This window comes from Oleomonas cavernae, assembly GCF_003590945.1.
Classification (GTDB): domain Bacteria; phylum Pseudomonadota; class Alphaproteobacteria; order Zavarziniales; family Zavarziniaceae; genus Zavarzinia; species Zavarzinia cavernae.
The window spans coordinates 90,001-203,783 of record NZ_QYUK01000011.1 but is presented as its reverse complement, the minus strand read 5'-3'; the positions used below and the strand labels follow the sequence as shown (position 1 = coordinate 203,783).

At 65.3% G+C, this 113,783-nt stretch carries 99 protein-coding genes, 1 tRNA gene, 2 rRNA genes and 4 pseudogenes (2 of these 106 only partly in view); 29 read left to right on the top strand and 77 right to left on the bottom strand.

The annotated features are described in order from the left end of the window. From D3874_RS04605 to D3874_RS04555, 12 genes are all read right to left on the bottom strand, one after another. Positions 1 to 321, bottom strand: the 5' portion of a protein-coding gene (locus D3874_RS04605) for a tetratricopeptide repeat protein (protein WP_199698941.1). It extends 696 nt beyond the left edge of the window; only the first 321 of its 1,017 coding nucleotides appear in the window; it begins with the start codon at positions 319 to 321; its stop codon lies beyond the left edge, outside the window. Between the two features lie 98 nt (positions 322 to 419). Beyond that, positions 420 to 731: a hypothetical protein gene (locus tag D3874_RS04600; protein ID WP_119777031.1), complete on the bottom strand. Its 312-nt coding sequence runs from the start codon at positions 729 to 731 to the stop codon at positions 420 to 422. After that, positions 728 to 1,216, bottom strand: coding sequence for a hydrogenase maturation protease (locus D3874_RS04595; protein ID WP_119777030.1), 489 nt, complete (start codon positions 1,214 to 1,216; stop codon positions 728 to 730). Before D3874_RS04595 ends, D3874_RS04600 begins: the two co-directional genes overlap by 4 nt. Before the next feature lie 4 nt (positions 1,217 to 1,220). After that, positions 1,221 to 1,532, bottom strand: a complete 312-nt coding sequence (locus tag D3874_RS04590) for a hypothetical protein (RefSeq protein ID WP_119782125.1) — start codon at positions 1,530 to 1,532, stop codon at positions 1,221 to 1,223. Positions 1,533 to 1,596: 64 nt separating this feature from the next. Further along, entirely contained in the window at positions 1,597 to 1,911 is a 315-nt protein-coding gene (locus tag D3874_RS04585; RefSeq protein WP_119777029.1) for a hypothetical protein, read from the bottom strand. 94 nt (positions 1,912 to 2,005) lie between these two features. Next, positions 2,006 to 2,251, bottom strand: coding sequence for a nickel-dependent hydrogenase large subunit (locus tag D3874_RS31865; protein WP_408899959.1), 246 nt, complete (start codon positions 2,249 to 2,251; stop codon positions 2,006 to 2,008). Next, positions 2,146 to 3,603, bottom strand: a complete 1,458-nt coding sequence (locus tag D3874_RS04580; RefSeq protein ID WP_199698940.1) for a nickel-dependent hydrogenase large subunit — start codon at positions 3,601 to 3,603, stop codon at positions 2,146 to 2,148. The genes D3874_RS31865 and D3874_RS04580 overlap by 106 nt, the downstream gene beginning before the upstream one ends. 47 nt (positions 3,604 to 3,650) lie before the next feature. Beyond that, the gene (locus tag D3874_RS04575; RefSeq protein WP_119777028.1) at positions 3,651 to 4,613 is read right to left on the bottom strand and encodes an NADH-quinone oxidoreductase subunit B family protein; all 963 of its coding nucleotides are present in this window, start codon (positions 4,611 to 4,613) and stop codon (positions 3,651 to 3,653) included. 204 nt (positions 4,614 to 4,817) lie between these two features. Next, positions 4,818 to 5,048 carry a hypothetical protein gene (locus D3874_RS04570; RefSeq protein WP_119777027.1) on the bottom strand — a complete coding sequence of 77 codons (231 nt, stop codon included), beginning with the start codon at positions 5,046 to 5,048 and terminating at the stop codon, positions 4,818 to 4,820. A 13-nt stretch (positions 5,049 to 5,061) separates the two neighbouring features. Then, positions 5,062 to 5,238 carry a helix-turn-helix domain-containing protein gene (locus D3874_RS29045; RefSeq protein WP_199698939.1) on the bottom strand — a complete coding sequence of 59 codons (177 nt, stop codon included), beginning with the start codon at positions 5,236 to 5,238 and terminating at the stop codon, positions 5,062 to 5,064. Continuing rightward, entirely contained in the window at positions 5,217 to 6,512 is a 1,296-nt protein-coding gene (locus tag D3874_RS04565; protein ID WP_199698938.1) for a sigma-54-dependent transcriptional regulator, read from the bottom strand. The genes D3874_RS29045 and D3874_RS04565 overlap by 22 nt, the downstream gene beginning before the upstream one ends. Before the next feature lie 985 nt (positions 6,513 to 7,497). Continuing rightward, entirely contained in the window at positions 7,498 to 8,952 is a 1,455-nt protein-coding gene (locus D3874_RS04555) for an aldehyde dehydrogenase family protein (RefSeq protein ID WP_158595836.1), read from the bottom strand. Positions 8,953 to 9,096: 144 nt separating this feature from the next. Between D3874_RS04555 and D3874_RS04550 the strand changes: the two genes are divergently transcribed. From D3874_RS04550 to D3874_RS04540, 3 genes are all read left to right on the top strand, one after another. After that, on the top strand, positions 9,097 to 9,447 hold the full coding sequence (locus D3874_RS04550) for a 2Fe-2S iron-sulfur cluster-binding protein (protein WP_119782123.1): 351 nt from the start codon (positions 9,097 to 9,099) through the stop codon (positions 9,445 to 9,447). A 202-nt stretch (positions 9,448 to 9,649) separates the two neighbouring features. Continuing rightward, the gene (locus tag D3874_RS04545) at positions 9,650 to 10,207 is read left to right on the top strand and encodes a TetR/AcrR family transcriptional regulator (RefSeq protein ID WP_158595835.1); all 558 of its coding nucleotides are present in this window, start codon (positions 9,650 to 9,652) and stop codon (positions 10,205 to 10,207) included. Then, positions 10,197 to 10,667, top strand: coding sequence for a hypothetical protein (locus tag D3874_RS04540; protein ID WP_119777023.1), 471 nt, complete (start codon positions 10,197 to 10,199; stop codon positions 10,665 to 10,667). Before D3874_RS04545 ends, D3874_RS04540 begins: the two co-directional genes overlap by 11 nt. Positions 10,668 to 10,732: 65 nt before the next feature. Here D3874_RS04540 and D3874_RS04535 read toward each other — a convergent pair whose 3' ends face one another. Genes D3874_RS04535 through D3874_RS04515 form a run of 5 tightly spaced genes read right to left on the bottom strand, consistent with a single transcriptional unit; the run spans position 10,733 to position 18,088 of the window. Further along, the gene (locus D3874_RS04535) at positions 10,733 to 11,209 is read right to left on the bottom strand and encodes a hypothetical protein (protein ID WP_119777022.1); all 477 of its coding nucleotides are present in this window, start codon (positions 11,207 to 11,209) and stop codon (positions 10,733 to 10,735) included. A gap of 10 nt (positions 11,210 to 11,219) precedes the next feature. Next, a complete protein-coding gene (locus D3874_RS04530; protein ID WP_158595834.1) occupies positions 11,220 to 12,596 on the bottom strand; it encodes an outer membrane lipoprotein-sorting protein in 1,377 nt (458 codons plus the stop codon). 58 nt (positions 12,597 to 12,654) lie between these two features. Then, complete coding sequence (locus D3874_RS04525; protein ID WP_119777020.1) at positions 12,655 to 14,652, bottom strand: DUF1302 family protein; 1,998 nt, start codon at positions 14,650 to 14,652, stop codon at positions 12,655 to 12,657. A gap of 50 nt (positions 14,653 to 14,702) precedes the next feature. Beyond that, entirely contained in the window at positions 14,703 to 17,054 is a 2,352-nt protein-coding gene (locus D3874_RS04520; RefSeq protein WP_119777019.1) for an efflux RND transporter permease subunit, read from the bottom strand. After that, positions 17,051 to 18,088 (bottom strand): WD40/YVTN/BNR-like repeat-containing protein, encoded by a 1,038-nt coding sequence (locus tag D3874_RS04515; RefSeq protein WP_119777018.1) that lies wholly within the window; start codon positions 18,086 to 18,088, stop codon positions 17,051 to 17,053. Before D3874_RS04515 ends, D3874_RS04520 begins: the two co-directional genes overlap by 4 nt. 205 nt (positions 18,089 to 18,293) lie before the next feature. Here D3874_RS04515 and D3874_RS04510 point away from each other — a divergent pair, with 205 nt between their 5' ends. From D3874_RS04510 to D3874_RS29955, 4 genes and pseudogenes are all read left to right on the top strand, one after another. Then, positions 18,294 to 21,065 (top strand): LuxR C-terminal-related transcriptional regulator, encoded by a 2,772-nt coding sequence (locus tag D3874_RS04510; RefSeq protein ID WP_158595833.1) that lies wholly within the window; start codon positions 18,294 to 18,296, stop codon positions 21,063 to 21,065. 88 nt (positions 21,066 to 21,153) lie between these two features. Further along, entirely contained in the window at positions 21,154 to 22,053 is a 900-nt protein-coding gene (locus tag D3874_RS04505) for a metal-dependent hydrolase (RefSeq protein ID WP_119777016.1), read from the top strand. A gap of 10 nt (positions 22,054 to 22,063) precedes the next feature. Next, entirely contained in the window at positions 22,064 to 23,593 is a 1,530-nt protein-coding gene (locus tag D3874_RS04500) for a long-chain-fatty-acid--CoA ligase (protein ID WP_147385521.1), read from the top strand. Between the two features lie 115 nt (positions 23,594 to 23,708). Further along, a pseudogene (locus tag D3874_RS29955) lies at positions 23,709 to 24,571 on the top strand (IS630 family transposase). Between the two features lie 12 nt (positions 24,572 to 24,583). On the opposite strand, the gene D3874_RS04485 reads toward D3874_RS29955, so the two are convergent. The 7 genes from D3874_RS04485 to urtA form a co-directional block, all read right to left on the bottom strand. Beyond that, positions 24,584 to 24,952 (bottom strand): zinc ribbon domain-containing protein, encoded by a 369-nt coding sequence (locus D3874_RS04485; protein WP_119777012.1) that lies wholly within the window; start codon positions 24,950 to 24,952, stop codon positions 24,584 to 24,586. A gap of 126 nt (positions 24,953 to 25,078) precedes the next feature. Continuing rightward, positions 25,079 to 26,308 (bottom strand): formamidase, encoded by a 1,230-nt coding sequence (fmdA, locus tag D3874_RS04480; protein WP_119777011.1) that lies wholly within the window; start codon positions 26,306 to 26,308, stop codon positions 25,079 to 25,081. 37 nt (positions 26,309 to 26,345) lie between these two features. Further along, positions 26,346 to 27,035: an urea ABC transporter ATP-binding subunit UrtE gene (gene urtE / locus D3874_RS04475; RefSeq protein WP_119777010.1), complete on the bottom strand. Its 690-nt coding sequence runs from the start codon at positions 27,033 to 27,035 to the stop codon at positions 26,346 to 26,348. Positions 27,036 to 27,053: 18 nt separating this feature from the next. Beyond that, complete coding sequence (gene urtD, locus D3874_RS04470; RefSeq protein WP_119777009.1) at positions 27,054 to 27,815, bottom strand: urea ABC transporter ATP-binding protein UrtD; 762 nt, start codon at positions 27,813 to 27,815, stop codon at positions 27,054 to 27,056. Positions 27,816 to 27,830: 15 nt separating this feature from the next. After that, positions 27,831 to 28,958, bottom strand: coding sequence for an urea ABC transporter permease subunit UrtC (gene urtC / locus D3874_RS04465; protein WP_119777008.1), 1,128 nt, complete (start codon positions 28,956 to 28,958; stop codon positions 27,831 to 27,833). Between the two features lie 5 nt (positions 28,959 to 28,963). Further along, positions 28,964 to 29,887 carry an urea ABC transporter permease subunit UrtB gene (urtB, locus tag D3874_RS04460; RefSeq protein ID WP_119777007.1) on the bottom strand — a complete coding sequence of 308 codons (924 nt, stop codon included), beginning with the start codon at positions 29,885 to 29,887 and terminating at the stop codon, positions 28,964 to 28,966. 151 nt (positions 29,888 to 30,038) lie between these two features. Beyond that, entirely contained in the window at positions 30,039 to 31,307 is a 1,269-nt protein-coding gene (gene urtA, locus D3874_RS04455; protein WP_119777006.1) for an urea ABC transporter substrate-binding protein, read from the bottom strand. A gap of 370 nt (positions 31,308 to 31,677) precedes the next feature. Between urtA and D3874_RS04450 the strand changes: the two genes are divergently transcribed. The 6 genes from D3874_RS04450 to D3874_RS04425 all read left to right on the top strand — a co-directional run bounded on the left by D3874_RS04450 (position 31,678) and on the right by D3874_RS04425 (position 39,438). Then, entirely contained in the window at positions 31,678 to 35,088 is a 3,411-nt protein-coding gene (locus D3874_RS04450; protein ID WP_119777005.1) for a hybrid sensor histidine kinase/response regulator, read from the top strand. Continuing rightward, positions 35,030 to 35,974, top strand: a complete 945-nt coding sequence (locus D3874_RS04445; protein WP_233559836.1) for a response regulator transcription factor — start codon at positions 35,030 to 35,032, stop codon at positions 35,972 to 35,974. The genes D3874_RS04450 and D3874_RS04445 overlap by 59 nt, the downstream gene beginning before the upstream one ends. Before the next feature lie 296 nt (positions 35,975 to 36,270). Beyond that, positions 36,271 to 37,566, top strand: a complete 1,296-nt coding sequence (locus tag D3874_RS04440; RefSeq protein ID WP_119782121.1) for a site-specific integrase — start codon at positions 36,271 to 36,273, stop codon at positions 37,564 to 37,566. Positions 37,567 to 37,634: 68 nt separating this feature from the next. Continuing rightward, positions 37,635 to 38,264, top strand: coding sequence for a DUF6088 family protein (locus tag D3874_RS04435; RefSeq protein WP_199698937.1), 630 nt, complete (start codon positions 37,635 to 37,637; stop codon positions 38,262 to 38,264). Further along, positions 38,257 to 38,568 (top strand): nucleotidyl transferase AbiEii/AbiGii toxin family protein, encoded by a 312-nt coding sequence (locus D3874_RS04430; RefSeq protein ID WP_119777003.1) that lies wholly within the window; start codon positions 38,257 to 38,259, stop codon positions 38,566 to 38,568. Before D3874_RS04435 ends, D3874_RS04430 begins: the two co-directional genes overlap by 8 nt. Positions 38,569 to 38,602: 34 nt before the next feature. Further along, positions 38,603 to 39,438, top strand: a protein-coding gene (locus tag D3874_RS04425; RefSeq protein ID WP_408899958.1) for an IS5 family transposase whose coding sequence is annotated in 2 segments (ribosomal slippage) — positions 38,603 to 38,983 and positions 38,986 to 39,438 — 834 coding nt in all. Because the reading frame shifts where the segments join, the coding sequence is not laid out codon by codon here. 335 nt (positions 39,439 to 39,773) lie between these two features. Here D3874_RS04425 and D3874_RS04420 read toward each other — a convergent pair. The 6 genes from D3874_RS04420 to D3874_RS04395 form a co-directional block, all read right to left on the bottom strand. Next, positions 39,774 to 40,607, bottom strand: a complete 834-nt coding sequence (locus D3874_RS04420) for an ABC transporter permease (RefSeq protein ID WP_119777002.1) — start codon at positions 40,605 to 40,607, stop codon at positions 39,774 to 39,776. Then, positions 40,604 to 41,362, bottom strand: a complete 759-nt coding sequence (locus D3874_RS04415; RefSeq protein ID WP_199698936.1) for an ABC transporter ATP-binding protein — start codon at positions 41,360 to 41,362, stop codon at positions 40,604 to 40,606. The genes D3874_RS04420 and D3874_RS04415 overlap by 4 nt, the downstream gene beginning before the upstream one ends. Positions 41,363 to 41,442: 80 nt before the next feature. Then, positions 41,443 to 42,462 (bottom strand): ABC transporter substrate-binding protein, encoded by a 1,020-nt coding sequence (locus D3874_RS04410; protein WP_119777000.1) that lies wholly within the window; start codon positions 42,460 to 42,462, stop codon positions 41,443 to 41,445. A 54-nt stretch (positions 42,463 to 42,516) separates the two neighbouring features. Next, on the bottom strand, positions 42,517 to 43,980 hold the full coding sequence (locus D3874_RS04405) for a UbiD family decarboxylase (RefSeq protein WP_119776999.1): 1,464 nt from the start codon (positions 43,978 to 43,980) through the stop codon (positions 42,517 to 42,519). Between the two features lie 34 nt (positions 43,981 to 44,014). Beyond that, positions 44,015 to 45,259 carry a flavin-dependent oxidoreductase gene (locus tag D3874_RS04400; RefSeq protein WP_119782117.1) on the bottom strand — a complete coding sequence of 415 codons (1,245 nt, stop codon included), beginning with the start codon at positions 45,257 to 45,259 and terminating at the stop codon, positions 44,015 to 44,017. Positions 45,260 to 45,330: 71 nt separating this feature from the next. After that, positions 45,331 to 45,930, bottom strand: a complete 600-nt coding sequence (locus D3874_RS04395; protein WP_119776998.1) for a UbiX family flavin prenyltransferase — start codon at positions 45,928 to 45,930, stop codon at positions 45,331 to 45,333. 404 nt (positions 45,931 to 46,334) lie between these two features. On the opposite strand from D3874_RS04395, the gene D3874_RS04390 reads away from it, so the two are divergent. Next, positions 46,335 to 47,288 carry a MarR family winged helix-turn-helix transcriptional regulator gene (locus tag D3874_RS04390; protein WP_158595832.1) on the top strand — a complete coding sequence of 318 codons (954 nt, stop codon included), beginning with the start codon at positions 46,335 to 46,337 and terminating at the stop codon, positions 47,286 to 47,288. Between the two features lie 237 nt (positions 47,289 to 47,525). Next, on the top strand, positions 47,526 to 49,037 hold the full coding sequence (locus D3874_RS04385; RefSeq protein WP_147385519.1) for an alginate export family protein: 1,512 nt from the start codon (positions 47,526 to 47,528) through the stop codon (positions 49,035 to 49,037). Positions 49,038 to 49,096: 59 nt separating this feature from the next. Here D3874_RS04385 and maiA read toward each other — a convergent pair whose 3' ends face one another. The 3 genes from maiA to D3874_RS04370 are packed head-to-tail and all read right to left on the bottom strand — an operon-like array spanning position 49,097 to position 52,949. Further along, positions 49,097 to 49,729, bottom strand: a complete 633-nt coding sequence (maiA, locus tag D3874_RS04380; protein ID WP_119776994.1) for a maleylacetoacetate isomerase — start codon at positions 49,727 to 49,729, stop codon at positions 49,097 to 49,099. 10 nt (positions 49,730 to 49,739) lie between these two features. Continuing rightward, the gene (locus D3874_RS04375) at positions 49,740 to 51,455 is read right to left on the bottom strand and encodes a thiamine pyrophosphate-requiring protein (protein ID WP_119776992.1); all 1,716 of its coding nucleotides are present in this window, start codon (positions 51,453 to 51,455) and stop codon (positions 49,740 to 49,742) included. 21 nt (positions 51,456 to 51,476) lie between these two features. Next, positions 51,477 to 52,949 (bottom strand): aldehyde dehydrogenase family protein, encoded by a 1,473-nt coding sequence (locus D3874_RS04370; protein WP_119776989.1) that lies wholly within the window; start codon positions 52,947 to 52,949, stop codon positions 51,477 to 51,479. Between the two features lie 242 nt (positions 52,950 to 53,191). Here D3874_RS04370 and D3874_RS04365 point away from each other — a divergent pair, with 242 nt between their 5' ends. From D3874_RS04365 to D3874_RS04350, 4 genes are all read left to right on the top strand, one after another. Then, positions 53,192 to 54,817 carry an MFS transporter gene (locus D3874_RS04365; RefSeq protein WP_119776987.1) on the top strand — a complete coding sequence of 542 codons (1,626 nt, stop codon included), beginning with the start codon at positions 53,192 to 53,194 and terminating at the stop codon, positions 54,815 to 54,817. Between the two features lie 82 nt (positions 54,818 to 54,899). Further along, positions 54,900 to 55,946: a cupin domain-containing protein gene (locus D3874_RS04360; protein WP_119776985.1), complete on the top strand. Its 1,047-nt coding sequence runs from the start codon at positions 54,900 to 54,902 to the stop codon at positions 55,944 to 55,946. Beyond that, positions 55,946 to 56,644, top strand: a complete 699-nt coding sequence (locus tag D3874_RS04355; RefSeq protein WP_119776982.1) for a fumarylacetoacetate hydrolase family protein — start codon at positions 55,946 to 55,948, stop codon at positions 56,642 to 56,644. The genes D3874_RS04360 and D3874_RS04355 overlap by 1 nt, the downstream gene beginning before the upstream one ends. Positions 56,645 to 56,717: 73 nt before the next feature. Then, the gene (locus D3874_RS04350; RefSeq protein ID WP_147385518.1) at positions 56,718 to 57,251 is read left to right on the top strand and encodes a TIGR02444 family protein; all 534 of its coding nucleotides are present in this window, start codon (positions 56,718 to 56,720) and stop codon (positions 57,249 to 57,251) included. 238 nt (positions 57,252 to 57,489) lie between these two features. On the opposite strand, the pseudogene D3874_RS31860 reads toward D3874_RS04350, so the two are convergent. Then, a pseudogene (locus D3874_RS31860) lies at positions 57,490 to 57,831 on the bottom strand (LytTR family DNA-binding domain-containing protein); the annotation flags it as partial. A 14-nt stretch (positions 57,832 to 57,845) separates the two neighbouring features. Continuing rightward, positions 57,846 to 58,142, bottom strand: coding sequence for an MHYT domain-containing protein (locus tag D3874_RS04340; RefSeq protein ID WP_199698935.1), 297 nt, complete (start codon positions 58,140 to 58,142; stop codon positions 57,846 to 57,848). 645 nt (positions 58,143 to 58,787) lie between these two features. On the opposite strand from D3874_RS04340, the pseudogene D3874_RS04335 reads away from it, so the two are divergent. After that, positions 58,788 to 60,009, top strand: a pseudogene (locus D3874_RS04335) (IS256 family transposase). Positions 60,010 to 60,379: 370 nt separating this feature from the next. Here the strand turns inward: D3874_RS04335 and D3874_RS04330 are convergent. The 19 genes from D3874_RS04330 to D3874_RS04245 all read right to left on the bottom strand — a co-directional run bounded on the left by D3874_RS04330 (position 60,380) and on the right by D3874_RS04245 (position 80,917). Further along, a complete protein-coding gene (locus tag D3874_RS04330) occupies positions 60,380 to 60,634 on the bottom strand; it encodes a hypothetical protein (protein WP_119776976.1) in 255 nt (84 codons plus the stop codon). A gap of 262 nt (positions 60,635 to 60,896) precedes the next feature. Then, a complete protein-coding gene (locus D3874_RS04325; RefSeq protein WP_119776973.1) occupies positions 60,897 to 62,120 on the bottom strand; it encodes an acyl-CoA dehydrogenase family protein in 1,224 nt (407 codons plus the stop codon). A gap of 29 nt (positions 62,121 to 62,149) precedes the next feature. Then, the gene (locus D3874_RS04320) at positions 62,150 to 63,949 is read right to left on the bottom strand and encodes an ABC transporter ATP-binding protein (RefSeq protein ID WP_119776971.1); all 1,800 of its coding nucleotides are present in this window, start codon (positions 63,947 to 63,949) and stop codon (positions 62,150 to 62,152) included. A 4-nt stretch (positions 63,950 to 63,953) separates the two neighbouring features. Next, positions 63,954 to 65,066: an LLM class flavin-dependent oxidoreductase gene (locus D3874_RS04315; protein ID WP_119776968.1), complete on the bottom strand. Its 1,113-nt coding sequence runs from the start codon at positions 65,064 to 65,066 to the stop codon at positions 63,954 to 63,956. Further along, positions 65,056 to 65,448, bottom strand: coding sequence for a 2Fe-2S iron-sulfur cluster-binding protein (locus tag D3874_RS04310; protein ID WP_199698934.1), 393 nt, complete (start codon positions 65,446 to 65,448; stop codon positions 65,056 to 65,058). The genes D3874_RS04315 and D3874_RS04310 overlap by 11 nt, the downstream gene beginning before the upstream one ends. Then, a complete protein-coding gene (locus D3874_RS04305) occupies positions 65,445 to 67,160 on the bottom strand; it encodes an FAD-dependent oxidoreductase (RefSeq protein ID WP_119776963.1) in 1,716 nt (571 codons plus the stop codon). Before D3874_RS04305 ends, D3874_RS04310 begins: the two co-directional genes overlap by 4 nt. Positions 67,161 to 67,170: 10 nt before the next feature. Beyond that, entirely contained in the window at positions 67,171 to 68,766 is a 1,596-nt protein-coding gene (locus D3874_RS04300) for an ABC transporter substrate-binding protein (protein WP_119776960.1), read from the bottom strand. After that, complete coding sequence (locus tag D3874_RS04295; protein WP_119776957.1) at positions 68,763 to 69,929, bottom strand: LLM class flavin-dependent oxidoreductase; 1,167 nt, start codon at positions 69,927 to 69,929, stop codon at positions 68,763 to 68,765. Before D3874_RS04295 ends, D3874_RS04300 begins: the two co-directional genes overlap by 4 nt. A 66-nt stretch (positions 69,930 to 69,995) precedes the next feature. Next, the gene (locus D3874_RS04290) at positions 69,996 to 72,596 is read right to left on the bottom strand and encodes a TonB-dependent receptor plug domain-containing protein (RefSeq protein WP_119776955.1); all 2,601 of its coding nucleotides are present in this window, start codon (positions 72,594 to 72,596) and stop codon (positions 69,996 to 69,998) included. 195 nt (positions 72,597 to 72,791) lie between these two features. Continuing rightward, on the bottom strand, positions 72,792 to 73,811 hold the full coding sequence (locus D3874_RS04285) for an aldo/keto reductase (protein WP_119776952.1): 1,020 nt from the start codon (positions 73,809 to 73,811) through the stop codon (positions 72,792 to 72,794). Between the two features lie 20 nt (positions 73,812 to 73,831). Further along, on the bottom strand, positions 73,832 to 74,902 hold the full coding sequence (locus D3874_RS04280; RefSeq protein ID WP_119776949.1) for an ABC transporter substrate-binding protein: 1,071 nt from the start codon (positions 74,900 to 74,902) through the stop codon (positions 73,832 to 73,834). A gap of 18 nt (positions 74,903 to 74,920) precedes the next feature. Further along, a complete protein-coding gene (locus D3874_RS04275; RefSeq protein ID WP_119776947.1) occupies positions 74,921 to 75,928 on the bottom strand; it encodes an ABC transporter ATP-binding protein in 1,008 nt (335 codons plus the stop codon). Beyond that, the gene (locus tag D3874_RS04270; RefSeq protein WP_119776944.1) at positions 75,925 to 76,920 is read right to left on the bottom strand and encodes an ABC transporter ATP-binding protein; all 996 of its coding nucleotides are present in this window, start codon (positions 76,918 to 76,920) and stop codon (positions 75,925 to 75,927) included. The genes D3874_RS04275 and D3874_RS04270 overlap by 4 nt, the downstream gene beginning before the upstream one ends. Then, positions 76,917 to 77,573 (bottom strand): ABC transporter permease, encoded by a 657-nt coding sequence (locus tag D3874_RS04265; protein WP_338016682.1) that lies wholly within the window; start codon positions 77,571 to 77,573, stop codon positions 76,917 to 76,919. The genes D3874_RS04270 and D3874_RS04265 overlap by 4 nt, the downstream gene beginning before the upstream one ends. Further along, complete coding sequence (locus tag D3874_RS31485) at positions 77,507 to 77,764, bottom strand: hypothetical protein (RefSeq protein WP_338016681.1); 258 nt, start codon at positions 77,762 to 77,764, stop codon at positions 77,507 to 77,509. Before D3874_RS31485 ends, D3874_RS04265 begins: the two co-directional genes overlap by 67 nt. A 4-nt stretch (positions 77,765 to 77,768) precedes the next feature. Then, a complete protein-coding gene (locus tag D3874_RS04260) occupies positions 77,769 to 78,815 on the bottom strand; it encodes an ABC transporter permease (RefSeq protein ID WP_199698933.1) in 1,047 nt (348 codons plus the stop codon). Beyond that, positions 78,812 to 79,189 (bottom strand): ExbD/TolR family protein, encoded by a 378-nt coding sequence (locus tag D3874_RS04255; protein WP_233559833.1) that lies wholly within the window; start codon positions 79,187 to 79,189, stop codon positions 78,812 to 78,814. The genes D3874_RS04260 and D3874_RS04255 overlap by 4 nt, the downstream gene beginning before the upstream one ends. Before the next feature lie 71 nt (positions 79,190 to 79,260). Further along, complete coding sequence (gene tolQ, locus D3874_RS04250) at positions 79,261 to 80,076, bottom strand: protein TolQ (protein WP_233559832.1); 816 nt, start codon at positions 80,074 to 80,076, stop codon at positions 79,261 to 79,263. Between the two features lie 40 nt (positions 80,077 to 80,116). Next, positions 80,117 to 80,917, bottom strand: a complete 801-nt coding sequence (locus tag D3874_RS04245; protein ID WP_147385517.1) for an energy transducer TonB — start codon at positions 80,915 to 80,917, stop codon at positions 80,117 to 80,119. 378 nt (positions 80,918 to 81,295) lie between these two features. Here D3874_RS04245 and D3874_RS31070 point away from each other — a divergent pair, with 378 nt between their 5' ends. Further along, positions 81,296 to 81,421, top strand: coding sequence for a hypothetical protein (locus tag D3874_RS31070; RefSeq protein WP_274380569.1), 126 nt, complete (start codon positions 81,296 to 81,298; stop codon positions 81,419 to 81,421). Positions 81,422 to 81,502: 81 nt separating this feature from the next. Then, entirely contained in the window at positions 81,503 to 82,597 is a 1,095-nt protein-coding gene (locus tag D3874_RS04240) for a rhodanese-like domain-containing protein (protein ID WP_119776938.1), read from the top strand. 183 nt (positions 82,598 to 82,780) lie between these two features. Here D3874_RS04240 and D3874_RS04235 read toward each other — a convergent pair whose 3' ends face one another. The 3 genes from D3874_RS04235 to D3874_RS04225 all read right to left on the bottom strand — a co-directional run bounded on the left by D3874_RS04235 (position 82,781) and on the right by D3874_RS04225 (position 86,172). Further along, positions 82,781 to 83,611, bottom strand: coding sequence for a hypothetical protein (locus D3874_RS04235; protein WP_119776934.1), 831 nt, complete (start codon positions 83,609 to 83,611; stop codon positions 82,781 to 82,783). A gap of 318 nt (positions 83,612 to 83,929) precedes the next feature. Beyond that, positions 83,930 to 85,150: a JmjC domain-containing protein gene (locus tag D3874_RS04230; RefSeq protein WP_158595831.1), complete on the bottom strand. Its 1,221-nt coding sequence runs from the start codon at positions 85,148 to 85,150 to the stop codon at positions 83,930 to 83,932. Then, entirely contained in the window at positions 85,147 to 86,172 is a 1,026-nt protein-coding gene (locus tag D3874_RS04225; protein WP_147385516.1) for an ABC transporter substrate-binding protein, read from the bottom strand. Before D3874_RS04225 ends, D3874_RS04230 begins: the two co-directional genes overlap by 4 nt. Before the next feature lie 360 nt (positions 86,173 to 86,532). Between D3874_RS04225 and D3874_RS04220 the strand changes: the two genes are divergently transcribed. Continuing rightward, positions 86,533 to 87,366 (top strand): CmcJ/NvfI family oxidoreductase, encoded by an 834-nt coding sequence (locus tag D3874_RS04220; protein ID WP_119776926.1) that lies wholly within the window; start codon positions 86,533 to 86,535, stop codon positions 87,364 to 87,366. 191 nt (positions 87,367 to 87,557) lie between these two features. Here D3874_RS04220 and D3874_RS04215 read toward each other — a convergent pair whose 3' ends face one another. Beyond that, positions 87,558 to 88,901, bottom strand: coding sequence for a DcaP family trimeric outer membrane transporter (locus D3874_RS04215; RefSeq protein ID WP_158595830.1), 1,344 nt, complete (start codon positions 88,899 to 88,901; stop codon positions 87,558 to 87,560). Between the two features lie 589 nt (positions 88,902 to 89,490). Between D3874_RS04215 and D3874_RS04210 the strand changes: the two genes are divergently transcribed. The 3 genes from D3874_RS04210 to D3874_RS04200 all read left to right on the top strand — a co-directional run bounded on the left by D3874_RS04210 (position 89,491) and on the right by D3874_RS04200 (position 92,289). Continuing rightward, positions 89,491 to 90,297, top strand: coding sequence for an enoyl-CoA hydratase/isomerase family protein (locus D3874_RS04210; protein WP_119776921.1), 807 nt, complete (start codon positions 89,491 to 89,493; stop codon positions 90,295 to 90,297). A gap of 131 nt (positions 90,298 to 90,428) precedes the next feature. Further along, on the top strand, positions 90,429 to 91,184 hold the full coding sequence (locus tag D3874_RS04205; RefSeq protein ID WP_199698932.1) for a TetR/AcrR family transcriptional regulator: 756 nt from the start codon (positions 90,429 to 90,431) through the stop codon (positions 91,182 to 91,184). Between the two features lie 217 nt (positions 91,185 to 91,401). Beyond that, the gene (locus D3874_RS04200; protein WP_119776916.1) at positions 91,402 to 92,289 is read left to right on the top strand and encodes an acyl-CoA dehydratase activase; all 888 of its coding nucleotides are present in this window, start codon (positions 91,402 to 91,404) and stop codon (positions 92,287 to 92,289) included. 10 nt (positions 92,290 to 92,299) lie between these two features. Here D3874_RS04200 and D3874_RS04195 read toward each other — a convergent pair whose 3' ends face one another. From D3874_RS04195 to D3874_RS04150, 10 genes are all read right to left on the bottom strand, one after another. Next, positions 92,300 to 92,779 carry a MaoC family dehydratase gene (locus tag D3874_RS04195; RefSeq protein WP_119776913.1) on the bottom strand — a complete coding sequence of 160 codons (480 nt, stop codon included), beginning with the start codon at positions 92,777 to 92,779 and terminating at the stop codon, positions 92,300 to 92,302. Positions 92,780 to 92,782: 3 nt separating this feature from the next. Further along, positions 92,783 to 93,559 carry a 3-ketoacyl-ACP reductase gene (locus D3874_RS04190; protein ID WP_119782109.1) on the bottom strand — a complete coding sequence of 259 codons (777 nt, stop codon included), beginning with the start codon at positions 93,557 to 93,559 and terminating at the stop codon, positions 92,783 to 92,785. Continuing rightward, positions 93,559 to 95,211, bottom strand: coding sequence for a class I adenylate-forming enzyme family protein (locus tag D3874_RS04185; protein ID WP_119776911.1), 1,653 nt, complete (start codon positions 95,209 to 95,211; stop codon positions 93,559 to 93,561). Before D3874_RS04185 ends, D3874_RS04190 begins: the two co-directional genes overlap by 1 nt. Before the next feature lie 96 nt (positions 95,212 to 95,307). After that, entirely contained in the window at positions 95,308 to 96,162 is an 855-nt protein-coding gene (locus D3874_RS04180) for an SDR family oxidoreductase (RefSeq protein WP_199698931.1), read from the bottom strand. Positions 96,163 to 96,164: 2 nt separating this feature from the next. Then, on the bottom strand, positions 96,165 to 97,202 hold the full coding sequence (locus D3874_RS04175) for a phosphotransferase family protein (RefSeq protein WP_119776908.1): 1,038 nt from the start codon (positions 97,200 to 97,202) through the stop codon (positions 96,165 to 96,167). Next, entirely contained in the window at positions 97,199 to 98,443 is a 1,245-nt protein-coding gene (locus D3874_RS04170) for an acyl-CoA dehydrogenase family protein (RefSeq protein ID WP_119776906.1), read from the bottom strand. Before D3874_RS04170 ends, D3874_RS04175 begins: the two co-directional genes overlap by 4 nt. A gap of 38 nt (positions 98,444 to 98,481) precedes the next feature. Then, positions 98,482 to 99,291, bottom strand: coding sequence for an SDR family NAD(P)-dependent oxidoreductase (locus tag D3874_RS04165; protein ID WP_199698930.1), 810 nt, complete (start codon positions 99,289 to 99,291; stop codon positions 98,482 to 98,484). Positions 99,292 to 99,305: 14 nt separating this feature from the next. After that, complete coding sequence (locus tag D3874_RS04160) at positions 99,306 to 100,103, bottom strand: SDR family NAD(P)-dependent oxidoreductase (RefSeq protein WP_119776904.1); 798 nt, start codon at positions 100,101 to 100,103, stop codon at positions 99,306 to 99,308. A 91-nt stretch (positions 100,104 to 100,194) separates the two neighbouring features. Further along, the gene (locus D3874_RS04155; RefSeq protein WP_199698929.1) at positions 100,195 to 101,559 is read right to left on the bottom strand and encodes a 2-hydroxyacyl-CoA dehydratase subunit D; all 1,365 of its coding nucleotides are present in this window, start codon (positions 101,557 to 101,559) and stop codon (positions 100,195 to 100,197) included. A 44-nt stretch (positions 101,560 to 101,603) separates the two neighbouring features. Beyond that, the gene (locus tag D3874_RS04150) at positions 101,604 to 102,749 is read right to left on the bottom strand and encodes a 2-hydroxyacyl-CoA dehydratase subunit D (RefSeq protein WP_119776901.1); all 1,146 of its coding nucleotides are present in this window, start codon (positions 102,747 to 102,749) and stop codon (positions 101,604 to 101,606) included. Positions 102,750 to 103,031: 282 nt separating this feature from the next. Here D3874_RS04150 and D3874_RS04145 point away from each other — a divergent pair, with 282 nt between their 5' ends. After that, positions 103,032 to 104,177 (top strand): acyl-CoA dehydrogenase family protein, encoded by a 1,146-nt coding sequence (locus D3874_RS04145; RefSeq protein ID WP_119776899.1) that lies wholly within the window; start codon positions 103,032 to 103,034, stop codon positions 104,175 to 104,177. A gap of 23 nt (positions 104,178 to 104,200) precedes the next feature. Here the strand turns inward: D3874_RS04145 and D3874_RS29945 are convergent. Further along, positions 104,201 to 104,993: pseudogene (locus D3874_RS29945) on the bottom strand (enoyl-CoA hydratase/isomerase family protein). A gap of 162 nt (positions 104,994 to 105,155) precedes the next feature. On the opposite strand from D3874_RS29945, the gene D3874_RS04130 reads away from it, so the two are divergent. Continuing rightward, positions 105,156 to 105,644, top strand: a complete 489-nt coding sequence (locus D3874_RS04130; RefSeq protein ID WP_119776890.1) for a MarR family winged helix-turn-helix transcriptional regulator — start codon at positions 105,156 to 105,158, stop codon at positions 105,642 to 105,644. Positions 105,645 to 105,711: 67 nt separating this feature from the next. Next, the gene (locus D3874_RS04125) at positions 105,712 to 106,209 is read left to right on the top strand and encodes a PaaI family thioesterase (protein WP_158595828.1); all 498 of its coding nucleotides are present in this window, start codon (positions 105,712 to 105,714) and stop codon (positions 106,207 to 106,209) included. On the opposite strand, the gene D3874_RS04120 is transcribed toward D3874_RS04125, so the two are convergent. The 8 genes from D3874_RS04120 to D3874_RS04085 all read right to left on the bottom strand — a co-directional run. Then, complete coding sequence (locus tag D3874_RS04120; protein WP_119776885.1) at positions 106,206 to 106,913, bottom strand: ABC transporter ATP-binding protein; 708 nt, start codon at positions 106,911 to 106,913, stop codon at positions 106,206 to 106,208. The genes D3874_RS04125 and D3874_RS04120 overlap by 4 nt on opposite strands. 3 nt (positions 106,914 to 106,916) lie before the next feature. After that, the gene (locus D3874_RS04115) at positions 106,917 to 107,657 is read right to left on the bottom strand and encodes an ABC transporter ATP-binding protein (RefSeq protein ID WP_119776883.1); all 741 of its coding nucleotides are present in this window, start codon (positions 107,655 to 107,657) and stop codon (positions 106,917 to 106,919) included. Next, on the bottom strand, positions 107,654 to 108,592 hold the full coding sequence (locus tag D3874_RS04110) for a branched-chain amino acid ABC transporter permease (protein WP_158595827.1): 939 nt from the start codon (positions 108,590 to 108,592) through the stop codon (positions 107,654 to 107,656). The genes D3874_RS04115 and D3874_RS04110 overlap by 4 nt, the downstream gene beginning before the upstream one ends. Then, the gene (locus tag D3874_RS04105; RefSeq protein ID WP_119776880.1) at positions 108,592 to 109,485 is read right to left on the bottom strand and encodes a branched-chain amino acid ABC transporter permease; all 894 of its coding nucleotides are present in this window, start codon (positions 109,483 to 109,485) and stop codon (positions 108,592 to 108,594) included. The genes D3874_RS04110 and D3874_RS04105 overlap by 1 nt, the downstream gene beginning before the upstream one ends. Before the next feature lie 89 nt (positions 109,486 to 109,574). After that, on the bottom strand, positions 109,575 to 110,735 hold the full coding sequence (locus D3874_RS04100) for an ABC transporter substrate-binding protein (protein ID WP_119776877.1): 1,161 nt from the start codon (positions 110,733 to 110,735) through the stop codon (positions 109,575 to 109,577). A 774-nt stretch (positions 110,736 to 111,509) separates the two neighbouring features. After that, a tRNA-Met gene (locus D3874_RS04095) sits at positions 111,510 to 111,586 on the bottom strand. Between the two features lie 66 nt (positions 111,587 to 111,652). After that, positions 111,653 to 111,768, bottom strand: a 5S ribosomal RNA gene (gene rrf / locus D3874_RS04090). 134 nt (positions 111,769 to 111,902) lie between these two features. Beyond that, positions 111,903 to 113,783: ribosomal RNA gene (locus D3874_RS04085) — 23S ribosomal RNA — on the bottom strand (it continues 866 nt past the right edge of the window).

Here is a 113,783-nt window from a genome sequence, read left to right as displayed (position 1 = left end):
GGCCAGGACAGGGATCGCCTGGTCGAAGGCCTTGCGCGCCTGCTCCAGCGAGGCGGTGCCTTCCTCGGGCACGGCCTGCAGCGCGGTCCCCCGGCGCGCCACGATCCTGGCCCGCAACAAATCCTCGCCGGCGGGGCAGATCGACAGCGCCTTGTCGTAGAGATCCACGGCGGCCGTCAGCGCATCGGGTGACTTCGGGCGTTGCTGAAGGCCGATGGCGATTTCCATCAGCATCTCGGCCCGCTCCTGCGGGCTCGCCTCGGCGTCCTCTGCCGCGGACAGGGCAGCCCGCACCTGATCTTCGATGCGATCGATAGCCACCTCCGACATCCCCCCTTATTGTTGGACTAGTTGATTTCCATAAAGATAAGTCTCTTTCCAATAAAAAGTCTACTGATTATGCAAAATGACAATTAATTTTACTTAAAAGCGTCGGCGACCCACAGCCCCACCTGCTCGGTGCTCCACTGGGCCGGCAGGATATGCGGCAGGTCGTCGTCCATCCCCTGTTCGCGGAAGAAATCCGCGGCGGTCACCACCCGGTCGCCGGTGCCATTGCGCTGCTTGAGCAGGTAACCGCCACCGGCGGCGTGGCGCACGGGCATGACCAGCAGCGCGGTCTCCCGCCGCAGCAGCACGACCGCCTGCAAGCCGCCGAAATAGCGATCGTAGACATCACGCGTCAGGTAGAGGCTGCCGCGCTGGATCGTGACCCGTGCCGGCTCGCTCATGACGCGGCCTCCCGGCGCCCTTGCCGCTCGGCCAGCAAGAGCTCGACACGGTCCGCCGCGCGCTCGACGGCGGCCGAGACGGGGGCGGAAAGACCGATGCCGAAGTCGAGGCTCGCGGCCTCGATCAGCAATACCGTGACGTCGGCGGGAAAATCCTGGCCATAGATCTTGCGCCCGGCGAACAGCGCATGATCCCAGCGAAAATCATGCAGGGTCAGCGTCGGTTTGTGGGATTGCTCGAGTTCGGCCCCCGGCACCTCGAAGAGATCGCCGGGGGTCGATCCCGAACGCGCCGCGTCGATGATGATCAACGCCCGACAGCCCCGCGCCGCGAACATCACGGACATCCCGTCGGTTCCCGCATCGAGCAGGCGAATATCCTCGCGTCCCGCCCCCACGCCGCGCGCCTTCAACAAATGCAGCACACCGGCGCCGGCACCGTCGTCGCTGCGGTTGGGGTTGCCGCAGCCAATGACCGCGATCATGGCGTCAGATCCGCCACAACCGGCACGACCATTCCGGCTCGACCGGCAGGTCGAGCTCGGGCAGCTCGCAATGGCGCCGGTGAACCAGATAGTACATGCAGGTCTCGCAAGGTTGCTCGATGCCGCCGTGCTCGATCGTGGTCAGCGTGAAGCCGCCGATCACCAGCTTGCCCACAAGGTCGTCGCCGGCGGCCCGCAGGCGGCCGATGATCACCTGGGTTTCTTCGGCACTGTCGGCACGGGGAAACACTTCGGTTTTCAGCCCGTTCGCCAGCAGCGAACGGATATCCTCCAACCTGGTCTCGACTTCTGTCATCGCCATCCTCCCGATCTTCTGTCGCGGATCTTTCGAGGCCCGGGATACGTGTGCGGCAACGCCCCTAGATACGCCAGAGGCGGCACCACCAGTCGGGTTCGACCGGGACTGCCAACTCGGGCAGATCGCACCAACGCCGGTGAACCAGGTAGTACATGCACTCCATGCAGCGCTGCCGTTCAGGCCCGTAGGGTTGATCGACAAAGCCGCTGATCACGAGCTTGGCCTTGAGGTCGCCGGGATCGAGCTGACGCAATTGCGCCAGAATATCGGCAAACTCCTTGTCCGTTTCCGGGAACGGCTCCGTCTGCGTTTTGAGACCGTTCGCCATCATTTCGGCGATGGTCCTCAGCAGGACCTCCGCATCGCCCGCAGCCATTTTCGGTCGCCCCTTGCAAGAGTCCCCGGTGCCCTCGGCTCAACGCCAAGCGCACCAGGCCACTCAATCTTCGCCAAAAACGCTGATTTGTCGATCAGGCGGTTCGGAACCTTGCAAGTTCCTCCCCGGTCTTGGCGTCGTGCGCGTGCACCGTGCAGACGAGGCAGGAGTCGTAGGAGCGGCAGACATGCCCGACCTCGACGGGATCGCGCGGATCGGCGATCGGGGTGCCGATCAGGGCCTCCTCGATCGGGCCGCGGGTACCATCGTTCGAGCGCGGGCCGACATTCCAGGTCGTCGGCGCGATGATCTGATAGTTCTTGATCTTGCCGTTCTGCACCTCGATCCAGTGGCACAGGGCCCCGCGAATCGCCTCGGTCGCCCCCAGCCGCGACCGTCCTTCTCGGTCGGCTTTTCGTACCAGCTATCCTTCAGGCGGAATTCCCGCAGGATCCGTTCGGCCTCACGATACAGCTTCACCCCCTCGTGCATGCGGGCGAAGTGGCGCAGCATCACGCTGGCGCCGCCCAGCTTCTTGTAGATGTCGAGGACCAGCGGGTCGTAGTGCTGCCACGACTCGCCGTGCCGGCCGCCGGCGATGAGCTGGCGTGACAGGGGCCCAGCCTCCAGGCGGCCGTCCTGGTCGTGCGTGACCGCGACCGACCAGGAATAGCGTCCCTCGTGATCGACTTCGTTCTTCTGGATCGCCTTGGTGGTGCGCTCGAAGGGATGCAGGTGGCCCGGCTCGTCGTACCAGGCACGCCCCACGTCTTCCCGGGTGAACGACTGGTCCATCAGCTTGTGGGTGTCGGTGGTGCCGTTATAAACACCCGATTTCATGATGAGCGAGGCATTCCGGCTTTCGATCGTCGGCTTGTTGTAGCGGTCCTCGTGCGGCAGATAGCCCCAGGACACGTAGCGATCGTGACCTCGCCCGTATTTGTCGAGGCCGATATCCAGGCTCATGCGCCAGAACAGGCCCAGATCGGAATTGGCATGTTCCGGCCGCTCGTCGAGCCACGCCATGAGATCGTCGTAGGAGCGGATTTCCTCATAGCGTTCCAGGGTGCAACCCAGCCAGATCGGCTCCATCCAGTTGCGCCGGAAATGCTCCAGGATCGACCAGGCCCTGGTGACGTCGGTCAGGGTCGGCGCACACATGACGCCACCGGGCACCATGTAGCTGGAATGCGGCCACTGCCCACCCAGCAGGGCATAGATCTCGACCGGTCGGCCCGAGATGGTCACACCGATCTCGTAGTTGGTGCCGGTGAAGGGCGACCAGCGTTTCACCGCTTCCTCGTAGTAGGCCGAATTCGAATAGTTCTTGTTGGTGTAATCGATCATGAACAGGCCGTAGTGGTGCCGCGGCAGGCTCTGGATGCTCTCGACGATCTGTCCCAGATTGCGGGCCAGGATCGCGTTGCGCGGCACCGTGGTCTTCCAGGCCGTGTCCAGCGCCCAGGCGGCGCAGGTGAGGTGCGAGGCACCGCAGATGCCGCAGGCGCGCGGCGTCACCACCAGGCCGGCCTGCGGATCCTTGTCGCGCAGGATGATCTCGAAGCCGCGGAACAGCTCGGCGCTGGTCCAGGCATTGACGACCACCCCGTCCTGGATGTCGACACGAACGTCGAGGTCGCCCTCAACCCGGCCGACCGGTGAAATATCGAGTGTTTGAACGGCTGCTGACATGGGACGTGCTCCCTGAATTCTTTATAGTTGGCCGGATCGCGGTGGCTTCAGACGACGAAGATTTCCTCTTCCGCCCAGGCCGGGGATGCGGCCTTGGCCGCGGCGGTCAGCTTGATGTAACCGGTCTTGTCGACGCCCGTGGGCATGTCCTTGGGCACGCCCATGACCGTCTGGGTCTTGAACACCGTGCCCGGCGCCAGGTCGAAGAAGGGGAATTCCGGCTCGGTGCAGCCCATGCACGGCATGCCGGCGCGGGTCTTGGACGATTGGCGGTTCCACAGGATGCGGTTGCAGGGCGAATGGGTCATCGGCCCGCGGCAGCCCAGGTCGTAGAACAGGCAGCCCTTGCGCTGGCCGAACTCGGTCGCCGAGACCTTGTAGGCGAAGTGCATGTTGCGGGTGCAGCCGGTCTGGGTGAAGCTGGTGAAGAAGGTCTTGGGCCGCTGGAACTCATCAAGTGACAGGTCGCCGGCGCGGCCGGTGGCGACCGCGACCACGATCTGGGTGATCCAGTCGGGATGCGCGGGGCAGCCGGGCACGTTGATCACCGGCAACCCGGCCTTGGAGCGATAGCCGGCGCCGAGCGCACCGCCGTGGGCCCGCTTGAGGAATTGCAGCCCGACGCTGTCGGAGGGATTGGGCGCCGTCGCGGGAATGCCGCCCCAGGTAGCGCAGTCGCCGATGGCGACGACGAAATTCGACACCTTGGCGAGATCGGCCACCCAGTCCTTCATCGGCCGGCCGGCGAAACGGTTCCATTCGCCCGTGCCGCCCGGGGCATTCACCACCGAGCCTTCGAACACGAAGATGTCGAGCGGGATTTCGCCCGAGACCAACGCCTTCATCATCTTCTGCAGGTTCTCGCCCAGTTCCATTCCCAGAGAGGGATGCCACAGGACATTGATCCCGAAATCCGTCACCAGATCGCAGGCACTGGGTTCCTCTGCGTTGAGGAACGACATCGTATTACCGGAACAAGCCCCGCCCTGAAGCCAGAGGAGATTGGCCATCACGTCCTCCCAATTGTCGATCGAAGCGTTATGAGCCGCTTCTGGACCTCATAGGAGCAAGCCGCGTGCCAGTCTCGCGAACTAAAAAATATACATAAAAATCAATTACTTATCGGAATGTAACCATGTTGCAGCGCGATAAAATAGGCCGATCACCCTGCAAACTATCTTTGCACCTGGAAATTAGGTTTCGCACAATCGGGCTCAACCTTGGCGACTGCCGCAAACCGGGCACGTCACCTCGAGCAGATAGCCGTACCAGATGCCCTGGCAGCGGCTGCACCAATGACCGGTCGCCTGCTCGATCGGGGCGCCAAGGGCACGGGCGAGCGGCCCCAGCCCCAGAGTCCTGAACGGACGGCCCTGGGCCGACGGGCGCACCCGCGACTGAGGGAAGCGGACCAGATCCCCGTTCGACGGCTCATCGCTCGACATCGCAGCCCCTTCCCTATCGATGGGGCTCGTCGAGCCCGTAGCGCTTGATCTTGTTCGCCAACCCCACGCGCGACAAGCCCAACTCTTCCGCCGCCCGTTTCTGATTCCAGCGATGACGCCCCAGGCTCTCGCGCACGACATGCTTCTCGAGGCTTTCGACACGATCCTTCAGGGTCTCACCCTCAGGCACGAACCCGGCCGACGCCTGGGGGTGCGGCGCGGCGCGGCCGCCTGCAAGGCCGGCGAGAGATTGCGCGTCGTCAGGTACTCGCCATCCTTGGCCAAGGCCACCATCCGGCGGATCTCGTTCTCGAGTTCGCGGATATTGCCGGGGAAGTCATAATGCACGAGCTTTTCGATCAGGCTGGCGGAAATCCCCAGGATCTTGCGGCCGATCGCCTCGCTGTGCTTGGCCGCAAAGAATTCGGCCAGGACCGGAATATCCTCGACCCGGTCGCGCAGCGGCGGCACCTCGAACTCGAAGCCCTTGAGGCGGAAATAAAGATCCTGGCGAAACTCGCCCTTCGCCACCAGCATGCTCAGCCGCCGGTTCGACGCGGCGATGATACGGACATTGCAGATCAGCGACTTGTCGGAGCCCAGTGGCTTGAGTTCGCCCTCCTGGAGGAAGCGCAGCAGGCTGACCTGGAACGAGGGCGAGACTTCGGAAATTTCGTCGAGGAACACCGTCCCGCCGTCCGCCGCCCTGAACAGGCCCAGCCGGTCGGAAATCGCCCCGGTAAAGGCGCCGCGCTTGTGGCCGAACAGTTCCGACTGCAGCAGTTCGTCGGACATGCCGCCGCAATTCTGCACCTGCAGCGGGCTGGCCTTGCGGGCCGAATTGTAATGCACGGCCCGGGCCAGCAATTCCTTGCCGGTGCCGGTCTCGCCCTGAATCAGGATCGGCAATTCGGTGCGCGCGGCCTGGCGGGCGACGTCGCACAGTTCTGCCATTTTCTCGCTGGCATAGACCAGCTTCTCGAAGCGCATGCTCTCGGCCCGGAAGGGCAGGCTGGGGTGAAGGTCGAGCAGGCCGGCATTGTCGCTTACCTTGAATTCGCGCGAGAGGATGCGGTGCCGGCGCGCCAGTTCCCGGGTTTCGAGCCCGCGCTTGACCACCAGGGCAAGTTGCTCGGCATCGAGCGGCTTGCGCAGGAACTGATAGATCGCCGCCTGGGAGATGGCCCGCCCGATCCCCGGCGCATCGGCATCGAGGATCAGTATCCGGATAATGTCGGGATGGCTGACCCGCAGCTCGGTCAACAGCGCGGCGCCGCTCTCCGCCGGCTCCTCCATCTCGGCGACCACCAGATCGACATGAACGTCGACCAGGGTCGCCAGGGCCTCGGCACTGCCCTGAACCACCAGCACCCGATAGCCATAGTCGTCGGCGAGGTGGTCGACCACATCGACCCATTCGGTGCCGTCGCGGGCGACAATAAGGATAGTGCTGGTGCGATCCATGAAACTTTGTTTCCAGTTTGATCAGAACGTAATCAAATTGTCCGAGTCGTTCAATCGTCGCCCCGATGAAAATGGCCGTGGCCACAATGCTGGTCGGGACAGTGCGTGTGGCTGAGCCCCAAGGCGCCGTGATGATGCCAGTGGCTGTGGGGCTCACCGGGAGGGATATCTGGACCATCATCGCGCTGATGGTGGGCATCATGGGTGTGGCGGGGCTCGTGCGCCAGCGCGCTACGGGCGCGCCAATGCTCGTACTATTCCGGCAAATGGAGGTGGACACCCACTATCATCATCAACCCGGCCGCGGCCAAAGACCCCGCGATCGGATCGCCCAGGATGACGATCGCCTAGGATGACGACAACAAGTGCCACACTGATGCGGAGAAATAGGCCCCGTCCGCGCCGCGCCCTTGATTGCCGCGACCTGGACCGGATCCGCGGTGCTGAGCTTTCGCGTCAGATTGTTGTCGATGCCCCAAGCAAAGCATGCCCCCGTCGAACCCCAACCAGGCTGAACAGGATACGGCTGTGGCCGTCGCCGTGGTGCTCTGTCAGACCTACAACGCGACCGGCCTGCCCGCCGCCACGCCCCTTGGACGAATGCCGGCCAGCTGGTCGGCGTACGGATTCCCACACGCGACGGTAACGATGTGGCCCTACTGCAATTGGCTTCACCGTTCGAACTGGCCAAGCCATTGCACCGTCAGTTCCCACAGGCTCAGAGCATCTAGGGATTTGTGAGATTACATTAGTGCGAATGCCGAAAATCGCACGGTACTGAGGATCAGCGAGACACCTTCAGAACAATTGGGGCGACGCATTCCCAGGTCAACCTAACTACCATTCAAAGCGAAGATATGGTCACATCAATACGGAAGCGCGGAACCACCTTTGCACGCCGGCGAGCTCGCTGTGGCACGTCATGCTACGCTTCTCTTGGAAAGCCATCGATACCCTCCCGCATTTCCGAGCCAAAATTGGCGTTTCAGCCGCCCATCATCGAGATGAGCCTCTTCCCGATGGCGCCGTAGGGCGGGTAGAGAAACTTGAGGCCGGTCACACCCAAGGGGCCGCGCTGGGTGAAAACGGCCCGGTGGTGCGAGAAGGTATCGAAGCCTTCTGTCCCGTGGTACCGGCCAATACCGCTGGCCCCCACGCCGCCAAAGGGCAGGTCCACCTGCAGGTATTGCAGCATCACATCGTTGATCGCCACGCCGCCCGACAGCGTTTCTGACAGGATCCTGCCGCGCGTCGCCTTGTCGTGGCCGAAATAATAGAGACCCAGTGGATTTTCCCGCGAGCGGATGAAGGCGATGGCCTCGTCGATTTTGTCATAGCCGAGCACGACCAGCAGCGGCCCGAAGATCTCGTTCGTCATGATGCTCGAATCCCGCGGCGGGTCGATCACGAGCGACAGCGGAATCTTGCGCGACCGCCGCGAGACGTCTGTCATCTCGCCCAGTGACAATACCTCCGCCCCCATCTGCCTTGCGGCGCCGAGCAGGCCTTCGAGACGCGAGACGCCACGCTCGTCGATGATCGAGGTGTAGGCATCGTCCATGATCCCGCCTGGAAAGTAGCGACGCCCCTGCGCGAGGAAGGCCTGGGCGAAATCATGCACCTTCTCGCGCGGGACGAAGGCATAGTCCGGCGCCACGCAGATCTGGCCCGCATTGAAGGCCTTGCCCCATGCTACGCGCTTCGCCGCCTCCTCGATGGGAAAGTCGCGGTCGACGATCACCGGGCTCTTCCCGCCAAGCTCCAGCGTGACCGGCACCAGGTTCCGCGCGGCGGCAAGGGCTACCTTGCGCCCGACCGAAGTCGATCCGGTGAACAGCAGGTGGTTCCACGGCAAGTCAGCGAAGGCCTGGGCGACATCGGCCGCGCCCAGCACGACGGAAAGCTCCGTCTCGTCCATCCGTTCCCTGACGATGGCGCGGGTCAGCTCGCCTGTTGCCGGTGCCGCCTCGGACATCTTGATGATGACCCGGTTGCCGGCCGCGATCGCGGCGACGGCGGGCGCGAGAGCCAGGTTGAAGGGCAGGTTCCAGGGCGCCATCACGCCGACGACGCCCAGGGGCTGGCAGATGACCCGCCCGCTGCCCGGCAGGAACCATATCGACGTGCTGCGCCGGCGCGGCCGCATCCAGCGGCGCAGGTTCTTCCGCGCATAATCGATCTGCGCCAAGCTCGCGGCGATCTCGGTCAGGCGGATCTCCTCCGCTGCGCGGGTGCCGAAATCGCTTGCGACAGCTTCGATGATGCGCTGCCTGTTGGCTTTCACCATCTCGCCCAGGCGGTGCAGGCGGTCGCCCCGGGTCCGACGGTCCGGATTGCTGTCACCGTGGAAGGCCTTGGCCTGCGCCGCGAAGCTTTCCTTGAGGTGCTGCAACTCGTCATCGGCGGTCGAAATCCGCGGCGCGGGGAATGTGATGGTCACGGGATCGGTTCCTGTCTCAATGCGGCCTCTGTCGTCATGATAGGGGGGCTGAGGGACCGGGAAACCAACCAATAGATCGGCGTCCCGGCTCGATCCGGCAGCGAGAATCCGGCGACGAAACGCGGCCGAGGGAAGGAAAAACCGATGACAGCCACCGACAAAGACACGGCGGGGGAAGCCGGTGCCGTGCGCATCACTTTCGTTCTGAACGACGGCACCCGCCGATCCGTGACCGGCAGGCCCTGCCAGTCGCTGATGCAGCTTGCCAAGTCGAATGGCATTCCGGGGATCGAGGGCGATTGCGGCGGCAATTGCGTCTGCGGCACCTGCTTGGTCTCGCACTTGTCCGACCTGCCGCTACCGCCGGTGCAGACGGTCGAGAGCGAGATGCTCGTCTTTCTTGCCAGCGGCGATGCCAGTGCCCGGCTCGCCTGCCAGATCCCCGTCGACGAGCGTTTCGACGGCCTGGTGGTGAAGGTCGCCGGGCTGATTTGACCCGTTGCTTCCCCGAGGCGGGGCCTCCCCCTCGCCTCAAACTAGAGACCGCCGGGATGAACCCTGGCGGTCTTCTTTTTTCCTGTAGATCGCCCGCGGTCTTGACCGGCATATCTCGATTGAATCAGAATGATCATTCTGATTCAATCGAGATATGCCACGCCCCAAGAGCTATCAACGCAACGATGCAACACTCCAAGCCATGGAGTTGTTCTGGTCTCATGGCTACTACGCCACGTCGATCGACGATCTGGTCCGGGCAACCGGGGTAAGCCGGCACGGTCTCTACGCCGAATTTGGCGACAAGCGCGGCTTGTTTGTCGCCGCGGCCGAGGCCTACCGCGAGGCCATCGTATCGCCTGCCTTCTCACCGGTTGAAGCGCCGGGGGCGGGATTGGCCCAGGTCCGCGCCTATTTCGAGACGCAGATCAATCTGGCCGCCGCGCGTGGGCTGCCAGGACCGGGCTGCCTGATGGCCAACACAATGACTGAAAGCGGCCCTCACGACACAGTCTTCCGCGACCTGGTGCAACGCCACCTGGACCGCCTGACTGCCGGCTTTGGCAATGCGGTCGGGAACGAACTGCGGGCAAAGGCGCCGGCCAGGCCCTCGCTGGTCGCTCGACTGGCCTCGTTCCTGACTGTTTCGACACAAGGTCTCTGGTCGGTCTCCCGCATCACGCCGGAGCCACGCCCCCTTCGTACCTATGCCGCCCAGCTTCTCTTCGCCGTCGAGGAAAGGATTCAGCATGACCGCTAGCGTGTCTCTCGCCACGACCAGGCCGCCATTTCCGTTGCGCGCATTCGTCCTGACCTGCCTGGTGGTCAGTATCTGGGTCAACGCGTCGGAAATCTTTCGCTATTTCGCCTTCGTAATGCCCATGACGCGCGAGACCCTGGCCATGGTGCCCGGTGTCGCACCGATGGACCTGACCGTGTTCCTCGCATGGGGCCTTTGGGACACGCTTCTCGTCGCCATGACGGTCGCGATCTACTGGCTCGCCGCCGAGCGCTTCGGCGAGGGCTGGGGCATTGTCGTACTGGCCGGCACGCTGTCCTGGTTGTTCTTCTTTGCCTTGTTCTGGCTGGCGATGCTGAACATGAACCTCGCCGACACCAGTACCCTGGCGATTGCCTTGCCGTGGGCGTGGCTCGAACTCGTCGTGGCAAGCGCGATCGCACGGCCATGCCTCTGGAAGTTCGTGCAATCCAACGGCTAGATTCCGCCGAAAGAGAAAGACCGCCAGCGTCGCCGCTGGCGGTCTTCACCTGGAACTGGGAATGATCAGTTACTTGCCACCCGTCCACGCAGCATGGTGACCACCGCAAAGATCAAGGTGACTGCGCCCACCAACGCCGGCAGGAAGGCCAACGCGCCGGCGAGGTTGCCGTCGCCCAGCCTGTTGTCGCCCATGGTTACGCCATGGTTGGGCGCGAACATGCCGAACAGGTAGAAGCAGAAATTGCCCCAGACGGCGATCACGGTGAACAAGGCGATGCGCTTGGGCGCGTTGTTGTCGAACACCAGGTGCCGCAACACCGCGCCAAAGATCAGGGCCATGAAGCCGTTCAGCAGCATGCCCAGGTGGACCACCCGCCAGCCCGCGGGCGTGCCCGGCATTTCGATCGGGATGCCCAAGGGGAGCGGTGAGAAGGAAATCTCGCCGATCATGCTGAAGATCAGGCAGAACCCGGCGATGAGGGCAACCAGCACCGCCAGAAGGCCATGCTTGAACAAGATCGAGCAGCTTTGCTGATTCATGGGTTTAACCTCACCGGTTGTCGCGCAGCACATCGACGTCGAACAGGCCTTCCATCGGCTTGTCCAGGATCGACCAGTCGGCCGTCATTTCGATCCGGTTATAGCGGGTCGAGATGACGTTCCACATGACGTAGTTTCGCCACATCCACAGGCCCTTTTCCGGGATCATGTCGCGCGCATCGTCGATGACACGCCACAAATTACCCTTCTGGTCGAACATTTCCTGGTACTGGGCGTACCAGAATTCCTTGTCGATATAGATGCGGCGTTTGCCATAGATGTAGTTGCCGGTCTTGTCGGTCACTTCCAGCACCCAGACCGGCCGCAGCTCGAGGTCGATCACGTCGATCTCGCACGGGTTTGAGGACGACTGCGCCGGATTATAGGCATGGCCGGTTTCCGGCTGGGCCAGGATCAGCTTCTCACCGACGATCTTGAAGTCGAAATTCTTCACGTCGGGCTTCATCCAGGTCTGCCGCCACTCGTCCCAGGTTGCCTCGAAGCCCGCTGCCATCGGATCCTGGGAGTCGGAACCGGCCAGGATGCGGGTGCGCTTCAGGCTGGGCACGAAGGCGCGGAAGTCATCCGGCTTGTCCGCTGCGGCGAAGCGCCGCCGCGACGCCGCCAGGCCAGCAACGTCGTAAGGCTCGAGGAAGATGACCGAGCCGGCCTCGATCACGTCGTCCTCGCCCTTGATCGAGCCCAGGGGCGCCACGTCGACGCGGCCGTGCATCTTCTGCCACCACAGGTGCAGCTTGTAGGAGCGGTCGACCTTGTTACTCGGCAGGCAAGCATCGAGGGCCAGCGGCTTGAACTCCAGGTTCTCGTTGGCGATGCCGTGGCCCAGGAAGGCCCAGTAGAGTTCGATGCCCGATTTCGGCTTGGTGAAGGGCTGCGCGTCGCTGTCGATCAGGGCAAACCCGCCCTTGCTGTCGATCAGTTCCCCCTTGTCGTTCACCGTGAAGGCCTCGCCGCTTTCCTGCGCCTTCTTCGTCGCCGCCAGGCGCTTGGCGCTCAGCGCATAGGGCGTGGTGGGCACGATGCGGATCTTGCCCCAGCGGAACCATTCGGTGGACATCAGCCGGTCATAGCTTGGTCCCGGCAGGTAATCCTTCAGCCAGGGGTATTTCGCCGCCGTCTCCCGGGTGATTTCCAGGCCGGGCTTCAGGTCTGGCGGAATGTTCGACTGCGCCACGATCGAGCGGGCCGAATAGCCGCGGAACGCCTCCCAATCCTGGGCCAGCTTGATCGCCTCAGGCTTGGCCAGCAGTTCGGCGAACTTGGCATGGCCGGCAAATCCCGTCTGCTTGGCCAGGGCCTGCCATTCATCCACCCAGTCCGCGGCAGATGCGGGCCTGGCCACCGCAGTAGCGCCCAGGAGGAGCATCGCGGCTCCCCCGGCGACGTGCCTCAGTTTTCTCCCCACCATTATAACCTCCTTGGTTCTAGAACTGATAGGTCAGCGAAAGCTCGACAATGTCGGCGTCGTTGATGAAGCCGAACGGGCCGACGCCGTTCTTGGCATCGACATGGATGTATTCGAGGCGTGGCCGGATCGAGTCGCCGAAGTAGTTGAAGTCGACCCGCTGCCGGTAGGCGAAGCCCTTGTTGTTGATGTCGTAGGCCGCCAGCCCCTCGAGCACCAATTGCTCGTTGTCGATCTGCGCGCTCCAGAACGCGGTTACGAACTGCTGGTTCGCGTGCACCGGCGTCTGGGCATAGGGCGCCTGGTACATCAAGTTGGCGGAATTGAAGGTGTGGAAGTTGAAGAACTGGAAACTGGTGAAGATCGATTTGCGCTGGCCGTCCCAGAAGGGAACCCAGAGGGGGAAGTCGAAGCCGACCATCACCGCCAGTTGGTCACGGTAGGTGATGGCATCGCCCGGCGGCACCACCAGCGCCGCGGAACCCACTGCATCGCCATAGGGCGTGTGCACGACGCTGCGGTTGAACGGCTTGTCGAATTCGTAGCTGACTTCCATGCGCAGCACGGGATTCACCTGCTTGCCCCCGAAGCGCAGCTCCTTGATGTCGCGCGTCAGACTCAGGCCCAGCAGCTTCTGCCGGTAGCGATAGTCGAGGTTGAAGTCGAAATTGACCGAGCATCCCTCGATGATCGGCAGGTTCGTGCAGCCGAAGGGGGCCACCTGGTTCAGCGGCCCGACCACCGGCAGGGTGACGGTACCATTGCCGCCGCTGGGCAGCAGGCCACCCACGGGAAGATTGAGCGGCCCGGTGACCGCCTGCACGGCCGAGTTCAAGGCACCCAGCGTGGGCCCCAGGGCGCCGGCCAGAATATTGTTCAGCCCGCCCAGCGTGCGGAGCTGGTCGATGTACATGCCCGGCCCGTGGGTAATGAAGGTCGACGACTCGACGCCCAGCGGCACCGCCAACAGCGCCTTGTCGGGGTCGTTGTAATTGGTGCCGACCAGAAGCGTACCGCCGCGCAGGGTGACGACAGGCAGGTCCTGCCAGCCGTAGAAACCGCTGAAGGCGATTTCGGCGCCCAGCAGGTTGAACTTGAAGCGCGCGGCAAGTTCCCCGTCGTCCCAACTCCACTCGTTGGGCTTCAGGTCGTGCAGATTGGCGCCGATGTAAGGCAGGCCGCGGCCGGAAACCGGATCGTCCAGGTAGGGATAGGGAAAGCCGAAAACGCCGCCGTCCGTCTGGTCCGAGGGCGTTGGGTTGTTGATGAAGAACTCGCTCGTCCGCACCTGCGGAAAGTAGAGGAATTCGAACGAGGGCTTGGTAATCCCGATCGCCTCGAAGGGCTCGCTGACACCGAGACGCTCCAGGTCCACGTCCAGCGCGACGCCGGTCTGGGGAATGCGCAGCTCGTCGGAATTGGACAGGGCGAAGCGGGCCCTGAAATCCTGCGGATTGAGGATGTCCAGTAGGCGCAGCCCGTCCGACTGGCCCCAGCCACGGACGAAACTGCCCGCCTTCACGGAAACCGAACGGTCGCTGGTGCGGTAATTGACCGACAGTTCTCGGACGATGTCATCGATGTCGGTATACCAGCGCAGATCCTTGGCATCGTTGCCGAAGGGCACTTCGCCCTCATAGGTGTTGCCGCCCCGGTTCAGCCGATAGCCGAACTGGTCGCGGAAGTCGGGGGAATTGAAGTTCTGGATGCCCCGGTCCCGCAAGTTGCCTTTGAGATAGGGGTACCAGTCGGCCCTCATCCAAAGGTCGGCCGTGAACGACAGGTTCTTGTCCACCCGCAGGGCAGCGGCGATTTCGGCGATGAAATTCGCCGGGCCCCAGGTCGGCCCGCCTTCCTGGTCGGTGGCGACCGAGACGCCCTGTTTGATACGGCCCGAGTAGCTGAAATCGGCGACCAGTGCCACGCCGGCGGTTGCAATCGCACCGCCGAAGACGCTGCCCAGGATGCTTCCAGCCAGCAGCGTCCGCTTCCAATCCTGCCTGAAGTTGGCAACCATTTTTCCCCCCAGCCCTGTCTCTTGATGGTTTCCTGTGCCCGCACCGCGGCCTATTCGGCCCCCTCGCCGACCACCAGTTGTCCGTGTGGCGGTGTCGCGCGGCGGTGTAGCCGCCGCAGTGCCACCGGCCGGAACATCAGCACCGCGCAAGGCACGAAGATCAGCGCCGCCATCATGTTGAAGAGCAGCACGACAGCATGCAGCACGCCCATCTCGGCCTGGAACTTGAGCGCCGAGAAGAAGGCCCACGGCATCACCGGCGCGATCATGGTGATGGCCGTGATCATCACCGCGTTCCCCGCACTCCTGAGCGATTCCGTGACCGCGTGCTCGTAGCTGTGGCCTTCCGCCAGCGCTTCCTTGATCCGGTGCAGGACATAGATGCCGTAGTCGACGCCAAGCCCGACCCCCAGTGCCGCCAGGGGCAGCGTGTTGATGTTGAGGCCGATGCCCATCAGCCACATGAAGCTGTCGGTCAGGTAGGTCGAGGTCAGCAGGGCGCAGCACAGTACAGCGGCGACGACGACCGAGCGGAAGGCGACCAGCACGCTCGCCATGATGAAGACAACGATGGCGACGAGGATGATATCCTTGGTGTCCTTGATCTCATCGTTGATCGCTTCGGCGATGCCGACCTGGCCGCCCGTGGCCTTCAGCTTGGCGCCGTTGGCGATCGGCGCCATCTGGTCGATGAAGGCGTGAGCCATCGATGTCGCCAGTTCCACCGTCCCGCCGGTCTTGTCGTCCAGGGGAATCGCCATGCTGCCGATTTCCCACTGGTCGTTGGTGATGGCCGAGAAGTCCCCGGGTTCGCCGCGGCTACTGAGCAGGTAGATGTTGAAGCCCACCTCCTCGGTCGAATTGGGGATGAAGGCATAGGAGGGATCCCCCTCGTAGAGAACCTTGTTCACGGCCTTGATCATCGGCACGAGGCTCAGGCCCATGCGCGCCTGGCGCACCCGCTGCCAGACGTAACGGTCCAGTTCCTCCAGGTTGCGGTAGACCGAAGGCTCCACCATGGTCTTGGGCGGGCCGTCGACATAGATGTACATGGTGTCGGTGCCGACCGCGGCGAAGCGGCCGTTGATCAGCGCATTGTCCTGGTTGTAGGAGGCATCCGGCCACAGGATCGGGCTGCCGATGGCGTCACCGATGACGACGTAGCGGGCGCCGTAGTAGCCCATGCCCAGGAGGGCGATCGTGATGCCGATGATCACGGCCGGATAGCGGTCGAAGCGGGCGATGCGCCAGACCGTCTCCACCCAGGTGGTGCGGGCGCGGAATTTGCGCGGGCGGGGCAGCAGGCACAGGATCGCCGCGGTCAGCATCAGCGCCGGCGCGATCGCCAGCAGCCAGGCACCACAGATGATGCCCAGGACCTGCAGGCTGGGAATGCCGATCAGAACCAGGACGAAAAAGCCGCCCGCCGCCGCGACGATGGCTGTCAGGCTGGGCACGAAGACCTGCGCCAGGCCGCCGGCGACCGCCTCCTGCATGGCTATGCCGGCTTCGAGCCGTTCGAACACGCGCGACATGAACTGCACGCAGTGCGACAGCACGATGGCGAAGACGAAGACCGGCAGGATGATCAGCAGGGGGTCGAGATTGTAACCCACCAGGGCCATGGCACCGGTGCCCCACAGTGTGCCGATCGCCGCCGTCAGCATGGGCACCAGCACCCCCATCCAGGACCGGAAATAGGCAAGCAGGATCAGCCCCGAGAAGATCAGCGAGACGGCGATCAGCCCGATCGTGGCGCTCAGGTTCTGGTCGATCGTGCCCAGCAGGATAGGCCGGCCCACCATGTGTACCGACACGCCTGCCCCCGCCTCCTTGGCGCCCATCTCCTCGATGAAGGAGACCAGTGCCGCATAGTCGGTATCATCCGCGAAATCGGCGACGACCATGGCAGCGCGCTCGTCGTCGGACACCAGCGTGCCGCGGTACTGCGCCTTGATCGCCACCTCGAAGGCCGCCCACTGCGCCTCGGTCTTGGGCAGGTCGGGCCAGGCGATGGCATTGATGTCGATCCGGTCGGCCGAGCCCACCACCGCCTTGGTCTTGCGCAAGGTGAGCGCCTGGACCAGGGGGCGGTTGACGGTCGGGTAGTAATAGACCTGATCGGCAATGCGCTTGTAGGCCTGGAGATATTCCTCGCTGTAGATCGTGCCCCTGGTGTTCTCGATCATGATCAGCGTGGTGTTGGCGCCACCGAACTGGGCGCCGAACTTGCCGATCAGCTGGACGTTGGGATGCTGCACCGGCAGCATCGCCTCGAGCACGACCTTGAGCGACAACTGGGTAAAGGAGGCATAGCCGAGCGCCAGCGTCGCCACCATCATGGTCAGGGCGATCCAGATGGCGCGCCGCGTTACAAAAGTGGCGATACGTCGAGCGATCATGGGGCAGCCTCCTCATGCGAGTTGGCACTCGCCGTCACCGTTGTCGTGCCCGCGAGCACGAAGGGGGCATCGGCCCCGGCCGCGCGCAGGATGGCGCCATGTTCCCCGACCCCGATCGCCGCGCCGCCCGGCAGGCCGAGCACGCCGCCGATCCAGCTGTGCGCCATGTCGAAACCGCCCGAGACGGCGGCCGGCTTCAGCCCGCCCGCCTTCCAGTCGAAGATCGCCCCCTGCCCGGCGACGAGCGTGCGGCCGTCGGGCGCGATGGAGGCGGCAAGCAGGTGGCGTGTCATGCCGGTGTCGACCGACGTCACGCTGCCGGGGACAAGCCGCAGCAGCGTGCCGTTGAGGCCGACCGCCAGGCCCTCTCCACGGGCGACGGCGATGTCAGTCAGGGTTGGGCATTGCCGGTAGCTGAGCAGGCGCCAGTTGGCGCCGCCGTCGACGGTCTCCGCCACCACGCCGAATTCACCCACCACGATGGCGTGGTCCGGGCCGAAGGCGGCGATGCCGCTCAGGCGTGGCAGGTCACGCCCCTTGTAGTCGGCGATCTTCTGCCGCCGCCAGTTGGCACCTCCGTCCACGGTACGCAGGATCGTGCCTTCATGCCCCACCGCCCAGCCCGCCGCGGGCGAGGTGAAAGCGAGCGCCCGCAGATAGAGGCCCGGCTCGCTGAACAGCGACGTCCAGCTCCGCCCGTAGTCGGCGCTACCGAAAATGCTGCCCTGGTGCCCTACGGTGAAGGCGGTGCCGCCGTCCAGCGCCGCCACCCGCCGCAGCAGTTCGGGCGATCCGAAATCGATCCGGGTCCAGGTGCCGCCCGCGTCGGACGAGACCTTCACCGTTCCATGATAGCCGACCGCCACCAGATGCCCGGCGTCGAACGCGGCGATCCCGAACAGGTCGTCCGGGAATTCTCGCAAGGCAGGTGACGCCGCATCGGAAACACGCCCGGCGAGCAGGCCACCGGCCACGATTGCCGCGCCGCAAAATGCCCGGCGCGAAAGAATGAAAGGTTGGTTGCCGCCCCGCATTCGCGATCCTCCCCGGAAGCGCGGTTTATTCGTTGGGGGCAGTATTCGGCGGCCGGGAAATGCGAAACCCCGACAAATTGGTTGGGGTCCCGGTTGATCCCATTATCTTATGGTGGGGGTATTAGAGGACGAGGGCTCGAGCAGGCCGCGAAACGGCAGCCCGCATCGATGCTCCAAGAAGAATGACCGGTGGGGAGGAAATGCCGTGACCCAGAATGGCAGCAAGGGCTGGCGCAATCGCATCATCCAGACGAAGCTGAGCGCCCAGATCGCCGACAAGCGCCTCCTGCCCAGGGAGCATCTGTACCAGGGCTTCCTGAAGCCCATGACCCCGCTTTCCCTAATGATCATTGTGGCGGCCGCCGGCTCGGGCAAGTCGACGGTGATGGCCCATGTCCATCAGCAGTTGGCCGAGAGCGGCACGCGGACATCCTGGCTGACCCTGGATGCCGAGGATAACGAGCCTTCGGTCTTCGCCACCTATCTCATCAGCACGCTGCAACGCTCCACGCCGGGGATCGGCGAGCGGGAGGCGGAATTGCTGCGGGGCAACATGGCGCGGGACATGCGGGGTATCTTCGCCTCGATCATCGGCGAACTGTCCGAGATCGCCGAGCCGACGGCGCTGTTCCTGGACGACTTCCACCACATCAGCCATCCGGCGATCATCGAATTCATCGACCGCCTGGCCGCCAGCCATCCCTCCAGCCTGAAGCTGGTCATCGCCAGCCGCGAGCAGCCGCCGCTGTCCCTGTCGAAGCGCCGGCTGGACGGCTCGCTTGTCGAGTTGGGACAGAACGCGCTGCGCTTCTCACATGCCGAGGCCTTCGAACTGCTCAACACGGCGAATGCGCTGGACCTGTCGTCCTCGGAAATCGCCGAAATCAATGCGACGACGGAAGGGTGGGCCACCGGGCTGCAACTGGCCGCCCTCGCCCTCACGCGCAGCCGCGGCTCGCCGCGCGACCTCATCCACGGCTTCTCGGGCAAGGACCGCGACCTCGCCGCCTATCTGGTCGAGCGGGTGCTGCGGCTGCAGCCCGAGGCGACCAAGAAATTCCTGCTGCGCACCGCCCCCCTCACCCGCATGTCGCCAGAACTGTGCCGAGAGGTTTCCGGCCACCCGCAGAGCGGCGAGATGATGGCGCTGCTCGAACGCTCCAGCATGTTCATCATCCCGCTCGACCGGGAAGGCCGCTGGTTCCGCTACCACCACCTCTTCGCCGATTTCCTGGTCGCCCTACTGAAGCGGGACGAGCCCGGCGCCTTCGAGGCGATCTGCGCCAAGGCGGCGGACTGGTGCGAACGCAACGGCCACCTGACGGAGGCGATCCAGTATCTCTTGCAGGCCGGCAGTTTCTCCGAGGCGGCGCGCCTGATCGCCACCCATGCGCCCCGGGTCGCCCAGCATTACGGCGACCATCAGACGGTGCTGTCCTGGATGCGCAGCCTGCCACCTGCCTTTGCCCAGGAACATCCGGTCATCGCCCTGATCCATGCTTGGTCGCTGGCCTTCTCCCGCGGGACCGACCAGTCGATTGCCCTGGTCGAGGAGGCTGAAACCCTGCTGCGCCCGCGCCAGTCGGTCGCCAAACTCGACGGCCGGACCAAGGAGCAACTTCTGTGGACGGCGGAGGTCACCAAGGCGATTGCCAAGGTCTGCGGCGACCGCCTGGATTTCTCGGCCGCCGCCGTCCGGGCGACGCGGGCGGCCCTGCCCGACGAGGAGCCGTTCCTGATCGCCTCGATCTCCAACTGCCTCGCCTACTCCTATCTGACCGATCTGATGTTCGACAAGGCGCAGCAGGCGGCCACCGACGCCTATCTCTATGGCTGCAAGGCGGAAGCGGTCTATGCGACCGTCTGGGCCGACTTCTTGGCCGGCTGCATCGCCGCCGAGCAGGGCCGCCTCTGCGCCGCCGAGGAACTGGCTAAGCGGGCGAAGACCGGCGCCCAGAGCCATATCGACCAGGAAACCTATTTTGGTGCCTTGGCCGCCCTGGTGGATGCCGAGGTGAATGTCCAGCGATGCCATTTCGGTCGCGTCGCCGACTCGCTTCACGTAACCTCAGGATTTACCAACCTTTTCGGGCCATTGGAGCCCCTGCTGCGCGCCTATCGCAACGAGGCGCGTATGCGTGCTTTCGCCGGCGACCTGCAGCGGGCGCGCAAGACCCTGCAGGATGGCCGTGAAATCGCCATCGCCACCGACCAGCCCCGGCTGTTCGTAGCCCTGGCGACGGAGGAAACGGGGCTTCAGATCACCGCGGGCGACCTTGACGGCGCGATCGAAACCGTCATCCGCACCAACCTGAACAGCCGCGAGCACCCCCTGCTGAAGGGCGACCAGCGGCGCAACTGGCGGGAGCCCATCAAGATCCTGGAGGCCCGCATCGCCGTCGCCGAGGGCCGCGTCGAGCACGCCCTGTCGATCCTTACCCCACTGACCATGGCACTGACCGCGGAAGGCCGCGGCAACCGCCTGTGCCTGGTGCGCGGGGTGCGGGCGCTAGCCTTCTGGAGGGCCGGGCGAAGGGCGGATGCGGCACGGGAACTGGACAAGGCACTGTCGGCCGCGGCGCCCGAAGGCCTTGCCTATCCGCTCGTCTCCGTCGGGGCGGGCCTCATCCCCATCCTCGACGAAATCCTGGCCAACCGGTCTCAGGCCGCTTCCGTCGGCCAGCTCAGCCTCGACTTCGAGAATCGCCTGCGCCGGCTGCTTACAGGGGAAACCGCCGCGCCGGCGCCGGAAGGCGCGGTGTCGCTTGGCGCGCTCGATACCCTGGAAAACCTGACCTCGCGCGAGATCGAGATCCTGCGCCATGTCGGCGCCGGCCACGACAACCGGCAACTAGCCAAGATCCTCCTGGTGTCGGAGCCGACGGTCAAATGGCACCTGCACAATATCTACAGCAAATTCGGCGTCCGCAATCGGACCGCCGCCGTCGCCAAAGCCAAGGCGATGGCCCTGATCTAGCCGCCGCCCACCTGTTCAAAAGATCGGCGATCGGGTGCCGGCCGGGCACGTAGTCTCCCTCGATCAAGAACACCGAGGGAGGCACCCGATGCCGGAAGATACCGCACCTCACCCGATGGACCACATTCCGGTCCGTCCGCTGGCTTTCGATGTCGACGGCCTTGCCGGCAAGGACCCGGTGTGGAGCCGTTCCTGCCCCGAATTCTCGATCCTGCTCAACGCCCTGGGCCTGCACGTTCCCTATTTCGAACGCTACCTCATCCGCGTCTTGAACCGGGCAAAGGCCGAGGTCCAGGACCCGAAGCTGCGCGAGGCCATGTCCGCCATCATCGGGCAGGAAGCGCACCATGCGAAGAATTTCCTGGCCTACAACAAGTTTCTGGGCCTGACCTATCCCAAGGCGCCGGCGCTCGATGACGCGGCGCGCGATTTCTTCGTTGAGCACCTGAAGATCGACACGCCCAGGCGGCAGGTCGGTTTCACCGCCGGCTACGAGACCTTCACCTTCCTGGCCGGCATGATCGTGCTCGACAATTACGACGCCTGGTTCTCGGATTCCGAGCCGACGATCAAGGCCATGTGGGTCTGGCACCAGGTGGAGGAGGTCGAGCACGGCGCCGTCGCTTTCGACGTCTACAAGGCGCTCTACGGCCGCCACGAATGGTACCGCAAGTATATGATCGCGGTGGCGCTGAAGCACATCGTGGTGGAGACGGTGCGCGCCTATTTCCACATGTGCAAGGTCAGCGGCTTCCTGCGTAATCCTTGGCGTGCCTGGCGCTCCACTGCCTTCCTCGCCTCGACCCTGTCCCGGATGGCCTGGCTCTCGCTGCCGGTGTTCTCGCGGAAGTATCATCCGCGAAACCACCCGCTGGTGACCGACCGCCAGAACCCCATCGCCGTCGGCTGGCGGAATTTCGAAGGCAAGGGCGGCGACGTCCTCGCCATCGATCGCGAGAAGATGAAAACGATTCTGCGGGCGGGTTGAGGGCGTGATCATGACAGTTTCGTTCAACATCCATCACGCGCTCGAATTTCATGCCCGGGCAACGCCGCGTCGCCTGGCCGTGGAGAGCGACACCGGCAATTGGACTTTCGACGAATTGTGGTCGGGCGCTCGGCGATTCGCGGCCACTCTTGCCGGGCAGGGCCTGGGCAACGGCACCCGCATCGCCGTGCTGTCCAAGAACCGCGGCGAGATGCTCGTCATGCTCTTCGGCGCCGCCCTGGCCGGCGCCGTCCTCGTGCCGCTGAACCACCGCCTGGCGGCGCCGGAGCTGGACTGGATCGTCCGCGACAGCGAGGCGCGCGTTGTCTTCTTCGAGGAGGAATTCCGGCCCAAGCTGGGGCCCCGGCAGGCCGCCGAGATCGAGACCCTGGCGCACGGGACCTGGTGGCCGGCATCGCCGGCGAATGGCAAGCCGTACGAGGCCGATGACGCCTATCTGCAGATATACACATCCGGTACGACGGGAAACCCCAAGGGAGTCGTCCTGACACAGGCAAATGCGATCGCTCAGCAGGCCGCAGTCTCGGCCTCGCTCGGTGTCCGCATCGCGCCGGGTGACCGGCTCTATCAGAGCCTGCCCCTCTTTCACGTCGGCGGCGTGTTCATGTCGCTCTTCGGCCTGTTCAACGGCGCCTCCCTCGTCCTGCGGCGCGATTTCTCGCCCCAGGACGCGATCGACCGGATGTCGGGGCAGGAGCCCATTCACGCGGTGATGGTCCCGACCATGATCCAGGCCTGTACCGCCCTGCCCCTGCCGGACGGCCACCGCTTCCCCGCGCTGCGGACCCTGATGTTCGGCGCCTCACCCATCTCGATCGACCTCCTGCAGCGGGCGGCCCGGCGGTTCGGCTGCGACCTGGCGCAGGTCTACGGCATGACCGAAACCCACAGCGTGATCTCCGCCCTGAACCCCGAGGATTACCGGCTGGCCTTCTCGGGCGGGAGGCCAGCTATTCTCGCCGCCGCCGGCCGGCCGGTCGCCGGCACCGAGCTCCGCATTCTCGATGCCGACGGCAAGGCACTCCTGGCGGGCGAGGTCGGCGAAATCGTGGTGCGTAGCGGCCATGTCATGGCCGGCTACTGGCACCGGCCCCAGGATACCGCCGACACTCTGCAGGGCGGTTTCCTGCATACGGGCGACGCCGGCAGGTTGGACGAGGACGGCTATCTCTATGTCGTCGACCGCATCAAGGACATCATCGTATCGGGCGGCGAGAACATCTCCTCTCTCGATGTCGAGAATGTGCTCGCAGCCCACCCCATGGTTGCCGAGGCAGCAGTGATCGGCGTCCCTCATCCGCACTGGGGCGAGGCGGTACAGGCGATCGTCGTCGCCAAAAACGAGACATCGCCATGCGCCGACGAGATCCTGGCCTTTTGCCGCGAGCGCCTCGCGGGTTTCAAGGTGCCGCGCGGGGTGGAATTCGTGGCGGCGCTGCCGCGCAACGGTGCCGGCAAGGTGCTGAAGCGTGCGCTGCGAGAACCATTCTGGCGCGGCCAGGAACGCCGCGTCGGCTAACCCGCCTCGAACATCGGATGGCATCATCGATGACCTGATCCAGGTTACGATCGAACACGGCATCGCTGATGTCCGGCTGGCGCGGGCATGCAAGCGCAATGCGCTGAACAACGACATGTTCGCTGCCCTGGTCGAGACAGGCGAGCGGCTGAAGTGCGAGACCTCACTGCGGGCCGTCGTGCTCTCTGGCAATCAGCACGGCGATCAATTGGGTGCGCCGGTTCCAGGAGACGGGGGTGTGGCCTCTGGACAGATCGGCGGACACCGGCCGCGCGCGATCCAGGGCGAGCATGAGGTGTGGTTGACGGCACGGCTTAAGGAGCGTGCCTTCACGCTGCGCGGCCTGGTGGCCGAGTTGGCGCGTGTGGGCTGAAGGTCGACTATTCCGCAGTCCTTGCCTTCATGCACCAGCAGAAGCTGACGTAAAAAAAAGACACTGGTCGCCAGCGAGCAGAGCCGCCCCGATGTTGCCCGCCGCCGGGCGCAATGGCTGAAGTTCCAGCCCCGCATCAATCCCGCGCGGCTGGAGCCCGTGCGGCATGCGCTTGAAAGCCCAGGCTCTCTTCGGTCACTAAAAGACCTCGACCTTCCTGGCCGCCCTGCGCCATGACCGTGTCGAGACGCCCTTGCTGCTCGACGGGCCGATCAACGGCGAGCGCTTCCTGGTCTATGTCGAGCAGGTCCCGGCCCCGACCCTGTCGCCCGGCGACATCGTCGTGCTCGACAATCTCGGCAGCCACAAGGGGAAAGCCGTGCGCCAAGCGATCCGTAAGGCCGGCGCTAAGCTGCTCTTACTGCCCAAGTACTCACCCGATCTCAACCCGATCGAGCAGGTCCTCGCTAAGATCAAGCACCACCTGCGCGCCGCCCAGTGCCGCACCATCAACAACCTCTCCCAGGCCATCGCGACCATCCTCGCCACCATCACCCGCAGGAATGCTAAACTATTTCTCCCATGATGGTTACAAACACACCTAAACCAATCGCGCTCTAGTGGCTGATCATCCATGGTCGTTTCGATGGGAAGGCCTTGGCTCCGTTCGGGGCCTTCACTGTCGTACTCTTCTTTTTCGTCGAAGCCCCGCAACAAGAACAGCCCGAGCGGTGCCGCCGCTTGCCGGCCTCGGCCTGCTTGGCGGCGTATTCGCCGCTAGTCAGGGGGCGATTGGCGGCCTTCTCGTTGGTTTCGAGCGCCACCCGCCGCTCGATGCCGACACAGGCCAGCATCGGCGCGGTCAGAAAGGCGCGCGGGGCATCACCCCCGCAATCGGGGCAAGGACAGGGGTTCGCCGAGGCGGCCATCGGGCGCAATTCGGTGAACGGGCCGCAATCGCGGCAATCGTATTCGTACAGCGGCATTGGGTGTCCTCTGGCAGTTCCATCCTGCGTCCTTCGACAGGCTCGGGATGAGGGGAACCTTTCCGGCAGGAAGATCCTCCGCATGGTGAGCCTGTCGAACCACACAATGCGTTGATCCCGGCCTGGTTACAGATCAGGCGACAGGGGCAGATCGATGTCGCCAGTGATGTATTTGACCGGCCCTTCGGCGTTCGGCTTGATGTCGAAGTCGAAGATTTCCGTCGGCAGCCACAGGGTGGCACAGGCATTGGGAATGTCGACCACGCCCGAGATGTGGCCCTGCACCGGCGCCGTCCCCAGGATCGAATAGGCCTGGGCGCCGGAATAGCCGAACTTCTTCATGTATTCGATGGCGTTCAGGCAGGCCTGGCGATAGGCGACGTGGACGTCGAGGTAGTGCTGCTGGCCATATTCGTCGACCGAAATGCCTTCGAAAATCAGGTAATCGCGGTAATTGGGCGTGATCGGCGAGGGCTGGAAGATCGGGTTCTTGATGCCGTACTTCGCCACGCCGCCCTTGATCAGGCTGACCTTGATGTGCAGCCAGCCGGCCATCTCGATGGCGCCACAGAAGGTGATCTCGCCATCGCCCTGGCTGAAGTGCAGGTCGCCCATGGACAGGCCGGCACCCGGCACATAGACGGGGAAGAAGATCTTGGAACCGCGGGAGAGATCCTTGATGTCGCAATTGCCGCCGTGCTCGCGCGGCGGCACGGTACGTGCGCCCGTGGCGGCGGCGGCGGCCTTGACGTCGCCCGCCAGGCGGCCCATGTGGGCGGTCGGGCCGAACGGCGGGTTGGCGAGGCCCGGCACCCGGGTCGGGTTGGTGGCGATGAAATCGACCTCGCGCTTGTTCCAGGTCTCGAGCAGCTTGGGGTCGGGCAGGCAGCCGATCAGGCCGGGGTGGATCAGGCCGGCGAAGGAGACGCCGGGGATGTGGCGCGACTTGGTGTAGAGACCGCTCAAATCCCAGATCGACTTCTGGGCCTGGGGGAAATGGTCGGTCAGGAAGCCGCCGCCGTTCTTCTTGGAGAAGAAGCCGTTGAAACCCCACAGGCTGTCGGGCTTGGCGCCCACGTCCAGCAGGTCGACCACCAGCAGATCGCCCGGCTCCGCCCCTTCGACGCCGATGGGGCCGGAGAGGAAGTGCACGGTGGTCAGGTCGACGTCGCGCACGTCGTCGGCGCTGTCGTTGTTCTTGATATAGCCGCCGGTCCAGTCATAGGTCTCGACCAGGAAATCGTCGCCCGGCTTCACCCACACCACCATAGGGATGTCGGGGTGCCAGCGATTGTGGATCATGTCGTTCTCATAGGGCGAGCTATTCAGATCCACTTTGATCAAGGTATCGGCCACGGCTTCTTCTCCCTTCGCTGGACTGGAAACTGTTCGATTACACGGCGAGGAAGCGGCTGATCGCCGCCTCGTCGACTTCCGCGCGGATGTTTTCATGCACGATGCGGCCGTTCTCGATGACCAGGATGCGGTCGGCGACATCGAGCACGAAGCTCAGCACCTGCTCGCACACGACGATGCACAGGTTGGTCATGTCGCGGATCTGGCGCAGGACCTTGGCCATGTCCTTGATGATCGAGGGCTGGATGCCCTCGGTCGGCTCGTCCAGCAGCAGGACCTTGGGATTGGTCGCCAAGGCGCGCGCGATCGCCAATTGCTGCTGCTGCCCGCCCGACAGGTTGCCGCCCCGGCGCCTGGCGAATTCCTTCAGGATCGGGAAGATGTCGTAGATTTCTTCCGGTACCTTCGACCGGCCCGAGACGATCAGGCCGGCCTCGATATTCTCTCTAACCGTCATGGTGCCGAAGATCTGGCGGCCCTGGGGGACATAGGCGATGCCCTGTTTCACCCGGGCATGGCTGGGCAGTTTCTGGACCTGCGTCTCGCCCAGGGTCACGGCGCCCGACGCCGTCGGCAGGATGCCGATCAGCGATTTCATCAGGGTCGACTTGCCCATGCCGTTGCGCCCGACCACGGCGACGATCTCGCCCGGCTTCACGGTGAAATCGAGCCCGTGGAGCACCTCGCTCTGGCCATAGCAGACTTTCAGATCGCGGACGTCCAGCATGACGTTATCCTTCCCGTCTCAATGACCCAGATAGACTTCACGCACCTTGGGATCCTCCTGGATCACCTCCATGCGCCCTTCGGCCAGGACCTTGCCCTGATGCAGCACGGTCACCCGGTGGGCGATCGATTCGACGAATTTCATGTCGTGCTCGATCACGATCACCGCCCGGCCCTCGATGATCCGGTTGAGCAGTTCCGCAGTCTTCACCCGCTCCGCCACCGACATGCCGGCGACCGGCTCGTCCAGCATCAGCAGCTCCGGGTCCTGGATCAGCAGCATGCCGATCTCCAGCCATTGCTTCTGGCCGTGGCTGAGGATTTCCGCCTTGGTGTCGAGCTGGTCCTTGAGGAAGATCGTCTCGGCAATCTCGTGGATCCGCTCGATCACCGCCGCGGTGCGCCGAAAGCCCAGCGCACCGAACACGCCGCGGCCCTTGGGGTAGGAGATCTCCAGGTTCTCGAACACCGTCAGGTCTTCGTAGATCGAGGGGGTCTGGAATTTCCGCCCGATGCCAAGGCGCACGATCTCGTGCTCCTTCATCCGGGTGACTTCCCGGTCGTGGAACTTGATCGAGCCGTCGGAAACCTTGGTGCGGCCGCAGATCAGGTCCAGCACCGTGGTCTTGCCCGCCCCGTTGGGGCCGATGATCACGCGCAGCTCGCCCTTGGAGATATAGAGGCTGAGGTCGTTCACCGCCTTGAAGCCGTCGAAGGAGACGGTGACGCCCTCCAGGGCCAGGAGGATGTCGCTTTCGACGATGGGGCCGATGGTGGTCATGGGCAATTCCTCCCGTTACTCGGCCGGCTTGGCGACAGCATTGGCCGGGGCCTTGTCGCGACGGACCATCAGCTTCGCCAGGCCAGGCCGGATGTAATCCTCGACCAGGCCGGCGACACCGCGGGGGAAGAACAGCACCACGCCGATGAACAGGCCGCCCATAGCGAACAGCCACAGCTCGGGGAACATTTCCGAGAAGGTGGTCTTGGCGGCGTTGACAATCAGGGCGCCCAGTACCGCCCCGATCAGCGACAGCCGGCCGCCCAGGGCGCAGAAGATCACCATCTCGATCGAGGGCACGATGCCGATGATGGTGGGCGACATGAAGCCGACCTGCAGGGTGAACAGGGCGCCGCCGATGCCGGCGAAGCCCGCCGCCGCGCAGAAGGCGAAGACCTTGAAATTGGCCACGTCGTAACCCGAGAACCGCACCCTCTCCTCCTTGTCGCGGATGGCGACCAGGATGCGGCCCAGCTTGGAACGCTGGATGGCGCGGGCGACGACGATCGAGGCCAGCAGCAGGGCGACGCAGACGAAGTAGAGGATGAACTTGGCGCCATCAGTGCGGATGTCCCAGCCCAGCAGGGTGCGCAGGTCGGTGATGCCGTTGATGCCGCCGGTATAGCCCTGCTGGCCGATGATCAGGATGGTCAGGACCGCGGTCACCGCCTGGGTGATGATGGCGAAATAGACGCCGCCCACCCGCCGCTTGAACATCGCGTAGGAGAACAGGAAGGCGATGGCGGAGGGCACCGCGATGATCGCGAACAGGGTGAAGCCGAAGGAATGGAACGGCTGCCAGAAGAAGGGCAGTTCGGTGATCTGGTTCCAGTCCATGAAATCGGGGATGCCGGGGGTCGACTGGATTGCGGTCGCTTCCGGGGTCGAGGCTTCCAGCTTCAGGAACATGGCGATGCAATAGCCGCCCAGGCCGAAGAAGATGCCTTGGCCCAGACTGAGGATGCCGGTGTTGCCCCAGCATAGCACCAGGCCCACGGCGACGAAGCCGAAGCACAGGTACTTGGCCACCAGGTTCAGGCGGAAACCGTCGAGGACCAGGGGCAGCACCACCAGCAGCAGGGCGGCCAGAAGGACGAAACCCAACCAGTCACGGGAGAGCGCGGAAAGCGAGAGTTTCGGCATTGCGCTTACCTCCGGATCTTGAGGACGAACAGGCCCTGGGGCCGCAGCATCAGCAGGCCGATGACGATCAGCAGCGTGATCACCTTGGCCATGGAGCCGGACAGGAAGAATTCCAGGGCGGACTGGGATTGCGAGATGGTGAAGGCCGAGGCGACAGTGCCCAGCAGGCTCTGCGCGCCGCCGAAGACCACCACCAGGAAGGTGTCGACGATGTAGAGCTGGCCCGAGGTCGGCCCGGTCGAGCCGATCATGGTGAAGGCCGCCCCGGCCACGCCGGCGACGCCGCAGCCAAGGCCGAAGGTCAGGCGGTCGATCCGGCGGGTGTCGATGCCCACCGCGCCCGACATGGTGCGGTTGGTGGTCACCGCGCGCACCTGGAGGCCCCAGCGCGACTTGAACAGGAGGACCAGCACGGCGGTGGTGATGGCGAGCGTCAGGCCCATCACGAACAGGCCGTTGATCTGTACCTCGATGGTGTCGGAGACGTTGAGCGAGCCCATCATCCAGTCGGGCAGTTCCACGCCCACCTCCCGCGCCCCGAAGGTGGAGCGGAAGATCTGCTGCAGGATGAGCGAGAGGCCCCAGGTGGCGAGCAGCGTGTCGAGCGGCCGGGCATAGAGGTGGCGGATCAGCAGCCATTCGACCACCAGGCCCAGGGCCCCGCTGGTGATGAAGGCCAGCACCATGGCCACGAAAAAGTAGGCCGGATAGGCCCAGGGCAGGTAGTTCTGGAACAGGTGCGAGGTCAGGAAGGTGACATAGGCGCCCAGGATCATGAACTCGCCGTGCGCCATGTTGATGACGCCCATCTGGCCGAAGATGATGGCGAGGCCCAGGGCCATCAGCACGAAGACCGAAAACAGGATCAACCCGGCGAAGCCCTGCATCACCAGGATCGAACTGAGCTCGGCAAACGAATAATCGAACATGGCCGCGTCACCCCATCTTGGACGTTGAACCTGCTTTCGCCCCCCTGTCGTCATGCCCGGCCTTGTGCCGGGCATCCACGCGGACACCCCAACCAACGAGTGCTCGTGGATGGCCGGGACAAGCCCGGCCATGACGGAGGAGGTTTGCGCGTTACTGGTAACCGGCGGGGAACGGGTTGGGTTCGACCAGGTCGGCGGTCTCATAGACCACGTCGTACTGGCCGTCGGTGCGGGCGCGGCCGACGCGGGTCTTGGACCACAGGTGATGGTTCTCGTGGATCCGCACGTAACCTTCCGGTGCGCCCTTGAACTCGATCCCCGGCGAGGCGGCGGCGACCTTGTCGATGTCGAAGCTGCCGGCCTTCTCGACCGTCAGCTTCCACAGCCAGGGGCCGAGATAGGCGGCCTGGGTCACGTCGCCGATGACGATATCCTTGCCCCACATTTCCTTGAAGGCGGCGACGAACTTCTCGTTGTTCTCGTTCTTCAGGGACTGGAAGTACTTCATGCAGGCATAGGCGCCGACGATGTTCTCGCCGCCGATGCCCTGGATCTCGTCCTCGGTGACCGAGATGGTGAGCAGGGTCTGCTTGTCTTCGAGGTTGAAGCCCGCGGCCTTGAGCTGCTTGTAGAAGGCGACGTTCGAGCCGCCGACGATGATCGCATAGATCACATCGGGCTTCTTCAGCTTGATCTTGTTGATCGCCGAATTGAACTGGGTGTGGCCCAGCGGGAAATATTCCTCGCCCACCACTTCGAGCTTCAGGTGGTTCTCGATGTGCTTGCGCGCGATCTTGTTGGAGGTGCGCGGCCAGATGTAGTCGGAACCGAGCAGGTAGAAGGTCTTGGCGCCCTTCTCCTTCACCACCCAGTCGAGGCCGGCGATGATCTGCTGGGTCGCTTCCTGGCCCGTGTAGATCACGTTCTTGGACTGCTCCAGGCCCTCGTAGAAGGTCGGGTAGTAGAGCATGCCGTTGTACTGCTCGAACACCGGCAGCACCGCCTTGCGGCTGGCCGAGGTCCAGCAGCCGAACACCGAGGCGCACTTGTCGTTGACCAGCAGCTTCTTCGCCTTCTCGGCGAAGGTCGGCCAGTCGGAGGCGCCGTCTTCCTGGATGAACTTGATCTTGCGGCCCAGCACGCCGCCCATGGCGTTGATCTGTTCGATCGCCAGCTTCTCGGCCTGGACCGAGCCGGTCTCGGAGATCGCCATGGTGCCGGTCACCGAATGGAGAATGCCGACGGTGACTTCCGTGTCGGTCACGGCCAGGCCGGTCGCGTTCACCTCGGACGTGGTCAGGGCGAAGCTGGGGCTGGCGCCGAAGGCCGCCATCGCCGGCAAAGCCGCCATACCCTTGAGGATTTGCCGCCGCAGCGGCGATTGAGGCCCGTGTTTGTCGTTGCTGTCGTCGGTCGCCATGCGCCCCTCCTTGGATTGATCCTGGGGTCATGGTCGCGGCCCATTGTGCGCCGCAACATACGTCGATCTACGTATAGGCGGCGCCGTAATGACGCATCACTGTTGCGTAGTCGGCGCGGCAAAAGCGCGTAGGCGCCGAACGATGTTGCGATGCAAGGTAGGCGCCGCAATGATGGTTCGCTCGATCGCCCTCTCCGCCGCTTGCGGGGGAGAGGGAGGGGACCCGACGCGATTGCGGCGGGGAGGGTGAGGTGGTGGTTGGGAAGGACGAGCTCTATGCCACCGACCCACCTCTCCCAACCCTCTCCCCCCAAAGGGCGGAGAGGGCTTAAGAGGGAGTCTGTTGTCTGCGTATCTGTTAGGGCTAGGGATGTCGGCACGTCAGCGCATCGTCCGGGTGCGCCGCCAGTACAACCAATGGGTGGCGAACCAGACACTGGAAGACTATGCGTTGCGCTTCACCGCGAAGGGGGCACGGCGCTGGTCGTCCTTCCGCGTCGCCAACACCGCCCTGGGCGCCATCTCCTTCCTGGCGCTGGAGGCGATCGGCGGGGCGATCACCCTGTCCTACGGCTTCACCAATGCGACCACGGCGATCCTGGTGGTGGGCCTGCTGATCGGCCTGACCGGCATCCCCATCACCTATTATGCCGCCCGCTACGGCGTCGACATCGACCTGCTCACAAGAGGCGCAGGGTTCGGCTATATCGGCTCCACCCTCACCTCGCTGATCTATGCCTCCTTCACCTTCATCTTCTTCGCGATCGAGGCCGCCATCATGGCCTCGGCCCTGGAGATGATGTTCGGGCTGCCCACCTCGGTCGGCTATATCGTCTGTTCGCTGGCGGTGATTCCGGTAGTAACCCACGGCATCACCCTGATCAGCCGCTTCCAGATGTGGACCCAGCCGTTCTGGATCGTGCTGCACCTGATGCCCTTCGTGTTCCTGGCCTATTCGGGCAGCGACGTCTTCACCGCGTGGCAAGGCCACACCGGGCGCCACGGCCCGACGGACGGGGGCTTGGACCTCATCGCCTTCGGCCTCGCCGCTTCCGTGGTGTTCTCCCTGGTTGCCCAGATCGGCGAGCAGGTCGACTTCCTGCGCTTCCTGCCGGCCGAGGGACGGCGCGGCAAGGGCAGGCTCGGCTGGTGGGCCGGGCTGCTGGCCGCCGGGCCGGGGTGGATCGTGCTGGGCCTGCTGAAGATGCTGGCGGGCTCGTTCCTCGCGGTGCTGTGCCTGGCCCAGGGCGTGCCGCTGGACAAGGCATCCGAGCCGACCGAGATGTACCTGGTTGCCTTTGGCACCATGTTCCACGACCCCGCGGTGGCGCTGGGCGTCGCCGGCGCCTTCGTGGTGCTGTCGCAGTTCAAGATCAACGTGACCAACGCCTATGCCGGCTCCATCGCCTGGTCGAACTTCTTCTCGCGCCTGACCCACAGCCACCCCGGCCGCGTGGTCTGGCTGGTGTTCAACGTCGCCATCGCGCTGATGCTGATGGAACTGGGAGTCTACCAGGCACTGGAGGAAATTCTCGGCCTCTATTCGGTGATCGCCATCGCCTGGGTCGGCGCCATCGTCTCGGACCTTGTGGTCAACAAGCCCCTGGGTCTCAGCCCCAGGCATATCGAATTCAAGCGCGCCCATCTCTATGACATCAACCCGGTCGGCGTCGGCTCGATGCTGTTTGCGACCGGCGTCGCCTCGATCTGCCTGTTCGGCGTCTTCGGCGCCACCTTGCAGGCGCTGGCCCCCTTTGTCGCGCTGGGCGTCGCCTTCACCACGGCGCCGCTGATCGCCGTCGCCACCAAGGGCCGCTACTACATCGCCCGCACGCCGCGCCAGAACTGGCACAACCGCAAGATCATCGCCTGCTGTATCTGCGAACATGAATTCGAGCCGGAGGACATGGCCTTCTGCCCCGCCTACGAGGGCGCCATCTGTTCCCTGTGCTGTTCGCTCGACGCGCGCTGCAACGACGATTGCAAGGACAAGGCCCGCTTCCCCGACCAGATCCTGTCCCTGCTGGCGGCCGTCCTGCCCGGGCGCCTGGTCGATCGCCTCAATTCCCGCCTGGGCCACTATATCGGCGTCCATGCCCTCACCGCCGGGGTGATCGGCCTCACCCTGTGGCTGGTCTATTTTCAAAGTGCGATCAACGGCGGCGGCCACAACGCGGCCCTGGCCAGCACCCTGTGGTCGATCTTTTTCATTCTGTTCATCATCACCGGGGTCGCCGCCTGGCTGTTCGTCCTGGCCCAGGAAAGCCGGCGCGTGGCCGAGGAGGAATCGGCGCGCCAGAACACCTTGCTGATGCAGGAAATCGAGGCGCACAAGGTTACCGACGCCAAGCTGCAGAAGGCCAAGGAAGCGGCCGAGGCGGCAAACCTGGCCAAGACCCGCTATGTCGTGGGTATCAGCCACGAGTTGCGCACACCGCTCAACGCCATCTTCGGCTATGCGCAATTGCTGGACCGCGACCCGGCCATGCCGCCCCACCGCCAGGACGCGGTGAAGGTGATCCGGCGCAGCGCCGAGCACCTGACCGGCCTGATCGAAGGTCTGCTCGACATTTCCAAGATCGAGGCCGGGCGCCTGCACCTGCACCGGGACGAGGTGCACCTCGACGAGTTCCTGGAGCAGATCGTCGGCATGTTCCGCCTGCAAGCTGCGGGCAAGGGTGTGGAGTTCATCTTCGAGCGGGCCGACAGCCTGCCCAAGGTCGCCTTCACCGACGAGAAGCGCCTGCGCCAGATCCTGATCAACCTGCTGTCCAACGCCATCAAGTTCACCAGGGAGGGCCACGTCGCCCTGCGCGTCCGCTACCGCAACCCGATGGCGGAATTCGAGGTCGAGGATACCGGCATCGGCATTCATGCCGACGACCTGGGGCGTATCTTCGACCCCTTCGAGCGCGGGCGTCAGCCCAATGTCTATGCGGCCCTCGGCACCGGCCTAGGCCTGACCATCACCAAGCTGCTGACCGAGATCATGGGCGGCGAGATCGCCGTGACCAGCAGCTTCGGCAAGGGCAGCCGCTTCCGCGTCCGCCTGCTGCTGTCGGAGTCCGGCCGGCCGGCGGAGGCCGCCACCGACAAGGATCCCTCGATCTACGGCTATCTCGGGCGGCCGCGCACGGTGCTGGTGGCCGACGACGAGATCGACCACCGCGACCTGATCCAGGATTTCCTCTCGCCCGTCGGCTTTACCGTGTTCGGCGCGCCGGACGGCGCCAGTTGCCTGGAACTGGCCGCCATCGCCAGGCCGGATATCGTCCTGCTCGACATTTCCATGCCCGACATGAACGGCTGGGACGTGGCGCGGCGCCTGCGCGAGACGGCCGGCGCCGGCCCCCGCATCATCATGATCTCGGCCAATGCCAACGAATACCGGCCGGGCGGCGGCGAGATGGATGTGCATGACGATTTCCTGGTCAAGCCCGTGCATCTGCGCCGCCTGTTCGATTCGATCGGCCGCCTGCTGAACCTGACTTGGACCCACGAGAACCCGGTGGCAGCGGAAGCGGCCGAAGCGGCGGCCGTCCGTGCCCGCTTCCTGGGCAGCCAGCTCCCGTCCGAGCGGCACCTGAACGAACTGCTGAAGCTGGGCGAGATCGGTTACGTGCGCGGCATCCAGGCCAAGCTCGACGAGATCGACCAGCAATATCCCCAGGCCCAGGCCTTCACGACCGCCATGCGGTCCATGGTGAAAGGATTCGCGCTCGATGAATACATGGACATCCTGCGTCGCCTACCGGCCGACCGAGACCATGAAGGCGCGTGACATCGTCCTCGTCGTCGACGACTCGCCTGGAACGCTCGGCATGCTCACCGACGCGATCGAGGAGGCGGGCCTCACCGTGCTGGTCGCCGTCGCCGGCCATGCCGCCTTGAGCCTGGTCGAGAAGATCACCCCCGACGTGATCCTGCTCGACGCCATGATGCCGGGCATGGACGGCTTCGAGACCTGCAAGCGCCTGAAACAGGTGAAATCGATCGCCCATGTCCCCGTCATCTTCATGACCGGCCTGAGCGAGACCGAGCACATCGTCCACGGCTTTGCCGCGGGCGGCGTCGACTATGTCACCAAGCCAATCTCGCCCGACGAGCTGGTGGCCCGCATCCGGGTGCACCTGGCCAATGCCCGCCTGACCCAAAGCGCACGGGCCGCGCTCGATGCCACTGGCCGCTATCTGCTGGGGGTCGACCCGGAAGGTCACATCCTGTGGTCGACGCCCCAGGCCAATCGCCTGCTCACCAGCACGCAGGCCGATTATCCCGGCCAGTTGATCGGCGAGACCGCGCAGTGGCTGGCGGCACTGGCGGGCGGCGCCAATGTGCCGGCGCAATTCACCCCGGCGCCGGGGGTGGACGGGCGGCGGCTGCAATTCGGCTTTGTCGGCCGCACCGGCCCCGACGAATTGCTGTTGCAACTGGCCGAGTTGAACCAGCCGGCACCCGAGCAGTTGCTGCGCGACCGCCTGGGGCTCACTGCCCGCGAGGCCGAGGTGCTGACCTGGCTCGGCCGCGGCAAGTCGAACCGCGACATCGCCGAGATCCTGGGGCTGAGCCCGCGCACCGTGAACAAGCACCTGGAGACGATCTACGACAAGCTGGGTGTCGAAAACCGCACCGCTGCCGCCATGCTGGCCCTGCGGACCCTGGAATAGGGGTCTGCTTCGGGCGGCCCCCAAAAGCAAAAGGCCGCCTTGCGGCGGCCTATCGCATTGATCCCGAAGGATCAAAGTTGGTCGGAGTGAGAGGATTCGAACCTCCGGCCCCTAGCTCCCGAATTTGATTTTTCTATATTTACCGTTTTACTCTGTATGTCCTTATTTGTCCCTATGTGCCTGCCATACTTGACTAATTTGACTTTTGTCAGGTCCCGACACATCATGAGCTTACTTAGTGTTTCACGACCACGGTGGCTACACGGTGGCTACACGAGCCTGATGAGAAAAGCCTCATGCCGATACTCAAGCTTGGCCGAAAGGCCCTCAGCAACCTGCCGGCCGTTACCAAGGCGACGTTCTATTACGATGACGAACTAAAGGGATTTGGCCTGCGCGTGATGCCCTCCGGGCAAAAGACCTGGATCGTGGAATATCGGCCCGGCGTGGGCGGTCGAGGCACAACTAAGCGTCGCGTCGCCATAGGGTCGGCAGGCGTCCTCACGCCTGACCAGGCTCGAAAGGCAGCCAAGGATATTTTGGCAGCGGCCCGCCTTGGCGAAGATCCAGGAGCAGAGAAAGCCGAGGCTCGGCAGTCAGCAACGCTTGAGAAACTGCCCCGTAGATACGAGGAAGAGGCGGGAGCATCGCGCAAGCAATCGACCAAAGACCTCTATGCAATTTACTGGCGGTGCCACATCCGCCCTCACCTAGGCTCGAAGCGGCCGCGAGATGTCACGAAAGCCGATATCGCCGAAATGCACCGGAAAGTCGGGAAGGACCATCCCGCCACAGCGAACCGGCTCGTTGCCGTGCTGGGCCGGTTCTTCGTGTGGCTCGAGGACGAGGCAGAGGTGCCACCGGGTTTCAACCCGGCACGGAAGATCGAGCTCTTTCCCGAACAGGGCAAGGAGCGCTATCTGACCACGGGGGAGTTCGCGCGTCTTGGCGCCTCGATACGAGAAGCCGAAACCATTGGCATCGAGTGGAAACCCACCGACTGGTCCAAGCCGAAAGCCGAACACACGCCCAAGCTCCCCGAGAACCGACGAACGATCATTTCGCAGCACAGCGCCGCCGCGCTGAGGCTCTTGATCTTCACTGGTGCTAGGTTGCGAGAAATCCTGAACCTGCAGTGGCGGCACGTTGATCTGGAGCGTGGCCTCCTGCTGCTTCCCGACTCCAAGACCGGGAAGAAGACGATTGCGCTTGGCGGCCCTGCCATCGCACTTCTTAAAGAGCTGCCGCGGTCGGGAACATTCGTCATCGCTGGAGACGATCCGGACAAGCCCAAGCCGGACCTGAAACGGCCCTGGGCACTGGTATCACAGCACGCGGGCTTGGCCGATGTCCGCATCCACGATTTGCGACACTCATTTGCGAGCATCGGCGCAGGCTCGGGCCTGGGCTTGCCAATCATCGGTAAGTTGCTCGGGCACGCAGACGTCGAAACCACCCAGCGCTACACTCACCTGGACGCGGCCCCTCTCCGCCGGGCATCGGATGCTATCTCATCGATAATCGCCCAAGCCTTGGACAGGCACCGAGATCGGCCCGAGGGCGGCACGGCTGACCAGTCGGGGGCCGCGTAGCGTGACGTCAGAAAAGGCCGAGCAAGGCTCTCTTGTGTGTCAGAAAAATATAGCTTAATTTCTGACACATGAAGACTCCTGCGCTGTCCGTTTCCGACCAAATCATGAAGCGTGCCCGTGCCAGCAGGCGCGGCAGCGTCTTCACGCCCGCTGACTTCGTCGACGCTGGCAGTCGGGCCGCCATCGACCAGGCCTTGTCGCGCCTGGTCAGGGGCGGCAAGCTGCGCCGGTTGGCCCGGGGCCTCTATGACTTTCCAAAGACCCACCCCAAGCTCGGTGGCCTGGCGCCAAGCCCGGATGACGTGGCGCGGGCCCTGGCCCGGGAGACCGGTTCTGTAGTGCAGATCACCGGCGCGCGGGCGGCCAATGCGCTTGGCCTCTCCACCCAGGTTCCGGCACAGAGCAGCTACTTGACCGATGGCCCCCCGCGGCGAGTTGTGCTGGGCAAGCGGGTCGTTGATTTGCGCCATGCCTCGCCAAAGCATCTGATCGCGCCGGGCAGCGCCGCGGGCACAGTTGTTCAGGCTTTGCGGCACCTTGGTCCGGTCCGGGCGGCCGACATTGTCCAAGTAGCTTCCCGCACCCTGTCGCCGGCAGACAAGAAAGTCCTTCGCGCCAGCGCTGCGCAAGCGCCGGCCTGGATGCGGATGACGCTCATCTCGATCGGGCAAGCGGCTTTAGGCGACGTCAATGGATAAGGTCGCTGTCTCGAGCCGCGCCGATCGAGAAGCCTTATCCGGGCAGACCGGCGCGGCGCGTGGTGTCGCAGACGCCATCGTCGAAAAGGATTTCTGGGTTTGCTGGACGTTGAAGCGCCTGTTCAGCCTGCGGCAGGAGGGCATGCCTACCCTGGTCTTCAAAGGTGGCACGTCTTTGTCGAAGGCCTTCGGTGCCATCCGTCGATTTTCCGAAGACATCGACCTATCCTTCGATCGGGCTGAACTTGGCTATGCCGGTGAGAGCCTGACCCAAGAGTATATTGCGCGCGGTTTGGTTGTGTGATTCACCGAGTCCGTCATCTTGACGGAGGTGATTTGTGGCGTGGACGGATGAGCATCGGGCAATCTATCGGCGCGGGGACGGCCAGTTTCCAAACGATCTGACGGATCAGGAATGGGATCGTCTGTCGCCCCTGATCCCGGCGGCGAAACCAGGTGGTCGGCCCCGCAAGACCGACATGCGCGCGGCGATGAACGCCATCTTTTACCTGCTGCGGACCAGTTGCCCCTGGCGCTACCTGCCGCGGAAGGACTTCCCGCCGCGTTCGACGGTCTACAACATCTTCCGCAAGTTCCAGCGCGAAGGTGTCTGGGACGCGATCTGGGCCGAGTTGCACATGGCCTTGCGCGAGCACCTCGGCCATGAGGCGAGCCCGACGGCGGTGGTGCTGGACAGCCAGTCGCTCAAGGCGGCGGAAAAGGGGGCGGTCAAGACAACGCAGTGGGTTACGATGCCGGCAAGAAGGTGAAATGGCGCAAGATCCACGCCCTGGTCGACACGCTGGGCCTGCCCATGCGCGTCGTCGTCCACTCGGCAGGCATCCAGGACCGGGATGGTGCCGCGCTCGTTCTGGAGCGGATCAAAGCGCGCTTTCCCTGGCTCCAGCTAGTCTGGGCCGATGGCGGCTACAATGCCCGCCAGGTTGACGCCGCCGTAGCGAAATCTCCGGGTCTGCGCATCGAGATCGTCAAGCGCACCGATGACATGAAGGGCTTTGTCGTGCTGCCCAGGCGCTGGGTGGTGGAGCGGACCTTCTCCTGGTTCGGCCGCAACCGGCGCCTCGCCAAGGACTGGGAAAACCTCGCCGACACCCTGCATGCCTTCGTCACCCTCGCCTCGATCCAACTCGCCATCAGAAGGCTCGCGCGATAGTAGGCTTTTGAGTCAGGCTCTCAGTGTGCTGAAAGTGGACATTCAGGGGAGAATGCGAAGAATGCACGGATCACTTATGGTGCCCGGCAATTCCCACTGGAAGGCACACCAATTCCTGGGCGCGGACCACAAAGAGCCCTGTGGTGCGATCGAGGAAGGCCCCGACACATCGCTGTGCCGGGGCCAGGCAGATCGGAGAGAGCCCGACATCAGGCGCTCGGTGGCACCGGATCCTGGTTGAAGAGGGTCAAGGCAGTTTGCTGATCTGCAGCCGGAAAGACCGATGAGGCGGGCATCGCTTCAAGTGCTCGCCGTCAACCAGAAGGCGCGTCAAGTCAGGCATTCCCTGTCGTTGCATGGTTCCACGGCGCAATCCGGCGCTCCAGCCGCCCGACCAGCCAGGTCAGCCCCGTCGCGATGACCGAGAGCACCAGCACGGCGGCGAACATGCGGTCCGGCTGGAAGGTGCCGCCGGCTTCGACGATGACGCCGCCCAGGCCCGTGAGCGCCGTGAAGAATTCGGCGATGACGATGCCGATGACGGCCTTGCCGATGCCGATGCGCAGGCCGGTCATGATCGAGGGGATGACCGAGGGCAGGATGATCTGGTTGAGGATGCGGGCGGGCGAGGCATTGAAGGCGGTGCCGACCTCGATCAGGCTGCGCGGTACGTTCTGCACGCCGTTCCAGGTGTTGATCACGATGGCGAAGACCGTCATGGTCGCGACCATCACCGCCTTGACCACGAAGCCCAGGCCGAACCAGAGCATGAAGACCGGCACCAGCGCGATCATCGGCATGGCATAGCCGACGATAATGAACCAGCCCAGCGCCGCCTCGACATAGCGGAAGCGGCCGATGAGCAGGCCCAGCGGCACGCCGACGACGACGGCGGCGACGAAGCCGGTGGCGAAAGGCTTGGCGGAAGCCAGCAGCGCCTTGCCGATCGTACCGTCGCCGATCATCGTGATCAGCGCCGCCACGACCTTGGTCGGCGGGGCGAGGAGAATGGGATTGGTCTGGCGGGCGACGATCTCCCACAGCACCAACAGCACCACGATGGTCCCGACGGTCACCGAATAATCGCGCCAGGTCTTGCCCCGAGGCTTCTTGATCACAGCGGCCACCTTGGTTTGGGCGGTTGCCCGATTGCTGAGGATCATGGTCATCGGTGCGCCTCTCCGCTTTCCTTGGTGTGGATCAGCTTCCACAGTTCCTGGCGGCGCTCGACAAGCTGGCTGGAGCCGCGCAATTCGTCGAGCGACAGGGCGCGGTCCATGCCCGTTTCCAGGATGCTCTGCATGCGGCCCGGATTGGGCAGCATGGCGATGATCCGGTCGGCCAGCAGCACCGATTCGTCGAGGTCGTGGCTGACAATGATGATGGTCTTGCCGGTGCGCGCCTGAATATCGAGCAGTTCCTGCTGCATGACTTCGCGCGTCTGGGCGTCGAGCGCCGAAAAGGGCTCGTCCATCAGCAGCACCTGGGGATCGATGGCCAGGGCGCGGGCAAGGCCGACGCGCTGCTTCATGCCGCCCGAAAGCTCGTGCGGGTGCCGGTCCATGGCATGGTCGAGGCCGACGAGCCGCAGCGCATCCCTGGCGATCTCGACACGCTCGGCCTTGGCCACCCCGCGCGACTCAAGCCCGAACATCACGTTGCCCAGAGCCGTGCGCCAGGGCAGCAGTTCCGCGTGCTGGAAGACAATGCCGCGGTCGAGCCCGCACCCCGTCACCACCTTGCCGCCGACCTTGACGGTGCCGGAGGAGGCCTGTTCCAGGCCCATGATAATGCGCAGCAGCGTGGTCTTGCCGCAGCCGCTGCGGCCCGTCAGGGCGATGACCTCGCCCTTCCTGACCTTGAACGAGACATCGAGGAGAGCCTGGACCTGCCGGGCCGGCTGGGCGAAAAACTGCTTGCTCACGTGCTCCACCTCGACAGCGTAGCCGCTGTCTGGCCCGGCAGAAGGGCTCCCGATCCTGTCGGGAGCCACATCCAATACCGTCATTCCACACCCCCATAGTAGGTCGACTTGACTGTGCCGACGCGGGCCACGGCCTGCTGACGATAGCTGTCGTCGACCAGCGGATCGACGTTCACCGGCGCGGACGAAATGCCCAGCTTGGCCTGCAGGTCGGCAAGATACTTCATCTGCTTGACCGGAATCTCGCCATTGAGCGCCAGATAGCCGCCCTCCTTGAATTCACGGTAGGCGGCCAGGATCGACGGGTCGTCGGGGGCAAGGCCGCCGACGGTCGCGGCCGACAGCGCATTGGCCTCGTCGGGGTGATCGACGGCATAGCGCATGCCCTGGATCAGGCCGGCGATGAGGCCCACCACGCCTTCCCCGTTCTCAGTGTGCAGGAAGGCGCTGCTGGTGATCAGGGCATAGCGCGGATAGTCGGGAACGACGTCCTTGGCCATGGCCAGGACCTTCACCTTGTCGGCCTCGGCGCGGCCGATGTAGTCGCTGGGCGAGCTGGCGGCATCGACGAGCCCGTTGACCACGGCGCGGTAGCGATCGGGGCTGCCGCCCGAGTTGGCGAAGGTGACACTAGCAAGATCGACCCCCTTGGCCATCAGCATGGCCTTGGCCACGACGGCCGGCAACGCCGCCGGCCCGCCGACCCCGATGGTCGCGCCCGACAGATCCGCCAGCGTCTGGAACTTGGGCTTGGAATAGATCGTATAGTTCAGCCCCGGCATGGTCGAGCCGATGAACTTGATGTCGGCTCCCTTGGCCGAGGCCAGCAGGGCCTCGCTGGGGTTGGCCTGCACCACGTCGATTTCGCCCGCGATGAAGGCGGGGAAGGCCTGGGAGGCGCTCTTGAAGGTGATCACCTCGACCTTGACGCCCTGCGCTTCCCAGAAGCCCTTCTCCCGCGCCATCAGCAGGAAGCCTGAGTCGAAGCCCGGATCGTAGACGCCGTAGCGCACGGTGGGGACATCCTTGGCCGAAGCCTGGCCGAGGGATAGAAGGCCGAGCACGGCCGTTATCAGTGCGGTTGCAAAGAACTTTTTCATGTTTCCTCCTCCGGGGAATTCAAATCCCGGTATTTGTTGGGCTTCGCGTCTTTCTCAGTTGTCGAGGACCGACTTGAACTTGGCGGCCACCCTTGCGCGCAGTTCGTCGCTGGCGCGGGCCACCTGCGGAAAATCCTTCAGCCGCTCGAACGGCCGGCAGGCATCGATCAGGCCACGGGAATTGGTCCCCGTCGCCATGTCGAGGATCGGGTCCAGCGGACCCGACCAGGCGCGCTTGATCAGGTCGATGTCCTGCGAGGGATCGCAGCGGGTGCTGATCGCCCAGAGCACGTGGAAGGTGTTGGTCGGATCGATGTCGTCGTCCACCACCACGACGAAGCGGCCCATGTAGGAGGCGGACTGGCAGCTCGCGGCCAGGTGCAGCGCCTGCCGGGCATGGCCCGGATATTTCTGCTGCAGCGAGATGATGTTGAACATGCGGGCGCAGCCCGCCTCGTGGCACCACACGCCCTTGACCCCGGACAGGCCGGCGCGCTCGATCTCGTCCCAGATCATGCCCGACTTGGTCACGCATTTGCTGAAGTTGAAATCGGACGGCGGCTGGATCGGCGAGGCGATCGTCATGATCGGGTCGTTGCGGTGATAGATCCGGCGCACGCGCACCACCGGCTGCTCGCTGCGGTGGCTGGCGTAGTAACCGGTGAATTCGCCGAACGGGCCTTCCATGCGCACGTCGCCCGGATACATCTCGCCCTCGATCACGATCTCGGAGCGTGCCGGCATGGGCAGGCCGTAAAGCTCGCTTTTGACCACCTCGAAGGGCTGGCCGCGGTGGCCGCCGGCATAGTCGTATTCCGAAAGGCCGTAGGCGATCTCGTTGCCCGAGGCGAGGAACAGCAGCGGATCGTGCCCGCAGGAGATCAGGACCGGGCAGGGCTTGCCCTCGCGGAAATACTTGTCGCGGATCTGGCGGCCCTGCTTGCCCGGCGAAACCCACAGGCCCAGGTTCTTCTCGTCGTGGACCATGGCGCGATAGGTGCCGATGTTGATCCAGCCGCCGTCGGGATCGCGCATGATCACCAGGTCGTCGGTGCCGATGTAACGCCCGCCATCCAGCTCGTGCAGGCGCGGCACCGGGAATTTCAGCACGTTGACGTCATCGTCCCGCATGACGTTCTCGTAGACCGGGGCGTCCGTCACCTCGACCGGCGGGATCGGCTTGTGCACCTTCATCCGGTTGCGATAGTGCTGGACGATGTCGATCGGCTTCTTCGACAAGGGGAAGCCCAGGGTGATCGCCAGGCGCTGGCTCGAATTGGTCAGGCCCGAGGTGCAGCGATAGCCGGGATAGCCCGGAATATCCTCGAACAGGATCGCCGGCGGCTGCTCCAGCCCCGAGTGATAGACCAGCTCGGCCAGACAGCCCATCTCGAGATCCCAGTGGGCACCCTGGACGCGCTTCAACTCGCCGGCCGCCTCGACCCGTTCGAGGAATTCCCGAAGGTCGCGGTGCGGTACGTCGGCGCGCAGCGGCCGGTCTGCCTGGATATAGCTCATGCGCTCGTTCCTCGTGTTGCCGTCGGTTCGCCGGTTACGACGCCACGGCCAGTTTTTCGCGATCGTAGCCGGCCGCCCGCTTGTAGCTGGACGACAGCGCCGCAAGCTCTTCCGCGCTGATCACATCCTCGATCCGCTCGAAGGGCTTGCCGCCGGTGCGGTCATGCACGACCTTGAGGATGATGTCGGGCGGTGTCGACCGGTTCATCAGCACCACGCGGGAGGTCGCCGCCAGGCGCTCCGCCTCGTAGGCGCGGAGTGCCTGCCGCGGATCCTCGGCCGCGAGCAGCGCCTTGGCGAGGCAGGCCGCATCGAGGATCGCCTGGCCGGCGCCGTTCGAGCCGCGCGGGTACATGGGGTGGGCGGCATCGCCCATCAGGGTGACGCGCCCCGTGGTCCAGAACGGCAGCGGATCCTGGTCGACCATGGGGAACTCCAGGATCTTCTCGGTCGCCTGCAGCAGGCCGGGCACGTCCAGCCAGTCGAACTTCATATCCTTGAAGGCCCAGAAGAAGTCGTCCAGTGAACCTTCCTTGTTCCAGTCGCGCTTTTCCTTGAACTTCGGCGTCTCGATCTCGACCACCCAGTTGATGAGCTGGTTGCCGTTGCCGTCGACATCGTTGCGGATCGGGTAGATCACCAGCTTGCCGGTCGACAGCCAGCCGATGCGGGTCATGTTGCCGCCCTGGAGGAACGGCTTCCAGAGGGCGGCGCCGCGCCACATGTTGACGCCGGAATAGACCGGGTCGCCCTCGCCGGGATGCATCTGCTTGCGGATGACGGAATGCAGGCCGTCGGCCGCGATCACGACATCGGCCCGGACCGGCGGCAGGGGCGCCCCGTTCAAGGTATCGGCGAAGTGGACGGTGACACCCTCGCCGTCTTCCTCATAGCCGACGCAGCGCCGGCCGGTGTGCATGAATTCGGCGCCGGCCTGGGCCACGAAGCGGTGCAGCAGCGGCTCCTGGATGTCGCCGCGATGTATCGAGAGCTGGGGCTCGTCATAGCCGGCGTGGAGGCCTGCGGGTTCGGAATAGATGTGCTGGCCATAGCGGTTGAAGAAGGTCGATTCGACGGTCTCCACCGAACGCCGGCGCATCTCGTCGAGCACGCCCAGTTCGGCCATCACCTTGGTCGAGTGCGGCAGCAGGTTGACGCCGAGACCGAGCGGCGCGATCTGGGGCGCCACTTCGTAGACATCGGAACGGATGCCGCCCTTCGCCAGGCCGCAGGCCAGTGTCAGGCCCGCAATGCCGCCGCCGACGATGATGACTTTCATCTTCACACCTCTTGACATCCGCCGCCCGCCGGAACGCGGCGGGTGGATGGGCGGATACGTATCACTAAAAGTTACAGCGCTACGGCAGGGTCGTCCTTGCCGGGTTTGATGCCCGCCCAGCGCTCGATCAGCCCGGTATCGAGGCCGAACAGGTCGAGGACGCGGGTCACCGTATGGTCGACCATGGCGTCCAGCGAGTCGGGCTTGGCATAGAAGGCGGGCACCGGCGGCGCGATGATCCCGCCCATTTCGGTGACCGACTGCATGTTCTTCAGGTGCGCCAGGGTCAGCGGCGTCTCCCTGGCCATCAGGACCAGCCGGCGCCGCTCCTTGAGGACGACATCGGCGGCCCGCGCCAGCAGATTGCCGCCGGTGCCGTGCGCGATTTCGCCGAGCGTCTTCATCGAACACGGCGCCACGATCATGCCCAGCGTCTTGAACGAGCCGCTGGAAACCGCCGCGCCCACGTCGCTGGCGCCGTAAGTGAAATCGGCCAGCGCGCGCAGGTCCCTGACCGTCATGTTCATTTCATGGGCGAGAGTCAGCCCGCCCGCCCGCGAGACCACGAGATGCGTCTCGACCTGGAGCACGCGCAGCGCTTCGAGCAGGCGCACGCCATAGACGGCGCCGCTTGCACCGCTGATCCCGATGATGATCCTGGGTCTCGCCATTTCCGATCCCTTGCTGGGGTTTTCGGGCCGGGTTGGTCCTTTACGGACCCCGCGGCGCCTCCCTCATTGGAATTGTTCATACGTCTGATTAAAATATGAAGGGCCGGGTTGCCTTGTCAAGCCCCTCAATTCGCCCCGCCCCGGCCTTGCCGATGACACGCCCGCCGGCGGCAAGCGGCATTTCCCGGCTTTTGTGCCGACATGGCCGGGCATGCCGCTGGCCGGACCGCTGATGGACGATAGGCACGGAATTTGATCAGATTTATGATTGTACGACCTCGGCGATCTCATCATACTGCCGACGGTCGCATAGTGTGTCATGAAGGGGCCTTGATGCCTGCCGAAGCGAAACGGTTCTGCCTGCCGTCATGTGTCCGCGCCGGAAAGAACAGCGGCGGGGCGGCATGACCACCAGCAACGGGCAAACGGGACCGGCACGGGCCGAAGCGGGCCTCCTCGACGAACTCTACCGCCGCCCCGGCTTTCTCATCCGCCGCGCCCATCAGATCGCGGTTTCGATCTTCACGCAGGAATGCGCCGCCTACGATATCACGGCCACCCAGTACGGCGTGATGTTCGCCCTGAGCCGCTGCGACGGCGTCGACCAGATCACCATCGCGCGCCTGCTCGGCCTCGACCGTTCGACCACCGGCCTGGTCGTGTCCATCCTCGAGCAGCGCAAGCTCTTGTCACGCAGCCTCCACGCCGAGGACAAGCGCAAGCGCGTGCTCACCCTCACCGATACGGGGCGGGACCTGCTGGCCTTGCTGCGCCCCTGCGCGCTCGATGCCATCGTCCGCCTGTTGGCGCCGTTCCCGGCGCTGGAGCGCGACATGCTGACGGCGCTGCTCGAGCGCATGGTCAACCGGCTGGGCGGTTCAGCGGCCGCCGACGAACTTGCGGAACTCTACGGCCGCCCCGGCTACCTCATCCGCCGCGCCCACCAGATCGCCGTCGCCGTCTTCAGCGAGACCTGCAGGGAATTCGACATCACGACGACCCAGTTCGGGGTGATGTTCGCCCTGAGCCGCTGCGACGGCGTCGACCAGATCACCCTTGCGCGCCTGCTGGGCCTCGACCGCTCCACGACCGGCCTCGTCGTCGCCCTGCTCGAGGAACGCGGCCTGTTGCAGCGGAGCCAGCATGCGGAAGACCGCCGGCGGCGCGTGCTCGCCCTGACGGCCGCCGGCCGGACCCACCTGGCGGCGGTGATGCCCAAGGCCGTCCTCTCGGTCGAGCGCCTGCTGGAGCCTTTCACCGCGATCGAGCGGAACATCTTCGTCGAACTGCTCGATCGGCTGGTCAATCACCACAATGCCGACGTGCGGGTGCCCTTGATCGCCGAATCGGCAGGCTGACCCTCTCTTTTTTATCAGACATCGAACGGTCTTCCCGGCCCGATCGGCCGAGCAGGGGGCCGATCATTGCCTTTTACGCCGCGAGACAGGCTTGTTTCGCACTCAAAAGGGATTGACAGCACCATATTACGCAGAGATATGATTATCAGACATATGAACAAATAAGCACCGATTGCATATTCGGTGGCTATGGGGCAGGTCGCGCATTCCTGGCGCGGCCAATTGGGAGGAAGAAGAATGAGTACGCGCAACAGCCCGTCCACCCGACGGCTGATGGCACTATCCGGTGCCGGCCTCGTCGCGCTTGGCCTTGCCGCACCGGCCGGTGCCCAGACGGCGGCACAGCCCGCCGCCGCGCCGGCCCCCGCCGCACCGGCGGCAGCCCCCGCCAGTCCGCCGCGCGTCAACCCGCCAGGCCTGCCTTCCCGCTCGCCGACCGAACGCTGGCGCGAGGACCATTCGGCGCTCGCCGATCCCGCCAAGCGGACCGGCTTCTTCGCACCGCTGAAGTACATTCCCCTGAGCGAGGGCGAGAACCCGATTTACCTCACCCTGGGCGGCGAATACCGGCTGCGCTTCGATGATTTCAGCGAGAATGCCGCCTTCGGCCTGCGCGGCGTCGATGACGACGACTACCTGCAGCAGCGGGCGATGGTCTATGCCGATCTTCATTTCGGCTCGGTCGCCCGCGTCTTCGTCGAGTTGAGCGACACGCGCACCTGGGGCAAGGAAGCGACCTTGACCGCCTCCGACCAGAGCATGACCGAACTCCAGCAGGCCTTCGTCGACCTGACGGCCGGCACCAGCAAGACATCGACGATTACACTGCGCGCCGGGCGGCAGGAAATCCCGCTGGGCTCCGGCCGCCTGCTCGGCGTTCGCGACGCGCCCAACCAGCGCCGCAGCTATGACGGCCTGCGCGGCATGTTCGAGTCGGATGGATACACCGTCAGCGCCTTCTGGACCCGGCCGGTGCTGAACGGGCTTGAGTCCTTCGACGACGAGCCGGACGACAATCTGGAATTCAAGGGCGTCTATGCCACGCTGCCGATCGCCAAGGGCAAGCCGTTCAGCCTCTCGGCCGACGTCTATCTCATGAACTACGATCGTGACGGCGCAAGCTTCCAGGGTGCCACCGGCGAAGAGGACCGCAACACGATCGGCGTCCGCCTCTTCGGCACGCTGGACGATTTCGACTACAACTGGGAATTCGTCTATCAGTTCGGCCAGTTCGGCGACAGCGACATCAGCGCCTACGCCTTCGGGACGGACACCGGCTATACCCTGTCCGACGTCGTCCTCAAGCCCCGCCTCGGCGTGAAGTTCGACATCGCGAGCGGCGACGACAGCCGCACCGACGGGGAGCTGAACACCTTCAATCCGCTGTTCCCCAACAATGCCTATTTCACCCTGGCCTCGCTGACCGGCTACAGCAACCTCGTGTCGGTCTTCCCGTCGCTGCGTATCCAGCCGCTCGACGAGTTGACGCTCTCGGCCGGCGCGGACTTCCTCTGGCGCCAGACGGGCAACGACAGCGTCTACATGGCGAACATGGCCGTGGCGCCGCGCACGATCCTGAACGACGACAAGGACATCGGCACGGCCTATGTGCTCGAGGCGAACTGGCGGCCGGTTCAGTACATCACCGTCGTCGGCCAGTATGTGAATTTCCAGACCGATGATGCGATCCGTCTCGCCGGTGGCGACGACGTGAACTTCTTCCAGTTGCGTACCACCTTGCGCTTCTGACGCAGGCCCAGCAAAAAGGGCGCCGCCCCGGCCGGGACGGCGCCCTTTCCTTTGATCGATCACTCGGCGTCGGGCTGGTTTTCCGGGGCCGCGGCGCGGAAGGCTTCGAGCGCGCGGCACGCCGCCTCCGCCCGCAGCAGGCGCGGGAAGGCGGCGACATCGACGCCGAAACGCCTGGCGTTGCCGAGCTGCGGCACGAGGCAGATATCGGCAAGCGTCGGCGCGGCGCCTAAGCAGAAGGGTCCCGCCCCATCGGCCAGCAAGGCCTCGCAGGCGGCGAGGCCTTCGCGATTGACCCAGGCCGCCCAATCCGTCACCGCCGCCTCGTCGAGGCCCAGCGTGCGCAGGCGCGCCAGCACCTTGAGGTTCTGCACCGGATGCACATCGCAGGCGATGGCCACGGCGAAGGCACGCACCCGGGCGCGCAGCAACGGCTCGCCCGGCAGCAGCGGCGGCTCGGGAAACACCTCGTCCAGCCACTCGACGATGGCGAGGGACTGGGTCAGCACCGAACCGTCGTCCATCTCCAGGGCCGGCACGAGGCCCTGGGGATTCAGTGCCAGATAGGCCGGATCGCGCTGCTCGCCCCGGCGTAGATGGTGGAATGCCTGCGCCGCCTCGACACCCTTCAGGTTAAGGGCGATACGCACGCGGTAGCTGGCGGCGCTTCTGAAATAGCCGTGAAGCTTCATCACCTCCCCCTCAGCCCGGCAGGCACTGAACATTGAGGAGCGCCTGCCGCCCCTCGCCCTTCACCGCGTCGAGCGCACGGTCGAGGGCCTTGGGCAGGTCGTCGGGGTCGGATACGCATTCGCCGTAGCCGCCGACGATTTCCATCATGTGCTCGTAGCGCATGTCGGGGCCGAAATCGGTCAGCGGCTCGGGCTTTGCCCGTGCCGAGTAACCGTCCCGGTACATGCCCCTGGTGGAGCGGCGCACGGCGTGCCAGCCCTTGTTGTTGAAGACGACGAAGAGCACCGGCAACCGCTGTTCCGCCGCCACGTAGTGGACCGCCAGCGGCGTGCCGAACATGTAGGAGCCGTCGCCGACCGTGGAGATCACCAGCTTGTCGGGTGCCGCCATCTGCGCGCCCAGCGCCGCGCCCAGGCTCCAGCCCAGGCCGCCGGCGGCGCCCGCGAAGAAATAGGTGCCCGGCGTGGTGAAACGCATGTGATCGCCGCGCAGGCCCGATTCCTTGAACACCAGCGCCTCGCCCTTCACCGCGTCGATCGCCTTGCTGATGTGCAGCGAGGTGATCTGGCTGGAGGCCTGCGCCTGTTTCCAGGCGGCGTCGCGCGACTGGTCCAGGGCCGCGCGCTGCGCCGTCACCCGGCGGCGGCGATCCTCGACCAGACCGGCATCGGCCGCCGGCGATACCGCCATCGCCTCGGCCAATTGGCGCAGCCCGGCGGCCGGATCGGCCTTGATCGCGATATCGCAGGGGAAGCTGCGCATGGGCAGTTCGGGATAGAGCGGATCCTCGCCGAGGTGGATGACTTTCGCACCAAGCCTGGGCCGGCATTGACCGGGCAGCCAGGGCGCCGTGGCCTCGACCACCAGGATGACGTCCGCGTCCTCGACCAAGGGCGCAGGCTCGGTGCCCAGATGCATCGGGTGATCGGACGGCAGTTCGACGAAGCGCGGGTTGTAGGTCACCACCGGCAGCGCGAAGGCCTGGCACAACTCGGCCAAGGCGGCGGTCGCGGCCTGGTCGCGGCCGACGGCGGAGGTGATCGCCAGGGGGTTGCGCGCCCCGGCCAGCAGGCCCGCCGCCTCGGCCACCGCCGACGGGGTGCCCAGCGCCGGCCCCGGTATCGCCTGCCGGCCATCGCGCCGATAGGTGAATTCGGGCAGCATCGCCGCCAGCACTTCGCGCGGCAGGGTCAGGTAGACCGGACCCGCCGGCGACATGGTCGCCATGCTCAGCGCCCGGTCGACCACCGCCTCGAGCTGCTGGCTGTTGCGCAGTTCATAGTCCCATTTCACCGCTTCGCGCACCATGCCCGCCTGGTCGTACATCTCCTGCGGCCAGTGGATGAAACTGCCGCGGGCGCCGGCCATGCCGGATTCCAGGATCGGCGTCCGCCCGGCCGTGAACAGCATGGGCAGGCGGATGCGGTTGGTGTTGAGGATGCCGCAGAGGGCATTGGCCGTGCCGACGTTGACATGGACCATGACCGCCTGGGGCTTGCCGCTGACCAGCGTGTGGCCCAGCGCCATGGAGACCGCGACATTCTCATGCGGCGCGGTGACCGGCCTGGGCAGCCGGGTGCCTTCGCTGTCCGCCTTGGCGAAGGCCTCGATCAACGGTGCGAAATCGGTGCCCGCATTGGCGAAGAAATAATCGATGCCGCGGTCGAGCAGCAGGTGCAGATAAGCCTCGGCAACGGTGACGTTACGCAGGGTCACGCTTTCCATGACTCTTTTCCTTCCGGGCCGTCAGGCTTCGCCGAACGGCAGATAGATGTGCTTGGTCTGCAGGAATTCGCCCAGGGCATCGGCACCGTGCAGCCGGCCGATGCCGCTTTCGCCAAAGCCCTCCATCTCGGCCTCCGCGATCAGGCGGCCGTGGGCGTTCAGCCAGACCGTGCCCGTCTTCAGCCGGCGCGCGACGCGCATGGCACGGGCGAGATCCCGCGTGAAGACGCTGGCGGCGAGGCCGTAGCGCGTCGCATGGGCCAGGGCGAGCGCGCCGGCCTCGTCATCGAAGGGCTCGATGCTGACGATCGGGCCGAACAGTTCCTCCTGCACCAGGCTGGAAGCCGGGTTGCGCACCGCGACCAGGCTGGGCGACAGGAAGGCGCCGCCGGGGAAGCGGTCGTCCAGGCGCCGGCCGCGCAGCAGGATCTCCCCCTCGCCCGCCGCCCGGTCGAGCCAGCCTTCCAGGCGGTCGCGATTGGCGCGGTCGATCACCGCGCCCACCTGGCTGGCGGCATCGTAACCGGGGCCGATGCGAAGGGCGGCGAAGCGCGCCGCAAGCCGGTCGGCCATCGTCTCGAAGCAGTCGCGCTGGACCAGGAAGCGGCTGGCGGCCACGCACTGCTGCCCGCAATTGACCAGGGCGGCGCGGATCAGCTCGTCCGCCGCCTTGTCGAGATCGGCATCCGCGAAGACGATGGCGGGCGTCTTGCCGCCGAGCTCAAGGGAGACGCGCTTCAGGCTGGGCGCCGCCGCCGCCATGATGCGCTTGCCGACGGCGGACGACCCCGTGAAACTCACCACGTCCACATCGGGCGAGGCGACGAGGCATTCGCTGACCGCGACCCCGCCGTCGTTCACGCTGTTGACCACGCCGGGCGGCAACCCGTCGATACCGGCCAGGCATTCCAGCGCGAAGGCGTTGATCAGGCTGGTCTGGGCCGCGGGCTTGACCACGGCGGTGCAGCCCGCCGCCAGCGCCGCGGCCAGCGAACGGAACAGCAGGGTAACCGGGGCATTCCACGGCACGATCACCGCGGCGACCCCGACCGCCTCCTTGGCGATCAGCGAATACTGGCCGGGCTCGGGCTCCAGCACGCGGCCGGCCAGGGTCCGGCACAGGCCGGCGTAATAGGAAACCTCGGACGCGGCGGCGGCAACCTCGCGCCGGGCCTGCAGCATCGGCTTGCCGTTCTCATGGGCGATCAGCGCGGCCAATTCCTCCGCCCGGGCGGTCAGGTTGGCGGCGCAGCGATTGAGCACCGAGGCCCGCAGCCGCGGGGCCGAGGCCCAGTCCGTCCCGTCGAAAGCCCGCCGGGCGGCGGCGATCGCCGCTTCGGCCAGGGCCACGTCGCCTGGATGGTAGTGGCCGATCACCGTGCCGGTCGCCGGATCGAACGAGGGGGCCGGCGTCGTATCGCCGGTGACCCAGGCACCGGCGATCAGGTGGCGCGCCGGGCCGACGGCCGGAAGCGGGTGCAGTGTTCCTGTCATTATTGTGCCTTCGCCATGGGAGCGCCCGGCCCCGAACGGGGTGAGCTCTCGGTTTCCGCCCTTGCTTTTATAAGCATATGTCTGATTATTATCAGAGCAATTTCCCAGTGTCAAAACGCTTCGGCCGCGAGGAAAGCCGGTATTCCTGGTGCGATTCTGCGTCATTTCCATGTCGGCGCGCCGAGCGCCAGCAACTTAAAATTCATCAGACATAAATCAGAAAATCACGGGGAGCACATGGCATGGGAGACGGCAGCCAGGGGCCGGCGGGCCGCCACCAGACCTTCGCCCCCCTGCGACATCCCCGGTTCCGCGCCCTGTGGCTTGCCACGCTGGCATCGAATACCGGCGCCTGGATCCAGGGAGTTGCCGCCGCCTGGGCCATGGTGCGGATGGCGCCGGGCGCCGAACTCGTCGCCCTGGTGCAGACGGCGACCTCGTTGCCGGTGCCCCTGCTGTCGCTGCTGGGCGGCACGCTCGCCGATCAATGGGGGCGCCGGCCGGTCTATCTGGCCGGACAGGCGCTGATGATGCTGGGCGCCTCGGCACTTGCCCTGGCCGCGGCGCTTGACGCGCTGACCGTATGGTCCTTGCTGGGGCTGGTCTTCCTGACCGGTTGCGGCACGGCGCTGCGCCAGCCGGCGGCCCATGCCTCGGCCGGCGACCTTGTCCCGCCCGCCGAACTGCCGGCGGCGATCGCCCTGAACAGCATGTCCTTCAATGCCGCAAGGGCAGTCGGCCCGGCGATCGGCGGCGTCTTGGTGGCAGGGGCCGGCGTCCCCGCGACCCTTCTCGCCGGCGCCGCCCTCAGTGCCCCCGCCGTCGCAGTCCTGCTGTTCTGGGCCCAGCGCAGGGCCGCCGAGAGCCTTCCCCGCGAAGGGCTGGCACGGGCGATGCTGGGCGGCTTCCGCTATGTCGCGGGCGAGCGCGGGCTGCTCGCCGTGCTTTTGCGCTGTCTTGCCTTCACCATGCTCGCCGCTTCGATCTGGGCCCTGCTGCCCGTCATCGCCAGGGATATCGTCGGGGGCGGCCCCGTCACCTACGGCACGATGCTGGCGGGGATCGGCGTCGGCGCCGTGGCCGGCGGCTTTGCCGTTTCGCGCCTGCGCCAGCGCCTGGGCAGCGAAGGCATGGCGGCGGCCGGCGGCCTCGCCTTCGCGGTCGCCTGCTGCGTGCCCGCCCTCACCGGCGAGCTCGCCCTTATCGTGCCTGCCCTGATGCTGGGCGGCGCCGCCTGGATGGCGACCCTGTCGAGCCTGAACGTCCTGATCCAGGTCCATGCCGCCGGCTGGGTGCGGGGGCGTGTCATCGCGATCTTCCTGATCGCCTGGTTCGGCGGCCTTGGCCTCGGCAGCTGGGCCTGGGGCCAGCTTGCGGACCTGGCGGGGATCCGCCCGGCCCTCGCGCTGGCCGGCGCCGGCATGCTTGCCGCCCCCTTCCTGCGCCGCCTCGCCGCCCTGCCGGCCTTCGATGGCAGCGACCATCGCCCCCTGCCCCGCGCCGAGCCGCCCTGCACCGCCGCAGGCCCCGGCCGCGTGATCCTGTGCAGGCCGTTCCGCATCGCCCCCGCCGACACCGGCGATTTCCGCCGGGCCATGGCCGCGCTGCGCCGCATCCGCCGGCGCGACGGCTGCGGCGGCTGGCAACTGCTGCAGAACCTGGCCGTTCCCGGGTGCTGGACGGAATGCGTGACCTATGCCTCCCCGGCCGACTACGAGCGCCAGCGCCGCCGCCCGACCCGCGCCGACGGCGACATCTTCGCCCGTGCCGACAGCTTTCACCGGGGACCGCCGATCCCCGCGTTCCTGGCCCTCGCCCCGCCCGTCCGGCGCTGGGAACGCAGCAGGGCTGCATCCGGCGAACATTGACAGACGTATGCTCATCAGTACTCTGACGATTAAAGAGGCGCCGATCTCAAGGCCCGGCGCGGCACGTCGAAGGCGGGAAACGATGACGGAACTGGGTACCATGGCCGAACTGCCGGCGGACTATCTGTCCGCCCTGGCCGGCGACAATCTTCTGCCGCTGTGGCCGGTGTTGCGGGGGCTGCTGCCCCGCGGCCGGCCCGAGCGGCGAACCAGCCCGACCCTGTGGCGCTATGCGGCGATCCGCCCCCTGCTGCTCGAAGCCGGCCGCCTGACGCCGATCGAGAAGGCGGAGCGCCGCGTCCTCGTCCTGGTCAATCCGGGCCTGGGCGAGCAGGCGATCCGGGCCACCTCGACCATCTATGCTGGCATGCAGCTGATCCTGCCCGGCGAGACGGCGCCCAACCACCGCCACACGCCCAGCGCGGTCCGCTTCGTCGTCGAGGGCACCGGCGGCTTTACCGCGGTTGACGGCGAGAAATGCCCGATGGAGAAGGGCGACCTGATCCTGACCCCGGCAAAGCTGTGGCACGAGCATGGCCACGGCGGCCCTGGCCCGGTGATCTGGCTCGATGCGCTGGACCTGCCCATGGTCTACGACTTCGAAGCTTCCTATGCGATCGAGGGGCCGCCGCAGCGGATCGGCAACGAGGCCGACTCGTCGCAGACGCGCTACCGCCGCGCCGGCCTGGTCCCCTACCGCGCCCTGAATCGCCAGCGGGCCGACTATCCCCTGCTGCGCTTTCCCTGGCGCGAGGTGCGGGCCTCGCTCGAGGCCTTCGCCGGCGCCTGCAACGCGGGCGAGCCGGTGCAGCTTGCCTATGTGAATCCCGAGACGGGCATGGAATGCCTGCCGACCCTCGGCTTCTCCGCCCTCATGCTGCGCCCGGGCGAGGAACTGACTCTCCAGCGCCGCTCCGCGTCCGCCCTGTTCCATGTGATCGAGGGCGAGGGAACGGCGGAGATCGATGGCGTCACGCTCGGTTTCGCCGAAGCCGACAGCATGGCCGTGCCGACCCATGCAGCCGTGGCGCTCGCCAACCGCTCGAGCAACAAGCCTGCCTTCCTGTTTGTCATCGATGATGCGCCGATGCAGCGCAAACTTGGCTTCTACGAGGAGTTCGACGCCTGATGAGCGACCTGATCTTTGCCCCGGTCACCCTGCCCAGCCTTCCCATCGCCGGCAGCGACCGCCGCCTGCCCGTCAACCGTATCTTCTGCGTCGGCCGCAATTACGAGGCCCACGCCAAGGAGATGGGCGTCCAGGTCGACCGCGAGGCGCCCTTCTATTTCACCAAGAGCCCCCAGGCCGCGATCGAGAGCGGGAGCACCGTTCCCTACCCGCCCGGCACCGACAATTATCACTATGAGATGGAGCTTGTGGTCGCGATCGGCGAGCCCGGCTTCCGCGTAACCGAGGCCGAGGCGCCCGGCATCATCTATGGTTACGCCTGCGGTCTCGACATGACCCGGCGCGACCTGCAGCTCGACGCCCGCGCCAAGGGCCGGCCGTGGGATCTCGGCAAGGATGTCGAACAAAGCGCGGTTGTCTCGCCGATCATGCCCGTGTCTGCCGTCGGTCATCCGATCGCGGGCCGCATCGAACTGCGCCAGAACGGCGAGACCCGGCAATCTGCCGACCTCCGGGATCTCATCTGGTCGGTCGAGGAACTGATCTCCCACCTGTCCAACTACTACCACCTCAAGGCGGGCGACCTGATTTTCACCGGCACGCCCGCAGGCGTCGGCCCGACAGCCCCGGGCGATCATCTGCAAGGCTCGATCGAGGGCCTTGGCGAGATCAGCCTCCAGATTGGGTCGCGGGAATAATCTCCTGGACCGATGCCCGGTAGCGGAGGCAGATTCGTTTCTGCCGCCCGCGCCGGGAGGCAGGGCGTTTCCCGTGGGTGAAAAGGGTCTGCCGGTGCTGGATCTCGACAACCCCTTCTGGCAATTCTCATGCGCTGTCTATGCGATGCCGGGTGTCGCGGCTGCCTGCATCGCCTTGCAGGACGAGGCTGGGGCCGATGTCAATCTCGTCCTCTTGGCCGCATGGGCTGGCGCCAGTCGAGGCCGGGCCGTTACGGCGGTGGATTTTGCCGAAGCGCCGGGCAAACAATGGCACGAGGAGATCATCCGCCCCCTCCGAGCCTTGAGGCGCACGGCAAAGTCGCATACGGGGCCGATCGCAGATCCGGCTGTCGAGGCCCTTTATCATCAGCTCTTGGCCTGCGAACTCGGCGCCGAACGCATCCGCCAGGCGGAATTGCATCGATGGGCGGATCCACGCTTTCCGGCACAACCGCCCCGCCTCGGTCTGGCCCCCCGACGCGGTCTAGCCCACGACAACCTGGTGGCAACGCTGGGTGGAACCCATCTAATTGCCTCCGCGATGACGACGATAGCACTGGCTGCAGAAGTCCGCTGCATCGCCTGAGTTCCAACGCTGCCGCCCGACCAGCCGCGGTGGTTCCCCGGTGGGCCCAGTGTAGGATCATCGTGGGCGGTGCCGGTAGTGCCCACGCCGATTGCTGTATATGGCCGGCCGGCCGGGTTTGCGGCCTGGCCATGAGACTCCAGATGTGGGACACCTGGGCGTCGATCTCGGCAATGCCGCCATCGCCTGCCCGGCGGACGGCTTCGATGCGGCTGATCGAGACGATATAACTGCGGTGGACGCGCATGAACAGGGCAGGATCCAGCAAGGCCTCGATCTCGCCGATCGTGCTCTGGCAGAAGGATTCCTGCTCGCCGTCCGAGACCAGGGTGTAATGCCCGTTGGCCCGCACGAAGGCGATGCTCGACACCGCCAGCCGGTGGTTGCGATTGTCTTTCTGCACCTCGACCTGGCGCGCGAAAGCCGCTTCCGGCGGCAGCGATTTTTCCTCCCCGGCGGATGCGCTCGAGGCGACGGGCGACGGGGCCGGTTGTTCTCGGTCGAGCTGGCGATCGGGTGTCAGCGACAGCAGGAACCCGCCGGAAATGAGGAAGGAGACTATTGCGACCACGATCGCCATGATGTCGTGCGGCATTACCGGATCGGTCGGGCCGACAGGCCCAGGGGGATCGCCGTCAGCCCCGCTATGGCGGTGTAATGCATGCCGGAAATGGCGAGGCCGATGCCGACCGCGAGCACCATAACCGGCAGGGTGGCGACAGTGAGGCCGATCTCGAATTCCTTCATGAACCAGTAGCCGATGAAGGTGCCCACGGTGAGCGGCAGGCAGCAGGCGATGACCGCACGCCAATCGCGGTAGGCGGCGAAGACCGGCACGACGATTACGCCATAGACATAGAGCACCATCGGCAGTTCGCTGTGTTCCGCCATGTCGTTGGCCGCCGTCAGGAGGCCGGCCTTCCCGCCCGCCAGGCGCACCTTAACCAGGGGAAACGCGTGCGTATCACATCAACCTCTAAGGGATACCAAAAGTCACTTCAGGGCGTTTAGTGAAAATCACACTGGTGCGAGATGCAAAACATCCCGCCGCCAGCACCCAGGGCACTCCAGCACAACGGCACTCGGCTGAGATCAGCGAGAATAGCGATCCTCGCCCTTGCCCGTGTCGAAGCCCTCACGCGAGGACCGGCGGTCGGTCATGACGGGCGCGTCGAGGTTGTAACGCGAGATCCCAAACGGCTGTCCAAGCCCATGTGGAGCCAATCGCAGCCATGTCGGCAGGGGGTTGTCCGGAAACCCGTCCGACAATCAATTTGTCCGGAAAGCCATCACCACAATTGGTTTCCGGACAGTTTGAGGCTTGGCCGCCCAACAGCCCATTGGCGGACAAAGGTGGGAACCGTAGTGCCCTTCACAAAGGGCACCAAACGGAGGGCGGATTGCGGCTTAGATCGTGCCCCTGGGGGTGGTGTAGGTGCCCCGCTTGTCCTGATGAGGGTGTAGCGGGATAGGGTGGCCACCGGCGATTTCCCGGTAGGGTTTGTTTGCGAAGACGAACCTGAGAGGACGCCACCGATGACCGACGAGATGATGAACCTGCGCGGGCTGCTGGAGAAGAGCAGCGATGCGGATTTCCTGCGCGAGATGATCGGCTTCGCCGCCGAGCGGCTGATGGAGATGGAGGTCGGCGGGCTGACCGGAGCGGGCTTCGGCGAGAAGAGCGCCGAGCGGCTGGCCCAGCGCAACGGCTACCGCGACCGGGCCTGGGAGACCCGGGCCGGGACCGTGGAACTCCGCATTCCGAAGCTGCGTAAGGGTAGTTACTTCCCTGGGTTCCTCGAGCCCCGCCGGGTGGCCGAGAAGGCCCTGACGGCCGTCATCCAGGAGGCCTACATTCAGGGCATATCAACCCGGTCGGTCGACGACCTGGTCAAGGCGCTGGGCATGAGCGGGATCTCCAAGAGCCAGGTGTCGCGGCTCTGCGAGGAGATCGACGAGCGGTGACGGCTTTCCTGGAGCGCCCGATCGAGGGCGACTGGCCCTATCTGTGGATCGACGCCACCTATGTGAAGGTTCGCCAGAACGGCCGCATCGTCTCGGTCGCGGTGATCGTCGCGGTGGGCGTCAACACCGATGGCCGGCGCGAGATCCTGGGGCTCGATGTCGGCCCCTCCGAGGCGGAGACGTTCTGGGCCGCTTTCCTGCGCAAGCTGGCCCGCCGGGGCCTGCGTGGGGTGAAGCTGGTGGTCTCCGACGCGCACGAAGGCCTGAAGGCCGCGGTCTCGAAGATTCTCACCGCCACCCCCGCCTTCGCAGGGGCAGGCTCTGGCAGCGCTGCCGGGTGCACTTCATGCGCAATGCCCTGGCCCATGCCGGCCGCAGCGGGCGACGTGTGGTCTCGGCCTTCATCGCCACCGCCTTCGCCCAGGAGGACGCCGAGGCGGCCCGGCAGCAGTGGCGACGGGTATCCGACCAGCTCCGGCCCAAGGTCCCCAAGCTGGCGGCCCTGATGGACGCGGCCGAGCCCGATGTCCTGGCCTATATGAGCTTCCCGGCCCAGCACCGGACCAAGCTTCACAGCACCAATCCGCTGGAGCGCCTGAACGGCGAGATCAAGCGCCGCACCGAGGTGGTCGGGATCTTCCCCAACGAGGCCGCGATCACCCGACTGGTCGGCGCCATCCTGCTCGAACAGAACGATGAATGGGCGGTCCAGCGTGCCCGCTACATGACCCTGGAAACCATCGCGCCCCTGAGCGATGATCCCATCGTCAGCCTGCCCACCATGGCAACCTGACACATCCCGGCCCTGCCGGTGATCGACGGTCAACCACCGTCACCTACACCACCCCAGGGACACGATCGCCTCCCAGAGCTGGGCGCATTCAATAGGACTGGCTTCCGGGGAACAAACAGTGCCCGCCCGGTCCCCTTTTATCCCATTTGCGGTGGCGACACGGTGGCGACACGGGCGTGGTGTGGACAAGCAAAGGCCACCCGGAGGTGGCCTATGTGTCTGAGTTCATTTGAGGATTTTGGTTGCGGGGGCCTGCAACCATCTCAAATTGCTGTTTCAGGCGGCAGCTTAGCGACACAGGTGGCGCTCATGCGCATTGGCTGGAATCGCCTCGATGCGGCGTGGGCTCACTGTGTGCCTCCCCTCTCCATCACCAACAGCTCACATGATTGAGCAGCCAGCCACTCAGCTCGCCTACGCTGCCCTCAACAAGCTTCTCGATTGTGGCAGCCACGATCTCCAGGGCATTGATGACGCCGTCCATGACAAAGTCGAACGACCGTCCATAGCCTGAGTTGACGTTCGTTGTACCCAAACCAAAGTGCGGCAGGGTCGTCAGGCACTGCTCCACAATTTCATGCACATCGGCAATTCTCAGATCGTTGCTCAGGAACAAGAGCAGCATGGCCTTGTTGCGTTCGCTCCAGCGCCGCGGTGTCTACCGAGCTGCCTATGCGCCTGGTACCCGGCGTCGGAAGCTATTCGGCAACGGCTCGCCCCTGAGGGCACCGCATCCTGCCGCCGGCCGGGTTCAGCCCAAGCCCAAGCTGATCCACGCTGCGAGCCGCCGAAACGCTGTTCCTCACCGGCATAGCCTCTTCGAGAATCCCAGCAGGCTTAGGGCTTGTGCATGCCGCATGGGCGACGTTCTTTGCACGCCGAACTGGTCAGAACACCCGGCCCTCGTCGAAATCGTCGCGGGCGCCGTTCAGCAGGTAGTCACCGATCACCCGCCCCTTCAGCAGCAGGGGGTTGTGGTTGAGGATCGTGCGGATGTTGCGCCAGTGGCGATCGTAGTTGCATTTCCGCGAGGTCGCGGAGCCGCCGCCGGTGTCGAAGAGTTGTTCGGCGGCGCGGATCGCCAGCTTGCCGACCACGATCTGTGCCTTGGAATTGGCGAGTTGGCCGCGCAGCACAAGGTCATCCAGGTCAGGCGCGCCGGCCAGTATCGCGGCCGCGGCCACGTCGAGCGTGCGTGCCGTGTCGGCGATGGTCACGTCGATGATGTGAGAGGCGGCCGCGATTTCGCCCACCACTTGCTGCACGAAATGATCACCGCGCGCGGTTTCCGATGCGCTGTGCTTGGCTGAACGGGCCTTGGTCTGGACATAGGCGATGGCGTCGCTCAGCACATTGCGGACGATGCCGCCGATCACCGCCATCAGGTGAAGCTGCGCCCGGGTTGCCTGGTGGCGGCGCATGAAGGGACTGCCGGCACGCCGGATCGCCACCTCGTCGGGCAGGACTTCCACGTCATCGAGGTCGACACCGCCGCTGGCGGTCAGGCGCTGGCCCATGCCATCCCAGTCGTCCAGGATATTGACACCCTTGCGCCCGGCCGGGACCAGGACGCCGGTCAATTCCCCCTCCTCGTCCAGGGCGCTGAAGCTCGTATAGTCGGAATAGGCGGCGCCGGTCGCGTAGTATTTCTTGCCCGTGAGACGAAAGCGGTCACCGTCCTTCACCAGGCGGGTGCGGATCATATTGGGGCGCGGGGTGTTGATCTCCATATGCGCCCCGCCGAACAGCTTGCCCGCCAGGATCTCGCCGGCATATTTGCGTGCGGCGGGGCTTTGAGGATCTATCGCGATCCCTTCGAGAAAACCGAAGTGGCTGCGCAGGGCATGGGCCACGTTCGAATCCGCCGCCGCCAGCGTGCAGGTCACTTCCACCTGGTCGGCAAGCGAGCCACCGGGACCGCCCAGTTCCTGCGGCACGCGCAGCCAGGTAAGCCCTGTCCGGCGCAGCAGGGCGAAGACCTCGAAGGGCAATTCGCGGTCAAGCTCGCGCCGGGCGGCGCCCTTGGCGATCTCGGCCGCGACGTCGGGCAGGCCGGCCAGGATTTCTTCCCGGCTGGGGCCGGTCTGAATCGCGCGTTGTGCCACGTTCATGGGAACACCTGTCTTTCTCTCAAATACACTCATTCCGCCGCGATCCCGTCGCCGCCGATGAAGCCGTCGACCTGGCGGTTCCACAGCCGGGCATAGGCCCCGCCCCTGGCGATCAGCTCGTGATGCGAGCCGTCCTCGACGATGCGGCCGCGATCGAACACCAGGATCCGGTCGAGGTGGGCGATGGTCGACAGGCGGTGGGCGACGACGATCACCGTCCGCCCCTTCATGATCACGTTGAGGCTGTCCTGGATCGCCTGCTCGGTCAGCGAGTCGAGGCTGGAGGTCGCCTCGTCCATGATCAGGATGGGCGCCGCCTTGGCGAACACCCGGGCGATGGCGATGCGCTGGCGCTGGCCGCCCGACAATTTCACGCCGCGCTCGCCCACCAGCGAGGCATAGGATTCCGGCATCTCGGAAATGAATTCGTGGACATGGGCGCTCTTGGCCGCCTCGATGATCTCGGCATCGTCGGCCTCAAGGCGGCCATAGCGGATGTTTTCCGCCAGGCTGCGGTGGAACAGGCCGGGATCTTGCGGGATCAGGCTGATCTGGCTGTGCAGCGAGTCCTGCGTCACGTCGCGGATGTCGACGCCGTCGATCAAGATCGCGCCCTGCTGCGGATCGTAGAGCCGCAGGACGAGGTTCAGCAGCGACGACTTGCCCGAGCCCGAGAAGCCCACCAGGCCGACCCGTTGCCCCGGTTTGATCGTCAGGTTCAGGTGCTCGAAGACATTGCGGTCGGGCGTGTAGCCGAAGCTCAGGTCGCGAAATTCGATCTCGCCCTTGGCGATCTTCAGGGCCGGTGCATTGGGGGCATCGATGATCTCGTGCGGGCGCACGATGGCATGGACCCCATTGGCGATATTGCCGATGAACTCGAAGAATTCCAGCAGGCGACGGCCGAGGTTGCGCACCTCGCTGATGATCAGCAGGGCCAGGCTGATCCCCATGACGAAGGCCGCCACATCAATATGGCCATCGCGCCACAGTAAGACGCCGATGAAGACGATACCGATCTTCAGCAGCATGGCGCCCGAGAACTGGAACCACTGGATCTTCTCCATGTAACCCATGGAGCGGGTGCCGGTTTTTATCTCGATGTTCAGGAAGCCGTTGATGTAGTCCTGCTCGAAACCCAGCCGAGAGAACAGCCGGACGCTGGAGAGGTTGGTCACGGAATCGACCAGCTTGCCTGTGGTCTCACTGCGCGCCGTCGAATGCAGCCGGGCATAGAATTGCGCCTTGCGCGCCAGGCGGAACGAGACGGAAAGGAAGATCACCGACCAGACCAGGACGAACAGCGCCAGCTCGCCCGAGACGAAGGACAGCAGGGCCGAGGAGACGGCCAGTTTCACAAGGATGGGCAGGAAGTCGAAGATCGCCACCGACAGGGCCATGCTGACCCCGTGGGACATTTCCGAAATCTTGTGGGCCAGCGCGCCGGCGAAATTATTATTGATGAAACGGTGCGAGTGATACTGGAGATAGGCGAAGACATCCTTGGTGACGGTGATCCTGATCCGGGGGGCGACGTAGATGCGACACGACCCGGCCAGGCGGCTGAACACCACCTCGCCCAGGTTCAGCGCCACAAAGGCGGCAAAGGGCACCGCCAGGACCGACCAGACGGCGGGGATATTGCTGGCCGCCTGGGTGACGATCTTCACCATCTGGCCGATCGTATAGGGCATCAGGATGGAACTGGTGGCGGCGCTGACTTCCAGCGCCAGCATCAGGGCGTACCAGCCGCGGAAGCGACCGGCGAAATGCAGGGCGAAACGGAACGGTGTCGTCGGCAGATAAGGCGCGTGAGGACTGCGTTGCATGGCGTCAGCTTGCCTTTGCCTGCAACGGTGCGGCTTCGCGCCGGGCGATCTCGGCCCGGACCAGGGGGATCACCTCGCGGCCATAGGTCACCGTGTCTTCTTCCGGGTAGAAGCAGCGCACCAGAAAATTGTTCACGCCGATGTCGTGGTAATCGAGGATCGATTCCGCGACCTGCTCGGCCGTGCCGACCAGCGCGGTCGAATTGCCCCCGGCCCCGCTGACCGCGGCGACCTCGGTCCACAGGCGCTTGTCGAGGATGCGGCCCTGAGCGGCGGCCTCGCGCAGGCGGACGGAGCCGACATTCATCGGCAGCTTGCCATTGCTGCGGTTGCTGAAGTTGCCGCCCCTGGCGACGCTAGCCTTCACCTTCTCCAGGATCTGGTCGGCACGGGCCCAGGCCTCCGGTTCGGTCCGCGCCACGATGGGGCGGAAGGCCAGGGTGAAGCGGATCTTGTCGGCCCGGCCGAAGCGGGCGGCCGAGGCGCGCACCTTGGCAATGGTCTCGCGCGTCTGGGCCAGCGACTCGCCCCACAGGGCGAAGGTGTCGGCATGTTTGCCCGCCACCTCGATCGCGGCATCGGACGAGCCGCCGAAATAGATCGGGATGCCCGAGGGGCGGTAGGGCTTCACGGTCGAGAAGGCACCCTTGAAGCGATAGTACTTGCCCTCGTGATCGAAGGGCTCGTTGCTGGTCCAGACCCGCTTGAGCACATCGAGATATTCGTCGGTGCGGGCATAGCGCTCGTCATGATCCAGAAAATCGCCGTCGCGCTGCTGATCCTCGTCGGTGCCGCCGGTGATGACGTGCACCCCCAGGCGTCCCTCGGCGAAATGATCCAGGGTCGCGAGCTGGCGGGCACCCATGGTCGGCGGCAGGAAGCCGGTGCGGTGGGCCAGCATGGTCCCCAGGGTCTTGGTGTGCTGGAAGACATAGGCGGCGATCTGGTTGTTGTCGGGGATGGTCGAGAAGGCCCCGATCAGCAGCCGGTCGAAGCCCGAGGCCTCGGCGCTCTGGGCCAGGTTGCGGATGTAGTCCTTGTCGACGATGGGGCCGCTCTGCGGCACCACGTCCGAGCCGGCACGGCTGCCGACATGGCCGACGAATTCAACGGGCATGGTGCGGTTCCTTTGGGTCTGCTTGTTCGGCGGGAGAGAGGACGCGGGCGCGGCGGACGAGGCTGAGCTCGACCACGGTGTCGCGCAGCGCCAGGCTGTCGCGGGCGGGCTCCACCAGGATCCCGTCATGCATCGGCGTCGTGCAGGCGGTCACCACCTCGCCGTCGATCTTCATCGCGCAGATGTTGCAAAGGCCGCGCCGGCACGACAGGGCATAGCCCAGCGCCGGGTCGACCGCGCGCTGCAGGTACTGCAGGGCGGCGCTGACGCTGATGCCGGCCCAATCTTCAGCGGCAATGCCCGCCTGCGCCGGCGGCGGCAGGTCGAAGCTGACCAGCTCGCCGGGGCGGTCCGGACGGTGAAGGCGCAGGTGCATTTTCATGGAGAGGCCGGCGACAGGAAGGGGAATTCGACCGACGCCGAATGATAGGCCAGCGTCTCGCCGACTTGGCCGACGAAGCCGTGATGCAACGCGCTGGGTTTCCCACCCTTCCAGTCGTGGCGCTGATGGGCGCCGACTGAATAGGACCGGCCCAGGGCCGACAGCAAGGCGGATTCCAGCACCGGCACCGCCGCCTGGACTTCCAGCGCGTCGGACCAGTCGCGGTTCCACACGCGGTCGCGGTTGCGGCTGCTGAGCTCGCCCACCACGGTCGCACCGATGTCGCGCACCTCGGCCAGCGCCTTTTCCAGGGCCGGCCCGGTGCGCACCGCGCCCAGGGCGGCTTCGGCCAGGCCCGTCAGACGCTGCTTGACCTCCAGCGGGACCACACCATTCTCGCGGCGGAACGGCGCCTCGATCCGGTCTTTCAGATAGGCCCAGTTCTGAGCCGGCGCGCCGACCTTGTTGCCACGCGCCGCCTTGGCCGCCGACCGGCCGGCGGCCGAGCCCTGGACCAGGATCTGGGCGCCGGCGCTGCCCGAGAGGCGATTGCCGCCATGCAGGCCGCCGGTCGCCTCGCCCCCGGCGAAGAGGCCGGGCACGCCGGTTTCGCCCGCCGTGTTGATGCGGATGCCGCCGATCGAGAAATGCGCCGCCGGCGCCACCTCGATCGCGCGGCCGGCACGGATCTGGTCGACCAGCGGCGTCATGTCGAAGCCTTCCCAGCGCCAGTCCTTGCCGATCGAAGGCGAGTGCCGCGGCAGGTTGTCGACGATGTCGCGCGGCAGGTGCGCCCAGGAGAGATAGACGCCGCCGTTGGGGCTGCCCCTGCCCTCCAGCACTTCGGTGGCGCTGGCGGCGGAGACCATGTCGCGCGTGGACAGTTCCATGCGCACCGGGTCCCAGTTGGCCATGAAGCGTTCGCCGAAACGGTTCAGCAGCCAGGCGCGATAGCCCCCCTGCGGCCCGATGATCCAGGGGAACTGCAGGCCGCGCCAGATGTCCGGCGCCACCAGGCAGCAGGGCAGGAACTGGAGCATTTCCATTTCGATCAGTTCGGCCCCGGCCGCCAGCGCCATGGCATGGCCGTCGCCGGTCAGCTCCTCGGGCGCCGTGCGCAGGCGCCAGTTCGAGGTGGTGCCGCCGGTCGCCAGCACCACGGTTCGCCCATGGATCGCCTCGACCTCGCCGGTGCGCCGGTCGAGGCCGGCGACGCCGACCACGCCGTCGTCATGGCGCAGCAGCCCGACCGACTGGAAATCCTCGCGGAAGCGGGCACCGGCCTGGACCGCCGCCTGGGTCATCACCCGTTGCATGTCGACGCCGGGAATGCGCACGCCCCGGCCGCTGGAATGGCCCGGCGGCTTTTTGCTGACCGTGACCTTGTTGCCCCGGTCGAGGAAGACCTTCAGCTCGGCCCCGACATTGACCACCATGGATTCGACCAGATGCTGGTCGTTCACGAACGAGCCGGCGCGGATGGTATCGTTGAGAAATTTCTCCTCGGTATCGTCCGGGTCGCCGGCCAAGCCCAATGAAATCAGGGTCTGCCCGGCGACGGAAATGCCGCCTCCGGACGTGATGGTGGCGCCGGAGCGGCCGACCAGCCCCTTGTTGACCACCAGCACGCTGGCGCCTTCCGCCCGTGCCGCCCAAGCCGCGGCAAGGCCGGCGGCGCCGGCGCCGACGATGATAACATCCCAGTCGCTCATGGCGCCCTCCTCACGCGATAAAGACGTCGGCAAAATTGCCGAGCACGCCGTCGCCGGTGGTGACGAGATTTTTGACGTTACGCCGCTTCAGCACCACGGCCTGGGCCGCGACGGTGGGGATGCGCGGCAGGTCGATCTGCACCTGCTGCTGGAAGCGGACATAGAGGTCGCGCCGGACCTTGGGGTCCAGTTCCGCCTGGGCATCCAGCAACAGCTTGTCGACGACCGGGCTGTTGTAGGCTGAGCCGTTGGAGAAGGCGACGCCGCGGGCAAAGCTGCCCGACCAGTAATAGCGCTGAGTGCCGATCGCCGGGTCCGGCCCGGTCTGGGCGCCGTAGTGGATCGTGTCGAATTCCCGGTCTGTGTAGACCCGGCGCAGGAACGAGGGGAAATCCTGGTTGCGGATGACCACCTTCACCCCGATCTTTTCGAAGGTGTCGCGGATCAGCTCGGCACTGCGCAGGTAGATCGGCCCGGTGGGTGCCGGATCGTGGGTGATGGTGAAGCGCACCCCGTCAGCGCCCCGCTTGTGGCCGGCGGCGTCCAGCAATTCTTCGGCCTTGCGCAGATCGAAGGGATAGAGCGGGACATCGGCGGTATAGAATTCCGGCATGTCCGGCGGGATCGGCCCGTTCACCGCCGTGGCATAGCCGTACTGGATGTTCTTGACGATGAAGTCCTTGTCGATCGCATGGGCGAAGGCCTGGCGCACCCGCAGGTCCTGGAACAGCGGGCGCTCGAGGTTCAGCTCGAAGGCCGACACGGTCGACGAATAGGGCGAATCCCGCCGTACTGCCTCGATCTCCGGGTTCTGGATCAGCCGCCCGATATCGTTGTAGAGCAGGTTGGAGGTGATGAGCTGCACCTCCCCCGTTTCCAGCGCGTTCATGTTGGCGGCCGGGTCGGGCAGGAAGCGGTAGATCACCCGGTCGAGGTAAGGCTTGGGCTGGTTCCAGTAGGTCGGGTTGCGTTCCAGAACCAGGTAGTTGCCGCGTTCCCACTGCACGAAGCGGAAGGCGCCGGTGCCGATGGGGGCGGTATTGTGCGGGTTGGTCAGGATGTCCGTGCCCTCGTAGAGGTGCCGGGGGATCACGGGCGATTCAGCGCCCACCAGGGCGGCAATGATGTAGGGCGCCGGGCGGCTGAGCTTGAAGATCGCGGTCAGCGGATCGGGTGTTTCGACTGCGGTCACATTGGCATAGGTCGAACGGCCGCGGCCGTGGAATTTCTTCCACACTTCCAGCGCCGAGAAGGCGACATCGGCCGAGGTGAAGGGCTTGCCGTCGTGCCAGGTGACACCCGGGCGCAGCTTGAAGGTCAAGGTCAAGCCGTCGGGCGCCACCTCCCAGCTCGTCGCCAGGCTGGGCTGGGGCTTCAGGTCGAGATCGACCGCCAGCAGGCCGTCGAAGATCTTGCCCGATACCGCCTGGGTGGCACCCGCCGTGGTGATGGCGGAGGTGAGCAACGGCGGCTCGGGAAAGACGCCGACGATCAACTGCCCGCCGCGCACCGGTGCCGCCGGGGCGATATCGGCCAAGGCGTGGCGGGCGGCCAAGGGGACCGCCGCCAGGCCGGCCAGGACGAGGCGACGCGAGGGGCCGGTCATAGCCGCACCCCCGCCTGTTCCAGGAGCGGCAGGATGCGCTCGCCGAAATAATCGAGATCGGGCGCGAAGTCGTAGAAGCCGAGCTGTACGCCGTCGATGCCGGTCTTCTTCAGGGCGACCAGTTGCTCGACCACCTGCTCGGGCGTGCCGACGATCTCGATATTGCCGCCCAGGCCCCGACCCGGCTTGTTTTTGGCATCCTGGCGGCCGCGCCAGGCGTGGGCGTCGCTGTCATGCTGCCGGTTGCCGTTGCCCCGTCCGTTGGGGCCATAGGCGTGGGCGACGATGGCGTTGGCATATTCTTCCGTCTCGCGCTCGGTATCGCGGCTGACGATGACCGGGTTGATTAGGGTCTTGATCTCGCGGCCGATGCTGCGCGCCGCCTGCTTGATGCGGGCGGTGTGGGCCGGCAGGGTTTCCAAGGCACTGTCGATGTGCGAGCCACCGGGGCTGGTGATGAAGACGATGTCGGAATAGCGCGCGGCGAAATCGATGCCGGCGTCCGAGCCCGTGGCATTGACCAGCACCGGCCGGCCGTAGAGCGGCTTGGGGGTAATGAACCCGTTCACCACCTTCCACGGCGACTTGCCCTCGAAGGAGTAGTTCTCGTCCTCGCTCCACAGGCGCTGGACCACGTCGAACAGTTCTGCCGCCAGGACATAGCGCTCGTCGTGCTCAATGCGCTGCCAGCCGAACATCTCGTGCTCGATCGCCCGGTGGCCGGTGACGATATTGATGCCCCAGCGACCCTTGGCGATGTGATCCAGGGTGGCGCCGTACTTGGCGATGTGCAGCGGGTGCAGCGGGCCATAGAGCACATGCATGGTGGAGATCAGCATGATCGTCTTGGTGACTGCCGCCATCGCCCCCAGGGCGACGAAGGCATCGAGCGACGCCTCGCCGTCGTAGCCGCCCTTGGGCAGCCATTGGGTACGGCTGAAGGCCAGCTCGAAGCCCAGAGCCTCCGCCCTCTGCACCACTGCGGCATTGTAGTCGAAGGTCCAGGTCGAGGTGCTGGGCAGGCCCGAGAACTTGATATCCTGCAGGTTCAGGAACACGCCCAGCATCAGGGGCTGGCGGAACGCCTTCGACAGCGGGCTGTCGGGGAAATCCGCCGGGGTGAGTTGGACGGGCGGCGGGGCCTGTTGGGGGAGTGCGGTCATGGGGCATACCTTCCGTATTGCCAGGGGCTGCCGACGGGACGAACGCCGCCGGCAGCCTCCTTTGCGTTACCAGGTCAACGAGAGGCGAGCGTAGTAGAAGCCGCCGTAGACGCCGTAGGGTGAATAGAAGCTGTAGTTCGGCCCGACGGCCGGGAAGCCGTAGAGCAGCGCGCCGCCGGAAGTCCAAATGGCGGCTTCGGGCAATTGATCAGGCTTCACGTTGAAGATGTTGTTGCCGCCCAGCGTGAACGTAACCTGATCAGTGACGTTATAGCCCACCGACAGATCCGTGATGAAGGCCGGTCGCACCACCTCGTCGCGCGCCGGATCGAGCGCGTTCAGCCCGCGCACTTCCGAATAGCGCGTTTCGCGGACATTCACCGTGAAGTCGTCGATCAACCATGCCGCCGAAAGCGCCGTCACATTTTTCGGGTTGGCGACCGTGAGATTGCCGATGGTGTTCCGGGTGACCTGTTGCAGGTTGATACCCGCAAGTTCGGGCGGGTTGTCCGCGATGCCGGTCACTTTATGCCTGTTGAATGTGCTCTGCAGCGACCATTTGATCACGCCGTAGTCATCGAAATCTGTGACGTAGTCGGCCTTGATGTCGAGGCCGCGGGTTCTCGTGTTGACGGCATTCGTGAAGTAGGAAACATTCTGATTTGTTTCGAGGCCGTTTGCCGCCAGGATCGGTGCGATTTGGGAGGCCTGCAAGGTGATCGACGTGATCCGGTCATCGATGTCGATCTGATAGAGATCCAGCGTTACGTTCAGGTGCTCGAGCGGGTTGAGAATCAAACCGACGCTGTAGTTGCGCGAGGTCTCCGGCTGCAGCGGCTCACCGCCCAACAGCATCCCCAGGGATGAAGTAGACGGAACGTATCTCGTGTACCGAAGCTGGTTGGGCACGCCGGTAACCGGATCTGTTCCGTAGGCGGGAAGCGACGAACCATAGAATTGCTGTTGCAGGCTCGGCGCACGGAAGCCGTTGCTGACGGTGGCTCGTGCTGCAATCCAATCAAATATCTGGTAGCGGCTGGAAGCCTTCCCGCTGACCGTTTCGCCAAAGTCGGAATAGCTTTCATACCGGCCAGCGATGGAGACGTTCCAGTCCGATGTCAAATTCTGGTCGAAATCCAGATAGGTGGCGACGTTATTACGATCGTAGTTACCGGCATTTTCCGGCGCAAAGCCGGCCATGCCGGCGGAACCGGGCAACGGAAAGTGACCTTGACTGCCCGCGGGGAAGTCTGGGTTTTCATAGCCACCGTCAGCCCAGGAATGATATTCGCCTTCCTTTTCCTGGAAGCGGTTGTAGCGGAACTCGAACCCGCCCGCGACGTTCAGTGGCTTTTCAAAAGCGCCGGTCGCCAGCTCTTGCGAAAGGTCCAGGTTGGTTGTCCATTCGGTCGAGATCAGCCAGCCATTGTCGAGATCGCGCGGGCTGGCCGGCCCGAAGGAGGGGTTCAGCGAATTCTCGTTACGAACATTGGCACGGCTTTGGCCGAAGGTCGTGCTGAGGTCCCAGAACAAGCCGCCGGCCGCACCACCCTTCAATCCCGCCGTTATTTGATAGTCGTCTTCCTCGACGACGAATTGCGGCTCGAAACCATCGGGATATACCGCCCTCACGTTCTGCGGCGAGTTGGGGTTGCGGAAGGTGCCCCAACCCTGCGAGTAGCGATGGCCAAAGGTGCTGAAGGAGTAGAGTTTCGCCTGGTCGCCAAAGGTGACCGGCAGTTCCGCGTTGTAGCCGATGTTGTAGGTTTGGCCTTTTGGCAGGCCGAGAATTTGACGATAGCGGGTGACGCTGGTCTCGCGCGGATCGGTACCGCCACCCGGGTAGATGTTGTAGTCGACGCCGCCGGGGCTCTCCCGTGGCGCCGGGCCGGCGACGTTGGTAAAGCCGTGGATGTCGATATCGCCGCCCAGGCTGAAGAAGCCGCCGTCGCCAATCTCGAAACCCTGATTGATCGACAGCTGGGCGGTAGGACCGTACCCGTGTTTCTGATTGTTGGAGTCCAGATAGCGCCCCAGCGTGATATTGGCGTCCCCGCCTTCCGCATTCTCCTTCAGAATGATGTTGATAACCCCGGCGATCGCATCCGAGCCATACTGGGCCGCGGCACCGTCGCGCAGAATTTCGATGTGCGCCACCAGCGAGGTTGGAATCAGGTCGAGATCAACCGGGGAGGCGCCGACGGAGGTTTGACCGGCCGTGAAGATCAGGGCGGTCGAATGGCGCCGCTTGCCATTCACGAGGATCAGCGTCTGGTCGGCGCTCAGCCCGCGCAAAGCGGCGCGGCGCACGGCGATGCCGGTCTGGCCCGAGAAGCCGGCGCTGTTGCGGAACGAGGTATCGAGCTCGTTGAGCGCATCGCGCAGATTCTGCTTGCCAGTGGCCCGCAGCTCGTCACCGCCAATCACGGTGATCGGCGAGGTGCTTTCGCCCACCGTGCGGCTTTGCACGCGGGTGCCGGTGACCACCACGTCGTCGACCGTGCCGGTCAGCGTGTCGTCATCGGCGGCCTGTTCGGTGTCTTGCGCCATCACATGGCTGTAGGTCCCGCTGGCCAGCAGGAAGGAGAAGGCGGCACCGAGCAGGAGCGCTCGGTCGCCATAGGCGGCCAACCCTGCGCGCACGCGCGGGCTTTTAGACGTCAACATAATCCCAACCCCAGAATTTAGTGCTCGTGCCGGGCGGCCTTCTCGTGCGACCTGCCCTGGCGGATTTATGACTGCTTGCTATTCAGGCGGCCTTGCTACATCGCCGGGTAAAATCAATCGGTTCCATATCGATAACCTGTCGGGTTGCGCCTTGGCGCCGGGCTCCCCTGCCCGGCACCAAGGCCATGGAAAGCGTTACGCCGCGTGGCGCGGCTGGCGGCCGAAGAAGGGATGACTGGGGTCGTTGAAGCCCGGCGTCGAGGGATGCCCCGTCACCACCAGGCTGTCGACCACGGCCTCGTCTTCTTCCGTGAAGCGGTACTGGAGCGCGGGGAGGTAATCGTCCCACTGCTCCAGGGTGCGCGGGCCGGTGATCGCCGCGGTGATCAGCCGGTTGTTCAGCACCCAGGCGAGCGCGAACTGGCCAGGCGTAATGCCGCGCGAAGCCGCGTGTTCCTTGATGCGCTGGGCCAGTTGCAGCGATTCCGGGCGCCATTCGGTCTGGTGGATGCGCTTGTCGTTGCGCCCCGCCCGCGTGCCTTCCGGCGGCGGCAGGTTGGGATCGTACTTGCCGGTCAGCACGCCGCGCGCCAGCGGGCTGTAGGGCACGACCCCTAAGCCGTAGTATTCGGCGGCCGGCAGGTGTTCGACCTCGATCTGGCGATTGGCGAGGTTATAGAGCGGCTGGCTGGCCGCCGGGCGCGGCACATTGAGTGCATCGGCCGTGCGGCTGAACTCCGCCAGCTTCCAGGCCCGGTGGTTGGAGAGGCCGTAGTGCAGGATCTTGCCCTGGCGGATCAGGTCGCCCAGGGCGCCCACGGTCTCCTCGATCGCGGTGACGTGGTCCTCGCGGTGGAGATAGAGCAGGTCGATGTAATCGGTGCCGAGGCGCTTCAAGCTTTCCTCGACGGTCTTGATCACCCACTTGCGGCTGGCGCCGCGGCGATTGGGGTCGACCTGGCTGCGCGGGTTGACGAACTTAGTCGCCAGCACCCACCAGTCGCGCTCGGCCTTGATCAGGCGGCCGACCACTTCCTCGGATGCGCCGCCGCTGTAGCCGTCGGCGGTATCGATAAAGTTGACGCCCTGCTCCTTGGCCTTGGCGGTGATGCGGCCGGCGGTGGCCTCGTCGGTCGGGCCGCCGAACATCATGGTGCCGAGGCAGAGCGGCGAGACCTTGGTGCCGGTGCGGCCCAGGGAACGGTATTCGGTCATGTTACAGGTCCTTGACTTACTTAGAGTGTGATCTTGATGGCGTCGTCGGCGGCCAGCGCCCGGGCCAGTTCCAGCGGCCCCGGCAGGATCCAGCCGTCGAAATCGAAGTCTTCCTTCAGGAAGCCCCATTCCAGCAGGTAGTCCTTCTGCTTGCGTAAGGCTGCGATGTACTGCTCGGTCAGCTTGACGTCGAAATGCAGGTGCAATTCCGGGCCATAGCCCTTGCGCACGATCTCCTCGGTGCTGGAGGTTTCGGCCGCGATGGCCTTGACCACCGCCGTGGGGTTTTCCTTGGCCCAGGCGGCGGTCTTGAGCAGGATGGCGAGGTAACGTGCCACGATATCGGGCCGTTCGACCGCCAGGTCGCGGTTCACCGTGATCGGGCGCGGCGTGCCGGCATTCACCCGCACGAAGGGATCGGGATTGGCGTTGATGTCGATGATCGGGTGCAGGCCGTGTTTGACGACTAGCGCCGCGCTGACCGCGCCCTTGGCATAGATCACGTCGACGGTGCCGGCCAGCAGCGCCTCGACCACGCCGTGGCGGCGTCCCTCGCGCCGCTCGCCCTGTTCGCGCAGGTCGAACTCACCGCCGGCGACGTTGACGAATTCCACGTCGGCCGGGGTCAGGCCCGCCAGGTCGAGGGCGGTGAGCAGGCCGCGCAGGTCCTGGCCGCGGGCGATGTCGACGATCTTGGTGTCGTGCTTGGGCACACCGAAACGCCGGCCCTTGAGATCGGCCAGGGTCTTGATGTCGCTGTCGGGGCGCACCAGGATCAACTGTTCCTCGTCGACCCAGGTGATGCCCACCACCACCGTGTCCTGGCCGTTGGCGCGGGTCCAGATCGGCGGCACGTTGCCGCCCTCGCGGAAGCTGGCCGGCTGGGTGTGGCTGTAATGGGAATTGCGCACCGCCTGGTCGGCGGCGGCGCGGATCGATTCCACCTTGATGCCGTGGCGCTCGAACTCCTGGTGGATCCAGCGGAAATGCTGGGCGATCCCCGAGGTCGTCGGCACCGGGCAGCGGGTGTACCAGATCTCGGATACCGGGTTGGCCTGGGCCTGGCCTTGGATGTTGGGCTGAACGGTCATTGCTGTTCCTTCCTGGTGTTAAGAGGCGATGTCGAACTGGTGGCGTTGCGGCAGGTGGCTTTCCGCGAAATGGCAGGCGACGGCGTGATCCGAGGCGACCTGGCGCAGCGGCGGTGCCGCTTCCAGGCAGCGGGCCTGGCGGAACGGGCAGCGGGTGTTGAAGGCGCAGCCGGCGGGGCGGTCGACCGGCGAGGGCACGTCGCCCGCGGCCAGCCGCTTGGGCCGGGCCTGGCCGGCGCCGGTGGGGTCGGCCGGGACCGAGGCGATCAGGGCCTGGGTATAGGGGTGACGCGCCCCATCCCACAGCAGGTCGACCGGCCCCTCCTCCACCACCTGGCCCAGGTACATGACGATGACCCGGTCGGCCATGTGGCGGACCACGCCCAGGTCGTGGGAGATGAACAGGTAGGACAGCTTCAGGTCGATCTGCAGGTCGTTCAGCAGGTTCAGCACCTGGGCCTGGATCGACAGGTCCAGGGCCGAGACCGGCTCGTCGCAGACCACCAGCTCGGGCAGCAGGATCAGGGCCCGGGCGATGCCGATGCGCTGGCGCTGCCCGCCGGAGAATTCGTGCGGCAGGCGCGCCGCGGCACTGGCTGGCAGGCCCACCTTGACCAGCAGTTCCTCGACTTGGGCGCGACGTTCCGCGCGGTTGCGGATCCCGTGGACCTTCAACGGTTCCTCCAGGATCCGGCCGACCGTGGCGCGCGGGTTGAGCGACAGCAGCGGGTCTTGGAACACCATCTGCAGGCGCCGGGCGATGTCGAGCGGGCGGCGCCGGGCACGCAGGCCGCTGCGCCGGGTGATGTCGGCGCCGTCGAAGGCGATCTGCCCGCCCTGCGCGGCATAGAGGCCCATCACCGCCCGGGCGATGGTGGTCTTGCCGCAACCGGATTCGCCCACCAGGCCCACGGTCTCGCCCCGGGCCAGGGTGAAGGAAACCCCGTCGACCGCGTTGAACAACTGGCCGGCATTGCGGTGCTGGACCGTCAGGTCCTTGACCTCGAGCAGGGGGGCCACGGTCATGACAGCGCCCCCGCCTTGAAGCAGGCGGCATGATGCTGCTCGGCCACGCGGGCCAGGACCGGCAGGCTGAGGGCGCAGGAATCGCAGGCCTGGGCGCAGCGCGGCCGGAACGGGCAGCCGTCGGGCAGGGCGCGCGGGTTGGGCACGGTGCCGGGGATCTCGATCAGCCGCTCGCGCAAGGCGCCCAGGCGCCGCTTGTGCGGCCGGGCGCCCAGCAGGCCCCTGGTATAGGGATGGGCCGAGGCGCGCATCACCGCGCGCACCGGGCCGCGTTCGACGATGCGCCCGGCATACATCACCGCGACATCGTCGGCATAGTCGGCGACCAGGCCCAGGTCGTGAGTGATCAGCAGGATGGCAAGGCTGAATTCGCGCTGAAGGTCGCGCAGGGTATCGAGGATCTCCGCCTGCACGGTCACGTCCAGCGCGGTGGTCGGCTCGTCGGCGATCAGCAGGTGCGGCTGGCCGGCCATGGCCATGGCGATCAGCACGCGCTGGCGCATGCCGCCCGACAGGCGATGGGGATATTCGTTCACCCGCTTGGTGACATCGGGCATGCGCACCAGGTCGAGCAGTTCCAGCACCCGGGCATTGACCGCGCGGCGGTCGTGCACGCCATGCGCCCGCACCGCCTCGCGCAACTGGTCGCCCACGGTCATCACGGGGTTCAGTGCGCTGAGCGGTTCCTGGAAGATCATCGAGATAGCCCCGCCGCGCAATCGGCGCAGCGCGTCGGGCTCCAGCGTGCGCAGGTCCTTGCCGGCGAAGCGGAGGCGGCCGCCCGTCACCGCCACGGCCGGGGCCGGCAGCAGGTCTAGGACCGAGAGCGCGGTCAGCGACTTGCCGCTGCCGGATTCGCCCACCAGGGCCAGGGTCTTGCCGGCCTCCAGCGCGAAGCTGACGCCGGAGACCAGGGAGACCGGATCGGGGCCACCGGTCGCGATGTGCAGATCGTCGACGGCGAGCAGGGGCGGTGCCAGCATCGCGGTCATACCGCCCGCTCCCGCAGGTGGGGGTTCAGGGCATCGTTCAGCCCCTCGCCCACCAGGTTGATGCTCATCACGGTGAGGAGGATGGCAACGCCGGGGATGGCGCTCATGTACCAGGCGCTGCGCAGGGCATCGCGGCCGTTGGCGATCATGGTGCCCCAGGACAGTTGCGCAGGATCGCCCAGCCCCAGGAACGACAGGCCGGCCTCGACCAGGATCGCCATGGCGACCTTGACCGAGACGATGACGATCAGCGGCGCCAGGCAGTTGGGCAGGATCTGGGTCACGATGATGCGGCTGTCGCCCATGCCATAGGTGGTGCAGGCGGCGACGAAATCGGCGGTGCGCACGCGCATGGTCTCGGCCCGCATCAGGCGTGCGGTGCCGGGCCAGGAGACCAGGCTGATGGCGGCGACGATGGTCACCAGCGAGGGCTGGAACAGGGCCACCACGATGATCGCCATGAGCAGCGAGGGGATGGTCTGGAACGCCTCGGCCACGCGCATCAGCACGTCGTCGAACCAGCCGCCGTAATAGCCCGCGGCGCAGCCGACCACGGTGCCCACCGCGGTCGCCAGGAAAGCCGAGGTCAGGCCGATCGCCAGCGAGGCGGAAGCACCGTGCAGCACGCCGGCCAGCATGTCGCGGCCCAGCACGTCGGTGCCCAGGGGAAACGCGGGTCCTGCCCCGGCCACAGGTAGGGCTGGCCGACGATCGCCCAGGGATTCTCCGGGCTGATGATCGAGGCCGACAGGGCGCAGAAGACCACCAGCACCAGGATGCCCAGGCCGGCCACCGCCGGCTTGTTGCGGCGATACTGGCGCCAGAAGGCGTTTGCGGGGGACATGCGTTCAGCCCCGCTCGATACGCGGGTCGAGCCAGCCATACAGCAGGTCGACGACGAGGTTGAGCACGATCACTGCCGCGCCGCTGAACAGCACGATGCCGATCAGCAGGTTGGTGTCGCGCGACATCAGCGCCTCGTAGGCCAGGCGCCCGATGCCGGGCCAGGCGAAGACGGATTCGATGACCACGGCACCGCCCAGGGCACCGCCCACTTGCATGCCCACCATGGTCATCAGCGGCAGCAGGGCATTGCCCAGGGCATGGACCCCGATCACCCGGCGCTCCTTCAGGCCCTTGGCCCGTGCCGTGCGCACGAAATCGGCGCGCAGCACCTCGAGCAGCGAGGCGCGCAGCAGACGGGTGTAGAGCGCCAGCGAGAACAGCGCCATGGTCAGCGTCGGCAGCACCAGATGAGCCGCCAGATCGCGCAGATAGGCCAAGCCGGTGAGCCCTGAGAACAAGGTCTCCATGCCGCTGCTGGGCAGCCATTGCAGCTTGACCGAAAAGACCAGGATCAGCATCAGGCCGATCCAGAACATGGGCGTGGCATAGGCGAGCAGGGCCACCACCGAGATGATCCCGTCGGGCGCCCGGTGAACCTTGCGCGCGGCATAGGTGCCGAACACCAGGGCGCCCAGCACGGCGAGCAAGGTCGAAGATCCCATCAGCAGCAGGGTCGGCCCGATGCGGTCGGTGATCAGGTCCAGCACCGGCTTGCTCTGGCGGAAGGAATAGCCCAGATCCAGCGTGGCCACGTCGCCCAGGTAATGGCCCAGGCGCACCAGCAGCGGCTGGTCCAGGCCGAAGCGCTGGCGCAGATGGTCGACATAGGCCGAATCCGCCGATCCCGCCTCGCCCGCCATGACATCGACCATGTCACCCTTGGCCAGGTTCAGCAGGGCGAAGGTGATGATCACGGTGAGCGTCATCAGCACCAAGGCCTGCGCCAGGCGCCGCACGATATAGCGGGCATAGGGCGGGAGCGCCACTGGGCGGACCGACAGCCGCGGCAGGCCGAGGCTGCGCGGCGGATGGGACTGAAGCAGTGTCATTTCGCGGCCGGGGCCCCCGTCTTGGTTTCGGACACCAGCGCCACCTTGGAGAAGCCGGCCTCGTTGATCTGGCCCATGACCTCCATGACCCGGCCATAGGGCAGCGCCTTGTCGCCGCGGACATGGATGCGGCGGTCGGGATCGCCCTGGGCCAGGGCGCGGATCGTCGTGATCAGGTCGCCCGCATAGATCTCGGTCTTGTCGATGAAGACCTTGCCGGTGCCATCCAGGCTGACCACGATCGGCGGCTTCTGCTCGATCAGCGGCTTGGCCGAGGCGGTGGGCAGGTTCACCGGCACGCCCACGGTCATCATCGGGGCCGCGACCATGAACACGATCAGCAGCACCAGCATGACGTCGACCAGCGGCGTCACATTGATCTCGCTGATGGCGCCGCCATCGAGATCGTCGTCACCGTCCAGGGATTGCAGCTTGGCCCCATCGCTCAGGCCCTCCCGGCGACGGGCTGGCGGTGGGCGGTCTCGTTGGCGGGCGTATCGATACGTTCCAACACCAGCGGGCGGCCGGCGGCGAGATGACGCGAAAGCTGTACGTCGAAGGTGCCGATCAGCGTGTTCAGGCGCTTGGAATAGCGGCCGACATCGCCCGAAGCCCGGTTATAGGCGATCACGGCCGGGATCGCGGCGACCAGGCCCAGGGCGGTGGCAAACAGCGCCTCGGCGATGCCCGGCGCCACCACGGCCAGGCTGGTGTTGTTGGTCGCGGCGATACCCTGGAACGAATTCATGATGCCCCAGACCGTGCCGAACAGGCCGACGAAAGGACCGACCGACCCGATGGTGGCCAGCACCGACAGGCCACGCTGCAACTGTTCCACCTGGTAGTTGGCGGTGAGCTGGCCCACCCGGTGCACCCGTTCCTTCAGGCTGTCGCGGTTGTACTCGCCATGGTCCAGGCCCTCGCGGCGGCTGGTCTCCCATTCGCCGACCATGGCATCGTAGACATGGCGGAAGGGATCGCGGGCGAAGGCGCGCAGGCGGGCGCCCAGGCCGGCGATCGAGCCATCGGCCTGGAATGCCTGCAGGAAATTGCGGGCTCGGGCGTGGAGACGACCGTAGTAGACCAGCTTGGCGAAGATCAGGCCCCAGCTCCACACCGATGCCAGGATCAGGAAGATCATGATCGCCTTGACCACCGTATCGGCCTGCAGGAACAGGTCGATGGCGGACAGGTGGCCGACACCGGCGGGTGCGGCGGCGACAGCGGCATCGGGCACGATGGTGGGGGTTTCGGGGTTCACGGGCAATCTCCTGTAATCTGAACAGTGGCAGCAGGCCGGATCACGGCAGCTTGTAGACGATGGCGCCGTCGAGGCGGTATTGGGTGCCGCCCAGGCTGGGCAGGGCGGGATAGGGGCCGGCATTGCGCACCGCCTCGGCCGCGGCGTTGTCCAGGGCTTCGAAGCCCGATGGCTTGGTGATCTCCACCCCCAGGACGTGGCCGTCCGGGGCCAGGGTCAGGCTGTAGCCGATGCGCCCTTCCTGCTCTTTCAGGACCGCCGCGCGCGGATATTTGTTGATGGCGTAGCGGCTGATCTTGGTGCGCACATCCTTGGCATAGGCGGTGGGGATGCCTTCGGGCTTGGGCGGGGCGACCACGGCGGCCGGCGGCGGTGCCGTAACCGCAGGCACCACCGGGGCCGGGTTGGCCGGCGCGACGGCAGCGGGCTTGGGCGGTACCGGCTTGGGCGGCTTGGCAACCTTGGGCTTGGGCGGCGGCGGGGGTGGCGGCGGCGGCGCCTCCACCGGTTCCTCGATCGCCTGGGCGATCACGGGCGGCGGCGGCGGTTCGATCGCGGCCACTTCCGGCGGGGGCGGCTCCACCACCTCCGGCGGCGGCGGCTCGGTCACGGCCTGGGGCGGCGGCAATTCGAGCTCCGGCGCCACCAGGACCATCTCGATCGGCTTCTCCTCCGGCAGCACGGGGGCGTCGATCGTCAGGCTGTAGACGGCAATGCCCGCGCCCAGATGAACCGCGACCGACAAGGCGATGCCAAGCCCCTCGCCGAAGCGGCGACGGTTGCGAGGGCCAAAAATGTCCAGCGCGGGCGGCGATATATCGCCCCACGTTACAGTGCTCATCGTCAGGTCCCGCGGTCAAAAACCGAGAAAAACCACACGGCCACACCTCGCCCAACAGCGACGGCGTGCCGGTCAAATCATGGAATCAGGAACAGATTGTCCCGTTGGCCCTTACGCCAACACCGACCGCGGTCAGCAACAGCCCGAACAACACAGGACGACGCGACAACACGACGGCGCGCGGCCGTTGGTCGTCTGGTTCGTCGGTCCCGTCAGGTTCGGAAAGCTTGACACTTGCAGTCTCCATCAACGATGGCTGGGTTAAATACGAGATTATAACGTTATTTATTTCCCATATCCAATATTTGCTTGGAGTCTTGATTTGAGTCAATGCAATAATCTGTGAAATATCGAGGCATGGTAAATTCTGTGGCTTTCATGGCACGCATCCCTTCCCCCGAACGCTGGCAGATGACCGCCGCGCGCACCGCGCAGGACGGCGGGAATTTCCTGGCCGCAGCCATCCTCGCCTATCAGGCCTGCTGTAGCGGCGCCCGCGGCTGACGTAATCCCACACAATACATCTGCCAAACAGGCGCCGCCGGCGGCAATCCACCGTCCCGCGGCCATGCCGGGAAACATTCCATGAGCAATTCCATCACCGATAGCATCACGCTCGACCAATGGCTGCGCGACGGGCGTGAAATCGCCGTGCTCGACCTGCGGGATGACGAAGATTACGGCTATGGCGACCCGCTGCTGGGCGCCAACCTGCCGCTTGCCCGGCTGGAGGCCGATATCGCCGCCTATGTGCCCAACCGCCGCGCGCGCATCGTCCTGCTGGACGGCGGCGACGGGCGCTCGGCCCGGGCCGCGGTGCACTTGTCCCGCCTCGGCTACGAGACGGTTCATACCCTGGACGGCGGCCTGCCGGCCTGGATCGCCAGCGGCATCACCACCTATCTCCACCAGCCGGCACGCTTCTTCACCCGCGACGTCCGTGCCGCCTCGGCCACGCCCCATGTCACGGCGGCCGAGCTGCACGAACTCCATCAGGCCAAGGCCGATGTGATCGTCCTCGACAGCCGCACGGTCGATGAATACCGGCGCAACCACGTGCCCGGCTCCGTCAGCGTGCCGGGGGCGGAACTCCTGCATCGCTTCGCCGATCTTGTCCCCTCCTCCGATACCTTCGTGCTCGTCACCTGCGCCGGCCTGCCCCGCGCCATCACCGGCGCCCAGACCCTAATCGAGGCGGGCGTACCCAACCGCGTCGCCTTCCTCGAAGACGGCACCAAGGCCTGGCGCGAAGCGGGCCTCGACCTGGAGACCGGCGCCGGGCGGCAGTTCGCCCCGACCACCAGCGAGCTGGCCAGGCTGTTCGGCCAGCAGCATGCGGCGGCGCTGGAAACCAAGGCCAACGTGCCGCGGGTCTCGGCCGACGAACTGACCGACTGGCTGGCCGCGGACGGAGGCCGGACGACCTATATCCTCGACGTCCGCACGCCCGAGGAATATGCCGCCGGGCACGTGGCCGATGCCATCTCGGCACCGGGCGGGCAGCTCTTCCTCAGCGCCTACAAGATCGTCGCCGTGCGCGGCGCCCGCCTGCTGCTGGTCGACGATACCGGCACCCGGGCCGGCACCACGGCCTATTGGCTGCGCCGGCGGGGCTGGGATGTCTCGATCCACGCCACTGCCCAACCGGCGGTCAGGCAGCGGGAAGCCCGCATCGCCTGATCGAAGAGCGGCCTCAAATGGGACGAGGGGGTTTTCAACGAACCCCCTCGTCATCCCGGCGCAGGCCGGGATCCATTTCAGGGAAGCGCGTAGTTTCGAAAACCCCGCGCTGGATACCGATGGATTCCGGCCTCCGCCGGAATGACGGGCGGGGGATTGAGATGATTGCCTGCCTCAAATTGCTCACGCGGCCAGGCTGGTCAGCGCCGGCAAAGCCGCCGCCGGCTTTTCCACCAGATAGGCCAGCACCTCGCGGCGGAAGGTGTCGTAGATCTCCGTGACATTAGTCAGGTCGGACTGCCAGGCCCGCCCCGCATTGGCGATGCGGTGCCGCAGATAGGGGTTGAGGGCCCGTTGCGCTTCGTCGTCCGCCGCGATCAGCCGGGCGATCCAATCCTCCCGCTGCTCGGGCGGGACCCCGGCCAGGATCTTCTGCACCCATTGCACGATATTGATGCGATGGACCAGTTCGTCATTGGCTTCCTGGCCGGTGGCGGTGGCGTCGGGCACCTCCTTCTTGCGGCCATAGCGGATCTTGGCGGTGCGCCCCTCGGCCCTCAGCCGGCCCTGGATGTGCAGTTCGTAGTGGAACTGGAAGGCCAGGAAACCGAACAGGTCACGGTACGGCAGGTCGCCCAGGGCCGCCCACAATTGCCGGATATAGCCCTCGATGAGCGGCAGTTGATCCTCGCCGGTCAGGGCGATCAGGCGTTCGCGCGCCACTTCCGCGTGATGGCCGTCGTCACCGACCTGGCGTGACAGTTTCAGGTGGAAATCGGTATCGATGTCCAGATGGGTGATCGCCTTGGAGATCGCCTGCACGATGAAGGTATCGTGCGCCGCCACGCGGGCGGTGAACTCCGCCACCTCGGCAATTTCCGCCGCCGTCTGGGCATCCCTGGTTTCGGCCGGCGGCTTCAGCGGCAGGTGCGGCGCCACCTTCGTGATCACGCCGTTGAACAGGTCATTCTCGAAATCAGCGGTCCAGGCCGGCCGCGCGTTCACGCTGCTCATCTCTTACTCCACGGATGGCTTCAAACAAAATACCGGCAGCCTCATGGGTGCCCCCGGCCCATCTGACGGGCCGGGCAGCCGCACACAGCGCTGCAAGGTCGGGATCGGTGAGGCGCCTCAGGCGCCGGGCGCGGCGCGTCGACAACAGGCGCGACAACATGACGATTCCCCATCGTCATGCGTGCCGCCGGCCGACCCCTGCCTGGTAGGATGAGCTGTCACGCGCATCTCCATCGCCACAAAACACACTACAATTTCGTGTGTTTATTCAATATCCGATATTCTTATGGAGTCCTGCCAGGTGTCAATAGCCGATAGTCACGGCGACAGGGCAGGAAACCACAGCAGTCGCAAGTATTGGGCCCGCACGAGCTTGTCGAGCAGCTTGCGCACGAAATCGAACGGCGCCTCGGGAAACCGGCCGGCCAGTTCGCCGGCCGTGAAGGCCCCTGCCCGCCCGCCGATCCAGTCGAGCAGCGGGATCACGGATGGGGAGATGTCGGTCGCCAGCGTCGGCCGCTCGATCCAGTCCCGGTCCCAGGCGGAAATCTTCAAGATTACACGCCCGCCCTCCCGCTCGGCCCGCAGGCCGGATTGCGGAATGCGCTGGAAGCGGCTGTCGGGTCCGATGCCGGCCAGGCGCTGCGCCTCGGTCTCGACCAGAAGCTGGCGGGGCTCGAGCCGGGCGATCAGCCCCGGCAGGCGGTCGAGCAGGGCCTGGGCGCGGGCCTCGTCACCGCGCCGGAGCGGCCGCCGCCAGGCAGGATCCTGCAGCAGCAGCCCGTGCAGACCCTGTACCAGCGTCTCCAGCGGCGCTGGCTGGCGCAGCACGATGCTGAGCGAGAAGGAATCCCGCTGCGCCAAGGTGCGGTGCCAGGTGCCGCGCGGCAGGAACAGGACCGAGCCGGGCACCATCTCGACCGGCTCAAGATCCGCTTCCACCGGCGCCGGAAAGCCCCCGCCGGCCTGGGGGTAGAGATCATCGGCAGGCAGCATGCCGGGGCCGTACTGCTCGCCCCAGGGGGAATCCAGCCCGGCGACCTTGCCGACGTGGAATGTCTTGCGTCCCTGAAGCTGGATGGAGATCACATCCTCGGCATCGAAATGCGGCGAGACGCCGTCATCCTCGGGCGAGGCGAAGGCCGCCAGGCGGGCCGCGCCCTCGGCAAGGCCCAGTTCACCCTCCAGGGCGCGCAGGAAATCGGCGGCGCCCCGGACGACCGGCGCCACGTCATGCAGGTAGACCGTCAGGCCGAGGCGGTAGAGGTTGGCCGCGTTGGTCTGGATGGCGAGGGTGCGGGCATCCCGCGCGCCCCGGCCGAAGGACAGGGGCCCGTTGTAGCGTTGGGCCAGCGCGTCGAAATTCGCCAGGGCCGGGCCGCGCAGCGGATCCGGCAGGCGCCCGGGATCGCCATGCACGGCGAATTCCCGCTCGGGCCACCGGCCATCGTGGAATTGCGCCGACAGTTCGCGCCCGAACAGCGCCGCCAGCAGAGGCTGGCCGCCGGCGGCAAGCGTGGAACCGGGCAGCGCGTTCAATGCCGCAGGCCGGTGCCCAGCAAGGGCCCGGGCTCCACCCATTCGTCGAAGGAGAAGTCTCGCTCGAGCAGCGACCAGTCTACCAGCAGCTTCTTGTAGCGATCGAAGGCGGCCAGCCCCTCGGCATCCAGGCTCAGGCCCAGGTGGCTGCCGATATCCTCGCCCAGCGAGACGGCCATGGCCTGTTCGCTGACCCGGCTTTCCCGGGCGACGACGCGCAAGGCCTCGTCGGGATTTTCCCGCGCCCAGGCGGGTACCTTGTTGAATTCACGGATCACGACATCGACCAGATCGGGGCGGCGTCTACAGAATTCCTCGCCGATGGTCAGGGGACGCGGATTGCCCGCACCCAGGCGGATCCAGCGGTCGGGATGGGCGCCGAATTCGCACACGAGCGAGGCGCCGATGGCGTTGGCGATGGCAACCCCCTCGCCGCCCTTGACGTAGAAGGCATCGATCCGCCCGTCGAGCAGCGCCCGCGCCTCGGCCGCGTAGGCCTGGAAACCGCCCAGGCCGAAACGGCCCAGGCCGACCGCCGCCCCGGGCGGCGCGAGCGGCAAATCGACCAGGTCGACGCCTTCATGGGTGAGCCCCTCGGCCCCCCGGCCCGAGACCAGCCCCTTGATGGCGAAGGCAGCGCTTACATCGAAACCCAGCGGTGCATAGCGCGGCACGCCGTAACGCCGGCCGGTCAGGTCGCCGGCCGAGCGGATGCCGCTGCCGGGCCGGCTGATGATGCCCTGGAACTCGGTATTCCAGGTCAGGCCGATCAGCCGCGTCGCGGCCCCTTGCGAGCGCGCCCACAGGGCCGGCCCGCTGCCGCCCTGGCGGAACGACCAGAAGATGTGATGGTCGAAATAGGCCCGGCGCACCTGCTCGTCCCGATGATCCATGGTCGATTTCAGGGGAATGCCGACGGCCGCGAAGGCTTCGTCGAGCCAGCCGTTGCGCACCGCCACCGACAGGGGCGCCACCGCGGGCGAGCGGCTGTACCAGACGGCCTTGGGTATGAAAGCGCTCATCGATCCCTCCTGCGGCAGCCGCCCGGCGCTCTTATATACAGGCACCACACGCCCAACCATAAAAATCAACAGTATCTTCTTGATTCAATAAATTTAATAACAAATTTTATCAGATAATTAAGCATGCAGCGGCCGATACGCTGCCCTGCATACGGCACCTCTTCTCGCATGCCCCGGATATACCGAGTATCGAAAGAGGAAATTCCATATAAACACTAAATAGGTGTGATATAAGGCCATCACTGGCGTTGATGCCGGCCCTGACGGTCGGCCTGATCGCGGCCATGCTGCCGCAGAACCCGGCGGCATTCGATGCCGCCGGGCTCGCCTTCCTCTCGGGCAAGTAACGAGGTACATGCCATGGGCGTGATTTCCGTCAGTCGCGATGCCGCCGTGGAGGCGCCGCTGGTCTATATCGAACCGCCGCGCGCCAAGCCGTTCGTCTACAACTACGAGCCGCCGGCGGGCGAGCCGCGCCGCAGCGCGGTGCCCTTGCCCCAGGCCGTCCGGATCACCGACGGCCGGCCGCGCGCCGACCGCTTCTCGCTCGACATCGAAGGCTTCGCCTTCCGCCGCGACGAGACGTCGATCACCGATTTCTACGACGAGGCCGAGGTCGAGCGCCGCTATTACCCGGCGATGGAGCGGCTGCTGACCGAGGCGACGGGCGCCGACAAGGTGGTGATCTTCGACCACACCCTGCGCAACGGCGGCGCGTTCCCGAAAGTTCGCGAGCCCGTGCGCGCCGTGCACAACGACTACACGGTGAGGTCCGGCCCGCAGCGGGTGCGCGACCTGCTGCCGCCCGAGGAGGCGGCGGCGCGCCTGCGCCATCGCTTTGCCATCATCAATGTCTGGCGCCCGGTGCGCGGACCTGTCGCATCGGTGCCGCTGGCCCTGTGCGACGCCCGCAGCATCGCACCGCACGAGTTGATCGCCACCGATCTCAGATACCCGGATCGCACCGGCGAAATCTACAGCGTTACCCACAACCCGCGCCATCGCTGGTACTATTTCCCGCGCATGACGCGGGACGAGGTCGTGCTGATCAAGTGCTATGATTCGGCGACCGACGGCCGCGCCCGCTTTGCCGCCCACACCGGCTTCGACGATCCCAGCACTCCGGCCGATGCCGCCCCGCGGGAGAGCATCGAGATCCGCGCGCTGGTCTTCTTCCCGCCGGCGGAGGCTTGAGCGTGGTCCGATGGCGAATCCATTTCGCCCCACGCTTCCGAAGTCAGCCCACAAACCGAACCGCCATCATGGGGGCTCGTTCAAAAAAAGCCCCGATGGACAATCGAGATTGTCTATCGGGGCTCAGTGACACCGGCGGAGGAGAGCACTACCGGTGGGAAACCAAACTCAGGCAACGCACTGCATGGTCTTCAGAAGTTGTAGATCACGGAGGCCTGCAAACGGTCCGCGCTGCCTTCGGCGCCGGCTTCGGTCTCGCGGTGGGCGTGGATATATTCAAGCCCAACGTCGAGCGACGGGACAACCGTGGCGATGAAGTTGGCGTGGAATGTCATCAGTTCCTTGTTTGCGGTGAGCGGGACCACGTCGTTGTTGTCGATCCGCTGATAGGCGAAGATCAGGGTGCTGCGCATCGTGTCTGCCCAGTAGTGCTTCACGCTGACGTTGCCGCCCCACGAGGTCAGGGCTTCGAGCGAGGAACCGTCGAAGCTGGCGCTCTGCCGGTAGGCGAGGTTGAGGTACCGGTTTATCCCCTCGCCGCCCAGCACCTGGAAGCCGAACACGTCCTTCTCGAAGAACTTGACCGTGCCCGACAGGCCGAGGCCATAGCCGAAGACCGACTCGTCGGCCGTTACCGTTTCCGCCGTGATCTGCCGGCCGATGCCCAGGACGGCCAGGTGACCCCAGTCGAATTTATGGGCATAGCGGATCACCAGGTCGGGGACCTGGTCGAAGTTGGGATCGGCGATGCCCGATGCGCTGCCGGCGGCCGCCGTCACCGAATTGTTGGCGGGCACGTTGCCGATGAAATCGCTTTCGGGATTTTCCAGCGCGATGGCAAAAGTGTCCGGCCCGGACACGCTGGTGTAGCGCACCTGGGGCTGGCGCACCGCCTGCTCGCCCGGCAGGCCGCCGAAGTCGAGCTTCTCGCCCGCTGCGGCCAGGTCGTAGGCCGTGCTCCAGGTCTGCCCCACCAGGAACGGCCCCGCGGTGACATAGGCGTGGCGCAGGCGCGGCGTGGCACTGTTGACGTTCGCCTCGTTGCCGCCACCGCCATAGAAGTCGAACTCGAGGACGGAGCGCACCTTGATGTCCTCGAACGGCGTCTCGGTCGTCACGTTCAGGCGGGTCTGCCGCACGTTGTAACCAAAGGCGCCTTCCCGGCGGCGATCGCCATCGAGCGGCATCGAGTCGGCCGTGACCGTGCCGCCCATCGAGGGGCCCAGGTCGTAGATGCCGTCGAGCTTCACATAGCCGCCAATCTTCAGCGACGTATTCGTGCCCGGAATGCGAATGGATCCCGGCATGGTGCCTTTCAGGTCATCCTCGGTCAGGGCCGTTTCCTGGCGCTTTTCCGTCTCGACCTGGCGCTGTTCGGTCTGGGCCTGTTTGGCCTTCAGGTCGAGCAATTGCCGCTGCAATTCCTCGATCTGCCGCTGCATCGCGTCCATCTGCGTCTCGGCCGATGCTGCCCCTGGCAAGGCCAGAGCACCACCCACCGCCATCAGGGCCAACAGCCCCGTCCCCTTCCTCATCGCAATCTCCCTAGTTTCATTTATTGACATTAAGCGCGGCAACTCGCCTCTCGCGGACGGATGCCCGCGAGTTACATCACCGGAAACCGGCGTTCTCGATCTATTGCTTGCCAGGACCCCGTCTGGCCGGCGCCGAAGGCCCGTCTTGCTTCAATGCTAGGGTGCCGCGGCCTCCCGCCGCCGGCTGGGCCTGTTCACTTTCCTCAATCGATCCTCCCCGACCCTCCGGTTCCTGGCAAAAGCCCGCCCTTGTCGCGACCCAGCGATCGCGAAGCACATGGCAGCGACTGTCATACCGTTTGCCGCCATCGGCACCCCGACGGGGCTAGCGCGCCGTTCCATCCCCCAAGGCGGCACTCGTTTAGTTACTTATATAGTTCGGTATCGTACTATCTCAAACGGCAGAATCAAGAAGAAACGCAATAAACGCCGCGTAATCAGCCAATTATTTAAGTACTATATATGATAGTAAGCTTTATTACTTTCATCTGACTTACAGTATCGGCACTCGCGTTGGCGGCCGCGTTGGCCTATGATGGCGGCAAGCCGCATGGGGCCGCGCCCCTGATCCAAAGTCGACCGGACCGCCATGACCGATACACCGAGCACCATTGCCATCGAGCACCGCGACCAGGTCGGCATCCTCTCGCTGGACCGCCCGGCCGCGCTCAATGCCATGAACCCGGCCATGGCCGGCGAGCTTTCGGCCTATTTCGCGGGCTTGCCGCAGCACCCCGAAACCCGCGTGGTCATCCTGCGCGCGAACGGCCGGGCATTTTGCGCCGGCGCCGAACTCGGCTCCGACGCCTTCGCGCCCGCAGGCCCCGGCCGAGCCCAGCGGCAACTGGTCCAGCAACGCCTCTATTCGGGCCTGATCCGCCTGATGCGCGCCTGCCCGCAACCGATCATCGCCCTGATCCAGGGCGCTGCCTGCGGGGCCGGCTTCTCCCTGGCGCTGGCGGCGGACGTGCGGATCGCCGGGCCGCGGGCCAGGATGAACGCGGCCTATCTGCGCGTCGGCCTCGGCGGCTGCGACATGGGCTCGGGCTATCTCCTGCCCCGCCTGGTCGGGCTCTCCGCCGCCTCGGAGTTCCTGATGACCGGGCGCTTCATCGATGCCGACCGCGCCAAGGCGATCGGCCTCATCAGCGCCATCGTCGACGACGAGCGCCTGCTGGACGAGGGACTGGCCCTCGCCGGCGACATGCTGCGGGCCTCGCCGCTCGGCCTGCGCCTGACCAAGGAGACGCTCAACGCGGCGATCGACGCGCCCAGCCTCGATACCGCCCTCACCCTCGAAGACCGCCAGCAGGTGATGCTGCTGGAAACCGCCGACTTCACCGAGGCGGTCGCCGCCTTCGAGGGCAAGCGCGCGCCGCACTACCGCGACCTCTGACCCGCCCGCCCCGGGCCGCCAAGGGCCCGGCAATCCGCGAATCCGACTGGACTCGCCGCGCGGAATGAAAGTCACTCACTTTCATGATTCACCTGGGTGCCATACGGCCCAAGAAGATGGGGACAGCCACATTGAGCACGACTCCGCCCACCCGGACGGCAGCCCGGCGCCTGCCGCGCGATCATCGGGTCGCCGCCATCATGCAAACCGCCAGGGCCGTCCTGCGGGAGCGGGGTTACGAACAGTTCCTGACCCTCGAGGTCGCCCAGCGCTGCGGCGTCTCCGAAGGCACCATCTACAAGTACTTCAAGAGCAAGCGCGACCTGCTGTCCCAGGTCGCCGAGGAATGGTTCGAGGAGCAGCTCACCGAGGGGCCGCCGCAGAACCACGACGAGCCCATCCGCGAACGGCTCTTCCGCGTCGTCTGGCACAATCTGCAAGGGATCAAGCGGGAGCCGGCACTGACCCGCTACGTCCTGCTCGATTTGCGCGCCGATCCGCAGTTTCGCAATACGCCGGCCTATCAACAGAATCGTCGTTTCGCCAAGGTTGTCATGGACGTGGTCAAGGAGGGCATCAGCCGCGGCGAATTGCGCGACGACGTTCCCCTTAAACTGATCCGCGACATCATCTTCGGCGCCATCGAGCACCAAACCTGGGCGTTCCTGCGCGGCGAAGGCGATTTCTCGGTCGACGATTCCGCCGCCGGCATCGCCGACGTCATCACCCGGGGCATCGGCCTGGCCGAGCCCAAAGCCCCGCCGACGCCGCCGGGCGAAGCGGGATACGCCGCGGCGATCGAGCGGCTTGAGGCGGTAACCCGCGACCTCAAGGCGGAACTCGCCCAGCTCAGGCGGGCCAAGCCCGCCCCGAAGGCCAGTAAGTAATCCTAACTCACCATCTTCCGTGGCCTGCGGGGTGAGCAAAAGTTTTCTCTTACCTCCCTATTTTACAGGCGACATTGACTCTCATAGCGCAATGCCTATCTTCAGAGAGTGCCTCGGCCATCCCACTTTGGTGAGTTAAACTCTCTTCATCGGAACGACCAAGGCAAATGGAAGACCGGCGGGGTACGAGCGCCGCGACAAGCCTGGAGGGATCCGCATGAAATCCTTTGTCATGGGAATCGATTTCGGTTCCACCACCGCGAAAACCGTCATCCTCGACCTCAAGGGGCGGATCGTGGCCTCCAGCGTCGCCCATATGGGCGCGGTCAGCGGCGTGGGCGTGAAGGCATCGATCGAACAGGCGCTGGAACAGGCCGGCCTGACCCAGGACGACATCGGCCGCACGGTCAGCACCGGTTATGGCCGGCGCATGCTGGATGTCGCCGACAAGAACTATACCGAGATCACCTGCCACGCCCGCGGCGCCGTCGCCATGGTGCCCGAGGCCCGCCTGGTGATCGACATCGGCGGCCAGGACAGCAAGACCATCGCGGTCGATGAAAACGGCCTCGTCATGCAGTTCGCCATGAACGATCGCTGCGCCGCGGGCACGGGCAAATTCCTCGAAGTGCTGGCCCGGGCCATGGCGATCGAGCTGGAGGCCATGGGCGACATCGCCCTGCAGGCGAAGGAAACCCTGAAGATCTCCAGCATGTGCGCCACCTTTGCCGAAACCGAGGTGATCTCGCTGCTCGCCGAAGGCCAGAGCAAGCCCGACGTCCTGGGCGCCGTCCATGCCGCCATCGCCAACCGCACGGTGGGCCTGGTCGGCCGCGTCGGCAAGAAGGGGCCGGTGGTCATGACCGGCGGCGTCGCCCGCAACAAAGCCGCGGTCCATTACATCGAGGCCGCTCTCGGCATGCCGCTGATCCTGCCGCCCACGCCGCAGATTGCCGGCGCACTGGGCGCCGCCCTGATCGGGCTCGACGACTACCGCGCCATCCACAAGGCGGAACTGGCGCTTCTGGACGATGACGCCTTCGAGGAACAGATGCACGCGCAGCGCGCCTGCATGCCCGGCTGCCGGGGCGTCCCGGCGATCTGAAGGCCTTGGCTCAGGCCGCCCGTTTCTTCACCAGGGTGACGTGATCGCCATGCTGCACGGTGCTGCCGTGCTGGTTCACCAGTTCGACGAATTCCGTGATGATGCCCAGGCCCGGCCGGCTGCGGCTCTCGCGCTTGTCCGTCAGGGTCCAGCGGGCACGCACCGTGTCGCCGAGGCGCAAGGGTTCCTTGAATTCCCAGTTCTTCCAGCTCAGCGAGGCCACCCCCGCATCCCACAGATGGGCGGACAACGAGATCAGGCCCTGCGCGAAGACCAGGCCCATCAGCCCATGGGCGATGCGCTCGCCATAGATCGACGCCCTGGCAAAGGTATCGTCCAAGTGGATCGGGGTGAAATCGCCGGTCAGGCCGGCGAAATTCAGGATATCGGCCTCGGTTATGGTGCGCCCGGGCGACTCCATGACCATGCCGATCTCGAAATCCTCGAACCAATAGCCGCGCGGCGCGCCGGGTGACAGGTCGAGTTTCATGGGTCAGAACACTTTCAGGCGCATGCCGCCGTCGACATGGATGACCTGCCCCACGGCATAGCGCAGTGCACCGGCCGCCAGGTTGGCCGCCGTCTCGCCGATTTCATCGAGCTCGCCCCAGCGGCCGGCTGGCACGAAGCCCGCGGCGATCAGGCCGTCGTATTTCTCGCGCGAGCTGGCGGTCATGCCGGTCTTCATCATGCCCGGGCGCAGTTCGTAGCAATCGATGCCGCAAGGCGCGAGGCGGACCGCGAAGTGCTTGATCATGTGGGACAGCCCGGCCTTGGCGATGCTGTATTCCGCCAGCACCTTGCCGATGACCTCGTCGACCGCGACCGAGGTCACGGTGATAATGGATTTCCGCCCCGCCGGTGCCGCCAGCATGTGCCGCGCCACCGCCTGGGCCAGAAAGAATTGCCCGCGCAGATTGACGCTCATGCAGCGGTCGAAACTCTCCGGCGCTACGTCGAGAACATCGCCGCGGGAGAGCACTGAAACCCCGGCATTGTTGATGAGGCAATCGAGCCGGCCGAACGGCGACGCCGCCGCCTCGACGAAGGCCGGCAACGCCTCGACCGCCGCGATATCCTGAAGCTGGAAGCGGACCTCGGCGCCGGCGTCCCGGGCGGCGGCGCCAGCCGCCTGCAGCGCCGCCCCCTCCGCCAGATCGTTCAACACCAGGTCGAACCCCCGGCGCGCCAGGGCGGCCGCGATCGCACCGCCCAGCCCGCCGGCCGCCCCCGTCACCAGGGCGACGGGCCTGGTTCCTTGCCCCGGCATCAGGCGATGTTGGTGCGCCGGGTCGGCCGCACCCAGGGAACCGCGTGCACCCGGCAATCCTTCACCCAGTCGAGCAGGAGGTTCTTCTGGATCTTGCCGGTCGGGGTCATCGGATATTCGTCGACGAGGAACCAGCGCTCCGGCGTCTTCTGCGGCGACAGGTTCTGGCGGCAGTAGTCGTACAGCTCATCGACCGACAGGGTACAGCCGGACCGGGGCTGCACCACCGCGGCGACGATCTCGCCCCAGGTCTCGTCCGGCAGGCCGATCACCGCGACCTGCAGGACTTCCGGGTGAGCGAAGATCACATCCTCGATCTCCTTGGGATAGAGGTTCATGCCGCCCCGGATGATCATCTCCTTCAGCCGGCCGGTGATCTTGAAGTAACCGTTCTCGTCCATGGTGCCGAGGTCGCCGGTGCGCAGCCAGCCATCCTCGGTCAGGGCCGCGGCCGTGGCCGCCGGCTGCCCGTAGTAACCCGACATGGTCATAAAGCCGCGCACCCAGATCTCGCCCACCGTGTTCAGGGGCTGGGTCTCCAGGGTATCGATGTTGACGATGCGGACCTCGGCATGCGGGATCGGCCGGCCGATCGTCTCTGTCTGCAGCTCGACCGAATCCGTCGTATAGGTTTCGAGGAAGGGGCCGTTGCTCTCGGTCTGGCCGTACATGATGCAGAATTCGCAGCCGAACTCCTGCTTGGCGCGCAGCACCAGGGCGGCCGGCACGCTGGCCGCACCCGAGAGGATCGAGCTGAAACTCGAGACATCGCGCGTCTTCATGTCCGGGTGGTTCAGCAGGGCCAGGATCATGGTCGGGACGATCAGCGAGTTGTTGCAACGCTCCGCCTCGATCAGCTCGAGGAACAGGCCCGGCTCGAAGGCCTGCATCAGCACGAAAGTGCCCTTGCGGCTGTAGGTGCCGATCTCGCTGACGATGCTGCCGCCGATGTGGAACATCGGCATCGAGTTGATCCAGACCCCGCCTTCAGGAAAATTCGCCCGCATGGCAATCTGGCGCGCGGCGTTGATGACACCCCGGTGATGCAGACAGGCACCCTTGGGAAAGCCCGTCGTCCCCGAGGTGAACTGGATCTGCATGGTCTCGCTGGGGTCGAGGGCCGGCAGCGGCAGCGCGGGGTCGGCGCCCGCGATCAGCGCCGCCATGTCGGAGACGCAGATCGTCGCACCTAGCGCCGGCAGCTTGGCCTTCACACTCTCGACGACGGCCCGCAGGTCCTTGCCCCGGGAGCTTTCGGCAAAGATCAGCCCCTTGGCCTCCGCGGTGCGCAGGATGAATTCCACCTCCCGCTCGGTATAGGCGGGATTGATCGGCACGATGATCAGCCCGGCAAAGCTGAGGCCATGCTGGAAGATCACCCATTCGGGCGTCTCGGGCGCCAGCACACCGATCTTGTCGCCCCGCTCGAAATGGCCCAGCAGGGCCCGCGCCACCGCCTTGGCATCGTCGACAAGCTGGCGGTAGGTCCAGCGGCGGCGCTTGGCGGCATCGGCGATGCCTTCGACAAGGGCCAGACGATCCGGGACTTCGCTGGCGGCGCGCTCCATGAGGTCGCCCACCGTCATGTCCAGCAGCTCCCCGGACAGGTCCGCCGGAAAGTAAGAAATGCCGAATTTCTCGACCATCGACATGGTGCCTCCCGTTTATTCTTTAAGAGCCGAGTCTATCCGGCTTCAATTTGCTAGATTATGGTAATCATGTTTACAGTATACTATCAAGAGACAATTTCAGTACTTCGGGCAATTTGGCGCGGTGAAAACCTTCGTAAGGCCTGCTCTTGCTGTGTTCCTGCAGGGACCAGGTCTGGCGGGCATTGGGGCGCCACCGTCCACCCGGATACAGGTGCCGGTGATATAGGCGGCACCGGGCGAGAGCAGGAAGACCACCGCCGCCGAAACCTCGGCCTCGGTGCCGAAACGCTGCAGCGGGATGCGGCCGGTGTAATCGAACAGGCGCTTGCGCATTTCCGGCGAATAGGTGTCGAAGCCGCTGGAGGCGATGCCGCCCGGCGCCACCGAATTCACCCGCACGCCCGAGGCCGACCATTCGCAGGCCGCCGTCTCGGTCAGGGTATGCATGCCGCCCCGTGCCGCACCCGAATGCGCGAATTCGGGCCAGCCATTCCAGATGTCGGCGATGATGTTCACGATCGCGCCGCCGTGGGCGTCCATCCAGCGATTGTAGGCCTCGCGCATGAAGATGAAGCCGCCGGTCAGGTTGTTGCGGACGACGGCCTCGAACCCCTTGGTCGAGATCGTCTTCATCGCCGTCCGGTACTGCCCGCCCGCATTGTTGACCAGGGCATCGATCCGGCCGTGGCGGGCCAGCACGGCCTCGATCGTGGCGATCACCTGGGCTTCCTCGCGGATGTCGCAGACCAGGGGCGTGACCTTGCCGCCATCCTCGACGATCTCCGCCTCGACCGTCGCCAGTTTCTCGGCATTGCGCCCGACGATCACGACCGCGGCGCCCAGGGCCGCCAGTTCATGGGCGATGCAGCGGCCGATGCCGCTGCCACCCCCGGTCACGATCACGACCTGGCCTTCGAACAGTCCGGCCCGGAAGGTAGATTGATACGGCATCCTCAGGCCCCCTGTTCGATCAGTTCCCGGCCACGCCCGGCATAGACGCGCGCCAGCCTGGCGCCGGTTTGCGCCGCGCCGTCGCTCACCGAATTCCCCCCTCGCCCGCGCGCCGCGATGCCGGCACTGCCGACCGCGGCGCGGAACATGGCGAAGACGCGGTGGAAGGTGGTCATAGGCTCGCCCGAGCCGCGCAGGCGGTCGTAGGTGGCGAGGTAGTCCGCCTCGTCGGGAATGCCCAGCGCGGCCAGGTCCAATCCCCGGATGCCGCCGTTTTCCTGCGGCAGCAGAAGCCACGCCTGGGTATTGAAGCCGACATCGACCAGCGGGTGGCCCAGGGTCGACAGTTCCCAGTCCAGCACGCCGATGATGCGCGGCTCGGTTGGATGGAACATCAGGTTGGCGATGCGGAAATCGCCGTGGCAAAGCGCCAGGGTCTCGCTGTCGGGAATCCGCGTGCCCAGCCACTCGATCAGCCGGTCGATGTCGGTGTTGCCCTCGCCGCGGATCTGCGGCCATTGCTGCGACCAGCGGGCGAACTGCCGGGCGAAGTAATTGCCCGGCCGGCCATAGTCCGCCAACCCGATCGCCGCCCAGTCGAGCCCGTGCATCGCCGCCATGACCCGCGCCATGTCACCGTAGCAGGCGCGCCGCTCGGCCGGGGTCAGCCCGGGCAGGGCATAGGCGTCGAACACCCGGCCCTCCAGCCGCTCCATCAGGTAGAAGGGGGTGTCGAGGACGTCCCGCTCGGCATGGTAGAGCAGCGGCCGGGGCGCCGGGACGCCGGTGCCCTGGAGTGCGGCGAGGACGCGGAATTCCCGGTCGATGGCGTGGGCCGATTTCAGGATGTCCGTGCCCGGCTGCTTGCGCAGCACCGCCGTCCAATCGCCCGCCCGCAGCAGGAACGTGGGATTGGACATGCCGCCCACGGCGCGGTCGATGTCGATCGGCCCGCGGATGGCCGGGAAATGGTCGCGCAGGAACCCCTCCAGCCGTGTGCCAGCGACATCGCCCGGGGCGATTGTTGCCGGGGCATTCATGGCGCCCCCTGCCCGGCATAGCCGAAGAGATGCTGGGAAATCCGGCGAAGCTGGATCTCCTCCGACCCTTCGGTGATCCGGTAACGCCGGTGGTGGCGATACATGTGCTCGAACGGCAGCGCCCTGGTATAGCCAAGGCCGCCGTGCACCTGCATCGCCCGGTCCGCCGCCTCGCAGGCCAGGCGATTGGCCCTGTAGTTGCAGATCGCGACCTTGTCGCTGATCTCGATCGGGTCGCGGCGGTCCATCTCCCAGGCGGTGCGGAAGATGTAGTTGCGCAGCATCTCGCATTCCGCATGAAGCTCGGCGAGCGGAAACTGGATGCCCTGGTTCCTGGACAGCGGCGCGCCGAAGACCTGGCGCTGCCTTGCATAGCGCGATGCCTGGTCGATGCAGTAACGCGCGGCGCCCGCACTGGCCGCCGCCTGGCGGATCCGGTTCTCGTGGACGAAGCGCATGGCGATCATCAGCCCCTCGCCCTCCTGGTGCAGGATGGCGCTGCCAGGCACGCGGACATTCTCGAACCCGACCTCGGGATGGTCGGACGGCATGTTGAAGGTCCAGTGGTTGAACAGGATCTTCACCCCCGCCGCCGACATCGGCACGATGAAGGCGGTGATCCCCTTGGCGTCGCCCGCCTTGCCTGAGGTACGGGCGAAGACGAGATCGGCCCTGGCCCGGTAGACCTGGCTGTTGTAACGCTTCACGCCGTTGATCACCCAGTCGTCGCCGTCGCGCACCGCCGTCGTGTCCAGCCAGGTCGCGTCCGAGCCGTGGCCGGGCTCGGTCAGGGCGAAGGCCAGGTGGTTCTGCCGGGTGATGATGCCGTCGATATATTGTTTCTGGTCGGGCGTGCCATAGGCGTTGAGCACGGGCACGATGGGAAAGTTGCCGACGATCGAGGATTCGTCCTGCAGGTCGTTGTGCAGGCCAAGGCCCTTGGCCGCCAGATGCTCGCGGATGGCGGCGATGGCGAGATTGGAGGCAGCCTGGCCACCGCATTCCCGGGGCAGGCCATAGCGCAGATGGCCGGCGCGATCCGCGCGCCGTTCCATCTCGGCGATCAGGTCCTCCCAGGCCTTGCGGGGGATGCCGTCGTTTTCCCAGTCGGTGCGGGCATGTTCGCGCCGATGGTCAAAGAACTGCATGTTTTCCCGCTCGAGCGGCTTGATCTCCGCCTCGATGAAGGCATCGAGTTCGGCCAGCTTGGCGCTGATCTCGGAGGGCAGTTCAAAATCCATTCTATCCACCCGTGCTGCGTACCGTCGGTCGCACTCTGTCAGAGCGCGAACCGGCCGAAGGGATGCGTGCTGCTGATGCCGCCATCGGCGGCGATGAGTTGACCGTCGACATAGGCGCTGTCGTCGCTGGCGAGGAAGGCGGCAACCGCCGCGATTTCCTCGACCCGGCCGGTCCGGCGCAGGGGCGTGAGCGCGCCCAGCTTGCCGTCGGCCCCCTTGCTGCGGGCATGATCGAAAATCGGCCTGGTCAGCCCGGTTTCGGTCAGGCCCGGCAGGACGGCGTTCACCCGCACATTGGTGCCGGCAAAGGCATTGGCGGCATTCATGGTCAGGCTGTTCACCGCCGCCTTGGCCGCGCTGTAGGCCATGGTGCCGCCGTTCGCGCGCAGCGATCCGGTGGAGGAATTGAGGATGATCGAGCCCGTCCCCCGCGCCACCATGTGCCGGCCCGCGTGCTTCACCGCCAGGAAGGCGCTGATCACATTGTCGCGGTACTGCTGCTCCCAGATTTCGACGGTCTGGTCGAATAGGGGCACCATCCGGTCGGTATTGCCGGCATTGGCAAAGAAGATCTCCAGGCCGCCCAGTGCTTCGAGGCAATGCCCGACCGCGGCGGCAACCTCGTCCTCCCGTGTGGCATCGGCGACGAAGGGCTCGGCGATGCCGCCGGCGGCGCGGACCTCGGCCACGGTCTCGGCTAGCGTCCTGGCGGTGCGGCCGACCGCGAGCACGCGCGCGCCCTCGGCAGCGAAGCGCAGCGCGCTCGCCTGGCCGATGCCGCTGCCGGCCCCGGTGACGATCGCGCGCCGGCCTTCCAGGCGCCGCATCGGGGAATAGCCCGCCTTCATGGCGCCCGCGCCCATCAGGCGGCCGAAATGCCGCCGTTCAGGCTGATCGCCTGACCGGAGATCTTGGCCGCCGCCGGGCTGGCCAGGAAGACGATCAGCTCGGCCATGTCGGCGGGATTGACCACGCCGAGCTGGGCCATCTTCACCGCCTTGCCGAACAACTTGCCCGAGAATTCGTCGGCCATGACCTTGCCGTAGGTCGCCGTGCCCTTGATGATCGAGGGGGTGACGATGTTGACCCGGATGCCGTGGCGCTTCGCTTCCATGGCCAGGGTGCGCGAAAACATGATGATGCCTGCCATGGCGGCGCCGATCACGGATTCGCCCGGCGTCGTCAGCTTGCCGGCGTCGGAGGCGATGTTGACGATGGCCCCGCCGCCCTTCTCCGTCATCCAGGGCAGGACGATCCGGCTGGTCAGCAGCGGCGCCATCATCTGCGTCAGGACGATCTTCTGGATCTCCTCCAGGGCGATGTTGTGGAACAGCTTGGGGCCATAGGGCCCGACCGTGGAGTTCACCAGGACGTCGACGCTGCTGAAGCTGGCGCGGGCCGCCTCGCAGACCCGCTGTGCATCGGCAGCGAGATTGCAGTCGCCGGCGAAGAACTCCACCCGGGCGCCAGGCACCCGGGCCAGCACAGCCTGGCGCGCGGCCTCGCCCCGCCCGGCATCTCGGCCGACGATGCCGACGGCGGGCGCCCCCGCCGCCGCGAAGTGGATCGCCGTCTCCAGCCCCACCCCGGACGTCCCGCCGGTGATGAGGACATTGCTGGCATTCAAAGGCAGCACGATGCGCTGTGGCGCATTGCTCATTTTCTCCGCTCCTCCCAGAGCTTGTCGATTCTTCTAGGCCCGGATACTTGGGGCCGACGCCGCTATCCTAACGCTGTCCTGCCTGCCCCGCTCACGCCGCCCGGCGCTGGGCGTCCATGGATTCGATCATCGCTTCCAGGCGCGTGTTCAGCAGCTCGTCCTTGTAGAAGGACTCGTCGGCGACATCGCCTTCGAAGAACAGTGCCTGGCGGCCGTTGCGCTTGGCGGAATCGGCGATCAGGAACTGGGAATTGGTCATGCCCCGGCAGGTGCGCGAGGCATGCATGACCATGCCGTTGACGTTGAACTTCTCGCAGATCTTCTCGATTTCCCCGATCATGATCGGCGCACCGTGATTGTTGGGGCAGATCAGGTAGTTCTGCGCCATGCCCAGCACCGGGTCCTTGAGATCGATGAGCTGCGGCTCCTGCCAGAACGACATGTGTGTGTAACGCCCGGCGACGACGCAGGCATTGACCGCGGCGAACTTGTCGGCCAGCCAGCCGACCTTGTTCCAGTTCATCATGCCGTCGAAGAACAGGCGGTATTTCTCGTCCTTCACGGCGCCTTCGCCGCTCGCGATGCGCTGCTGGATCTCGGCCTTCACGCCTTCGAAATAGGTGACCAGGTTCTGGTCGCCCGGCAGGAAGTTCACCGGCGCGATGCTGACGATCCAGTCGAAGAAACTGGCCGGCGACGGCGTCGTCGTGCACAGGTCCATCGCCTCGAGGCGGAGTTCGGCGGCGCGCTTGACATAGGACATGACCTCGCTCAGCCGGTCGAAATCGTATTTCCGGCCGCTGTGCTCCTCGATGAAGCGGGTCATGGCCATCAACTGATCGGCGACGTAGCGTGAACGCTCGTTCCATTCGTCGCCACGCAGATAGCCGGCATCGGTCCGCCCGCCCCACAGCAGCGGGATCGAAATGGTGAACATCGGCACCTTCTTGCCGAACAGGCGATAGGTGATGTCGTCCCACTGCTGGCCCGAGCTGCAGTAGGGGTAGGCATTGATGATCATGTCGGGCGCCGGCAGCTTGCGCATGGTCTCGGCCCGGGGGTCGTCCGGTGCAATGCCGAGGGTTCCGTCATTCAGCTTCTGCAGGTCGATCAGGGCCTGGCCGATGTGGGTGCGGGCATAGGAGCACAGCTCGCGGTCATAGCCCCATTGTTCGCCGGCCTTCTGCGCCGGGATCTCGCCGTGCTTTGCGGCAAGATAGGCCGACCAGGCCTCGCCGTGCACCCAGGCCAGATCGTGGGCGTGGAAGAACGGCGGTATATAGGTCCCGTTGTACCAGACCACCATCTTGCCCTGTTCGCGCGCGCTGAACAGGTTGTCCCAGTAATCGTTGACCAGGCGGCCGCCGAACTTGGTGCTCTTCAGGCGATTGGCCCGCTCGCCGTTGCCGAAGATCGGGCTGGCCGAGGGGCCTTGCGTCGCGATGTGCTGCATCATGCGTTCCTCCTGATTGATGTTGAACAAGGCGCCGGTCCCGGCCCTCAGGCCGCGGCCCGGCGCCTGGCGATTTCCATGAAAGTCTCGAGCCGGGTCTTCAGGGCCTCGATCGGCATTTCCTCGTGTTCGGTCTCGATCATGAGGTGAGGGATGCCGCGCTTCTCGAAGGCCGCCTTGATCTCCGGGTAGAAATACATATGGGGCTCGCAGAACTTGGCGAGGAGCACGATAAGCCCCTGCGCCCCGGAGGCCTGCACCGCCTTCAGCAGGTAATCCTCCCAGTCCAGGTCCTTCACCGCCCGGGTCGGGCAGGGCACCTTCTTGCTCCGCGACAGGTACCATTCGGCGAGGGCATCGACGGGCGGCGCCGTCTCGTCGATGTCGGCGAAAATGAAGCGGAAGCCGTGGTAGAGGTCGTCGTCGACGACGATCCCGCCACACTCCTCGACCAGATCGAGCACGGCGAGCTTGGGCGCATGGCACAGGTGGCCGGACAGGAAGACGCGGACGCCGGGCGCCGGCGGCCTGGCCTTGAGCTGCGCCATCAGTTGTTCGAGCAAGGCGCAATGTTCCGCCTTGTCCATCACCATCGAGGATTTGACGACCGCCTGCATCTGCCGGCCCGTCAGAGAAATCCGCCCTGCTCGCCGCAGATCGTAGAGTTGCCGGATCAGGCTGCGGTTGCGGTTGAACAGACGGATCGACTCCCGGACCCGCCCCTCGTCGATCGGGTGGCCGATGAGGACTTCGAGCTCGTGCCACAGCCGGCGGAACGTTCCCTGTGTCTCCCGCATCGCCCATTCCGCATCCAGGATGGAGCAGAGCTGGTTGAACAGGATCGGCAGCTGGGGAACGTTGGCGCGGATCACGTCCGCGGTGCCCAGAAGCTGCACGCAATGGTCGCCGAACAGGATGGCGTCCAGGACGGCGAATTCGCCGCGCAGCGCCTGGTCGATGATGCTGCGGTTATAGCCGCAATAGAAATTGAAGACGTTGCTCTGGCCGATCGTGATCGGCTCGTCATCTTCCTGAAGAATGATCGGCAGCCCACCCGCCGCATGCGCCAGCTCGCCGGGGAAGTGCATCGGGAACAGCCCTATCACCTTGCGGCCCGTCGCTTCCTTCCACTGGCGCGCATAGGCGAGCGGCCGCGCCGCCACCTCCTCCAGAACAGACAGAACCGTCTCCATCCAGGGCTTCCTCCGAGCTGTGGGAGCCGCTTCAACCGCGCCCTTCCCAAACCGTACGCATACACACTAGTGAGTCCTACTTATTACGTCAATGCTGAAAGACTCATCCTCCGGCAGCCGCCACGCCGCACAAATCCTAGGTTTTTCGCCACTTTCATGTGATCGACCGGGACGCGCCACTTGACAGTAGGTCAAAAAAATCAGCACAACGGAGCATATAGTGAGTTAGACTGACTTAACACGGCGGCATAAACCGCAGAGGACCGGGGAGAGGGTCGAATCGTGGATTTCGAGTTCACCGAGGAGCAGAAGATCGTCGTCGCCTCCTTGAGGAGTTTCGCGACCGAGGAACTGCTGCCCAAATACGCCCATTGGGACCGGACCGGCGAATTCCCCGCCGAGATCTGGCAAAAAATGGGCGCGATGGGCCTGCTCGGCCTCCGCGTGCCGGAAGCCTATGGCGGCCAGGCGCTCGATTGCGTCACCGCCGGCCTTGCCATCGAGGAGGTGGCGCGCGGCGACTTCAACTGCTGCTATGGCATTCTCAATTCCTCTTTCGCCGGCGACCTGCTGGGCAAATACGCGGCGCCCGAAATCCAGGCGGCCTGGCTGCCGGCGATGGCATCCGGGGACAAGGTCGTGTGCATCTGCCTGACCGAGCCCCATTGCGGCTCCGATGCGGCCTCGATCCGCGCGCGCGCGCTCAGGCGCGGCGACCACTATGTCCTGAACGGCGAGAAGTCGGCGATCACCCTGCTGATGGCGGGCGATGCCGGCATCGTCTTCGCCAAGACCGCACCGGAGGCGGGCGCCAAGGGTGTCTCCGCCTTCCTCGTGCCCCTCGACTTGCCAGGGATCACGCGCCTGCCCTATGCCGACATGGGGGCCAAGGGAATCGTCCGCGGCTCCCTGTTCCTGGAAGACGTCGAGATCCCTGCAGGCAATCTGATCGGCCCCGAGAACGGCGCCTTCTCGCGGGTGATGCAGACCTTCGAGTACACGCGCGGCCTGATCGGCCTGATGTGCATCGGCGCGGCACAGGTAACGCTGGAAGAGACCATCACCTATACCAAGGACCGGACCGCCTTCGGCCAGCCGATCTCGAAGAACCAAGGGGTGTCCTTCCCGATCGCCGAATGGTTCACGCGCCTCACCATGGCGCGCTGGCACTGCTATCGCACCCTGTGGCTGCGCGACCAGGGCCTGCCGCACAACAGCGAAGCGGCAATGTGCAAGGGCTTCATCCCCGAAATCTGCATGGGGACGATCCAGGACTGCATGGTGCTGCATGGCCACTATGGTTACACGCAGGATTTCCCGGTCGAACAGCGGCTGCGCGACGTTGCCGGCCAGTTGATCGCCGACGGCACGCCCCAGATCCAGAAGCTGATCATCGCCCGGGGCCTGTTCGGGCGGGACTTCGTATGACCGCCGTGCCCCGCCCGATCCCCCTATCGTCCGGTGAACCGGGGCGGGCGCCGCGCGGCAAAGGCGGTCATGCCTTCCCAGGCGTCGTCGCTGGTCGAAAGCCGGGCCAGTTCCTGTATCTCGTCCTCGAGCAGGGCCTCGAGCCCCTGGAGGCGCCCGGTCAGCATGGTCCGCTTGATCCCGCCATAGGCCCGCGTCGGCCCGGCGGCGAGTTTCAGGGCCGTGGCCTCGGCCGCGGCGAAGAGGTCATCCGGCTCGACCAAGTAATCGATCAGGCCGGCCGCCTTCGCCGCGGGGGCATCGAGGGTCTCGGACAGCATCAGGAACTGCTTGGCCCGGGCATAGCCCATGCGCGCCGGCAAGGAAAAGGTCGAACCGCTGTCGGCGCAGAAGCCGATCATCGGAAAGGCCGAGGTGAATTTCGCCTGGCTCGAGCCATAGACGAAATCAGACAGGGCGACGAGCGAGACGGCCCCCCGGCGACACCCCCTGCACCGCGGTGACGACCGGGGCGTCCATGCGCTGGAACCGGGAAATCGCGGTGTGCAGGTCGGCGGTGATGCGCCTGGCGATGCCCGGGATCGCCGACCGGTCGGGCAGGAACATGTTGATGTCGCCGCCGACGCTGAAGAAGCGCCCCTGCGCCGTGATCAGCACGGCGCGGACATCGTCCCGGTTCGCCAGTTCGATGGCGACCGCCCGCATCTCGCGACTGAAGGCGAGATCGAGCGGATTGCCCCGTGCCGCCTGCGTCAGCGTGATGCGGGCGAGCCCCGCCTCCACGGTGCAGGCGACGCTGTCAGCCGACGACGCCATCACATTATCCGACATCTTCTTCCTCCCTTTTCCCAAGAACCGAACACCAGATCTTTAACGATGCAATACAAATACATCAATAGGAAATATAACTCGGGCTTAATTAGCAGAATTACTCGAACCCATATTGAATAAACCCGAAATAGAAAGGAGGCCGAAAAGATGTTCGTCGACGAAAAAAGGGATATTCGGCTGGGATACCTGATTCACGACGTATCCCGGCTGCGACGCCTGCTCTTTGACCGCGAGCTCGCGCCCTTAGGGATTACGCGGTCACAATGGTGGGTCCTGGCCTTCGTCGCGCGCCACGACGGCCTGCCCCAGACTCAGCTCGCCCACGAGCTGGACCTGGGCAAGGTATCGCTCGGCGCGATCATCGACCGGCTGGAGGCATCGGGCTTTGTCGCCCGCCTGCCGGACTCGGATGACCGGCGGCTGAAGCGGATCTTCCTGACCGAGAAGGCACGGGCGCTGCTCGACGACATCATCCCGGTCAGCCAGCTCTTCAACGAGCGGATCCTGGCCGGCATCCCGCGCGAGGATCTGGAACAGGCGGCACGGACCCTGTCGCGGATGAAGGTCAACCTCATCGCCGCCGGCGGCCAGGAGAGCGACCATGACCTCGACCTGCTGATCGAGAATGTCGCCTGACCCGATGGCACACGCAACATCCCGAAAAGGCGCAGGGGACCTGGCACCCGCCCCCGAAAGACAAGACATGAACGCAATCGTCGACATCATCACGCAGGATCTGCCGGACGACCCACCCCACGGCTTCCGCCCCATCCCGATCGACGGTGGCTTCGCCCAGGTCTTCGGCACGGTCTATGGCAGGATAGACGGGGCCCGGCTGCTGCTGGGCTTCCGCTGCGGCCGGCGCCACCTCAACCCTTCCGGCAACTGCCATGGCGGCGCGCTGGCGAGCTTTGCCGATCTGCAGGCCTTTGGCGCCCAGCACGCCATCGGTTACGACACCCATATCGAGCCGACGATCAACCTCGACATCGACTATCTCGCCCCGGTGAGGCCCGGCGACTGGGTCGAGGCGGAAACCACCGTACTCAAGACGACGGGACGCATGCTATTCTCGTCCATGCTCGCGAAAGTGGACCTGTCGCCGGTGTTCCACGCCAAGGCGATCTTCCGCCTGCACCACAGGGCTGATCCGACCGGCCTCGCCCGGCTCGCCTGGCTCACTAGCCCGGCGGGGACCTAAATGTAAAGGTACCGGTCCTGCACTTCCCGGTTGGCGCGCAATTCCTGCGCCGTGCCGGCGAAGACGATCGAGCCCTTCTCGAGAACGTAGCAGCGATCGCTCAGGGCCAGCACGAAGTCGAGGTTCTGTTCCGCCAGGATGATGGACAGGCCCGCCTCCTTCAGTTCCCGGATCTTCTTTTCGATGCCGGCAACGATGATGGGGGCGACCCCCTCCGACGGCTCGTCGAGCAGAAGCAGTTCAGGATTGCCCATCAGTGTACGACCGATGGTGAGCATCTGCTGCTGACCGCCGCTGAGCAGGCCGCCTTCGCGCTGTTTGAAGGGGAGCAGGTCGGGAAAGAACTCGAAGACCCGGTCCTCGTCCCAGGGTATCTGGCCGGGGCGTGGCGGCAATCGGGCGACGTCGAGATTTTCCCACACCGTGAGGGAGGAGAAGATCCGCCGGTCCTCGGGCACATAGCCGATCCCGGCCCGGGCGTTGCGGTGCGGCGACCGGCGCAGAATCTGCTCGCCCTTCCACAAGATCGACCCGGCGCGCGGCGGCGTAAGCCCCATGATGCCGCGCATGGTGGTCGACTTGCCGACGCCGTTGCGCCCGACCAGCGACACCAGCTCGCCGCGGCCCACCGTCAGCGCGACATCGTGCAGGACCTTGCTCAGGCCATAGCAGACGTTGAGGCCTTCGACCCTCAGGAGTTCCATCGCTCAGTCTTTCCCAAGATAGATGCGCTTGACGTCCTCGTTCTCGCGCACCGCGTCGGGGGCGCCATCGGCAATGATCTCGCCGTGGTGGAGGACCGAGATGGTGCTCGCGATCTCGAACACGACGTTCATGTCATGCTCGGTGAACAGCAGGGTCAGGCCGCGCCTGGCGACGATCTCCCGGATCAGCCTGATGCTCGCCTTGGTCTCGGCGATGGACATGCCCGCGGTGGGCTCGTCAAGCAGGAGCATCTTCGGATCGGCCGCCAGGGCGACCGCCAGTTCCAGTTGCTTCTGCTTGCCGTGGGCGAGTTCGCCTGCACGACGCGCCGCGTCGCCGGCCAGTTGCACCAGGTCGAGCAGCGCCATGGCTTCGCCCCGGAACAGGCCGGCGGCGGAGCGCAGGAAGCTGTAGTTCAGCCCGGCATTGGCGATCAGCGCGACCTGGACATTCTCGAAGGCGGTCTTGCGCGGGAAGACGTTCACCTTCTGGAACGACCGCGCCATGCCGATCTTCACGATGTCGTGAGGCCGCATGCGGCCCAGCTTGCGGCCCTGGAAATGCACATCGCCCGCGTCGGGCGCGACCATGCCGCTGATCAGGTTGAACAGGGTGGTCTTGCCGGCGCCGTTGGGCCCGATCACCGCGTGGGTGGCCCCGGCCTCGACGCTCAGGGTCACGTTGTTGATGGCGGTGAAGCCGCCGAAGCGCTTGGTGGCCTGGGTAACCTGCAGGATCGTCATGGTGTCGTCGGCCTCCTCAACCGGCGGCGCAGCCGCTGGAACAGGCCGACGATCCCCTCAGGTGCCGCCAGCACGATGACCATCAGGATGATGCCGAGCACGATCGGCCAATATTCCGTGTACTGGTGGATCGTCATCTCCAGCAGGTAGAGCAAGGTGGCGCCCAGGATCGGGCCGACGAAGGAATGCACCCCGCCTAGCAGGACCATGATCACCACCTGCCCCGACTGGGTCCAGAACGCGGTCTGGGGATACATGCCGCGCACATAGATCGCCAGCAGGCAGCCGGCGACGCCGGCGAAGACACCGGCGATCACGAAGGCGACCAGTTGCATCCGGCGCACATGGAGGCCGAGGAACCCGGCGCGTACCGGGTTTTCGCGGATGGCGATGAAGGTCCGCCCCATGGCGGAACGGCTGAGGATCCAGAGGGCGGCGACCGACAGGCTGGTGACCCCCAGGGTGAACCAGAAGAAGCCGACCGGATCGGTCAGGAATTGGGGCAAGGTCACGCCGACGAAGCCGTCGTCGCCGCCGGTCACCGCCTTCCATTTGACCGCCACCGCCCAGACCAGCATGGAAAAGGCCAGCGTCAGCATCGAGAAATAGATCGCATTCAGCCGGACGCAGACCAGGCCGATCAGCAGGGCTGAGACGGCGGTCAGCACCACCGCGCCGGCCATGCTGGCGGCCAGCGGCCAGCCGGCCGTGGTCAGCAGATAGGCGCAGGCATAGCCGCCGATGGCAAAGAACGCGGCGTGGCCGAAGGAGATGCTGCCGATATGCCCGGCAAGCACATTGAGGCTGAGCGCGAAGAGGCTGAAGATCATGATCTGCGATGCCAGGTCGACCAGGTAGCGCGAGCCGGCCAGGGGTAGCAGCAGCAACACCAGGAAGGTTACGAGCAGGAAGATTAATTGCGGGCGGCTGGTCATCAGTGACGCTCCTGCTCCGGTTTGCCGAACAGTCCCCATGGCCTGATCATCAAGACCACGACCATCATCACGTAGACGGCGACGATCACCCATTCCTGCAGGAAGAAGGAGCCGAAAATGGTGACGAGCCCCAGCGCCAGGGCGCCGACGAAGCTGCCGAGCAGGCTGCCCAGGCCACCGATGATGACGACGACGAAGGCGTCGATGATCACCAGGCTGTCCATCCCGGGATCGACGGCGGAGCGTGGCGCCGCCAGGGCCCCGCCGACCGCGGCCAGCATCGAGCCGACGATGAAGACGGTCGAATAGACGCGCTTTACGTCCGTGCCCAGGGCGCCCAGCATCTCACGGTCGAGGCGGGCGGCCCGGACGATGCGGCCCCAGCGCGTCCGCTCCATAAAGAACCACAGAACGACGGCGATCACCGGCCCGACCAGGCACAGGAACAGCATATAGGCCGGATAATGGCTGACCCCCAGATCGATCGCCCCGCGCAGGAAGGGCGGCGCAGCGATACTGTATTGCCCCGAGCCCCAGATCATCTTGACCAGATCCTTGATGATCATGACCAGGGCGAAGGTGAACAGGAGCTGGAGCATGTGCTCCTTGTCATAGAGCCGGGCCAGCAGCCGCTCGACGAGGAAGGCGGCGGCCCCCATGATGGCGGCGGCACCGAGGATGCCCAGGAAGAAGCCGGCATTGGTATCGCCGGTCGCCTGGATCACCGAATAGGCGGCATAGGCGCCGATCATGTAGAAGGCGCCGTGGGCGAAATTGACGATCCGCAGCACGCCGAACATCAAGGTCAGGCCGGCGGCGATGATGAAGAGGTTCATGCCAAGCGAGATCGAATTCATCACCTGGATGAACAGCACGGTCGGATTGGAAAACATGCAGGCGGTCCCTTATGCCCCGGCGAGATGGGTGAGCGAGCCCCTGCCGCAGCCCTCGGGCCGCGGCAGGGATCCTTGCTTTCGCGCGCCTACCGGACGACCGTCAAACTGGTCAGGCGCTTGACGTCCGTCCCCTCGATCGTCGTCACCTGGCCGTAGAATTCCGGCGAACTGGCGCGATGGGTCGTGGGATCGATGGTCAGCGGCCCCAGGGGTGAATCGATGGTCAGGCCCTCCAGCGCCTTGGCCACCGCCTCCGGATCGGCCGAGCCCGCCTTCTTGATTGCCGCCGCCAGGAAATAGACCGCGTTGTAACCGGTGATCGGCCACATGTCGGTTTCCTTGCGACCCTGCAGGGCGGCGAGGCCGGCCTGATACTTGGTATGGGCGGGCGAGCCCTCGTAATACCAGACGTCGGCGGAGGAGGCCCACAGCCCTTCCGGGAAATCCTTGCCGAGCGCCGCGGCGACGGCATAGTCGCCGGTGTTGGCACCCCACAGCAGCTTCTTGCTCTCAAACAGGCCGAAGGGTGCCGCCTGCTTGACGAAGGCGATGAAGCCGCCGCCGTACATGGTGCCGACGACCGTGTCGCAGGAATTGGCAATCAACTGGGTGATGACCGCGCTGTAATCCGTCGCGTTGATCGGGACCAGGAATTCGCCGGCGTTCTCGATACCGCCCATGTTCGCCTTGATGCCGGCGAACCAGTCCTTGGTATAGGCATAGTCATAGCCGGTGAAGCAGATGCTCTTCGTGCCCATGCCCTTGAGCACGTCGATGGCCCGGACACCGTCGATGTCGGTCGTCGGGGCGAGCTGGAAGATGTAGTGGTGCAGCTTGGCGCCGGTGATCGCCTCGGTCTTCGCGGAAGGGGAGATGTTGACCACCTTCTCCTCGCGCGCCAGTTCGGACACCGCAAGCCCGGTCGCCGAGGTGGCGGGGCCGATGAAGAGCTTGACGCCCTCGCGCGTGATCAGTTCGCGGGCGGCGGCAACCGCTGCATCGGGCCGCATCTGTTCGTCGCGCAGGAGAATTTCAAGTTTGCGGCCATCGATGCCGCCCGCCTCGTTGATCTCCTTGACCGCGAGGCGCACCCCGTCGCCGATCCCCTGGCCGACATAGGCGGCACCGCCCGAGATCGGCAGGATGACACCGACCTTGATCGTGTCTTCCGCCCGTGCCCCCTGCGCGGCGAAAAGCATTGCGGCGAGCACGCCGCCGAAAAACGATGGGCTCAAGAACCTGTTCATTGTTATCCCTCCCTTTATAAGGATAATCTTGTATTTATTTGCCTATGATTGCCAATTCATGGGTATTGTTAAGTATTTTTCATCCTTCCCCCCGATCTTATTCGTCTATTTACCTACTCCACCCCGGACAGGCGGCGACTGAAGCACCCCGGCATGGCACACAGGATGATGGGTTGCATTCTATAAGCTTGGCTCATTGAGTATGCACAAGCAGACACATATGATAGAGAATCGCTGGCGTATGGGCATGCTGGCCTTACTCACCTGTTGTTTGACAAGCGTGCTGCGTGCGTGCAGCGGCTCGCTTTCAAGTTGAACTCACCTACGCTCGGGCCAACCACCCCACACGCCAATTTCTAACTCATTATAATATACTTGACAATACACTTGCGTACTTCTCTGTAAAAATTTGCATCCTCCTCCCTGCAAGTGGGCGCCCTGAACGCGCTCGCCACCCCTCTCGGCACCGCCTATTGAGCATTACTCACCTTGATTGGCGCCTCGCTCAGCGACCGCGACACCCACGGGCTTTTCGCCCGCTCCACCCCGATATGGATCAGATCAATGGCTTCCGATCGGCGAGCCATGTCAGAGCCATTGCATCATCCGCCATGACTCGATCCACGGAGAATCCTACGGCCCGAGAACAAACAGTGCCCGGCGGGTCCTGATTTATCCCAATTTCGGTGGCGACACGGTGGCGACACGGGGATGGGGTATAAACGCAAAAGGCGCCCCGAGGGGCGCCTATGTGTCTGGGTTCATTCGAGGATTTGGTTGCGGGGGCCAGATTTGAACTGACGACCTTCAGGTTATGAGCCTGACGAGCTACCGGGCTGCTCCACCCCGCGGTATGGGTCTGTGCCTTGTGAGGCGGAGGAACGTTACATTGTGAGGTTAGCCTGTTTGCTTTGCAGGCCTGGCGGCGACCTACTCTTCCGATGCTTAAGCAGCAGTACCATTGGCGCTGAGGGATTTCACGGCCGAGTTCGAGATGGGATCGGGTGTTGGGGCCCTCGCTGTGACCACCAGGCCGGCGAAGCAAACAGGTTTTAAGTTCTCGAAGATGCTGACTGTGGGCATGCGTATTCACGTGATGTGTCGTGGCCGGGGCTTAAGGAGACGTTCTCCTCGCCGGACATGACGGCGGCTGTTTTCACAGCCTTGCGATTGAGCTCTATCGAGCGATTAGTACCAGTCGGCTGCGCCCATTGCTGAGCTTCGACCTCTGGCCTATCGACGTGGTGGTCTTCCACGGCTCTCAGGGAGATCTCGTTTTGAGGTAAGTTTCCCGCTTAGATGCTTTCAGCGGTTATCTCGTCCGTACATAGCTACCCGGCCGTGCCGCTGGCGCGACAACCGGTTCACCAGAGGTACGTCCACCCCGGTCCTCTCGTACTAGGGGCAGCTCCTCTCAAATCTCCAACACCCACGGCAGATAGGGACCGAACTGTCTCACGACGTTCTAAACCCAGCTCACGTACCACTTTAATCGGCGAACAGCCGAACCCTTGGGACCTGCTCCAGCCCCAGGATGTGATGAGCCGACATCGAGGTGCCAAACGATTCCGTCGATATGGACTCTTGGGAATCATCAGCCTGTTATCCCCGGCGTACCTTTTATTCGTTGAGCGATGGCCCTTCCACACGGGACCACCGGATCACTATGACCGTCTTTCGACTCTGCTCGACTTGTAGGTCTCGCAGTCAGGCAGGCTTATGCCATTGCACTCGTCAGCTGATTTCCGACCAGCTTGAGCCTACCATCGCGCGCCTCCGTTACGATTTGGGAGGCGACCGCCCCAGTCAAACTACCCATCATGCAGGGTCCCGGCGCCGGATAACGGCGCGCGGTTAGAGGCCAGAGACCGCCAGGGTGGTATTTCAACGGTGGCTCCACGCGAGCTGGCGCCCGCGCTTCAAAGCCTCCCACCTATGCTACACAAGCGATCCCTAGCACCACTGCAAAACTGTAGTAAAGGTGCACGGGGTCTTTCCGTCTGACCGCGGGTACTCCGCATCTTCACGGAGAGTTCAATTTCGCTGAGCCGATGCTGGAGACAGTGGGGAAGTCGTTACGCCATTCGTGCAGGTCGGAACTTACCCGACAAGGAATTTCGCTACCTTAGGACCGTTATAGTTACGGCCGCCGTTTACCGGGGCTTCGATTCAATGCTTGCACATCTCCTCTTAACCTTCCGGCACCGGGCAGGCGTCAGACCCTATACGTCGTCTCTCGACTTCGCAGAGCCCTGTGTTTTTAGTAAACAGTCGCTACCCCCTGGTCTGTGCCACCCATCACTGCTTGCGCAATGACAGGCACCCCTTCTTCCGAAGTTACGGGGTCAATTTGCCGAGTTCCTTCAGCATCGTTCTCTCAAGCGCCTTGGTATACTCTACCAGTCCACCTGTGTCGGTTTGGGGTACGGTCTATTCGCGGGGGCTATTTCCAGGGACAGCTTCACCGCCCGCCCAATCCAATAAGGGCAAACGATACACACCATCCGTCACCACCCGCAGGCCCAGGAATATTAACCTGGTTCCCATCGACTACGGCTTTCGCCCTCGCCTTAGGGGCCGGCTCACCCTGCGCAGATTAACTTTACGCAGGAACCCTTGGACATTCGGCGTGAGTGTTTCTCACACTCATTTCGCTACTCATGTCAGCATTCTCACTTCCGATACCTCCAGGCCCCCTCACGGGTGACCCTTCACAGGCTTACGGAACGCTCCGCTACCGCTTGCATCACTGCAAACCCGCAGCTTCGGTGCATGGCTTTAGCCCCGATACATTTTCGGCGCAGGCCGGCTTGTTTAGACCAGTGAGCTATTACGCTTTCTTTAAAGGATGGCTGCTTCTAAGCCAACCTCCTGGTTGTTTTGGCCTTCCCACATCCTTCCACACTTAGCCATGACTTGGGGACCTTAGCTGGCGGTCAGGGTTGTTTCCCTCTCGACGACGGACGTTAGCACCCGCCGTCTGCCTGCCGAACTATACTCACCGGTATTCGGAGTTTGGTTAGGTTTGGTAAGTCTTTGGGACCCCCT

Excerpts from the sequence above, each read along its gene's own strand:
- D3874_RS04325 (WP_119776973.1), bottom strand. The coding sequence starts at position 62,120 with ATGAACGTGGCACAACGCGCGATTCAGACCGGCCCCAGCCGGGAAGAA.
- D3874_RS04430 (WP_119777003.1), top strand. The coding sequence starts at position 38,257 with ATGGATAAGGTCGCTGTCTCGAGCCGCGCCGATCGAGAAGCCTTATCC.
- D3874_RS04220 (WP_119776926.1), top strand. The coding sequence starts at position 86,533 with ATGGGCGTGATTTCCGTCAGTCGCGATGCCGCCGTGGAGGCGCCGCTG.
- urtB (WP_119777007.1), bottom strand. The coding sequence starts at position 29,887 with ATGTTCGATTATTCGTTTGCCGAGCTCAGTTCGATCCTGGTGATGCAG.
- urtC (WP_119777008.1), bottom strand. The coding sequence starts at position 28,958 with ATGCCGAAACTCTCGCTTTCCGCGCTCTCCCGTGACTGGTTGGGTTTC.
- D3874_RS04600 (WP_119777031.1), bottom strand. The coding sequence starts at position 731 with ATGAGCGAGCCGGCACGGGTCACGATCCAGCGCGGCAGCCTCTACCTG.
- D3874_RS04590 (WP_119782125.1), bottom strand. The coding sequence starts at position 1,532 with ATGACAGAAGTCGAGACCAGGTTGGAGGATATCCGTTCGCTGCTGGCG.
- D3874_RS04340 (WP_199698935.1), bottom strand. The coding sequence starts at position 58,142 with ATGGCGGAACACAGCGAACTGCCGATGGTGCTCTATGTCTATGGCGTA.
- D3874_RS04565 (WP_199698938.1), bottom strand. The coding sequence starts at position 6,512 with ATGGATCGCACCAGCACTATCCTTATTGTCGCCCGCGACGGCACCGAA.
- D3874_RS04405 (WP_119776999.1), bottom strand. The coding sequence starts at position 43,980 with ATGAGCTATATCCAGGCAGACCGGCCGCTGCGCGCCGACGTACCGCAC.
- D3874_RS04395 (WP_119776998.1), bottom strand. The coding sequence starts at position 45,930 with ATGGCGAGACCCAGGATCATCATCGGGATCAGCGGTGCAAGCGGCGCC.
- D3874_RS04260 (WP_199698933.1), bottom strand. The coding sequence starts at position 78,815 with ATGACACTGCTTCAGTCCCATCCGCCGCGCAGCCTCGGCCTGCCGCGG.
- D3874_RS04235 (WP_119776934.1), bottom strand. The coding sequence starts at position 83,611 with ATGAGCAGCGTGAACGCGCGGCCGGCCTGGACCGCTGATTTCGAGAAT.
- D3874_RS04585 (WP_119777029.1), bottom strand. The coding sequence starts at position 1,911 with ATGGCTGCGGGCGATGCGGAGGTCCTGCTGAGGACCATCGCCGAAATG.
- D3874_RS04305 (WP_119776963.1), bottom strand. The coding sequence starts at position 67,160 with ATGAGCGACTGGGATGTTATCATCGTCGGCGCCGGCGCCGCCGGCCTT.
- D3874_RS04545 (WP_158595835.1), top strand. The coding sequence starts at position 9,650 with ATGGAGTTGTTCTGGTCTCATGGCTACTACGCCACGTCGATCGACGAT.
- D3874_RS04185 (WP_119776911.1), bottom strand. The coding sequence starts at position 95,211 with ATGTCGATGGTCGAGAAATTCGGCATTTCTTACTTTCCGGCGGACCTG.
- D3874_RS04125 (WP_158595828.1), top strand. The coding sequence starts at position 105,712 with ATGAACGCAATCGTCGACATCATCACGCAGGATCTGCCGGACGACCCA.
- D3874_RS04520 (WP_119777019.1), bottom strand. The coding sequence starts at position 17,054 with ATGATCGCTCGACGTATCGCCACTTTTGTAACGCGGCGCGCCATCTGG.
- D3874_RS04180 (WP_199698931.1), bottom strand. The coding sequence starts at position 96,162 with ATGCCGTATCAATCTACCTTCCGGGCCGGACTGTTCGAAGGCCAGGTC.
- D3874_RS04420 (WP_119777002.1), bottom strand. The coding sequence starts at position 40,607 with ATGACCATGATCCTCAGCAATCGGGCAACCGCCCAAACCAAGGTGGCC.
- D3874_RS04150 (WP_119776901.1), bottom strand. The coding sequence starts at position 102,749 with ATGGAGACGGTTCTGTCTGTTCTGGAGGAGGTGGCGGCGCGGCCGCTC.
- D3874_RS04115 (WP_119776883.1), bottom strand. The coding sequence starts at position 107,657 with ATGACGATCCTGCAGGTTACCCAGGCCACCAAGCGCTTCGGCGGCTTC.
- D3874_RS04105 (WP_119776880.1), bottom strand. The coding sequence starts at position 109,485 with ATGTTTTCCAATCCGACCGTGCTGTTCATCCAGGTGATGAATTCGATC.
- D3874_RS04575 (WP_119777028.1), bottom strand. The coding sequence starts at position 4,613 with ATGGCCAATCTCCTCTGGCTTCAGGGCGGGGCTTGTTCCGGTAATACG.
- D3874_RS04270 (WP_119776944.1), bottom strand. The coding sequence starts at position 76,920 with ATGACCGCGATGCTGGCACCGCCCCTGCTCGCCGTCGACGATCTGCAC.
- D3874_RS04390 (WP_158595832.1), top strand. The coding sequence starts at position 46,335 with ATGACCACCAGCAACGGGCAAACGGGACCGGCACGGGCCGAAGCGGGC.
- D3874_RS04190 (WP_119782109.1), bottom strand. The coding sequence starts at position 93,559 with ATGCCGGGGCAAGGAACCAGGCCCGTCGCCCTGGTGACGGGGGCGGCC.
- D3874_RS04525 (WP_119777020.1), bottom strand. The coding sequence starts at position 14,652 with ATGGTTGCCAACTTCAGGCAGGATTGGAAGCGGACGCTGCTGGCTGGA.
- D3874_RS04535 (WP_119777022.1), bottom strand. The coding sequence starts at position 11,209 with ATGAATCAGCAAAGCTGCTCGATCTTGTTCAAGCATGGCCTTCTGGCG.
- D3874_RS04365 (WP_119776987.1), top strand. The coding sequence starts at position 53,192 with ATGGGAGACGGCAGCCAGGGGCCGGCGGGCCGCCACCAGACCTTCGCC.
- D3874_RS04175 (WP_119776908.1), bottom strand. The coding sequence starts at position 97,202 with ATGAATGCCCCGGCAACAATCGCCCCGGGCGATGTCGCTGGCACACGG.
- D3874_RS04110 (WP_158595827.1), bottom strand. The coding sequence starts at position 108,592 with ATGACCAGCCGCCCGCAATTAATCTTCCTGCTCGTAACCTTCCTGGTG.
- D3874_RS04530 (WP_158595834.1), bottom strand. The coding sequence starts at position 12,596 with ATGCTCCTCCTGGGCGCTACTGCGGTGGCCAGGCCCGCATCTGCCGCG.
- D3874_RS04165 (WP_199698930.1), bottom strand. The coding sequence starts at position 99,291 with ATGAAGGCGGGCTATTCCCCGATGCGGCGCCTGGAAGGCCGGCGCGCG.
- urtE (WP_119777010.1), bottom strand. The coding sequence starts at position 27,035 with ATGCTGGACGTCCGCGATCTGAAAGTCTGCTATGGCCAGAGCGAGGTG.
- D3874_RS04485 (WP_119777012.1), bottom strand. The coding sequence starts at position 24,952 with ATGCCGCTGTACGAATACGATTGCCGCGATTGCGGCCCGTTCACCGAA.
- D3874_RS04315 (WP_119776968.1), bottom strand. The coding sequence starts at position 65,066 with ATGCCCGTTGAATTCGTCGGCCATGTCGGCAGCCGTGCCGGCTCGGAC.
- D3874_RS04540 (WP_119777023.1), top strand. The coding sequence starts at position 10,197 with ATGACCGCTAGCGTGTCTCTCGCCACGACCAGGCCGCCATTTCCGTTG.
- D3874_RS31070 (WP_274380569.1), top strand. The coding sequence starts at position 81,296 with ATGGCACGCATCCCTTCCCCCGAACGCTGGCAGATGACCGCCGCGCGC.
- D3874_RS04275 (WP_119776947.1), bottom strand. The coding sequence starts at position 75,928 with ATGACCGTGGCCCCCCTGCTCGAGGTCAAGGACCTGACGGTCCAGCAC.
- D3874_RS04440 (WP_119782121.1), top strand. The coding sequence starts at position 36,271 with ATGCCGATACTCAAGCTTGGCCGAAAGGCCCTCAGCAACCTGCCGGCC.
- D3874_RS04375 (WP_119776992.1), bottom strand. The coding sequence starts at position 51,455 with ATGGAAAGCGTGACCCTGCGTAACGTCACCGTTGCCGAGGCTTATCTG.
- D3874_RS04295 (WP_119776957.1), bottom strand. The coding sequence starts at position 69,929 with ATGACCGCACTCCCCCAACAGGCCCCGCCGCCCGTCCAACTCACCCCG.
- D3874_RS04160 (WP_119776904.1), bottom strand. The coding sequence starts at position 100,103 with ATGAGCAATGCGCCACAGCGCATCGTGCTGCCTTTGAATGCCAGCAAT.
- D3874_RS04170 (WP_119776906.1), bottom strand. The coding sequence starts at position 98,443 with ATGGATTTTGAACTGCCCTCCGAGATCAGCGCCAAGCTGGCCGAACTC.
- urtA (WP_119777006.1), bottom strand. The coding sequence starts at position 31,307 with ATGGCGACCGACGACAGCAACGACAAACACGGGCCTCAATCGCCGCTG.
- D3874_RS04550 (WP_119782123.1), top strand. The coding sequence starts at position 9,097 with ATGACAGCCACCGACAAAGACACGGCGGGGGAAGCCGGTGCCGTGCGC.
- D3874_RS04285 (WP_119776952.1), bottom strand. The coding sequence starts at position 73,811 with ATGACCGAATACCGTTCCCTGGGCCGCACCGGCACCAAGGTCTCGCCG.
- D3874_RS04120 (WP_119776885.1), bottom strand. The coding sequence starts at position 106,913 with ATGGAACTCCTGAGGGTCGAAGGCCTCAACGTCTGCTATGGCCTGAGC.
- D3874_RS04370 (WP_119776989.1), bottom strand. The coding sequence starts at position 52,949 with ATGACAGGAACACTGCACCCGCTTCCGGCCGTCGGCCCGGCGCGCCAC.
- D3874_RS04155 (WP_199698929.1), bottom strand. The coding sequence starts at position 101,559 with ATGATGCAGCACATCGCGACGCAAGGCCCCTCGGCCAGCCCGATCTTC.
- D3874_RS04225 (WP_147385516.1), bottom strand. The coding sequence starts at position 86,172 with ATGAGCGCTTTCATACCCAAGGCCGTCTGGTACAGCCGCTCGCCCGCG.
- D3874_RS04400 (WP_119782117.1), bottom strand. The coding sequence starts at position 45,259 with ATGAAAGTCATCATCGTCGGCGGCGGCATTGCGGGCCTGACACTGGCC.
- D3874_RS31485 (WP_338016681.1), bottom strand. The coding sequence starts at position 77,764 with ATGTCCCCCGCAAACGCCTTCTGGCGCCAGTATCGCCGCAACAAGCCG.
- D3874_RS04245 (WP_147385517.1), bottom strand. The coding sequence starts at position 80,917 with ATGAGCACTGTAACGTGGGGCGATATATCGCCGCCCGCGCTGGACATT.
- D3874_RS04330 (WP_119776976.1), bottom strand. The coding sequence starts at position 60,634 with ATGCTGCTCTTGTTCCTGAGCAACGATCTGAGAATTGCCGATGTGCAT.
- D3874_RS04445 (WP_233559836.1), top strand. The coding sequence starts at position 35,030 with ATGAATACATGGACATCCTGCGTCGCCTACCGGCCGACCGAGACCATG.
- D3874_RS04320 (WP_119776971.1), bottom strand. The coding sequence starts at position 63,949 with ATGCAACGCAGTCCTCACGCGCCTTATCTGCCGACGACACCGTTCCGT.
- D3874_RS04240 (WP_119776938.1), top strand. The coding sequence starts at position 81,503 with ATGAGCAATTCCATCACCGATAGCATCACGCTCGACCAATGGCTGCGC.
- D3874_RS04310 (WP_199698934.1), bottom strand. The coding sequence starts at position 65,448 with ATGAAAATGCACCTGCGCCTTCACCGTCCGGACCGCCCCGGCGAGCTG.
- D3874_RS04355 (WP_119776982.1), top strand. The coding sequence starts at position 55,946 with ATGAGCGACCTGATCTTTGCCCCGGTCACCCTGCCCAGCCTTCCCATC.
- D3874_RS04200 (WP_119776916.1), top strand. The coding sequence starts at position 91,402 with ATGAAATCCTTTGTCATGGGAATCGATTTCGGTTCCACCACCGCGAAA.
- D3874_RS04300 (WP_119776960.1), bottom strand. The coding sequence starts at position 68,766 with ATGACCGGCCCCTCGCGTCGCCTCGTCCTGGCCGGCCTGGCGGCGGTC.
- D3874_RS04435 (WP_199698937.1), top strand. The coding sequence starts at position 37,635 with ATGAAGACTCCTGCGCTGTCCGTTTCCGACCAAATCATGAAGCGTGCC.
- D3874_RS04210 (WP_119776921.1), top strand. The coding sequence starts at position 89,491 with ATGACCGATACACCGAGCACCATTGCCATCGAGCACCGCGACCAGGTC.
- D3874_RS04450 (WP_119777005.1), top strand. The coding sequence starts at position 31,678 with ATGTCGGCACGTCAGCGCATCGTCCGGGTGCGCCGCCAGTACAACCAA.
- maiA (WP_119776994.1), bottom strand. The coding sequence starts at position 49,729 with ATGAAGCTTCACGGCTATTTCAGAAGCGCCGCCAGCTACCGCGTGCGT.
- D3874_RS04290 (WP_119776955.1), bottom strand. The coding sequence starts at position 72,596 with ATGTTGACGTCTAAAAGCCCGCGCGTGCGCGCAGGGTTGGCCGCCTAT.
- D3874_RS04280 (WP_119776949.1), bottom strand. The coding sequence starts at position 74,902 with ATGACCGTTCAGCCCAACATCCAAGGCCAGGCCCAGGCCAACCCGGTA.
- D3874_RS04500 (WP_147385521.1), top strand. The coding sequence starts at position 22,064 with ATGACAGTTTCGTTCAACATCCATCACGCGCTCGAATTTCATGCCCGG.
- D3874_RS04385 (WP_147385519.1), top strand. The coding sequence starts at position 47,526 with ATGAGTACGCGCAACAGCCCGTCCACCCGACGGCTGATGGCACTATCC.
- D3874_RS04505 (WP_119777016.1), top strand. The coding sequence starts at position 21,154 with ATGCCGGAAGATACCGCACCTCACCCGATGGACCACATTCCGGTCCGT.
- D3874_RS04100 (WP_119776877.1), bottom strand. The coding sequence starts at position 110,735 with ATGAACAGGTTCTTGAGCCCATCGTTTTTCGGCGGCGTGCTCGCCGCA.
- D3874_RS04195 (WP_119776913.1), bottom strand. The coding sequence starts at position 92,779 with ATGAAACTCGACCTGTCACCCGGCGCGCCGCGCGGCTATTGGTTCGAG.
- D3874_RS04410 (WP_119777000.1), bottom strand. The coding sequence starts at position 42,462 with ATGAAAAAGTTCTTTGCAACCGCACTGATAACGGCCGTGCTCGGCCTT.
- D3874_RS04580 (WP_199698940.1), bottom strand. The coding sequence starts at position 3,603 with ATGTCAGCAGCCGTTCAAACACTCGATATTTCACCGGTCGGCCGGGTT.
- D3874_RS04570 (WP_119777027.1), bottom strand. The coding sequence starts at position 5,048 with ATGTCGAGCGATGAGCCGTCGAACGGGGATCTGGTCCGCTTCCCTCAG.
- D3874_RS04360 (WP_119776985.1), top strand. The coding sequence starts at position 54,900 with ATGACGGAACTGGGTACCATGGCCGAACTGCCGGCGGACTATCTGTCC.
- D3874_RS04215 (WP_158595830.1), bottom strand. The coding sequence starts at position 88,901 with ATGAGGAAGGGGACGGGGCTGTTGGCCCTGATGGCGGTGGGTGGTGCT.
- D3874_RS04515 (WP_119777018.1), bottom strand. The coding sequence starts at position 18,088 with ATGCGGGGCGGCAACCAACCTTTCATTCTTTCGCGCCGGGCATTTTGC.
- urtD (WP_119777009.1), bottom strand. The coding sequence starts at position 27,815 with ATGACCACCATCGGCCCCATCGTCGAAAGCGACATCCTCCTGGCCCTG.
- D3874_RS04130 (WP_119776890.1), top strand. The coding sequence starts at position 105,156 with ATGTTCGTCGACGAAAAAAGGGATATTCGGCTGGGATACCTGATTCAC.
- D3874_RS04595 (WP_119777030.1), bottom strand. The coding sequence starts at position 1,216 with ATGATCGCGGTCATTGGCTGCGGCAACCCCAACCGCAGCGACGACGGT.